A 115343-nucleotide genomic window follows, 5' to 3' on the forward strand; every position below is an offset into this window, starting at 1 on the left:
TATAGATAGGTTTAAGTTTTACCTGAGCGTTAAAGGCTTGTATTTTCTCTTTTTGAAAACCCGAAGCAGAAACTTCAAAATTAACAGCATCTGGATTTACTGGAGCAAAACCATCTTCATTGGTATAAATGATTTGATCCTGAAGGATAATTCTTGCATTGGGAATAGGATTTCCATTTTCGGAATCAACTACTCTTAATTTCTGTGCAGAAAAAAAACCGAAAAAGAAAATGAATAGAAGATAAAAGGGCTTCATGGTTATTTGTTATATTAGTTTTAATTAATACCACAAATATAAACCTGGAAGCGTATAGAAGAATAGAAATTTAATACACTTTAATACTATTTAACACTAACTATTTAAATTCAGCAAAACACATTCTAAAACTGGGAATTTTTAACATATTTCACGCTAAAACAGTTATTGTATTCGGAAATAAAAAAACCGGCTTCAAAAGCCGGCTAAAGGTGAATTATTTCTTTGCTTCTTCTACAGAAACTTTTCTGAATTCTTTGAACAATTTGCTAAGTTCCAAAGCTGCTTTACGAGCTCTTGTACCAGCTGCCTTGTTTCCTTTTTCCGCTTGTTGGTTTGCCTCAGTTGTGAACGCTTCAAATTCTGCGTTGATTTTTTCAATTAGTTCTTTCATTTATTTAAAAATTTAGGCTGCAAATATAGGTTTTATGGTGATTCCAGCCTAATTGTGTCGAAAAAAAATAATGGATTTAATCATTTTTTCTGAGTCTTTCCTAAATTCAATTTAATTTTTAAAATAAAATCAAATTATTGTAGAAAATCAGCCATATAGTTGGGTATTATATACAGCCAACGTAAAATTTTAAATAAACCACTCAAAATCAATAAGAATCAAAAAAACAATAAATAAGATTTTCTTAAAAAAGCTTATTGACTAAGCCATTTGATTTCCTTATCATAGTTAATTATTTTTAATGGTTTAAGACTGCAGTTCTTTCGCTCTCCTACCTGCATTTTTTAATAAAACAATGCTTTCAGAAGTAATTCTTTCGGCAAAAACAATCCTGAAATGATCATGGTATCTGTCAGTGAACGAAAAGGTATTTCCGGGAGTAAACAAAATCTGATGCTCTTCACAATACTGATAGAATCTTTTCATATCCGTATTCTCAGGAAGCTTTCCCCAAATACTGTAACCACCTCTCGGTCTGTGAAAATAAGAACCTTCAGGAAAGGACTTTCTTAAAATATCCAATACCTGAACAGCCTGCTTATTGAGTTTTTTCCGGAATACCCGAAGGTGTCTTTCATAACTGTTTCCCTGTAGCAGCTTTAGAACCAGTTCCTGATAAATGGGAGAAACCGAACGCCCTAAAGCAAATCTTACTCTTTCGGATTTTGCATAAAAACTTCCGGCATGCAACCAGCCTAAACGAATTCCTGGAGCTAACGTCTTTGAAAAGGATGAATACGTCATCACAATTCCCTTTTTATCAAAGCTTTTTATACTTTGCGGTCTTTGTTCTTCAAAATAAAGATCGGAATACATATCATTCTCAATAATACAGAACTGATGAATTTCTGCTATACTCAGAATTTCTTTTTTAGTTTCATCATTCATTATAACACCTGTGGGATTGTGAAAATTGGGAGTAGTGACAAGAGCGCTGATTTTATTTTCCTTACAGATTTTTTGAAAATATTCAACATCAAAGCCTGTTTTATAATGCACAGGAGTCTCAATGACTTTCAGTTCGAGATGAGCAAGGACTTCCAATACAGAAAACACACATGGACTCTCAACAGCCACTACATCGCGTGCTTTTGTAACCGATTTCAAAGCAATTGTAAGGGCCTGCAGAGCGCCATCAGTGATAATTATTTCGTCTGGATTTAATATACAGCCATAAGTTCCCATTTGTTTTGCAATATATTTCCTTAATGGCTCCAATCCGTTTGAAGGATAATACCTGAGCAATGATGCTCCTTTCTCCCGAATGACTTCCTGCATTGTTCTGAGAATAAGCTTTTGCGGAATCAGAAGATCTCCGGGCACTGCCGTGTTAAAAGAGCTGAATTCTGAAGTTCTTTTGGAAGTAAGTATCATATTTTTCATAAATACTTCATCCCTCACCACTGCCGGAAGTTGAGTCTTTATTTCCGGAATATTCTCCTCCTGAATTCCTGTGACAAAATAGCCAGACCGTGGATGGCTTCTGATCAATCCTTTAATCATAAGGTATTCAAATCCACTTTGCACAGAGCTTGTACTCAGTTTGTATTTTTCTTTGATATCACGAACGGAGGGAAGTCTGTCATTTTCCTGTAAAATTCCACTGTAGATCTGCATCTCTATTTCAGCCGTAAAAATTTCGTACTTATAAGATTTCATCATAACACAACAACTGTACTGAACAAATTTACTAAAATACCTTTCTGTACCGATGATATTTTAGTGAACTGTATCCTTTTTGAATAGATTAATCTTATAATTTTGAATAAAAAAAATTCTATGGATATCATTTCAAAATTTACAGTGGGTTCTGAAGAGGGAATTTCTGATCTTATAACCATTATCGATTCTTCCGTTTATACATTGTACAAAGAGTTTGTAAGTGAGGAAGACATCAAAAAATATATTCAGCACGAAATTGATCCGAGAAAAATGATCAATGACCTGAACAATCTTTCCAATCAACTGATTATGACCTATGCTGACCAGAAGCCAATCGGATACAGCATTATAAAAAGTGGTTCTTTACACCCAGGAGTCCCTGAAGGGAAAAGAGCTACAGAAATCAGCTTTGTAATTCTATCAGAGTTTGATTCTCCGGAAACAAGACAGTCTCTTTGGAAGAAATGCAGATCCGCAGTGAGTTTCACAGATATCATCTGGATCAATATGCTTGATCATGATCCGCTTGCAGCATTTTTAAAAGAATCCGGATTTGTGGCAGCAAGCAGTTCAAAGGCCGGACCTTTTCAACTTCCTTCTCATATTTTAGAAATGGAAATTAATAAAAGTTGATTTAATTATTTTCGCCCACAGATTTGCACAGATAGTTTATAATAAATAGTTTGTTACCTTAGTATTGATACTATTGAGCAAAGCTATAATTACTATTTCTATTATCTCATTTAAAATTATTTTAAGCAAACAATAGTTTACTTATCTTTGATTTTTATAATTTTTACCTATGAGTGATCAGCTGGAAACGATAGAAGATTATTACAGACGCATCCGTAAAGATCAGATTAAAATATTTGATTCTGAGGATTTTGAAACCGGAAAATCCCACTTCAATATCTCTATGCGGAGATACTGTAGTTTCAAAAGTCCTTACAACCGTCGTGATTATTATAAAATAAGCTTTATCATTGGAAAAGGCACTATTCATTATGGTGCGCATCAACTGTATATAGATGGTCCTGCTTTATTTTTCCCTTCTCCCAGTATTCCGTATTCATGGGAGTGTGAAAGCGATGTACAGGAAGGATATTTTTGTTTGTTCAACCAGGAGTTTTTTAATGGAAATTCAGAATTTAACCTGTTTAAAAAAACATCAATGTTCAAGGAATGGAGCAAGCCTGTTATTTTCCTGACAGAAGAACAAGCTCAGCTGGCTACTCTTTATTTTGATCAGATTTACAGAATGAACAATTCTCCCTATCCTTTCCGTTGCAGCAGCATTAAAAGCAATCTAGCCTCTGTAATGCATCTGGCGCTGGAAAACCGCGTTGAAGACATCAATCCCCATGAACTTCCTGCAAATGTTCGTTTATACAAGTTATTCGATGAGTTGCTCAACAAACAGTTTCCTTTGGACTCTCCTGCTTATCCACTGGCATTAAAAACACCTTCTGATTTTGCCGAGCATCTGAATGTGCATGTCAATCATCTGAATTCCTCGGTGAAATCTGTAACGAACCTTACTACAACACAGATTATTAAAGAAAAGATGTTTGAAGAATCTAAAAACCTGCTGAAGTATACCAATTGGGATATTGCCCAGATAGGCTATACTTTAGGGTTTGACCAGCCTGCTCATTTTAATAATTTTTTTAAAAAGTATGCCCGCACTTCACCCTTAAAGTTTAAGAATTTATCTTAATATTTGATTTTTGTAATTTTTACTTTGTCTTTTAAAATCCGGTTTTGTATTTCTTGACTTATTTTTGCAATGTAAAAAATGAATGAATATGTTGAGAGAAGCATCTGAGCAAAGAATCAGATTAATTACCATTATGGCTTTCGTGTCTATCCCGCTTTCAGGGTTTGTCACTGATATTTATTTACCATCGTTCCCTTCTATGGCTAAAGAAATGATGGTTTCGGAAAAAGATATTCAAATTACCCTGACTTCATATCTGTTGAGCTACGGAATTTCCCAATTGTTTGTAGGAGGAATTCTTGATAGCATTGGTCGTTACCGTCCCAAATTAATAGCATTATTCCTGTTGATTCTGACCAGTATTTTAATTACGATGACAAACAGTATTTTACTGATCTGTCTGCTTCGTATTCTTCAGGGAGCTGCGGTTTCAGTACTTGTTGTGGCAACGCGTGCTATTTTTGTGGATATTTACGATGCGGAAAAGGTAAAACATTATTTGAGTTATTTTACTATTGTCTGGTCTTGTGGTCCTATTCTGGCGCCTTTCCTTGGTGGATATCTTGAGAAAATCTTTAACTGGCATGCTAACTTCTATTTTTTGGCAGCTTATGCCGGATTTTTGTTTCTTTTTGAGTGGTTTTTTAGCGGAGAGAGCCTTCCCCAAAAAAAGAAGCTGGATCTTTCAGAGAATATAAGTCTTTACAAAATGATGCTTAAGAACAGAATTTTCATGCTGGGTATTTTCATTTTGGGGCTCAGCTACTCTATCGTAATGTTATTTAATATTACCGGACCATTTATTATTGAAAACACTTTTCATTTTACACCGGTAGTCATTGGATACTGTACGTTAATCTTAGGATTTTCGTGGATGATTGGAGGTTTTATAGGAAAACGCAGGCTGACTCTTGATTTTAAACCAAGAATATTGCAACCTATCCTTCTTCAGCTGATTCTGATTGCAGGGTTGATCACTACCAGCTATTTTGCAGAAAGCCTTTTTATTATGATTCCATTTGCCTTTTTTATTCATATATGTTCCGGAATTTTATTTACCTCCTTTTTTACGACAAGTATGCTTTACTTTCCGAAAAATGCAGGTACTGCCGGTGGATTGATGGGCGGATTGGTATATGTGATCACTTCTGTAACAAGTTTTATCATCTCGGTAAGCGGAACTGTAACGGATCAAAAAGGGCTTTCATGGCGTTATCTGATTATTGCATGTTTCCTCTTGGGGATCATTCTTATTATGCACCAGGCCGTTAAAAAAGAAAAAGCAGAGAACTAGTCTCTGTTTTTTTTATATCTGTTGTATACTTTCAAGGTATTTTTTCAAAATAATCGCATGACAATGCTCATCGTCTTTAGCAGCATATAGCAAGGTAATTTTTTCATGTTGTTTTAGGAAATCATTCTCAAGATTACTTTCATGAAGTCTTAATCCTGTTGACGGAGTAAGATTTTTAAATTAACACCTTTTACTACATTTAAGAGTGCAAAACCTGTTCCTGTAGATTCACGTTTCCTTTGTTTACAATGTAATATTTCATAATTAATTAGTTTCAATTAAAACTAATTTTTCGTATATTTGTTATAATAAGACATGCTAAAAACCCTTTGGAAAGGCGCTTTAGCCTCCTATATCATTATAAAAGGATGTCCGTAAAACAGAATAACATATCAGAACTTGCTTTGGAACTTGGCCTTGCCATGAGTGAAATGAAAAGCCGTCTTCGACAGAAAATTCAGACCATTATTAATGAATATGATTCGGATTTGTCTTTTGAACTGATTGAAATCCTCGGCTTGCTATCAAGAAATTGTGGTATCAACCAGCAGGAAATAGGAAACAAAGTAAGCAAAGACAAGTCAAGTATTACTTATCTTATCAACAGTCTTGTCAAACGAAATCTTGTTGAACGGATAGCTGATAGAAATGACCGCAGAAATAAACAGATCTTTTTAACTCCAAAAGGTAAACAGATTGTAGAAACTGTTTATCCCTGGGCATTGGATCTTTATAAAAAGGCAGCTGATGACATTCAGGAAGAAGAAATCATCAAAGCTCTGCTTTTGGTAAAAAAAATGACCGCAAACCTGGAAGAATCAGGACCAAAACATCATACAATATGAGAACAATCCTTGTACCTGTTGATTTTACATCAACTACGGAAAATGCAGTAAGAATTGCAGCAGATTGGGCAAAAGCCTACGAATATCAAAATATTATCCTGCTCAAAACCGCAGGAGAATCTGAATTTGATTATCTGCATATCGCAGAAGGGCATTCATTTGTGAATGAAGAAAGTGTGAATAATCTCTTGCAAAGGACAGAATTGCTATTCGCTCAGCTGATGAAAATTGTCGCTGAAAAATCACCAGAAATAAAGGTTTCCAAGGTATTGAGTGACTGGACATTAACCAGAAGTATTAATGAGCTTTTAAAAAATGAGCCGTCTGTAGAACTGATTATTCTGGGAAGTGATGATCAGACTTCTACCACTGAGAGTTTTGTTTCGGAGCATATTATTAGTATTGCCAGAACAAGCCCTGTAAAAACACTAATTGTACCGCACAGCTATCATTATACTCCTGTTAAGAATATATTTATTCCTTGTGATATCAAGGGTATTAAAAGATTGGAAAGACTGTTTCATCACAAATCTGTTATTCACAAACAAGATGTTCGTCTTTCATTTTTAAATATCAATAGCCGCGAAAAAGAGGACGAAAACCAGAAAAAGGAACTGGAAGATTATATCCGCGAACATTTAACAGAGATTCCAAGCAGCATTCATTATTCTCATGATGAAAATATTATCAGGGGTATCCTGAACTTTGCAGCATCCGATAAAGCAGACCTTATTATAGCACTGCCCGGTAAACACAGCTTTTTGTACTATCTGGCAAGCAGAAGTATTTCCGAGGGAATTTACCAGAATACCCATCAGCCTGTTTTAATTTTAAAATAATAAGCTAACGGAAAGTTAATAATAAATTTTAGTACTTTCAATTTTAACCATTTTCTGCTCTTCCATTTTCTTGACATACCGGATCACCGTCTCCACCCGAAGACCGGTTAAGGTTGCGATTTGCTGTCTGGTATAGGGAACCAGAAATGAATAAGGTTCTTGAAATCCGAAATATTTTTTAATATGATCAAACAGCTTCATCAGCTTTACGATAGGATCTGAAATGGCCAGAAAACTGGAAATCATAAACCTGAAATGCATTCTGTCAGCCATATATTTATTAATCTCAAGTATTAATTCGGGCTTTTCCAGCAGTATTTCAAGAACTTTGGTTTTGGAAATTTTAATAATTTCACAATGGGTCACAGCAATGGCATTAATGGCATAATGATGATCAGTAAATAAATAGCTTTCACCAATGCAATGCCCGTAAAAGGGGAACCCATGAACAAATTCTTTTCCGTCTTCCAAAAACGTATTCAGTTTCACGGTGCCTTGTCTGATCTGGAAATAATATTTCGCTGCAGTACCTTCCTGAAAAACAGCATCTCCTGCTTCATAATTTTCCAGAGTGGCTTCGTGAGAAAATAATAAATCTTCGCTTATGACCATCTTGTTACTAATTTGAGCAAAAATACTTAAAGTGCAAGCAATGCTACAACTTATCAAATACCACAAAAACACAGTATTTCTAATTTCAACACCACTCTTCTACCCACTTATCAGGCTGTAATTTTCTTTTTATGTTTTGCGCCCCAATCTGCCAGTGCTGCAATCACATCTTTCAATGACTCGCTGTATTCCGTGGGAACATATTCTACCAACACCGGCTTCTGGTCTGTGATAACGGTTCTTTCAACCAAATGATTAACCTCCAGTTTTTTTAATTCACTGGATAATACTCTTGCTGAAATGCCACTGATGGTTCTTTGGAGTTCATTGAAGCGTGTATGTCCACCCAGAATAGCAATCATCACCCGGATGGTCCATCTACCTCCCAGAACATACAAAGCATCCTCTGTAGCAGACAGATGATTACTGCATTGCGGCTTTGAATACACTATTTTTTCTTCTTCCATTGTTTCTGTTTCACTGATTACTAACCTAAATGTTATTACTAACCTTTTGGTAACTACTATCTTTTTATTAGTAAATATAGATAATTTTGAAACATCAATTTTAAAAAAAATAAAAAATGAAACGAGTACTTCATATTACTTCAAGCCCAAGAAGCGAGTCATCCATCAGTAAAAAGCTGGGAAATGCTGTTGTAGAAAAAATTACGGACAAATATCCTGACCGTGTTTTAAAGAAACGTGATTTGGCCAATCCTCTTTTTCCTCATTTAGAAGAAACGCATATCAATGCATTTTTCACTCCAGCTGAAAACCGTACTTCTGAGCAGTTGGAAACAGTAAAACTTTCGGATACCGTCATTGATGAATTGCTTGAGGCTGATATTATCATTATTGAAGCTCCTCTATACAACTTCAGTATTACTTCAACATTGAAATCATGGCTCGATCATATCGCCAGAGCAGGAAAAACATTCAGCTATAGTGAAAATGGTCCTGAAGGTCTTGTAAAAAATAAGAAAGTATATCTTGCTTTTTCGAGTGGAGGAGTGTATTCTGAGGGGGAAAGACAGGCCTATGATTTTGTAGTTCCTTACTTAGAAAAAACTCTTGGGTTTATGGGAATGACGGACATTTCTGTTGTCCGTGCAGAAGGGCTTTCTGTTCCGGTTATTCAGGAAACCGCTCTGCAGAAAGGAATTGCAAGTATTATTGTAGAGTAAAAATTAAAAATGCTGTTCAGAGGAACAGCATTTTTTGTATTGGAATCTCATGATCAATGCAAGCGATATTTACAGAATTAAAAGAATATTTTTCTCAACATATGTAAAGACTTTTCCGATTTTTTTCTCTCACTTTTACTTTATTAAATGAAAGATTATGGAAAATAATAAACAACCGAAACTGATTAATCCTACCGGGCTATTTAATCCCGGTCCTTATGGTTTTTCTCACAGTATTTCTGTGGAATCTCCTTCCAGAATGTGTTTTATATCCGGACAGAGCGGCGGTGTAGGTGAAAATCATGTATTGGCAGCCGACTTCAAAACTCAGGTTCAGGATGCTTTAAAAAATTTACAGATCGTTTTACAGAGCCATTCAATGAAATTTGAAAATGTTATTAAAATCACCTTGCTTATTGTAGACCACAATCAGGAAAAACTTGAGATATGGGCAGAGGAAGCTAAAAAGACATGGACGTCTTCATGGCTGCCAACCAGTACTCTTATTCCCGTAAGTCAGCTGGCTTTATCCGGAATGTTGTTTGAGATTGATGCCATTGCTGTGAAAAATTAGTTTCTGTTAAGACGCTCAACGATTAAGGATGCAAAACTTTTAACTCCCGTTCTGATACTTTCTTCATCCACCTGAAAATTGGGAGAATGATTCATGGCGATCACGCCTTTTTCAAAATTGGAACCACCCAGGAAGAAATATACTCCTGGGATTTTTTCTTGAAAATAAGAAAAATCATCATTAAAAAACGGAACCTGACCATAATCCGGAGCAACTGCATTTTTGCCATACAGATTCCGAAGTATTTCTGTTGATGAACGGGTCAGTTTTTCATCATTAACAACAGTTGGATTTCCCTGGACAAATGAAACGGAAAGAAGATGATCTTTATATCCGCTATCTTGAATAATTTTTTGAACGGTAGGAATTATTTTGTCCAAATTAAAGGAATTCGTCTCATACAGGTAAGTTTCAAGAAAAGACTCATTATTTTTGGAATAACTATTGAATTTTCCGTCTGTGAACAGATAATCTTTAAAAATGGTATCAGGATTTGTCAGTCCTGTTTTAGGATCTACGATAGATTGTAATTCCCAGGGTTTGCCTCCGTTGGAAGTCCGGAATAATGAATTGCTGATCTTTTTTCCCAGGCCGTTGAGCTCGTCTTCTGATAATCCGTTTTTTAGCTGAATTCTTATTTTTTTCTGATAAGCAAACATTTCATTGGCCTTCACCATAATTTGCCCGACTGGTGTAGCAGTCACATGCAACCCGTAGATTTCATCAGGATTTATTCTGGAAAGTAATCCATTATGAAGCATTTCTTTTGCTCCTTTGAAAGTTTCCTCTTCGGGCTGGAATATAAAATAGACGGTTCCTTTTAATGATTGCTTATTTTTTGCAAGAACCTCAGCAATTCCTAATCCAATCGCCATATGGATATCATGACCACAACCATGCTGAATTCCTTTTATTGTTGATTTGAAAGTTTCAGGATCGGGATAATCATTCGGAAGGGCATCCATATCGGATCTCCATGCAATTTTTCTACCTTTTTTATCTCCTTTCAGAGTTCCTACAACACTATGTCCGTACGTATCTGTTTGAACTTCCATTCCAAGATCCAGGAGATATTTTTTAATTTTTTCCTGAGTTTGATTCTCCTTCCCTGCCAACTCCGGGTTTTCATGAAAATCCCGTCTGATATTCACCAACTTATTGAATATCTTATCTGTTTCCTTTTGAATAGACTGATGAACTGTTTGTTCATTCAAATTTTTGAAAAGAATAGCTTCTTCTTTTTTGGTATTAAATCCTTGTGCGGGCAAAACAGAGGAAGCAAAGCATAATAAAGTTACGGTAATTTTTTTCATGGCCAGTGATAATTGGGTAAAAAGTTCAATTATACAGATTAGACATTTGCCGTTTCACTTTCGTTACATTCTGATCATCAATTTATTATTGTTTTTTAGAATATTGACTTTACCAACAGTGAAATCTAATTCTCTATTCAATACCACATTATTTAAAATAATTCTAAACTATGTGAAAACAAAACCTCTTGAAACAGCTTAATAGAAAGGATTTTTTACAAAAAAGTAAATTTAAATAAGCACAAATTACGTAGAAATACTGAATCTCATCTGCTGAGTTCTGATTAATTTCGAATAAACAAAATTGATAACTATGGATCGCTTGAAATACATTCAATCATTTCTGAAAAAGAGGTGTTATCTGAAATATCCGGCAGCTGTAGATCAATCAGCTTGATAGCCTTCTGTAAAAGGAGTTGAAGATATTGAATCCAAATTTTTTACGAAATGAATATTATTAACAAAATTCTCAACGTCGACGATTATTATTTCGACGTGTTTATGTCTATCTCGGAAGCACTTGCCGGATTTACGGTAAACGAACTACAATCAACAGGGCTTGCAGAAACGTATTACACTTATGTTTTAAAAAGCCTGGAAGCAGCAACCTTCGTAGAATTCCTTACCGTTTCTAAAAATATCCTTGAACGTTCTTCCGGTGAAGAGGAATTAAAAAAGGCCATTCAATCTGAAATTATCAGCAACCCGGGAATGAATGACATTGCCGGAAAAGTAATCACTATGTGGTATCTGGGAACCTGGGAAGGAGCCTATATCAATGATCTCTCTTATAAGGAAGGGCTTGTATGGAATCTGATGCACTCTCATCCTCCGGGAGCCAAGCAGCCGGGATATAAATCATGGAATATTAAACCTGTAAACAGCAACTCATGAGCCAGACTACCAACAAAAAAGATGTGATCATCGTAGGAACGGGGATCGCAGGATCATTGATCGCAAAGCTATTATCCGATCATGTATTTGACATAACCAAAGGAAAAATGGTCCATCGTGCAGATGCCGGAAAATCCGATAACATCAGGGAAATATCAATCCTAATGTATGAAGCTGGCCTGGAAGCTGGTATTGAGCTGGATTCCGTATCCTCAATGACCACTTATAATGAATATATCCGTACTTTTTACAGAGAAGAAGCCAAAGTTCCCAACTCTCCTTATCCTAACTTAAAGCAGGCTCCTTCTCCCAACGTTCTGGATATGGAACACATTGTTCAACCTTATCCAGATAAAAAAGGATATCTTGTACAATTTGGACCAATGCCCTTTGCTAGTGATGCGATAAGAGTAGGTGGAGGAACAACCCTTCACTGGCTGGGAACTACACCCAGAATGCTTCCCAACGATTTTAAACTTACTGAAAAATATGGTATCAAGATTCCAAAACCAGATTCTGATGAGAAAACCCCTGTCGACTGGCCGATAAGTTATGAAGAATTAAGGCCTTATTATGAGATGGCAGAGTTTGAAATCGGGGTTTCCGGGGATGTTTCAAGACAGGAGTATCCAATTACAGAGAAGACGGAAGAATATTATGGAAACTATGTATTTCCCATGGAAGAAATTCCTCAGAGTTATATGGATCATAAGATTATTGAGGGACTTAAAGGGACAAGCGTAAAGCTGAGTTCCGGAGAGATTCCTTTAATGATGGTGCCTTCTCCACAGGGAAGAAATTCTATTCCGAATCCAAAATACGGGAAAACAAAGATCATCAAAGCTGAGTCAAAAGATTCCGGATATCAACTGGTTTTAGACAGCTCTGAAAAAGAAGAATACAAAGCGCTTGGTTCTGTTTGGAATCCTTATATGGGAGAACGTTGTGAAGGGAATGCTTCCTGTGTTCCGATCTGCCCTGTTCAGGCGAAGTATAATGCTTTAAAAACATTGAAAAAAGCTTTATATAAACTTAATGACAACGAAAATCTTAAGCGTAATCCATACATGCAGATCCAGGCGCAGAGTGTGGTTTACAGGTTAAGCATAGACCAAAATGATAAAGATAAAATCTCCAAGGTTCATTTAAGAAGATACACTTCAAAAGAGAAAACAGATTTTGTTGAAGAATCCATTGATACTTCAGATGCCATCGTGATTCTGGCTGCTAATGCTTTTGAAAATCCAAAAATTCTACTGAACTCCAAATATACGGTTAACAATGTTGTTAAAACGGCGGCCAACAGCAGTGATCAGGTGGGAAGAAACCTAATGGATCACATGGTAATGCTTACCTGGGGACTTTTCCCTGAACCGGTTTATCCTTACAGAGGCCCTGGTTCTACCACAAACATTTCGTCTTTCCGTGACGGAGGCTTCAGAGGTGAATTCTCAGCATGGATTTCTCCGCTTGACAATTGGGGATGGGGATGGCCGGCATTTTCTCCAGGCTCAGATGTAGCCTACTTTATCGAAAAGAATCTTTTTGGGGCAGAATTAAGAAAAGAGCTTACCGACAGACTTTCAAAACAGGTTTTATTCCATTTTGAAATAGAACAGTTACCCAATCCCAATAACAGAGTTACCATTAACGATCAATATCTGGATGTAATGGGAATTCCCCGTCCTGTTATTCATTATGAACTGACAGAGTATGAAATGAAAGCGATGGAGCAGGCAAAAAAAGCTTCCGATCAGATGTTTAACAAATTAAACATTAAGGATTTCACAAAATATACTGCAGAAGACAAGAATTCTGTGGTGTACAATGGAGAAAGATATTCTTATAACGGAGCCGGCCACATCGTAGGAACTCACAGAATGGGTTCTAAAGCGGAAGATTCTGTAACCAACAGCTATTGTAAAGCCTGGGATCACCCGAACTTATACATCGTAGGAGCAGGAAATATGACGACTCTGGGAACTTCAAACCCTACTTTAACCTTATCAGCATTCACGATCCGTTCAGTAGAATCTATTCTGGCTGATCTTGAAATTCAACTTAAAAAATAACACCATGAGACAAAGACTTATCAATAAAACAGCACAACCCCAGGAAACTTTATTAACCGCAGGAAGAATGGCAGCGAGAAGCGCCGTTGTTACTGAAGCCGTTTCATTACCTTCTCTATTATTTGATTCAACACTTAGCAAAGAAGATTGGATAGAAGGGTTAAAACATCACAGTAAAACCTTAACGAATCTTTTGCTTAATGATCAGATCAAAGATTTCAATACTTATCTGGAATCTGAGTTGGGTTCTGGAGTTTCAGAATTAAAAAGAGGGATAACAGAAATTGATTATAAACCGGTTTTACAAGACCTATTGCAAACGGCCATTCTTATCGAACACTCTACAATTCCTCCTTACCTTACGGCTTTGTATTCGATCAAGGATGGGACTAATGCTCTGGCTTCACAAATTATCAGAAGTGTTGCTGTAGAAGAGATGCTTCACCTGATTATGGTTTGTAATGTTCTGAATGCAATTGACATCCAGCCTTCTGTCAACAAACAGGAAAACTATCCTACTTATCCGATGAAATTACCGATGAACGTTGATTTCTATGTAGGACTGGAAACATTCTCAAGCAACAGCATTGCCACATTTATTGCGATTGAAAGTCCAAGCCAACCTTTGGTAAAAGCTCCGAAATATGATCACGAAGCGGACACTTCTGCATTATATTCTCAAAGAACTGCCGTACAGGAAAACAACTTCTGGACGCTTGAAAACATGAAGGGTTTCATCATGGAAAATGTACACACCATTGGTGAATATTATGATGTCTTATTCTTCTATATAGTTATTTTCCAAATCATTGCTTATTACAAAGATCATGGAAAACTTCCGACAAATTTTGAGGAATTAAATACCGGAGGAATTTTCACCGGAAATCCGGCAAAACAGATCCGTCCGGAACAATATTACGGAAGTGGAGGAAAATTACATTCTGTAGAGGCTTTGGACGGAGTAATTGCTGTTTTCCAAGAAATCAAAGGGCAAGGTGAAGGTGCTGATGATTCTATTTTTGATGTTGACCCCTCCCAGTTTGAAGAAGGAGTAGAACTGGCACATTATTTCAGATTCAAAGAAGTTTTCCATGAGCATTTCTATCTGGGAGGAAACTATGAGCCTTTCATGGATGAAAACGGAATGATGCCTGTAACAACTCCACCCACAGGAAAAGACCTTCCTGTAGACTGGAATGAAGCCTATCCTATGAAACCTAATCCGAAGTTGGAAGACTATGTAAAAAATAAAGAATTACATGCACAGGCTGTTGAGTTTAATAAAACCTACAGACGTTTATTAGATGCCATTCAAAGTGCTGTGGAAGGAAATCAGAGAGAACTGGAAAAATCTATTATGTATATGTATGCCCTGAAAGAGCAGGCTGTTAATCTGATGAAACAACCGTTGGATGCGCAGACTAACGCCGGGCCAACATTCGAATACATCAACCTATAACCATAAAAACGATATATCATGCTTAAAAGAAAAAAAGAAAGTCCGGAAGCGGGAGGAGAACAGTTATTCCGCAAAATGCCGGGTCAGAAGGAAGTTAATCTGGCTGAAGTAATGGATGGATATTCTAAACTTCTTATTGATGATCCGGTAAGACCATTCAGAGAAGACAAGCTGCAGGCCATTGAAAACAATGTAGATTATGGAATTCTGGCTGCACTGGAGGGTACCTGGGTAAGCTATAATGTCAATTACAATAAAGATGTTCTAAAACCATCATTAGCAAGCGGAGTACATACTACCATAATGCCTTCCCCCGGAACCAATCCAGGAACGATACCTGGAAAATTTGCTTTTACCAGTGAAGAATATATTGAGAAACTGACATTTTCCATCGTTCCCGGAGGAGTACGCAACCGCGGCGGTGCCAGTGAACTTTTCTGCGGAGCAGTTAAATATGAACAAAGCATTAAAAGTGTTAATGCTGTCCCAGGGCAAGATGCCCTGAAATATACACCTATCCACGAAGAAAATGGAATGTACCTATGGCTGAGTGATGTCTATAATCATGCAGCAACGAAAGAATCTATTGAAAGAGACCGTGGTATTCATGCCATTTCAACAGAGGATGCTAAATATGGATATACCGGCGAATACAGAGATGAGCCTTTGTTAAGGATAACACCAGACGGAGAAGCCAATCCACAATATATTCTTCAAAGCCAGTTGCAACCGGGACAACCTTATTATGAGATTATTCCGGCACAGGAAATAAAGCCGGGAGCTGGGCTTGACGGTCCTTATTTTATCCCGGACTACTCTATCTCCCGAAGCGGAGTAATTCCTCATGGCAGCACTATTACTTTGCTTGGAGATATCATCCCTCAAAATAAAGATAAAAAAACGTATTATTTAATTGAAGGTTCTCCCCAATTCCCTTACGGTAAAGAGGCCTGGGAAACCAATCATCTTTCAATTTCACGTACAATGGGTAATGCAGGAGTAACTCCCCAGGAAATCATTGATCTTGATCAACCAGCGCCTGAGTGGGTTCATCAAACTCTAGACGATAAGAATGATGAGGGTTCAAACAAAATTTATACCCAGAGGATACTGGCTGATGATTTATATCCTTACTCTGTGCGCCCTGATTTGAGATTAAGAGATACGCTAAGAGGTCAACACGTCAGCAATTATGTTCATGTAAGAATGTCTTCCAAAATGAAAACCGGAGCACAGGGAGGAGTTTTAAATGTTCCTTTTGTCAACCGTTTCGTCCCGACTGTTGAAGTAGATATGGATATGTGGATTGAAACAGTAATTGAAGATGGAAAAGAAATTCTTCAGCTTCAATATGAACAAATTGTATTCTTTGAATTTGATTTCGGGAACGACGGAGGTACTACAAGCTGGCCTCACATTCAGGTTAATACCCTTCGTAAGATACAGGACATTCCTGAGGATCAGAGAAAGGTTATTGAAGAACAGTTTTATAATACCAACGGAAATTCTGATACAGCCTCAGGATGCCCTTATCATAAAGGATAGATTACAGTATCATAAAAAAAGGGGCAAATTATTGTCCCTTTTTTTATGTTATTTACAATAGATTTATAGATTATCATGGGTCTGTTCTACCATGAAAGATATTGCCTTTTTGATTTTTTCCCGTCCTTCAGGTGTATTGGTATCTATACCACAGAAAAGGCTGCCATTCAGAGATGCAAACATATTAAGGTAGTACAGTCCTGAAACCATGATGGCCATAATAGAACGGTAGGTATCCATTTTATCTTTGAAACGTGATTCCATTAATAATTTGAAGATATATTCTCCATTTTCTTCCTGAGTATCAATCAGTTTTTTTAATGATTTTCGGGGCTCAGAAATAGTCCACAACAATAGTTTTTGAGCTTCTTTATTGGCGTATACATAATCAAACTGTGAAAGAAGCATATGCTCTATAAATTCTCTGCCTCCATCTTCAAGATTCGGTTTCATCTTTTCCACTTCCTCGCTGGTTACTTTTACCCAGAAGTCCTGTGTACGAACATATTCGTCCATGAGGCCATCCATCCCGCCAAAATAGGTATAGATCATTTTCTTATCTACCCCGGCAGTTGCAGCGATATCATTAATCTTCAATCCTGCATATCCCTTCGTTTTCAGTATTTTTCCTACGGCATCCAAAAACTTTTTCTTGCTGCGTTCCTTATTCCTAATACTACCTGATGCTGACTTTCTTTCCATGACTAAACATTCAATATACAAGTTTAAGGATTTTTTTTATCATTTTAGACACCAACAAGTGTCTAATTTAATCTATTTGTATATATTTGCAAAAACTAAAACCATTCTATATACAAAACACTATTGAAGTTGAAAAATTAAAAACTATTCAGATTGTATCGTTAGTTCCCTCAGTTTAAAATATTTCGAACATCAACGACTGAGGTAAAAACACAACCAACAGCATCATTTTTCTATAGTGATGCTGTTTTTTCATCTCAAAAAAATGGAATGATATTAAATAAAATACTTTTTTATAGATATTTCTTACCACTTATTCTTTTTTAGGAAGCATATACTTTCTATAAAATAGAAATTCTGTTGTATTTACAGGTTAAACCTATTGAAAAAGATTAATTAAAAGAAATTTTTACTCTTACAACAAAAAATAAAATACTGAATTTCAAAACATTAAATAAAATTAAGAAAATTTTTATCATTTTACACACTACACAGTGTCTTATTTTATATATTTGTACAAACTAAAACCAACTATATATTTTAAAACACTATTAGGTTGAAAAATAAGACAATCAAATTGTATTATTGAGTTCCCATACTTTAAGACAATTTCAAACACGAAACAACTAAGGTAGAAACACAACTTATAGACAGACCATTAGATTTCTAATGGTTTTGTTTTTTTAAAGGAAGTTTAATTTTCAAATTGAAGAATTCTAGAGATTTTCGTAGGTATGATGCAACATGAAAGTAATGGCTTTTTTGATCTGATCCCTTCCCTTAGGCGTGTTGACATCTATCCCACAGAAAATACTTCCATTAAGAGAGGAAAACATATTCAGGTAATAAAGTCCTGAAACCATAATGGCCACAATAGAGCGTACATCTTCAGCATTATCTTTAAAATGTGAATCCATCAAAAGTTTAAAAATATGCTCTCTGTTTTCTTCCTGAGTTTCTGTAAGTTTTTTTAAAGATTTGCGGGGTTCCGATAAACACCAAAGAAGGAATTTTTGCGCTTCTTTACTGGAATAAACATGGTCAAATTGAGATAAAAGCATTTCTTCCATGAAAGACTTCCCTCCATCATCCAATTTGGGCTTTATTTTTTCAATCTCTTTAATGTTTACTTTGCTCCAGTAATCCTGTGACCGGATGTACTCATCAATCAAGCCATCTATACCTTCAAAATAAGAATAAATCATTTTCTTATCCACCCCTGCTGTAGCAGCAATACTATTCACTTTCAAGGCAGTATACCCTTTCGTTCTCAGTATCTTTCCCACTGCATCCAAAAACTTTTTTTTACTGCGTTCCTTGTTCCGTATACTTCCTGCTACAGACTTTCTTTCCATGATAAACTTTCAATCGTACAAGTTTATGAATTTTTTTTCATTTTAGACACTTTTTAGTGTCTAAATTTATATATTTGCATAAACTAATAACCATTTTTATAACAGACAATCAGAGTTGTGAGGTTGAGAGAGATCAGATTGCACCGTTAGTTCCCTCAGTATACGTATTTTACTATTCAATACTGAGGTAAAACATTACTTCAGCAGCATCATTATTTATGTAATGGTGTTGCTTTTAGTAATGATGAAATTTTTAGCGGTCGCTTATCATCTTGTCGTCTTTATATACTTCCATCTATTTTTTACAATTTTATTATTTTCTTATAATGTCGTATTCGTAAGGGTTTTCTTAAGGTTTCGAATTGCTGATCAAAATATTTTTCATTTTTTTAAATTTTTAGACACTGTGAAGTGTCTTATTTTGTATATTTGTTCAAAACTAATAACCATTTTACATAGAAGCACCATTGGAGTTGGAAAAATTAAAAATTTCGAACAAAAGCAACTAAGGTAAAAACACTAAATGCTGCAGCGTCATGAGTTCTCTAATGATGCTGTTTTCATTTAGCGTACGTTATTTTCGTTTTAATGTAGAGAAAATTGTATTTACCGGGAAGCCGGTATTAGAATAGTTGATATGAAGAGAGACTGTCCGTGGACAGTCTCTTATTTTTTAAGGTAGAAGTTATATTAACTTTTTGCTTTTTCGTCTGTAAAAAACTGAAAACCATCCTTCTTCTCAATAAGCTGCATTGGATATAATGAAGGATTATATTCGCCATTCAAAACTTCATTCAGCGCATGTTTTTTGGATTCACCAAATGCAATAGCCAGAATATGATCCGCGTTATTGATAATAGGAGCAGTCAACGTGATTCTGAACATTTCCTGAGGCTTAAGATAATAGGCAGACACCCATTTTTCTTTTTCATTTAAAACTTCTTCTCCCGGAAATAATGAAGCAGTATGACCGTCATCACCCATTCCCAGCAGGATAAAATCAAAAACACCTTCATCGCCAAGAACAGTTCTGATCTGCTGCTCATAAGCTTTAGCATAGTCTTCAGGAGTTATTCCTTCAGCATACATAGGAAAGATATGATTTTGATCTACCGGAACCTGATTAAGAAGTGCCTCATCCGTCATCCGGAAGTTGCTTTTATCATCGTTTAAAGGAACCCATCTTTCATCTACCCAAAAAAAGTAGACTTTATTCCATTCTATCTGTTCTTTATATTCCGGTGTTGCCAGTAATTTGAAAATGGCTTTAGGTGAAGAACCTCCACTTAACGCCACAACAAAACGGTCTTTTTTCTGAATAGATTTTTTTGAAAGGTCAACAAATGCATCTGCAGCCTTTTTGTACAGTTTTTCCAGATCGTCAAATACTGTAATATTCATTTTTTTGTCTGTTTAAATTTATATTGTTTTATACCCAGCTATGCCCTTGTCTTTCCACCAAAGCATTAACGTCTTCCGGCCCCCAGCTTCCTGCTTTATAATTCGGGAAAGATAAATCTTTATTGTTTTCCCAGGCTTCCTGGATAGTTGTGACAACATCCCAGGCTTCTTCCACCTGATCGGAACGCATAAATAAAGTAAGATCTCCTAAAAGAGCATCCTGTAACAAGGTTTCATAAGCTTCCGGAGTATCTTCTTTACAGGCAAAATTATCAAAAATCATTTCTGCAGGTTTCAAATCCAGTGTCAGTCCAGGTTTTTTGGTCATGAACTGCAGCCTGATATCCATCATGGGCTGAATATTAATAATAAGCCTGTTTGCTGATAAATGATGCGGACTGTCTGAGAACGTTGAATGAGGAAGCGGTTTAAACTGGATGGTAATGTAAGAATGCTTTTCTTTCATTTTCTTTCCGGTACGGACATAGAAAGGAACATCCTGCCATCTTTCGTTATCCAGATAAAATTTGATGGCTGCAAAAGTCTCTGTATTGGAATCCGAAGCAATTCCATCTTCCTGGCGGTAGCCTTTCACTTCCACTCCGTTTATGATTCCTTTGGCATACTGACCTCTTACCGCATAATGATCAACCTGATCGGAAGATATTCTACGGATAGATTTCAGAACATCAACTTTCCGGTCTCTGATTTCACCAGACTGCAATGAAGCCGGTGGTTCCATAGCCACCATACAGAGAATCTGCAACAGGTGGTTCTGAATCATATCCCTTAATGCTCCTGTCTGTTCATAGAAAGCTCCTCTTGTCTCTACCCCAACTTCTTCCGCTACTGTAATCTGTACAGATTCTATGTATTTATGATCCCATAACGGTTCAAAAATTGAGTTTCCAAACCTGAATGCTAATATATTCTGTACTGTTTCTTTCCCCAGATAGTGGTCAATACGATAAATCTGTTCTTCTTCAAAAGTTTTAGCCAAAAGACTGTTCAATTCAATGGCTGACTGTTTATTATGACCAAAAGGTTTTTCAATAATAATGCGATCTCTTTTCGGATCAGAAGCCAATGATGTCGTTTTGATATGATTGGATATCGTGGTAATAAAATTAGGTCCGATGGATAAGTAAAATAACCTGTTTGCTCTTATCCCATACACGGAATCAAAATCCTGCAATTTTTGCTGTAAATTCTGATAAGAACTTTCTTCATCCAGCTGATGCTGAAAGTAAGTAATATGAGCCTGAAAACCTGCCCAGTCTTCAGAAGTTACTTTTTTTCTTGAGAAACTTTCAAGGTTTTCTCTGATATAATTTCTGAATTTTTCGTTGGTATTTTCTGCCCTTCCCAATGCTACAATATTAAAGCCTTTGGGCATTCTGCCATCGATATATAAGTTATAAAATGCCGGAAAAAGTTTTCTTTTTGCCAGATCTCCTGTAGCACCAAAAATAACGATAGTTGTTGGCTGCAAGATTCTATTTTGATTCATTTCTTCCGAATTTTTAATTGTTTGCACTTTGCCAAGAAGTATGGAAAACTCCCTCTCTGTCAATACGCTGATACGTATGAGCTCCGAAATAATCACGCTGAGCCTGGATCAGATTCACAGGAAGAGATTCTGTAGTGTAGGCATCAAAATATCCCAAAGCCGTCTGGATTCCCAAACTTGAGATTCCGTTGGCAACGGCATATCCTGCTGTTTTTCTTAAAGCTTTGATTTTTGATTTTACCAGTTCTGAAATTTCTTTATCAAGCAGAATATTAGAAAGGTTAGGATTTTGGGTATACGCTGAATAGAATTTTTCCAGCAATACTGAACGGATAATACATCCTCCTCTCCAGATTTTCACAACATCTTTCAATGGAATTTCAAAGCCGTATTCTTCAGATGCTTTTACCAGTAAAGATAAACCTTGTGCATAGCTGATTAAGGTAGAAAGGAAAAGCGCATCGCCTACTTCCTTAATGAATAATTCTGTATTTTCCGGCTTTGTAATTTCGTTATCGGCATATATTTTTGAAGCCTGAACTCTTTCGGTTTTATAGGCAGATAAAATTCTTGAAGTTACAGCAATATCAATAGTAGGAATAGAAACTCCTATTTCCATAGCCTGCTCAGAAGTCCATTTCCCTGTTCCTTTCGCTCCTGCCTTATCTAAAATCTGATCTACAAGATAGCTATCTGTTAATGAGTCTTTTTGGGTAAAGATATCTCTGGTGATTTCAATAAGGAATGAGTTCATTTCACCATTATTCCATTCTTTGAAAACCTGATGGAGCTGTTCGTTATTTAGACCTGCTCCTCTTTTAAGAAGATCATAAGCTTCACTGATCAGCTGCATAATTGCATATTCAATTCCGTTATGTACCATTTTCACATAGTTTCCGGCAGATCCTTTTCCCATGTATGCCGTACATGCTTCGTTATCTACTTTTGCAGCAATAGCTTCCAGCATTGGTTTCAGAAGTTTGAAGGCTTCCGGATCACCTCCCGGCATTATACTTGGTCCTTTTCTGGCCCCTTTTTCACCTCCTGACACTCCCACTCCCATAAAATGCAGTTTTTTGGATGCCAGATCAGCCACACGTCTGTTGGTATCTTCAAAATAAGAATTCCCTGCATCAATCACGATATCACCTTCACTTAAAAGTGGGGTAATATTTTCCAGCACAGCATCTACAGGTTTTCCTGCAGGAACCATAAGAATAATTTTTCTTGGAACTTCCAGTGCGGATACGAAATCTTCTAAAGAGCCTGTACCTTTTACCTTCATTTCTGAAGCAGCTCCGCCTTCTAATTCTTTCACTTTTTCCTGATCAAGGTCGAATCCTGCGATTGAAAACCCGTTGTCAGCGATATTATAAAGCAGATTCCGCCCCATTACTCCAAGGCCAACCATCCCATAACTATATCTTTCCATTATATTGGTATTAATATGAATTTTGTTATACAGACAATAAAATTACGGAAATGCCTATTATGAAAAAAATAAAAGGAAATAAAAAGTTGAGAGCACTTTTGTTTTTCTCTCATTTATAAGGCCCTAATATTCACATTTTCACATGATTTTGTGTTTACAGAATAAAATTCGATCATTAATATGGGAATGATCTATTAAAACAGTCTGTTTTTTGGCATAATTAAACTTATATTTGCCAAAATTTATAAAGTAATGAACTATAAACTTGAACTCAACACTCAGGAGCCTAATTCTAAAATCGTTTTTAATAATATCATATTTGATTCGTTCAAGATTAATATAGTTGAAAGATATATCGGGTCAATGAAGGCTCGTCCTACATTATGCGAGGTTTTATTTAAAGTAAGAACTTTAGATAATGTCATTATCAACAGAAAAGACGGTAATATAAGAGTAAAGATAAAGGGTGATGATTTTGAAACATATCAGAAATTATCCAGAGACCTGAACTCTTATGAATACAAAAACAAACTGATTAACAGAAAAGAGGTGGAACAGAATTATGTTCATTTCATCCTGAGTTTAGTAATTACAAATTATCAGCTTAATTAAGCTGTTCCGGGCATTCTCCTTCTATCATTTTGCAGAGGGAGAATGTTCAGAAAACAATACACAGAAATCAACCGGTTTTTAATTAAAAACGGTAAGTTATACTGAGCGTTCCATTTTGATTCTCAGCCATTTCGAGCTGGAAATATTTAAAAAAGTATAGTTTAAATCAAATTATTCGTTATTACGTAGGATATTGCCTCGATGATATTCTTCACTCCAATTCTCTCAAACAATTTGCTTCTGTGAAACTTTATGGTACTTGGTGACACAAACAATTGTTCTGCAATTTCTTCTATTTTTAATCCCTGAAGATAAAGCCGTATTATTTCTATTTCCCTTAATTTTAGGGCAACTTTAGATTCTTCTGTCCATTTTCCAGTGAAGAGATTATACTTCCAATAGGTTTCTGAGGTATTAGAAACGATCCTGATATTTCCCGCAGACCGGTTAAGAGAATAGGACACTACACAGACTATTTTGGAGATTTCTCCATCATCAAAGAGTTCTATAGGTGTAATCTTATGATTGACAAGCACATCTACACTGTTGGCATATTTAAGATGAAAATCATAGGTAATGGTATGTACTTTTTTTTCTTCAGGTGAAAGGCAATCAAAAAACTTTAATCCGTTGGTACTTACTTTCTTTAATATGTCAAGATCTGCCTTCTTGGTGTATTTACGAAAAAAATTATAACCCATCTTTTCAACTTCAGCAGCACTTAAACCAGAAAAAAGAAGAGGATTCTCAGAAATAAACTCTAATTTTCTTGTTTTAAGATCTGCAATATAAACACAGCCCAGACTGGTTTCCGATACCGCTTTTAGTACATTAAGATACTTCTCTGATGCCTTTCCGGCATATAATGAATTATTTTTATCACTCATATTTTTGACATGATAATAAGATATAAAACTTTTTTATTAGGTGACTTTTGCAAACATATTCATAATTAAGCTAAATAAAAAATCTATCAAAACTTAATTATAATTAAACTAAAAACTACAAATCATTTATTTTGATAATAAAAAAATCTATACAACTTCATTTTATTACATTTTCAATACCCGGAAAATTACATTTCCGCACTTGTAGGGAGATAAAAAAAGAGAAAGAATGGAAGAAAAATATTTATATAAATCATTATTTTTAAATGAAACTTGTATTTTTCTGTTTTGAAAGCATTTTGGGAAGATCAGTTTCTTATTAATTCATCAATCTTTGATTTAAAACTATACAAAAGTATAGTCATATTAAGTTTTTATTAAATTATTTTTACCCCAAGTCACAATCATAAAAACTAAACTAAGAAAACTATATAAAAATGAAAGAAATCAAAACACATTAAAAAATACAACAACCCATGCAGTAAAGTGAGTGATTTTTATAAAAAAATATAAAAAGACCACCAACTCTGCAGCTGCCATTATTCCCACCTACTTAGACCCTACTACTTTTCTGTTTATCCGTTGATCACTTTTTATAAAAAGAGGTGATAAGGAAACATGATAATACACTTTAAACCAATTATTGTCTCTGTGATTGAAAAACAGAGGATTTTTCTATTGATTTCTGAACCAAATCTATAGAAGAATTCCCCATTTCTTTCGAAGAAGAACTTAAGTAAATTGAATAACAGACTCTAACTTAAAATGAAACTATATGAGAAAAATTCTACCCATTATCTTATTTTTAATGACTTTTGCACATGCCCGGGGGCAAACCTGTGCACCAGTTCCAGTGCCGTTCTTACAGTCATTCAGTAGTGGAGCACTTCCCACATGCTGGATCAGCCAAAACCCCTCTTCCACTTCTACAAACGCTAATGTTAAGTGGAAATTTTCCGGATCAGCCGGATATGGAGCCACCGGAAACGGAGGGAAACCTGCCGGAACTTTTGCATGGGTTGATGCATCTTCACCTTATGCAGGTGAACACACAGTTGAACTGATAAGCCCTCAGATCAACTTAGCGGGGTTAACCAATCCTTATATCAAATTTGAATGGTTTAAAGATCATTTAACCGGACTCAACGGTACAGTACCTGCTGCCGACAACAATCAGCTAAAACTTGCTGTAAATAACGGCTCCGGATGGATACAGGTCTGGTCTGGTGATACCAATTCTCCTGAATGGAGAACAGTTGGTGTTCCTCTGGCAGCAAGCTATGTGGGTGCAACCATTCAATTAAAATTTACCGTTGATAAGGATGTAGCAGGAAATGGTGATTTTTATGATGATGTATTATTAGATGAAGTTCAGGTAATACAAGCTCCTACATGTTTTGAACCTGTTACTCTGCCTGTATCTAATATTGCACCTAATTCTGCAACACTGAACTGGGCTGCTCCCCTTGCTCCTGCACCTGCTCCGGCCAATGGCTATGAATATTATTACAGTACAAACAGTACTCCTCCTGCAGCTGCAACACCAGGCACACCCAATCCCGGAACAAGTGCTAACATCAGCTCTCTGACTTCGGGTGCTACCTATTACTGGTGGATAAGATCTGTCTGTTCTGCAACGGATAAATCACCATGGGTTGCAGGCGCTCCTTTTACTCCAGGGCAGATTGGAGGAGGTACGGCTACTCATGCTTTTTTACCTGTATATTCCTGTTCAGGATTTAATTATTCCCAACAGATTTATTTGGCTTCAGAGATTGGAGCCGCAGTAGGAACCAATAATTATATAACAGCCATCAGGTTTTTTGTTTCCACAACTGCAGCAACCCAAGCTAATTACAATCAATGGGTAGTGTATATGGGGAATACTTCACAAACAGATTTTGCAACCACTTCAAGCTGGATCTCTACCCCATCTTTAACACAGGTATATTCTGGCACTTTACCGGCAATGGTAGCTGGGACATGGGTTGAAATTCCTCTAAGCACACCATTCTTATGGGATGGTGTAAGCAATGTAGTGATAGGTGTTGATGAAAATTCAACAGGAACATCATGTACCGCCAACTGGGGAAGTTATTCTGCAGGAAATAACCGTGGGATGATTTATTACAATTCAACGACCAATCCGGATCCGGCAAATCTTCCAACTGCAACAAGCAGATATGCTGTATTACCGAGGTTACAATTGACAGGAACAACGTTACCAAGTTGTACCAACAATCCTCCAGCCAATATTGCAGTAAATAATATTACAGCAACTTCAGCCAATGTTACCTGGACTGCCACAGCCAATGCCACGTATGTTGTAAGATACAGAATACCTCCTTCCCTTACGTGGCAAACAATCAATGTAACAACTCCTTTTACTAATAGTGTAACGCTTACCTCTTTAACTGAACAGACCCAATACGAGGTAGAGATTGCAACCATTTGTGGAACGCAAGGGACATTTTCTGCTCCTGTAGGTTTTACAACACCTGCACTGACTTACTGTAATGGAGCAACGGCAACAGTTACGAACGGTTATATCAACAATATCACCATGATTGGTACGAATGTACCTTTAACCAGTAATAACTCAGGGCCAACAACATATACGGATTATTCTACAGATCCTACAAAGACCATTACACTCCTGAGAAATTCAGTTAACAATACACTGTCTGTAGGAAGGTCAATTATATCAGGAACTTATTCTACCAATGCATGGATAGATTTTAACGGGGATGGTATTTTTGATAATAATCCGGCAACGAGTCCCGGAGGAGAAAGAATCATGAATCTTGGCTATTCAAGCACCACTCCCGTTACTGCTACATTTGATGTTCCTGCCAATGCCTATCTGGGAACAAGTAAAGTAAAAATGCGTGTTATTGTATATTCTCTTACTCCAGCCAATGCCTGCGGACCTTTCACCAGCAATGGAGAAGTGGAAGATTATTATGTAAAATTTATAGATTTACAGCCTTGTACTACAGCTGCTCCTACTACTATTGCGGTGAATAACCTTACTCATAATTCTGCCTATGTATCATGGATTCCTACTGCTAATGCTACTTATATTATCAGATGGAGACAAGGAAGTACAGGAGCATGGCTTCCATCTGCAACAGGACAGACACTTCCGGCAGGACAAAGCTTTTATACCATAACAGGACTCACCGAGCAAACCGGATATCTGGTGCAAATTGCAACCATCTGTAATGGAAACCAGGGAGTTTTTTCTCCAAGCGTAAGTTTTACAACTCCACCGTTAACGTATTGTAGTATGACCGGAACAGGAATTAACGATTACATTTCAAATGTGAAAGTTACCCCTGTCAACTTCCCGGTAATGGATAACCCATCAGTTCAAACAAATTATATCAGTTACACATCTGCTGCTACCCTTATTAATCTTGAAATCGGTTCTCAGGGAAATCAACTGTCAGTTTCTAAAGAATGGGCAGGAACTCAATATGCCGATGCTGTCAATGCATGGATCGATTGGAACAGAGATGGAGTTTTCACAGATGCTGAGAAAATAATGACGTCTGCTGCCAGCACCACCACTCCAATAACAGCAACTTTTGATGTTCCTTCAACAGGAGTTTATACAGGATCTTTAACAACAACGATGAGAGTGGTAATGAAACGAACCAGTGCTCCTGTAATGTGTGCAGATGCAGCCAATGGTGAAGTAGAAGATTATGCGGTAAGATTAAGACCATGCAGTAATGCAACACCCGGAAATCCCGTATTCACCAATATTACCCATAACTCTGTAAATATCAACTGGACAACTGCTACTAATAATAATGCTTTTATTTTAGAATACAGACCTGTTACAAACCCTGTTTCTGCATGGGTTCTTTTAAACCTTTCTGTTTTAGGAGGGAATCCACCTGTAACAATCAACGCTTTAACTCCTGCTACGACTTATGAGGTAAGAATTGCAGCGGTTTGTGGCGGTACAGGAATCGGAGTTTACACGCCTATTAAAACATTTACAACGAGATGTGATCCTACTCCACCATTTGTAACGATAAGTAATGTAACGTCAAACTCAGCTTTGATCACCTGGAATCCGGTTGTTCCAAGTGCCTCTTATATTTTAAGATGGCGTGAAGTAGGTACCGGCCCATGGAATACACCAACGATCCCTCAACCACCTGCAAATTCATACACGATTCAAAATCTTGATTCATTTAAAACGTATGAAGTACAGGTTGCCAATATCTGTAATGGAGAAACAACAGCCAATCCGTGGTCCAATCCAAAAGTATTTACCACAGAAAGAATATGTGAAATTCCTCCTCCGGGGCTTATGATCACTCAGATTATGCCAACAACGGCAGAGGTTGTATGGGATCCTTTTCCGGGAGCCACTTATATACTGAAGTACAGAAAAGTAGGTATTCCGAGCTGGACAGAGGTTGTAGTTCCTACAAATACTTACACCATTACGGGTTTGCTGGAGCTCACTAAATACGAAATGCAGGTAGCCAATATCTGTAACGGAGTACCGGGAAATTTTACAAAACTGTATTATTTTACAACTCCGACCGTCATCTACTGCCCGATGTCAGCAGCCAATTCTACAACAGAATTTATTTCAAAGGTTACTGTAAAACCAAATGGCAATAAGGAAATGATTAATGAATCTCTTGCCTCTACGTATTCAAATTTCACAGGAAATCCTTTAAAGTTTATTGATTTAATTCAAGGATCAAAAGGTAATCAGATTACCATTGATAAAACTTTAAGTTCAGGAACTAACGCTGGTGTTGCAGTCTGGATCGATTTCAACAGAAACGGAGAATTTGACATCAATGAAAGAATTCTGGCAGACGGACCTAATGGAACTCCAACAGCAAGTACAACGTTCTCTGTTCCTGACAATGCCTTCATAAGTATGACAGATTATAAATATGTTGTGATGAGAGTCGCTTTACAGAAGGATGGTATTCCTGTGAACTGTACGAATTTCAAAGAAGGTGAGGTGGAAGATTATACGGTCAGAATATCTAAACAACCTGTACAAAACTCTCTAAATCAGGCAGATATCCACATTTATCCCAACCCGGTAAGTTCAGTATTGTATGTAAAAAACATAAGTTTCAAAGCTCAATATAAAATTTACAGTGCTGCCGGAAGATTGATATCAAGTGGAATCATTCTGAACAATGCTATTGATGTGAGCAATCTTATCCACGGGATGTATATGATCGAGATAGAAGATGGAGGAATAACCGTTCAGAAGAAGTTTATTAAAGAATCATAATCTCTTTTGTCAATGAAATTTCAATTTTTAGAATCAAAATTCTGTAATTCATGAAAAACATTATATTTAGTTTATTATTTATCCTAATGAGCATTCCTATTTCGGCTCAAAGGGATACAGACCATTGGTTTGCACCTTATTACGCCTCCACAAGTTATACGCAGGCATTATATCTGTCTACCGACTCTGCCACCCCTTTTGTTGTTACAATTAATAATAACAATACTCCGATTGGCACTGTCACAATCAGCAAAAATGCTCCGCAAACCTTTGTTGTACCCATATCTGCTATCGCCGCCAATGTTACATCAGACGCTTATAGTGTTATCACTAAAGGGTTACATGTACAAGGGACAAAGCCATTCTACTGTTCATTAAGAATAGTAAGCAATACTACACACGCCGAAATTATAACCAGTAAAGGGAAAGCCGGGATTGGTAAAGAGTTTTACGTGGCTGGAACTCCTACAACCTCATCACTTACCGGATATAATTTCACAGCAGGAATACTGGCTACTGAAAACAATACTGTAGTAACTGCTACATGGAGTGGAAACGTGACGTTCTTTGGAGCAGCACCAGCTACCAATACACAGACTATTACTCTTAATAAAGGACAGTCTTTTATTTTTGCAGGAGGTCCTGGAACGGGAGGTCAAAACCAGTCTGCTTTTATTGGAGCCAAAATTGTTTCCGACAAACCCATTACGCTTACCAATGGAAATGTCAATGGAAATTTTGGAAATAATACAAGTTCCGGATCTGATGCCATCCTTGATCAATCTGTACCAACAGAAAGGCTTGGAAGTACTTTTGCTATGGTAAGAACCAGATCTTCCTCTGATGATCTGGAAGGAGGTATCATTATTGGAACGGAAGACCATACCCAGATATTCATTAATGGTTCTACTACACCTATCGCAACGATCAACAGTGGTGATTTTTACAGGATCACAGGAAACAATTATGTTCAGCAGGGAAATTCCGGACATTTTAATATGTTTATAACGACTTCAAAAAATGTTTATCTGTATCAACTGGTTTCAGTAAATAACAGCAGTGCTACCTGTGGTTACAACTACATCCCACCATTAAACTGTTTTTTACCCAGAAAAATTGATGAAATCGGAAAGATCAATGAAATGCCAACCGGCACAGGTACCACAAGTACTGTTCCGAACGGAACTGTAGTAAAACTGAATATTTTAACTGAAGCTGGAGCCAATGTAACCGTAAACGGAGTTCCGCCACTCGCTTCAGAAGGTCCTTTTCCCTTAACAGGTAATAACAGCTGGGTAACGTATGCCATCCCTTCTATCACCGGAAATGTAACAGTTATTTCGGATAAAGCTGTAACTGCAGGGATTAATGGAGGATACAGCACGTCTGGATATGGAGGATATTTTGCAGGGTTCTCTTCTATTCCATTAATTGCAAAACAGACAGGAGAATGTATTCCTGGTATTGTTTTGGAAGTGGATGACAGCTATGATAGCTATCAGTGGTATTTGAATGGCAATCCTATTACAGGAGCCAATGCAAATACTTACACCCCTCTGGTTTCCGGAAATTATACCGTAAAAATAGCAGTAGGATCTTGTACTCCGGCCATCACCCCGGTTTACAAAGTGTTTACATGTCTTGAAGAGTCTACTAAAGCAATGACTGTCTGCGAAGGCTATCAGGCTATAGTCCCTCAGTTTACCAATTCAACTCAAAGTTATGTTCCGAGTACAGTAACTATTATTACACCTCCGGCAAACGGTACCGCAACCATTGATCCGGCGGGAGTAATTACTTATGTTCCTAATTTCGGCTATATGGGTACAGACACTATTGTTTATAAGTTTTGTGGAAACAATCCTGATTTTACAGATTGTGAACAGGTAACCTTAACCTTAACGGTTTCTGAAAGCCCTATCGTTAAAGATGCTGCTCTAAGATCTTGTTTTGAACCATCTAATCCTGTACTGGGTTTATTCAACTTAACCTCAGCAGGAGTAAACGTACAACCTGGAACTATTAAACAATATTATCCTTCTCCTGCTGATGCCCATAACGGAACCAATGAAATTCTGACTCCAGCTAATTATACAGCACCAGACGGAGTGGTTTACGTTAAGGTAAGCAATGCCAACGGATGTTACAGAATTGCCGAAGTAACGCTTACCGTTATCCCTCCTACCTATTCAGAGGTACTAAAGGATAAAATTATCTGTATGGAAAATACCACCACACTGGATGCCGGCCCCGGATATACTTCTTATCTATGGAGTACGGGAGCAACAACACCATCCATCAGCAATGTGGGAGTGGGAACTTATTGGGTAGATCTGAAAACGAGAGAATGTACCACAAGACAAACCGTAAAGGTTTATCCATCAGAAAATCCTGTAATTTCAGATATTAACATCAGCAATAATACGGTTACCCTGACTGCCATTGGAGGAACAACACCTTATCAGTATTCGATGGATAATATCAACTGGCAGAATGAAAATGTATTTACCAATGTTCCGCGTGGCAGCAATACTTTTTATGTAAAAGATGCTTATAACTGTACTCCTGTAGAGGTAGAAATTACAGTTCCCAATCTTATTAATATCATTACGCCTAATGGTGATGGAATAAATGATGTACTGGATTATTCTGCTTTGGCCGGGAAACCTAATTTCACATTCAGTATTTATGACCGATATGGAAGCAAGATCCACGAAGGAAGCAAATTAAACGGATATCAATGGGATGGCAGCATTGGCGGCAAGAAAGTATCTACCGGCAACTACTGGTTTGATATGGGCTGGAATGAGACCAACAGAAAACAGACTCCGATAAAATACACAGGATGGATTATGGTAAAAAACAGAAATTAATTAAACATTTAAATATCAATTTTAATTATGAAAAAGCTATTATATATATTTCTCGTGTTCTTTTCAGGTATGCTCATCGCACAGAAAAACACCCATGTAAAGTTTGCTGTTTACAATAACACCATCGGAACTGCCAGTATGTTTGATCTTTATAAGGACAGTATTGAAAAGGTACACGTTTTTAAAACCAAAGCCAGTTTACCTCCTCATTTAAAGAAGTTTGACTATCTGGCTGATAACGGCCTAATAGAAATAAAGTTTAAAAAAAATGCCGGCTATCCAGATAGTTTATCTCTGGAAATGTTGAATGAGCAGAACAATCTGCCCAAAGACAGACCTGTATTTATTGAAGGATATCAGTTTAATGATACCACTACCTTAGTTTATAATGAAATGATTGACAACATTGAACTTATAGATTCCAACGGACAGAAAAACATCCATATTTCAACTATAAGAAATTAATTACTGATATCAATCGGAAGTTAATTTAAAAGCAGAGACTATTTCGAAATGAAATAGTCTCTGTTGCTTTTCACAATATTCTTAATCTTTATTTCAATAGTTTTGAAAACCATATATAAATGTCCATATCACCGGGGATATTCAGTTTTCCTTAGATTGTATTTCTTGGTCTGCACAGTTCTTACTGAGGTGTGCGTATATTCAGCAATATCTTAATTACAATATGAATACTATCCTTCTACCACACCACTGAAACCACCTACGTATCACATACACAACATAGCAAAAGCGCAAACAAAAACCATTTAAATTACAGAATTACCAATTACTTTTGTCCGAAAATTATTCTATGCTTTTATATAAAGTAGAAAATTGATCAAAGTTTAAAAGATAGCCCATTATAAAATCTTATCACATAACCCCTAAAAACCCCATACATAATATGAAAAATTTATTGTCGGTTTAGGTTATTGATGCTTCCGGAAAAACAGTTAAAACGATTGAACAGTCTTCATCTCAGTTGTATCTGAATGATTTAAAAACGGGATTATATCTTGTTACTTTAAAAATGATAAACGGAATTACAAAAACGATTAAAACAATTAAGAAATAGCACTTTTTTCAGAATCAGAAAATAGTTTTTAATATTTAGGATATCTTCTGCCTGCAGGTTTGTGTTATTTTCTGCAGGTATTTTTAAACGAAACGTTCAAAACATATTTTACTTGCACAGAGGCTATTTCATTAATGAGATAGCTTCTGTTTTTTATGACTATTTAAAGGTTTATTTCAGCAATTTGGAAAACCATACATAGATATCCATATCACCGGGAATATTCAGTTTTTTCCTTAGATTATATTTTTTGGTCTGTACGGTTCTCACTGAAGTAAAAGTATATTCAGCAATTTCTTTGGTAGAAAAATTCAGATAGATGTAGGCACAGAATCTTATTTCTGATATTTTTAAAGGAAAAACTTTCAGCAATTCTTCTGAAAAGTGCGGATAATACTCATTGAAACGGGTTAAAAATTCAGGATTATTTTCTTTGGCAAGCTGTATAAGTTCTTTAAAAGCACTTTCATCTACAGATGGCTGATGAGGGATATCAATTTTATCCAGATTTTTACTTTTGTGCTTTCTATAATAATACAGGAAAAGAAATATAAAAAGAAGACATGCGGCAATACTCAACGACAGGATGAAGAAAAGTTTTTTTGTTTCCTTCTTTCTATTGCTATTTTCCAATTCATTCTGTTTATCTACAGCATCATTCAATGTTTGTTTTTGTCTGCTGTTTGAAGACTCTATATCCAACAGCCAATTCGCATAATAAGCGATACTGTCTTTCTGTCCTGTGCTTTCATACAGGTTCTTCAACTCCATTGCGACCGACTTTTGATAATTCTCGCTTTTATAATAATTATCAGCAATATTTTTACAGATCCATAAATGATGCTGGGCTTCAGGAATTTTATTAAGAGATTTAAAGTACCTGGAAGCATAATACGAGGTAATGTATTGTATCCCTATTTCATTGATCTTTTTCCCATTCTGGATGGCTTCCTCAATATATATTCTTGCGGAATCAGGTTTGTTGAGCTCAAGATACATTCCGCCAAGATACGGTGAGGTTTTATAACTGTTGCTCAATCTGTTCTTGTCTATCCTATAGAGATTATTTTTGTTTTCTCTGTAAATTTTAGAATACTTATATGCTGTTTTATAATGTTTTAGTGCTAATTCTTTTTTATTAATTTCATTGTATATTCCTGCGTACTGCCAGTTAATCAGATAAATAAAATAAGCATTATCGGTTTCGTTCACCTTATCATATATTTCGTCCAATTGTTTCAGAGAAGTCATTCTTTCTCCTAATTTCTGGTATAGCAGTGACCTTTGAAGATGGAGATAAAATATAACCTCAAAATCTGTATCTGAATTGATAAGGTTTTCTTTTTCCACTTTATCAGTATAATAAAAAGACCTTTTCATATCACTGTTCCGGTTGTAGATATTGGCAATTTTAAGATACCCTAATGCAACACAATCATTATAAGAATTTTTCTTACACACCTTAATAAGACTGTCAATCTTCTCAATTTCCTTTGATCCGGCAGTAGAAAATTCGATATCAAACAGCACATTCTTTAATTCTTCTTCTGTATGCTGTGAATAGAAAAAGGAAGAAATAAAAAAGAATAAAACAGTCAGTTTTTTCATCATAATATGATCAGAATTAAAATACAATATTATACTACACTATTACTATATAATAAAAAATACATACGTATTACATACACAATGTATGAAAATCTCAAAATATCATTGTTTGTAATACAAAATTAGCAATTACTTTTGAATACCCGAATATTATATTCATTCTTCGCAATACCACTATTTAAATACCTAATTTTTAAAATGAGAAAAACTCTATTATCATTATTTTTGATATCAGGCTTCTGTCTTTCCAATGCCCAAAGATGGGAAACCTCTTCACAAAAAGTGTCTGAGATCAGAAGAGAGGTAAAAATCAAGTATGCTTACAAAACTGATATTAATGCGTTAATACAGTTATTAAAAAACGCTGAGGAGACCGGCGCCAATGCAAGAGCAGTAACGATTCAATTACCAACGGCAGAAGGAACCATAGAAAAGTTTGCGGTGTACAGCAATCCTGTGATGGAAAAATCCTTGGCTGAAAAATATGGATTAGGATCTTATGTAGGAGTGGGAATTGATGACCCCTCCAAATATGTAAGATTCAGTACATCCCCTACAGAAATACAGTCAATGATTATTAAAGACGGTATCTTCCAGTTTATAGAACCTGTCACAACAGATAAAAAAACCTATGGAGTATTCTATAAAACCGAAAGAACAGAGTCTGAGCATGGCTTTAGCTGCAGTATGGAAGGCAAAAAGGAACTGGACATCAAATCTTTAAAAAATTCCGGAAAAAATAAACTTGCCGGAATCAATATTACCGGAAGACCTGCCGCATCTATGTACAGAACCTATAGACTTGCCTTGTCTGCAACGGGTGAATATACTACTCATTTCGGAGGGATGGCAGGAGCTGTTGCCCAGATGAATGCTACTATGACTCGTGTCAATGGTGTTTTTGAAAAAGAATTCGCAATCCATCTTACCATACAGAATTTCCCCAATATCATCTATGCCAATCCGGCCAATGATCCATACACCAATGATTTGAACGGGCAGCTTCAACAAACCTTAACTGCTCAGGTAGGCAATGCCAATTATGATATAGGACATGTCTTTAATGCCGCCGGAGGAAATGGAAATGCAGGATGCATAGGATGTATATGTACCAACCCTACCGCAGCAGAACCGTTAGGTAAAGGTTCTGCGTTTACACAAAATCAGAATCCTGTGGGAGACACCTTTGATATTGATTATGTAGCTCATGAAATGGGACATCAGCTTGGAGGTAATCATACATTTTCTACAGTTACTGAAAGCTCAGATGTCAATATAGAACCGGGAGGAGGAACAACCATTATGGCCTATGCAGGGATCACAGCCAATAATGTTCAGATGAACAGTGATGCCTATTTCCACTATTCGTCCATCAATCAAATCCTTAACAACCTTGAAGGTAAAGTTGGGTGCGGCGTAGCTGAAAATATTGCCAATAATGCACCAGCTATTACCCCGCTGATTTCCTATACTATTCCCAAAGGTACAGCCTATTACCTGGATGCCAATGCAGTAGACGCCAACGGGGATCAGTTTACCTATAACTGGGAACAGTATGACAGCGTAGGCTCTACAAGCTCAATCTCAGGAGACAGCGGCTGGGGATTCAATCCTGAAGGTTCACTTACCCGTTCTTTTCCTGCAGTGGCTTCGGGAAGAAGATATTTCCCTAGCCTGCCTGTTGTAATGAGTGGTAAACTGACGAACAAAGACACATGGGAAACAGTTTCATACATTCCCAGAGTATTACATTACGCGGTAACAGTACGTGATAATAACCCGAACAGACCTTTAACGATTTCTGCAGAAAATACAGTAACCGTTGGAAATGACGGACCTTTCAAATTCAAAGGATTAACTCCTTCTACTACGTTGTATAATAATGCTTCCAATACCATTTCCTGGGATGTTGCCAATACCAACCTTGCTCCCTATAATGCTGCCAATGTAAAGATTGAATATACAACCGATCTGGTTAACGGATCAGCATGGACAGAACTGGTGGCTTCAACGCCTAATGACGGAAGTTTTGAAATACAGATGCCTGCTGCGCTTCAGGGAAATATTAAACTGCGAATTTCAGCAGTAGGAAATATATTTTATGCCGTTTCTCCTACAGTGACCGTAGGAAATGCTCCCGCTTCTTTAAATAATCCACCAACGGGACTTACCGCGTTCGATAATGATATATTAAAAACCTCAGCAACTGTTTCATGGAACCATGTACCGGGAGCAACCTATTCCGTGAATTACAGGAAAGCAGGAACAGCAAACTGGTCCAATGCTGCCAGCCCGGTTAGTTCTGTGCTATTAAATAATCTTGAAGATGAAACCTCTTATGAAGTTCGTGTAGCCACTGTGATTAATAATGTTCCCGGAGCATTTTCTCCTGCATATAATTTTAAAACAAAAGGATTGCGCACCGGATATGATTACTGCCTGATGACTACAGGAGGAAACACTACAATCAGTCCGTATTTCAGTGGAATATTAAGAGTGACTTTAGCCAATGTGGATTTAGCTGGAAATGGGACAACCGTTCAGCACGCTTATAAAGATTATTCGGAAGACCCTGCCAAACTGATTCAGCTTACTCAGGGTGCGCAATATAATATGAACTATATTGTGTATGCTAACCGTGCTGGAGGAAACTATCAGGATTGGGTACAGGCATGGATTGATTACAACAGAAACGGAGTATTTGAAGCTTCAGAAAGAATTGGGATTAACGGCGCAGCTCCGGATGCCAATAAAAGACATCAGGGAAGTTTTGCATTTGCAGTTCCGGCCAATGCTTACAATGGTGACAAAACATTAAGAATGAGAGTAGCCAGCGGATTTTTCAATGCTTCAGCTGATGCATGTGCAAGTCCTTTCGTAGATGCCAATGGTGATCTTTTCTCCCGTGGTTCGGTATGGGATTTTTCTGTAAAGATCAATGCAGCACTAGGAGTTAAGGAGTCCGTTCAGTCATCTTCTGATCTTGAAATCTACCCTAATCCTGCGGATACATTTGTAGAGGTAAAAAATCTGAAAGGTAAAGCTGATTACAAAATTTACAGTGCAGACGGAAGACTTGTTCAGGAAGGAAAACCGGACGGAAAAAGAATCAGTGTTGCCTCATTGATCAAAGGAGTGTATGTGATCACGATAAAAGATGATAAGGCGACTTATCATACAAAACTAATCAAGAAATAGTTGTAATAATTAGTGTACCGTGTACCTGTAGGTTATACGTGATGCCTGCAGGTACTTTTCTAAGTCAATTAAAAAAATAAACCCAGTCATTAACTCATAGTAAATCAAAATCTCTAACAAAGTAAATAAACTAACATTTTCATTTTAAACACCTTTTAATGCAGTACCTGCAGTATAGATTGGGTTTCCTGCAGGTACTTTTAAAAGGTTTAATAATTAAAAAACGGATAAAGAAAAATATTTAGCTCTATATTGATAAAAAAACATTTTTAATCATCGTTTGTGTTGTGTACCTGCATGATAAGTGGTTTTCTGCAGGTACCTTTTTTAAATAACTCTCAAAAAAATACTCTATGATAAAAAAACTACTCTTTCTTATATGTACTGGTTTTTCAGTGTTATCATTCTGCCAGTCTGATGAGGTTCTGTTTATAGGAAACAGCGTCACCTATTTTAATGACATGCCTGAAATTTTTAAAAATATAGCGGCTTCAAAAGGGAAAAATCTATCTGTAACAACACATACTCCCGGAGGAACCGGATTTGTGAATCATGTAGATGATGCTTCATTGTATCAAAAGATAAGATCTAAAAACTATAAATACGTGATCATGCAGCCCGGAACTGCGGAATCTGCAGGTCATTCTTACCCTGTTTCTGTAACCGCTGAACGCGGCCGTAAAATCAGGGATTCTATTCGTAAATACAGTCCTTGTTCTAAGATTTTTCTGTATGAAATTCCCTATGGAGTCCCATCTGCCAATGAATACAACACCTATTTTGCTTTTCAGCAGAAAATTAAGGATTCCATTACAAAGATGTCTAACCTGATGCAGGTGGAAATGGTTCCTGCCGGAGAATCTGCAAGACATTACTACAATTCTTCCCAGGATCTGGCTCTTCACGGATCTTATAACGATATTCATCCTGGACCTAAAGGAAGTTATCTTGTGGCAGCCACTATGTATTCTGCAATTTTTCAGGATCATGTATTTCCATCCACTTTTTATAACGGAATGCCTCAAAACACAGCCGAAAACTTTCAGAATATTGCAGATCTTGTTTTTTTTAATAATCCGCCACAATGGAATAGTAATACGTTTCACCTTCATTCGGATTTTATAGCAGGAATTAACGGAACAACTGTAAATTTCACTAATCATTCCGCCAATTACACATCTGTATTATGGAACTTTGGCGATGGCATCACCGATTCTTCATTGAATCCTGTTCATCAATATACTGCCCCGGGAACTTATACAGTCTCACTTACGGTCAGCAAAAACTCCTGTGCAGAAACTTTCAGCAAAACAATTACTATTGGGTCTTTAGGAATTATGGATATTGGCAGACAGCCTGAACTTATATTTTATCCTAATCCTGTAAAAGATATCTGTTACCTCAAAAGTAAAGAGGAAATAAAGGATATTATCGTTTATGATATGGCTCAAAGGAAGCTTTTTGAGAGGAAAAATCTTCACACTCGTGATATAAAATTAGATTTTTCACCTTACAGTACAGGAGCTTATATGATCCATATTCTTTGCGAAAATGATCATAAAGAAAGTATTAAGATTATGGTTAAATGATTTAATAACGACAAAAAGAGAACCCAGGAGTTCTCTTTTTTATTGTATCATGATATGATCAGATGACCAAGACTATCCTGTAACAACCTCTTCATTTAAGTTTCAATAAATAGTATTTAGTCTCTGTATCTTCAAAATATAAAAGGAAAAGTACTGTTTATTAGTACTTTTCCTTTTATATGGGATGTATGGACTACAATAATTTAATATATATTTTATAACCCATAAGCTTCTATCCACTTTTGTTTTACCTGTTCTGTAATCAGATTGTATTCTTTATCTACTCCATTGGAAAGAGGATCTAGTGGTGTACGAAGTGGTCTTTTCCCTTTTTCTGTATTGACCAGCTTAAGGGCTCCATCTGCAATGATTTGTGGATCCGGAGCTGATTCCATAAAGAGTTTACCAAATACGGTCTGAATTTTCTGACTGATATCTGCCACAGCAGTACCATAAGATTCCTGAATGCTCTCGCGATCTCCATTAACATGCGCCTTACCGATAATTTCCGTCATGAACCCTCCCGGCTCAAGCAGTACTGATTCTATTCCCTGCCCTATCAGCTCTTCATACGAACCTTCTATAAGACCTTCCAACGCAAATTTTGTAGAATTATAAGCAGACTGTAATGGAAGTGAAATTCGCCCTACCTGACTGGAAATGGTGATGATAAGACCATCTTTTGCAGCTCTCATAATAGGTAGAATTTCATTATTCACTCTCAATGTTCCCCAAACATTTACATCAAAGAGCTTCTGGATTTGTGGTATTGAATAAGATTCAAGAACTCCTGCTCCATATATTCCTGCATTATTAATCAAAACATCAATTCTACCATACTTTTCATGTACTAAAGCAACAGTTTTTTTACAGACTGATCATCTGTGATATCCATATCTACTACTTCTGTATTCTCCAGCTTATTCAGATTTTTTGCGTGTTCAGCATTGCTTCCAGTAGTATTTCGCATCGTGGCTATGACGATATGCCCTTCTTTGTTAAATGTTTTTACCATTAATGCACCAAAACCGGTACTTGAACCTGTAATTAAGATTACTTTTTTCATTCTTTTTGTTCGTCTCTTTTTAATTATTGACTCTTTTTAACTCAGAAGAATACCGGCCGGAATTCTTTTCATTATTACAATATTTCCTTCAGACTGTTTATTCTGTTTCAGAAGAAAATACCTTAAATATGATGTTGCAATTTAGCATATATTTACTTTCCTTTGTATAGTGCTTTCCCAAAGGAAAGTGAAATAATTTATAAGCGTATGTCTGTAAAAAAAATTAAATCAAGCTGCCTGGAAACGATCAAGCCTGTACGAGACGCTTTGGACGTTTTAAGTGGCAAATGGAAGCTGGCAATCATTGTATCTGTATCTGTAGGCAATGATCGCTTTACTGATATACAGGACAGTATACCAGGTATTACTCCAAAGGTTCTGGCTAAGGAACTCAAAGAACTTGAACAGCATCAGCTTATCAAAAGAACAGTTATTGATGATTATCCGGTTAAAATCATTTATCAGCCTCAACCTTATTCTTCAACTTTAAATCCTATCATCTTTGCTCTTAAAGATTGGGGAATTAATCATAAAAGAAAACTTTTTGAAGAAGGATTTACAATGAATGAAATAGGAGAAATTCCCCAATGTCTTCCTGAAGAAGGATAATAAACAACTGATTTAGTTGATATTAAAACAATGCAATATAAAAAAGCATAAAAAATTTGTTTTTATGACCAATCGGTCATATATTTGCATCATTATTTACTATTATTATGGCAAAAGGGGAGGAAACCAGACAGTTCATTATAGAAAAAGCAGCACCTATTTTTAATACAAAAGGGATTGCAGCTACTTCTATGAGTGATATTATGGAGGCCACCAAGTTGTCTAAAGGCAGTATGTACGTTCATTTTGAAAATAAAGAAGTACTTGCCTGTGCTGCTGTTGAGCATAATATGCAAATGCTGACTGATCAACTTCAAAAAACTTTAAGCAGATTTAAAACTTCCAGGGAACAGTTATTCGCCTATATTGATTTTTTTAGTGATCCCAACCATCCACCTGTAGTTGGCGGGTGTCCCCTGCTAAACTTTGGAACAGAAGCTGATGATACCAATCCAGTCGTTAAAGGAAAGGTAAACAATGGAATAAAACAGGGAGAAAAATTAATTTCCGGTATTATAGAAAAAGGAATTTCCAATAAAGAATTCAGAGCGGAATGGGATGCGGAAGGTTTTGCAACAGTTTTGTTTGCCATGCTTGAAGGTGGACACTTAATGTCAAGAATGGCTGGTAATAACGATAAAATGATAACTATCGTCAAAAATCTTAAAAAAATTATTGAAGAAAATACGGTGTAATTTTTTTTATTCAAAATATGACCGATCGGTCATTTACATGTGAAATAATTCTTTTAAAAAATATAATCATAACAATTTAAAAAACAGAACAATGTCAAAAACAGTTTTAATTACAGGTGCATCAAAAGGTTTCGGAAAAGCATGGGCAGAAGCCTTTTTAGCCAAAGGATACAATGTGGCTGCAACAGCCAGAAATGTAGAAACGCTTGATGATTTAAAAGAAAAATATGGAGATTCCGTATTGCCTTTAACCTTAGATGTAGATAAAAGAGAGGAATCATTATCAGTAGTTCAGAAAGTACACCAACACTTCGGCAGCATTGATATTCTGATTAATAATGCAGGATATGCACTAACAGGTGCGGTGGAAGAAACCAACGAACAGGAAGCAAGAGCACAGTTTGAAACAAATTTCTTTGGAACTTTATGGCTTACACAGGCGGTGCTTCCCATTATGAGAGATCAGAAAAGTGGTCATATCATTCAGGTTTCTTCTATTTTAGGATTGGCTACTTTACCAACCATGGGACTTTATAATGCATCTAAGTTTGCACTGGAAGGATTAAGCGAAACTTTAGCAACAGAAGTAAAAGGCTTTGGAATTAATGTAACTTTGGTAGAACCTAATGGCTATGCTTCCAATATCTGGCATACAGGAATTAATACACAAAGTAATCCTGTTTACGATGGTGTTAAAAAGGCTTTCTCAGAATCTGAAACTTCTTTTGGTGACGTAGCAGCTACAGCTCCTGCATTGATAAAGTTAGCAGAAACTGAAAATCCTCCATTGCGTTTATTGCTTGGAAAAGTAGCACTTCCTTTCGTAAAACAAAATTACGAACAGCGCTTAAAAGTATGGGAAGAATGGAATGATGTATCTGTAGAAGCTCACGGATAACATCGAAAAAAATGTTTTCACAAAATAAGCTCCGTTTTTATAGAAGAACGGAGCTTATTTTTTTATCCTTTTTGAGATCAATATCTCAGTCACTTTTCTTAGCATTACTTTTCATCTGCTTCATATTGTTTCCTGTTCACCATCTGCAATGTCTGTTTCACTGTAAAATATGACTACTTGAACACATTACTCGTTTCCCAGGCGTATCTCAGGGTATAATTTTGTCTCATCAAAAAGAAAAAACAGATTTAAAATCTAATACAGCAAAGCAATGAAAACAACAATTTCAACAATTCTTTTAGCAGCAACTTTTATCTTAGGTACACCTGCTATTTCTAAGGCGCAAAAAAATGATACTGCTACTCTATTATCAAAAAATGATACCAGTATCCGTCCTTTTCACATCAATATTCCACAATCTCAGCTGGATGATCTTAAAAAACGTATTTCCGAAACCCGCTTCCCGGATAAAGAGACTGTGAAAGATGCTTCTCAGGGAATCCAGCTTGAGCAGTTAAAAGAACTTATCACCTATTGGGGCAACGGATACGACTGGAGAAAAGTAGAAAATAAACTGAATGCGCTTCCCCAATTTGTAACAAAAATTGACGGACTTGATATCCAGTTTATCCATGTACGTTCAAAGGAGCCTAATGCAATGCCTGTGATTCTTACTCATGGCTGGCCTGGTTCTCCGCTGGAGTTTATCAATGCAATAGATCCTTTGACTGATCCTGTAAAATACGGAGGAAAAGCAAGTGATGCTTTTGATGTAATTATACCTGCCATTCCGGGATATGGTTTTTCAGAGATTCCTGCTGAGCTTGGTTGGAACCCTGACCGCGTTGCCCGTGCATGGGATGTACTGATGAAAAGACTCGGCTACAAAAAATATGTTTCTGAAGGTGGTGACCATGGTTCTGTTATTTCTGATGCATTAGCAAAACAGGCTCCTTCAGGTCTTTTGGGAATCCACCTTACCATGCCTGCTACCATTCCTGCCGAACTTGTAAAACCAATCAATGCCGGTGATCCCGCTCCGTCAGGACTTTCTGCCTCAGAAGCAAAAGCATACAATGCAATGAGTACATTCTTTGGAAGAAATGCAGCTTACGGGGGAATGATGGTAACACGTCCACAGACAACAGGATATCTGCTTTCTGATTCTCCAACAGCCTTAGCAGCATTCCTTTACGAAAAAATTGCCGAATGGAGTGAAAGTGATCTTCATCCTGAGAATATCATTGGCCGTGATGCCATCCTCGATGATATTACCCTTTACTGGCTTACCAATACCGGAGCGTCTTCTTCACGTTTCTATTGGGAAAATAACAAGAATAATTTCAGTGCGGAGGCGCAGAAGACCAAAGACATTAAAGTTCCTGTAGCTGTTTCGGTATTTCCTCACGAAATTTATCAGGCTCCGGAAAGCTGGTCGAAGCAAGCTTATCCTACTTTATATTATTACCATAAAGCTTCAAAAGGCGGACATTTTGCAGCCTGGGAACAGCCGCAGATTTTTACAGAAGAGCTTAGAGCCGCTTTCAAAGATTTAAGAAAAAAACTTTAACAATAATAGGATCAATCAACAGAATCGTTTAATCTAAAATAATAAAAATATGGAATTAAATACCATTCAGGAAGTAGAAAATACAACCGTAGTCAATATCAGTAAAGTGCTGTATTCCGGTAATGTCGTTGTAACGGGAGGCCGTAACGGAGAAGCAAAAAGCAGTGATGGCAAACTTAGTATTGAACTAACTTCTCCCGGTTCAAAGGGAAACGGAACCAATCCGGAACAGCTGTTAGCAGCAGGATGGTCGGCATGTTTTATCGGTGCGATGCATTTAGGTGCGGTAAAAATGGGAGTTACCCTTCCTCCGGACTTATCTGTCAATACCTCTGTAGATCTGGCCACCAATGATAATGGATTTTTCCTGCAAGCCCATTTACAGGTACTTTTACCGGGATTTGCAATAGACGAAGCCAGAAAAGTTGTGGAAACAGCCCATGCAACATGTCCTTATTCAAAAGCAACCCGTGGAAATATCAATGTAAAAATAGATGTAGTAGTTTAGTTTTCAGAATGTTTATTGCATTTTGATTAAAACCTTCCCTGTCAAAAGCAAGGAAGGTTTTTTATTGTTTTAAAATCTGTCTATTTAGCTGCTGTAGTGATTTTGTTAAACGCATAAGGCACCACTCCAATCCCCAGGGTCAGTAAAACACCAACGAGATCATTCAGGTGGGGAAAATTGCTTACATCAAAATAATTCCAGATGGCAAAGGTGGTGAGAACACATGCCAGACCTACAGACACCAAACCGCTTATAAATGCAAGAAAACGGCTTACACTCGTATTAGGTTTTGAGGCATTGGGACCTTCACCATTGTCAGCTGTTGCGTCTGCGGCCTTCATTGCCTGCTGACTTTCAGTAGAAGCAGATAAAAAAGCCACTCTTTGTTTTGTTTTTTCTACCTCTATCTGAACATTCGCATCCTTATCCAAAAGGAGATCTTTTAAAGAGACTTTATCTTTTTTAAGTTTAAAAAAGACAAGACAGGTAATTAAAAGGAAGAGCAGAATAGGAGAAATTGCAATCCATTTTTCAGCATCGGTTATAGGAATTGGCTTTGGTACAGTCGGTATCGTGTTAGTCTGCTGTCCATACATCACAACAGATGTAAAGAGTGCGGTCAATAATAAAAGAAAATTCAAAGGTCTCATAGGGGTTAGTTTTGAAGTTGTTATGATTTTTTTAAACTACATCTGAATATACTTTACAGCATACAGTCTATTTATCACAAATTTTGTGATAATATAACAACCTGTCAATTACCCAAATGGGTAATATTATATCAAAAAGAATCACCGTATATAATATCTGAAAAACGACTTATTTTCAGGATATTAAGCACCAATTGATCTTCTATTATTAATTTCCAAAATTGACAAAATGAGGAACATCCGTTGCAAAACTGTTCATTGGTAAAAGATTATTTCTGTTACTGTTAAAATCAAAAACAGAATTATTATCAAAAGGAACACGCGGATAATACATGAAAGAAATCTGAATCCTGTTGAAAACAAGATAGGGATTATTAATTAAAACACCTATTCCGATTTTTGTATTGGCTTTGGTCTTCAATAGTTTATCATCGGGCATTCCCAGCCAACCCACTGCAGTAGTTAAATAAGGGCTGAAATGGAAATTCTTCCAGGTTTTATTGATAAACAATTGAAGCTGATACCTTAACACTATTTTTTTTGTGCCAATATAATCAGAATTATAAACAGGAAATTCATCTGCAGAAGAAAGGTTGATCCTATCTTTATACGAGTAATTATGCTGTGGATTTCCCAAGGCTAATGTTGGAGAAAAGAAATGTCTTGCTTTGGCAAATTTCCAGTCCATAAGGTTGGTGAAATAAGTTCCGTCAAAGCGGAAAGATTCCCTGTTCTGACTGTCTTCATTAAAAAACCTTCCAAACTGTGCTTTCACTGTAAAATATCCCAGTTTTGTAAAACGCCCATAAGATGCTGAAATTCCCACATACGGATTCACTTCTTTATTTCTTGATAATCCTCCGGCAATAACGTTTACAGAATTGCCATAAGCAACATCCTCCGGCAAATCATATTGGAAAATATTCTTCTGAACTGAAAAGTTTCTTTGAATAAACCCAACAGACATCAGAAAACTGTTGTAAGAGCTGAAATATTGATACTGATCAATTCCCGGACTGTCTTTGTACTGATAGTTCTGAAATCTTCCTATGATGGCAATATTGCTGGATACCTTCTCACGGGGATCAGATGAAACCGGAATCTGATAACCTCCCCATAAATCCTGACTGTATACTTTAATCTGAACTTCAGGAAAAGCAGTATCCGTTTCTGTGGGAAGTAAAACCTTTCGCATAAAATATTCAAATGTAAAACCTCCCGCCCATTTCGTTAAAGGAGAGAAAAAGTCTCTTCTGAGGCTGAAATTAATTCTCTCATTTCTCGAAAAGTCCCGTTCTCCAAGAATCTGGGCATTGATATAAGTACCAAAAAGATTATAAGTGGTATAGCTTCCTAAGAGATAATCCTGCTTTTCTTTTGAATCATTTCTGTAAAGGAAATCCAGGGTGTGTCCCAGTCCCAGTACATTCTCTTCAGTAACTCCCAAACCAATTTTACTTCCGGAATAACTGATTCTCGGCTTCAGACTCCAGGAATCCAATACCTTTACGACAACATCTATAGAATCTTTACTGGAAGTGCTGTCGGACACACTGATATTAACTCTGTTGATAAAAGGCATTGTTCTCAACAAACGCTCTGATTCATAGAGCTTTTGTGCGTTATATTCTTCTCCTTCTTCAAAAAGCAAAAAATTATTGATTGTTGATCTTCTGGTACTGGAATGAAGGTGATCCTTTACCCAATCATACCATTTGCCTATTTCCTTACCTTCTTTAGAACTGTATCCAAAAGGGTCAATGGTTTCTATCCTGACATTTCTGATAATTTTTTTGTTATAAGTATTTTGTAAAAGCTTTTCAGTATTGGACTTCACGGAAGTGGAATCCGGCTCTCTACGAAATATAAAACGGTGAATGAATTTAGTAACTTTTCTCTTATCTGAAAATTCTTCTATTTTGTAATACAGCGAATCTTTCTTTTCCTGTGCATTTAAAAAGAAAAAACCACTTAAAAGGAAAATCAGAGTTACAGTCGTTCTAGCCATTAGTCATCAAAATTCAATAAAGTTTCTTGTATCAATTAATACGCCAATAAAGCTTCAATACCTACCACATTTCAGAAATTTTTCTATATAAAGCCCACTTTATTCGATAGTCTCATTTTATAAATAAAAGAGTGTCTGTATTTTATTATAAATTCATGTCAGATTAAGCCTAACATCAGTATTACATTCAGCGTGAAAGAAAACAACAGCAGAATAACCAGTTCTTTCAAAAAAGGGCTTTCTTTCCTGTAAATTTTGCTTACTATTGAAGATAATCCTAAAAATAGTAATCCTGCCAATGTAAAAAAATACTTCTGACTATTAATGCCGGAATAAAATCATTTTCTATCATTTGATTCCAATTTTCATTTGACCCTATCCAAAGTCTTGACATTGCTATTAAGCTTAGAAATCCAATGGTATAAATTACAGTTTTTAAAAGAAAAAAAGTGTTTGTTTTATAGGTGTATTCCATTCAGATTATAAAATAATAAGCTAAAATTATAAAAATTTTCCTTCTATAGCTTAAAAAAGAAATAAATCACTGCCACCCAATCTTTCTGTAACCGTGATTATAAAGAATATTATTTTTTCTATTTCTTTTTTTTAACTCGTTCAAATTCTTTTAAAAAACTCCAGAACCTTAATAAATATAGTAATACTTATTCTTACTTTTAAGAAGATCATTAGTTTTGTTTTTACGGAAAACCATAATGAGATAATCCCATTACAAGTTAATTTTACAAACACCAACCCGCAAATAGCAGAATAATATTTATAAATGTCAAATAAATGACAGCAGAAGAAATAAGAGAAATAGCAATAGACAGTTGCCAAAACTATTATGAATATCTACAGAATAACAATAAAGGCATCCAGGAAGTTGATGTTTTTGATTTAGAATATTTGCCAGGCAGGTATACTGTGATTAAGCTTCGCTTGTCTGCAAAGCTTTTTGATACAGAAGCTGTTTTTTTCAGGAATTTCCGCAATGGTAAAGATTATGATTCCACAGAAATTAAAATTATTGAATACGACAATGATAAAAATATACTTTTAATTAAACCTTCTGACAAAATATCCCCGGATTTCATTGGGCTACAAAGAAATGACCTTAAAGTGGTCTCTGATCTGAAGTTCCTGGTTGAAAGAGTGAAAGACTGGTACGTACATAATGGAAGCAATCTCTCCCTACCTACGAGAACTTCGAAATACTCAGAGGACTTTCAGAATATTGACTTTTTTCCTGAGAAAAATCTTCAGCCTTCCGAAAACCAAAAACAGTCATTAAAAAATATTTTCACGAATCCCTTTTCTTATGTTTGGGGAGCTCCCGGCACAGGGAAAACCCAATTTGTTCTTGCCTATGCAGTGCTCCATTATATCAGAAAAGGGGATACAATTGCCATTTTAGCTCCCACCAATAATGCGATTGAGCAAGTTTTAAAAGGGATCATTAAAATGACTGATAAGGCTGGGATCGACAGAAAAAAAATTATACGCCTGGGAACGCCCTCCAAAAAATTTGCGGAAGAATTTCCCGAAGTCTGTGAAGAAAAAGGGGTTCAAAAAAAGCTGGCTGAAATAGATAAACAAATTGATATTCTGGAACGAATGCTAAATTTTAAAAATCAGCAGCAAGCCATTGACAGATTTATAGACGTAACTCCTGAATTTGATGATTTAATTGAATTTTCTGAGCGTATAAAACGAGATACAGACTCATTGGCTGAGGTGAATATCATATTCAGAAAAAAGGAGATAGAGGTTAAGTTACTTTCTGAAAACAGCATTAAAGAAACTCAACAGCTGGAAAAAAATATTGCTAAAATAAATTCTATTTCCCATAAGATTATCAAAACATTCAGCAGTAAACCAACGCGTGCAGAAAAGGAAGTTTATGAGAGTAGAAAGAGAATTTATGATTTCAATAAAGATCTGGAATATTTGAAATATGAACTCTCTGAAATCAGTGAGAAAAGAACGGTTCAAGAGAGAGATTTAGCTGAGATTCAGAAAAAAGTATCTATAAAAATCACTAATCTGATTAACCAGACCAAATTTCTTCCGGAAGTTCAGTCTGTTCTTTCTAAACTGTCTGTCACAAATATAAAAGAAACTAAAAAAAAGGCAGATACCATACTCCTTCAAAAAAGAGATAAGTTAGAAGTTGACACGCATCTATTTTCAGAATACAAAAATCACAGCCCGGGCGTAATAGAATCTGAATTGGAAAGATATGTTCATTTAAGAGCTAAACTAGCTATTTCCTCTACTGAAGAACGTTTGAAGTCCGTCAATATCATTGGATGCACTTTAGATGGCTATATTGGACGTTATGCAGAATCAAAGTTAAATGTTGAGCATATTTTTCTGGATGAAGCAGGATATGCCAATATTATTAAAGCTTTGACATTGTTTAATCATTCAACGCCCATTTCATTTCTGGGGGATCACAAGCAATTACCTCCGGTTTGTGAAATTAACGACAGCAGTATTGAAAGGGATGGCAAGTTTTATAATATGTTTTTATGGGCTCAGTCAGCCATTTTCCTGGACACTCTTTTTTCGAAATCAAAGGATTTCTCCAGAAATCAGTACCTGGACAATTCGGAATTCAAATCTGAACATATTTCCAAGACTTCTTTAAATGCTACCTATAGGTTCGGAAATAATCTGGCTCAGATTCTGTCTAAATATGTTTATGAAAACAACTTTAGCTCCAATAATCCGGAAGGTGAAACCCAGATACAGTATATTAATGCTAAAAAAAATGAAGGACCAAAATCAAGAGTATCAATGAATGAAGTTTCAGAAATAAGCAAGCTTGTTCATAACCTTAAAAAAAATGGAACGGAGGATTTTGTCATTTTAACCCCGTATAAAAAACAAATAAGATTACTAAACAATTCTTTACCACAAGAAAGAAATGATTTGAAAATCCTCACTGTTCACGGTTCTCAGGGCAGAGAATGGGATACTGTAATTTTAAGTATTGTTGACACCTATGATAAATGGTTTGTTGACACTACTATTCCTGTTTCCAAAGGCCTTAATCTGGTTAATACTGCTGTGAGTAGAGCTAAACGGAATTTAATTGTAGTGTGTGACAAAAATTATTGGGCAGTGCAAAGTGGGCAGCTTGTCACCGAACTTATCAATTGCGGAAAAGAGATAAAAAATTAATATGATCTCACTCATAACCGAAGGAATAGAATTATTTTATTTTTAAGTCTTGTTTATAATTATATTTTGCTTAAAACTGAATAAGCTTTCTGCCATCGGAAAGCTTATTTTAATTTTAAATCATAAATTCTGCAAAATACACACCCTCTATCAAACTATTTTACAGCATTTTATGAATTTATTTTGATTTTCTCTGCACCAATTATTAGTGGAAGCTAACTTAAATCATAAAAGAATAGCATCCGGTATAAGCTTTTTTACTTATTTTTACTCATTATAAATAAAAATAACACATGAGAAAAATTGTACTTACGGGAATAGCAGTTATAGGAGGGTTTCTAACAGCACATGCACAATGTAAACCTGTAGCCACTCTTAGAGAAAGTTTTGATACCTGGAAAGACATCAATAAATGCTGGATGGCTCAATCCGGAAAAGCTATGCTTTATGCAAGTGATAAAAGAATTATATTCTATTCAATGAACAATCCTGGAGAAAACATGTATCTGGTAACACCGGAAATCAAAGCTGGAATCTATACACTGTCTCTTGATCTTTCTGATAATGGAGGAGAAACTACCTTAGAACTTTTTTCAGTAGACAACCCTTCTGATGTAAAAACCTATGTTTCAATTACTAAACCTTCCAAAATAACAGGTGACAAAAAAACATTTACTGTTTCTTTGAAAAAAGATTCACATTTAGGTTTGAAAGTTATGCTAAATGGAGTACATCAGGCGGTTTATATGGATAACTTTTATCTACAGGCAAAGAAATAGAGACTTTAGCTTTATTTTTTACTCATAAAAAAACGTTTACCTCTTGTTTCAGAAATGCTTTAATCTCTAAAGAATAAATCGGATTTAAACTTCCCATAATTATTACCGTAGATAAAAATAGTTCGCAAAGATAAAAGACCACAGATATAATAAAAACCAATATTTGTAGATAAAAAACTACATTCCACAGAAAGCATTCTATATCAGACTTTTGGGAATTAAGAGGAAAAAGAGTATATCCGATGGATATACTCTTAAAAACTTAGAAAAAAAACGAAGTAATACTCCCCTTACTACTTTTTTATAATGGAAAAATGCAGATTATACTAAAAATATCCTCTTCCATTTTGTAACCGTATTTCTGCTTAATTTAAAATGTTTGGCTAGCTGGCTATTATTTAATTTATGTGTTTTCTGATAATCAAGAATTTCAAAAATAGTCTGTCTATCATAGGATTTGAATTTCTGACTTTCAGAAAATCCATCAAAAAAGATAATATTATTAATCTTCAAAACATCGGATAAAGACAGGGTATCTTTTGATAGATATTTCTTTACATATTCTCTTTTATCCGGACATTTAGATTCTATGAAATCATGGTAAATTCTTTTATAATTAGGTCCCGTATTTATTGCTTGTACTTGCTTATCCATTTATTCAATGTTGATTTGGGAATTCCGTAATGATTAATGATTTCAACTTGAGTCTTCTGTTTATTTTCGAGGAGCTCCAGCATATAGTCTATAATTTCTTTTGTATATAAACTCTTCCGGAATTGGGGTAATTTTGATTTTACCACATTTTTATTCTGACTGGCAACGGGAGCGTATAATATTAAATGATTGGAGTAGAGACGGAAAAAATCATATTCCAATAACTTTGACCATTTTAGAAGTACATCCACATCTAAGGATTTCATAGAATACATTTCCAGGATCTCTTTTTCTGTCGAGTGTAAGAATCTGCAGATTCTGCCCATATCAATATCCTGTTCATTTACACGCTCATATACCAAAGCACCAATATGAATATCTTTTAAATTTTCCATCTTAAACTAATTTGTCTTTATTCAAAAAGCAACATTATTGATCAGAAGAAAGTTTCTGGTCTTTCTTTACCAAATTGTTGGTTATATCTCCCAAAAGCCGGCAGGTTTCATTTTCATTACAAAAAGTAATATCAATATTTCGTCTTAATACCTTTCCTGAAGAATTTGAAAAAAGAATAATTAAATATTTTCGAAAGCCTCTTTTTTTTACTTCTATCCGTACAATTTTTTTTTGAGGCATTTCAAAGACCGGCAATTTTTTCCCACCTGAAAACCATTGATAGTTTTTAATGGAAACCACCTGCCCGGAATTCTCATATTCGAATACAAAACGTTTTTTCAATGCTCCGTATGCGAGCACAGCTAAGGCTGTCACGAAAAATATTCCTGAAAATAAAGGGTAACCAAAATACATAAGAATAATAATGTTCAAAAAAAGCAGCACCAATACAACTAACTGAAAAGTCACATATCGGCTTACTTTTTTCTTATTATTTATTTTCATTCCTCTCCAATATTAAAAGTGTTTATTCTTATTCATTTTATCCGCATACATCTTGAATTCAAATGGCGGAATATCGCTATCCCGCTCATTCAAAAATGTAATTAATAATCTTAATTTTTATAAAAACTATATCCTACGGATTGTACTCCCCAGTTTTGTAAAAGACCAGGATTCGTAAGGGTTTCTCTTGATGAAAAGTTTTCTATTCCATATAACAATTCTACTTTATATTCGCTATCAGGATCAACATTCACTGTCGTACCATCTCCGATACTATAAAAAGCAGATAAAAAATATCTGAAATTCTGGTTGGTACTCCCTGGTGTTGTGTATAGATTTCCTGTATTATCTCTGGTTGTCGATTCTTGAAGATATGGTGAAATCTGAGTGGTCTGCATTGTTACTGTAACTACGTCAACAACAGACCACGTAGTTCCCGTTTTTTTATAGAGTCTGGCATAGGCTCTGCTATGAAAAAAAAGGGGCAATCTAATTCTCCCAGTTCCTCCAATTATATTTATTTGAGACCAGTCAAATCCATAGGCCATTTCAAACCAGGTACTCCATGTTGCTGTACCTCTCCTTATGGAGCCTGCAGGAAACTTAAATATAACCTGTGAATTAGGTATCACCCAGCAGTTAGCTGGCTGTATAGTAGTCCCTGAGCCACCATCCTGTGCATTCGTTTGCAGTGGGTTTAATATAGATGTTAAGGGTACATTTACACTCGTATTTTGTCTAACATTACTATCAACATTGTACAAAATAAAATCGTTTGGGTCAACAGTCTTAAACATTCCTATATTTCCATTACCATCAGCAACCATAGGAGTTCCGGCTGGAATAATTGGTAAATCTCTCACACGTAACTGACCATTTACATCTAGCGTTTTTGTTGGTGATGTTGTGTTGATCCCTACATTTCCAGTTTGTGCAAAAATGCTGGATGATAAGCCTAACAGAACTGCTGTTAAAGATGTAATTTTTGTGTTTTTAATAGCACTTGGGTTTAATTTTTTCACATTCATTTGTTTATTATTCATCTTTTGTTTTTTAGAAACAGATATTTAATTCATAATTTATTTATGTAAAATATTTTTCAATGAAAATCTGTATAATTTTCACTTAAAAAACTTGTGTAAAATAGATTTATTTATCTCTATAAATACAGAGGAGAAGCTACTCCCCTGTATAAAATGACCTTGAAGTCAAGTTTAAAATGCTTGGGAACATATTTAACTTTAATGGTTAAAATCAAGTAATAAATTTATAGTGCAAAGATCTGATAACCTTGATAAACACTAAAATAATTACTGTAAAGATAGATTATCAATATTGTCATTTTTAATTGGCTTTGTTGTAGTTTATAAACGACATTTTAAAATTTTAACAATCATTAATTTTTACTACATTTATGTTACTAATAATTCAATGCAGAATGAAAAATTATCTTTAATAACCTACCCATGTCTTCTAAAATCCTCATATTCCTATTCTCGGTCTGTATACAGTTTTGTTATAGCCAACAGGCAGCTTCTGTATGGTACGACACAGATAACGGCCTTCCACAGAATAGTGTAAAAGACATTATTAAAGATAAATATGGTTTTATTTGGCTCAGTACAGAAAATGGATTAGTACGCTATGACGGCTATAATTTTGTAACATATAATCATCTTAACCTTAAGAATAACCGCTTTTCAGTATTTTTTGGAAGTATAAAAAAGGATTCTATTTATAATATAACAGCATATACTGAAAACATAGTTCTCCTTACTAAAAGAAATATAAACGTTTTGCATCAGCAGACCAATTGTACGAAAAAAGTGCAGCATGAAAGTAAATCATATGGATTATTTGTAAAAAGCGGAACCCCGGAAAAAATAAATAATAAAAATTTTTTTATCTATTTTGACAAAAAGAATTTCTACCATTTACTGAACAATGGAACCATATGGTATAATGATTCCAGCACAGTTGCTTTAAAGGAATTGCATGATAATTATATAGCAGACACATTTTGTTTTGGGCAAGATATTTTTATTGTTTCCAGAACATTAAAAAAGATTATCAAAATTTCGTCAGGTAAAGTTGGCTATTTGGATGCTTCAGACATTTTCTTCCAAAAGAATGTCAAAATTTACTGGAGCCAGATCAATAATCAATGTTTTATCCTACATGATAATATTTTGTACAAAGTTTCCTATCAAGACAATGTGATCGGATTAAAAAAAATGATCAATTATGATCTTAATGAAAACTCTTTGGCTTCCATTTATCATGATGAGATCAACAATAAATTGTATCTCGGCACTTTATCAGATGGATTGAACGTCATTAAGTTTAACAATTTTCATGTAGCCAACCGATCTGATAAATCCTATGAAAATATTTTTTATTCAATACTTCCTTTTGATAATGATAAAGTAATTACCTCTTCAGGAGATGTGTACGATGAAAATGGACTGCTAAAGCAGTATCATTTCAATACAACAACCAAATATTTCTTACTGTACGACAGCCAAAAAAATATTATTGTTCAAAATGGCAAGACACTAGTCCGTTTTTTAAAGAGTTCTGATTATACTAAAAACGAATCACATCATTTTGACAAAACAGCATCTTATGTACTGAATATCAACAATTACTATATCATAACGTTTCACATCCCTTCGTTACAATCTGAACTCACCTTCTATAAAGACTCCAGTTTTGAAAATCCTTTTTTACATTTTTCGATTCCTAATATTGTGACTTCAGTACAGGAACTGGGTCATAATAAATGGCTGGTAGGGAGCAGAGATGCTTTGTATTCGATAGAAGCTCCTTCTTTTATTCCTAAAAAAATATCTGTAAGCCCCATACATATTAGAGAAATTACAAAGACAAGGGATGGAAATTTTTGGATTATGACTCAGGGAAACGGCTTTTTCCTCTATAAAAATGGGCAGCTCATTAAAATGCCTCAAGATAAAAACGGCTATCTTTTATTTTCACATACTATTCTGGAGGATAAAAACGGGTTTCTATGGATCAGTACTAATAACGGTTTATTCAAGGTATTCAAAGACAATCTGCTTCAATCTGTTAAAGACCCAAAAGTCTTACCCAACTATTACCGATACAGCAAAGAAGACGGCTTTAATACGAATGAGTTTAACGGAGGATGTTCGCCAAGTGCAGCGGCTCTTCAAAATGGCAGTTTCGTGTTTCCTTCCATCAAAGGCCTGGTATTTTTCGATCCTCAGAAAATAAGAAGCTATTATCCTAAAAACTTCTTTTTGGAACGGGTAGTATTCTCAGAATCCAAAAGCAGTATACAAGGTCAGAATATTAATCTGGAAAATAACTTCTATAAAGCGGTTATTTTAATTGATATTCCTTATTATGCTAACAGGGCCAATCTGGTTATCGAGGCAAAATTAAAGAATTCCAAGAATGAAAAATGGGAAAGAGTAAACAATGATGGTAAATATTATATAGCAAATCTTGAGCCCGGAGAATATCAGCTCATTGTAAGGGTGTTAACTTCACCTGAAGGCAAATACATTTATAAAACACTCAATATCAGCGTAAAATATCTATTTTATCAGACGCTTATTTTTAAATCCTGTATTGTTTTATTATTAGCTCTCATTGTATTTACCCTCCTTAAAATAAGAATAAAAAGACAGGAACAGAAAAAAAGAGAACTTGAAAAAATTATTGAAGCTAGAACCCGAACGCTATCAAAAACAGTCTCAAAATTAGAATATACCAAAGAGCAGCTTCGAAAAGAGAGTGTCCAACAGAAAAAACTGCTGGAGACCATAAGCCACGATATTATTACGCCTATAAAATTTTTATCCATTACAGCACAAAAGTTATATGAAACTGATGAGCATGACCGTTATATTCAAAAGAAATATTTTGAAAGTTTCTACAAATCTTCGGTAGAGTTTTACAATTTCGTAAAAACCTTAAAAGAGTATGCAGAAATTTATAATATTTCTGAAAAGAATGAAACCTATAATATTTATGAAGTTGTAGAAGCAAAAAAAATACTTTTTGAAGTTGCTGCCAAAGAACAAAATACCCTGATCGTTAACAATATTAAAGATCCTACTTATTCAAAGATCAATCAGAATGTGATTGCCGTTATCATCCATAATCTCATAGACAATGCAATTAAAAATACCACCAATGGAGTTATAGAACTTTCTACTAGTGAGGATAGCACCTTCTTCTTTCTGGAAGTAAGAGATACCGGTAGAGGAATGAGTAAGGAACAGATGACCTATTATGAAAAGCTTCAGGATAATATCGAAAATGAAAAACTCGTGTTGCAAAAATACAGCTTAGGATTGCACCTCATCCTTCAGCTGCTCATGATGATCAATGGTAAAATTGAATTTAAAAATAACACCCCTATTGGAACGATTGTATCAATTAAAATAAAAAAACAAAAAAATGACTAGAAAAATTATTATCGCCGACGATCATTTTGTAGTAAGATTAGGAACAACCCTGATTTTGGAATCCCACTACAAAGACGTAAAAATCTCATGTGCAGAATCTTATACAGAACTCACAGAAAAATTACAGACTGAACAATTTGACTTGCTCATCCTGGACATCAATATGCCGGAAAGTAAATATTTAAGCATGATTAGTGAATTAAAAAAAATACAGCCCACTCTTAAAATTCTGGTTTTCTCTGTATATGACAATGATATCGCAGTACAGTATATCATTGAAGGTGCCGATGGATATATCAATAAATTATCGGATGAAAACAATATTCTGGAAGCAGTTCAGCAAATCTTTGAAACCGGAACCTACTACTCTCCTGAGATTGTGAAAAAACTGGTTTCTTCAGCTAAAAAAAATAATCCCGTAAATCCACTCGAAACATTATCAGAAAGAGAAAAGGAAATATTTGACCTGCTGGTTAAAGGGTATGGAAACATTGAAATATCAAATGAATTAAATCTTCACCTTTCCACAGTAAGTACCTACAAGGCAAGAATTTATAAAAAACTGAATATTAAAAATACTGTTGACCTTGTAAGGTTAGGTGATAAAAACCAAACACACAAACACAAGTAATCAACTGGTAATTGGTATAAAAAAATATCAACACACCTATTAATGTAGGTAAAATTAAAAAAACGGAATTAATATATTCCGTTTTTTTTAATCATCTGTATTCTATCAGAATCGTCAAGTTCTGGTTACAATTATTATTTTCTGGACTTTACTTTTCTTTGTAATTTTTGGGTTAAGTCAAGTAGTTTATTGATCTGTTCTTTTTGAGCGTCAATCTGCGCTTGTTGTTTTATAACATGCAAGTAAAGTTCTTCAACCTTCTCTAATGTCTGGGTTGAAAGTTCTGATAAATTAAACGAGTAAAGTCCATTTTCCGTTTTTGCTAAATCATTAATAGAAGTTACCCCAGGTAAATGATTGTTTTCTTTAATAAATTTTTCTGTATCATAAATATTTAAAAATTTATATTTGGAATTCAATAAAGATTTTCCATTATAATACTTATCAAATACATAATCGGGATAGGTAGTTGTTGCTGTCGTAATACTTCCGCTTACTTTTAATTTTTCACCTGGCGCAAAAGTAGTAGTAGAATATCCAACACCTACATTTTTAACAAAAAAGGTATCCCCATTTGGTTCAATACTTACTTGTGCGCTTCCATTAGCTCCTGCCACTGGGGTAGTCACAAAATTAATACCTGTAGGTGAATTTGTAAAACCTGTTCCAATAGAAAGTCCGGTACTGTTTCCTGTAGCTGAAATTTGTGATTCTGAGTTGGTATCACAATAAATAAACAATGAATAATTTCCACCATTGGAAAATCCCATTGAAGATCTTGTTCCCGTTCCTGAATCCTGTACGATACCCAGCCCTACACTATTATTAATAGTTGTAGTTTGTTGATTCACAAATTTTAAATCCTTTCCATTTTGTGTAACTGTTCTCTTACTGGTAAGAGTTCCGTCTGCATTATAAAGATTGCTAAAATTATTAATCAGTTTTTGCCATATCGTTCCATCAAAATAATAGTATCCAACATCATTAATATTCACTCTTGGTCCTGTGTTGTCACCCGCTGAAATATCTGTAATATATATCAATGCTCCTTTCTGATTGGCTCCATAAAGAGCATCTCCTTTCGCAGAAAGCTGAGCGCGGGTAAGTCTCGGTGCCTGAAGCCCATCAATATCAGTAACCCCCAGTTTTCCATTGACATCCAGTGTGGAATTAGGTGTTGTAGTATCAATCCCTACACCTGCTGTTTGTGCAAAAATACCCGCAGAAGTTACCAACAGGACTGCTGTTAATAAGGTTGTTAAATTTTTTCTCATTATTTTAATTTTAGTATTTAAACTTTTTGAAGTGAAAAACATGGGATAATCCAGCAAATATGATTCTCATATCCACTTGTGCACAGATGGCACAAGACTGATAAATATTCCTTTACTTAAAAATGGAATAAGAAAATGATGTTTTTTGTTTAAGGATAAACAAAAAGCACAATTAAAATCTTCATAGAAGCTGTACAGTCTGAGATAAATATATTCTTCTACGGATGATTTTTCATTACTACGTTGTTTGAGAGTCTAAATATATTTTATTATTCTTTATTTGCATTTTATCATTATCAAATTAATAGTTCTCTAATTTTCAAGAATTGAACTTATTCATTTTGATGGTACAAATTTAAAATACAAGATGTGAAAAATTCAGCTTTACCGTGTAAAAACAAATTGCCGTGTGTGTAGTATTACATCCCACTTATGTAGTTTAAAAATTACAAATCTCTGTAAATCGTGAAAATATAAATAAACCGGCTTTTACTGCTGCACAGCCTGACAACACATTATAAATAATCCTCCTATCATACTGACAGAAGGATTATTACGGAAGTTGACAAAAAATAAAAACTCTTCTATGAAATTATGATGACTGAAGCAGTTTTACAGCTTCTTCATTATTTTGCATCACAGCATGCTGCAAAGCTGTATTGCCTCTGCTATCCTTAGCATTTTTATCTGCTCCATTGTCTAAAAGCAGTTTTATAATTTCTGTTCTTGCGAAAACCGCAGCATAAATAAGAGCCGTTGCACCATTATAATTTTTGATGTTTATGTTCGCCTTATGAGAAATCAACAGTACAATCATTTCTTTATATCCTTTAAAGGTAGCTCCCATCAGTGCAGTATTACCGCTGTTATCCTGCAGATCAGGCAGAGCTCCATTTTCAAGAAGCCACTTTGCCGTTTTTTCCTGATTATGATATGCCGCAAGTATTAAAGGAGTATAGCCTTCCTCATTTTTAGAATTGATTTCTTTTTTGAATTGAGCAATAGCTTCTACATTATCTGTCTTTGCATAAGCAAAAATATCCTGTGCGCCCAATCTGCTCGTCATCAGAAGCAGCATGATGGTAGAAAAAAGATACTTCATTATTTCTATTTTGAAGATAATAAAGATTCCAACTGCTGACGATCCATTTTAACATATTGTGCCAGTCGTTTTCCGTATTCTGCATCTGCCTGATAGAAATAAGAGATCATTTTAGCCACTACTTTTTTATTTTCTACACTGTTCAGAGCACTACCCAGGTTTTTAATCAGATTATCCTGGTCTTTTTTTGAGAAAGAACGATAAAGTTCTCCAGCTTGTTTAAAGTTGTTTTCCTTGTCTATTTTAGCCTGTACTGTTGTTGCACCAGCAGGGAAAACAGTTTGGGAGTATTTGAATTTTTTATTGTCGATAACTTCAGACTTAGCGATTGAAGGCTGATAGTTTACTTCTCCATTCTGAGCTCTCATAGACATATAACCGTTTTGGTTATATGTTGTCACATTATTTTTTGAAGCATTAATTGGTAACTGCTGAAAATTTCCGCCAATTCTGTGTCTTTGGGTATCAAAATAGGAGAACAGTCTTCCTTGGAGCAATTTATCTTCTGACGGCTCAATTCCAGGAACAAGAGTTCCGGGAGAAAAAGCAGCCTGTTCTACCTGCTGAAAATAATTTGTCGGATTTTGATTAAGGATCATCGTTCCTACTTTCACTGATTTTGCGATAGATTCCGGCCAAACTTTGGTTACATCAACCGGATTAAAATCAAGCTTTTCAAAATCATCCTTTTTCAACATCTGCACATATAAATCCCATTTTGGAAAGTCTTTATTCTGGATAGAATTATATAAATCTCTTGTTGCATGTTCTATTTGTGTAGACTGGATTCTATCAGCCTCTTCCTGAGTAAGATTTCTTTCTCCCTGTTTTGGAACCCACTTATATTTCACATAAGTTATTTCTCCTTTTGCATTAACCCATTTGAAAGCGTGTACTCCGTTTCCCTGCATCTCTCTGTAATTGGCAGGAATTCCATTGTCAGAGAACAACCATGTCAGCATATGGGTAGCCTCCGGGATATTAGCCATAAAATCAAAAACCCTGTTATTATCCGAAGCATTATTGGTAACCGGAGAAGGTTTAAATGCATGAACCATATCTGGAAACTTAATGGCATCTCTGATAAAGAACACCGGTAAATTGTTACCTACCAAATCATAATTCCCTTGATCTGTATAAAATTTAACAGCAAATCCTCTTGGATCTCTGAAGGTTTCCGGAGATCCCTGCTGATGTACAACAGTAGAAAACCTTACCAATACAGGCGTTTTCTTACCGGCCTTTGATAAAAAATCAGCCATTGTAACATCAGAAAAATCGGCATCTGCAACAAATTCACCGATGGCTCCGGCTCCTCTTGCATGCACTACCCTTTCAGGAATTCGCTCTCTGTCAAAAGCAGCCAATTTCTCAATTAAATGAATATCCTCCAACAATACAGGTCCATTATTACCAACTGTTTTAGAATTCTGGTTATCCCCAACAGGGCTTCCTGTATTGGTTGTCAACTGTTGAGAGTAAAGTGTTGATGTGATCAGGATACCCACTAGTAAAACATTTTTTTTCATAATTTTTCTTTTATAGTGGGGCAAATATAGAAAGATGATTTACTGAATTGATCTTAATAAATTCAATCACTTAAATTTATCTAATCTATCGTTAATGCAATAATCAATAGACAACATCTACTATATTTTATAAAATAAATATTGCAGAAATATACATCAACTTTCTGTCTGCCAATTAAAATTGTGGCTTATGTAGTTTTATAACTACAGGTTTAAAAACCTCTTATTAAGAACATTTATGTACTTTTGCGAATAATATTTTATTGACCTTATATTAGTAAAAATAATGGAAATACGATATTAATTTTTGAAAAAAAATTAACTTATTATTTACTAAAATCCATTATAGCAGCAACTTTAAGGCTCAGCCAATATATAGAGAGAATCAGTTACAGATTACACACCGCTATCATACACATAACAACCTTGATAACAAACATATACATACGTAAAACAAAGACATAAAATTATGAAGCAAAAGACAATTTCAATAATTATCCTTAGTATTTTGGCAGCATGTACCTCTCCAAAAAAGGAAAATATAAAGACAGATCCCAACACAACATCAGCCCCTAATTCCAAAAGGGCGGAACTTATAGGAAAATGGGTACAGCCTATTCCAGGGCAGGAAAATGAAAAGCAAGGTATTGAGCTTCGTGACAACGGTATTGCTGTATCAATAAATATGCACACGTTGTTATATGAACAATGGAAAGTTTCCCATGATACGCTATTTCTATGGAGCCGCACTGTAGGAGTAGCACAACCCTCTGCCAGTAGCGATATTGATACATTACTTATTCAAAAGCTTGATCATAAATCGTTAACAGTAGTCTCTTTAATTGGGGATCAAAAAAATAACCTTGCCCAAACTTACAACAAAGAAAAATAAGTTCTGACCCCTGATCATCAACAGTAAAGTTTCTTCTTTAGTATAATTCTACTATTGAAGAAGCTTATAAGAAAGAAAATAGATTTTCAAGTCCATTTTTCCTACTGATAATTGGTCCGTTCATATTATTTTATTTCAATTGTTTATAATTAGAAATTACAAATTGTTTCATGATCCTGATATTTCCGATGGTATATTAAGAACTCTACCCGTTCTTTAGAATATAAAAATCAGCTTTTTATACTCGTCTGACGTCTACTTATTTTTCTTTTATCACAAAGAGAAAAAATACTGTTTATCATATCATTATTAACAAAATTCCTTTCAGTACAAATACTTTCTTATTCATTACACAATACAAAGGTTGGCAAGCATTTGATTTACACATCGTGCTCATTCTGACAGCCCTGATAATTAACACAACTATTATTATAAATGTAAAAGCATGTAGTTTTAAAACGATGCTCAACACTTCTGCCGGCTGTTAAAATTTGATAATCTTTAGAATACTAATTCCATGAATACTTTATAATTACAAGTATTAAAAATGTTTTATAAGCAACTTATATTCCTATTTCTTATCAATATACAACTGTACAACAGCCAGCAGCCCGCTTCTATATGGTATGATACAGATAAAGGACTTCCTCAGAACAGTGTAAAAGACGTTACCAAGGATCAATACGGATTTATCTGGATCAGTACAGAAAACGGATTGGTGAGGTATGACGGAAATAATTTTGTCACTTATAATCATCTCAACTTTAAGAATAACAGGTTTACCTCTTTTTTTGGAAATTCAAAGAAAGATACGATTTACAATACAACAGCTTTTGATGAAAATACAGCATTAATATCTAAAAGAAATGTAAGTGTTCTTACTCGTAAATCAGGCTGCCTGCAAAGGGTATTACGTGAAAGCAAATCGAACTTTATTTTTACAAAGAATGCTTTATCAGATCAGTTTGAAAATAAAGATTTCTTTATTTATTTTGATAAAAAAAACTATTATCACTTATTGCATGACGGAACCGTACAGTACAAGGATCATATAATTACAACACTGAAGGACCTGCCTAAAAACTATATTTCAGATACATTTTGTTTTGATCAGACTATTTTTATCATTTCAAGATCATTACAAAAAATAATTAAAATCTCTCCTACCCGAATAACTTATCTGGATGCTCCTGATATTTTCTTTAAAAATGGTATAGAAGTGTACTGGAGTCAGATCAATAACCAATCTTTTATTATCCTGAATCATACACTGTATAAAATAAGCTATGAACGTAATACTTTTAGTTTAAAAAAACTAGCAGATTATGACCTTAATAAAAACTCCCTATCTGCCATCTATCATGATGAAGTAAACAATAAACTCTACCTTGGAACATTATCTGATGGGTTAAATGTAATAAAATTCAACAATTTTCATGTTGCCAACAAATCAGATAAATCCTATGAAAATATTTTTTATTCAATACTTCCTTTTGAAGATGATAAGGTAATCACTTCCTTAGGTGATGTATACAATGAAAACGGATTGGTAAAGCAGTATCATTTTAATACCACAAGCAGCTTTTTTTCCTTGTATGATCATCAACAGAATATTCTTGTTCAGGGAGAATCTGGTTTACTACGCTTTCTTAAGAGGTCTGATTATTCTAAAAAAGAAAACCTCAGTTTCCAAAATGAACCTTCTTATGTATGGAAAGTAAGAAGTTATTTCATGGTAACATTTCACAAACCTACTCTGAAATCTCTCCTTACCTTTTACAGAGGCTCAGATTTTAAAACCCCATTCTTACAATTTTCCTTCCCTAATATTGTAACCACTGTATATCAATATCGGCATGATAAATGGCTGGTAGGAACAAGAGACGCACTGTTTTTAATAGAAGCTCCTACTTTTGTTCCTAAAAAGATATCTGTAGGCTCTTTACATGTAAGAGAAATCACAAAAACAAAAGATGGCAATTTATGGATCATGACCCAGGGAAATGGATTTTTCCTTTATAAGAATAAGGAGCTTATTAAAATGCCCGAAGATAAAAACGACTATCTTCTATTTTCACATACCATTCTGGAAGACCCAAGAGGATTTCTCTGGATCAGCACTAATAACGGACTGTTTCAGGTACTGAAAAACAATCTTCTGCAATATGCCAAAGACAGAAAAACTTTGCCCAACTATTACCGATACAGCAAGGAAGACGGCTTTAATACAAATGAATTTAACGGAGGATGCTCGCCAAGTGCTTCGGTTCTTCAGAATGGAAATTTTGTATTCCCTTCCATTAAAGGTCTGGTATTTTTCGACCCCCAGAAAATAAGAAGTTATTATCCTAAAAACTTTTTTCTGGAACGGGTTGTTTTTTATGATTCAAAAAGCAGTATAGAGGGGCAAAATATTAACCTGGAAAATAATTTTTATAAAGCAACAATTTGGGTAGATGTACCGTATTATGCCAACAGGGCCAATCTGGTAATCGAAGCAAAACTGAAGGGATCTAAGAATGAAAAATGGGAAAGAGTAAATAGTGATGGCAAATACAGTATTTCAAATCTTGCCCCAGGCCACTATCAGCTTATTGTGAGGGTGTTAACTTCTCCGAAGGGAAAATATATTTATAAATCAATTAATATCAATGTAAAACACCTGTTTTATCAGATACTCATCTTTAAGTTTTTTGCTATTCTGTTTATATCTGTCTTTGCATTAAAGCTGATAAAGCTTAGAATAAAAAGACAAATATTAAAAAAGAAGGAACTTGAAGACATCATTGAAACAAGAACCCGGAAATTATCAAAAACAGTCTCAAAATTAGAATATACCAAAGAACAGCTTCGAAAAGAAAGCGTGCAACAGAAAAAACTCCTGGAAACAATCAGTCATGATATTATTACGCCCATCAAATTCTTGTCTATAACTGCCAAAAAGCTGTATGAAACTGATGAGCATGACCGTTATATTCAAAAGAAACATTTTGAAAGTTTCTACAAATCTTCAGTAGAGTTTTACAATTTCGTGAAAACCTTAAAGGAGTATGCAGAAATTTATAATATTTCTGAAAAGAATGAAACTTATAATGTTTATGAAGTTGTAGAAGCCAAAAAAGCACTTTTTGAAGTGGCTGCCAAAGAACAAAATACTCTTATTGTCAGCAATATTAAAGATCCCACTTATTCAAAGATCAATCAGAATGTAGTAGCCGTTATCATCCATAACCTCATAGACAATGCGATTAAAAATACCACCAACGGAATCATCGAACTTTCTACCATTGAGGATGAGAGTATCTTCTTTCTTGAAGTAAGGGATACCGGTAAAGGAATGAGTAAAGAACAGATGACTTATTATGAAAAGCTTCAGGATAATATCGAAAATGAAAAGCTCGTGCTGCAAAAATACAGTTTAGGATTACACCTCATCCTTCAGCTGCTCATGATGATCAATGGTAAAATTGAATTTAAAAATAACATTCCCAATGGAACCATTGTATCTATTAAAATAAAAAAACAAAAATATGACTAGAAAAATTATTATTGCTGATGATCATTTTGTGGTAAGACTAGGAACAACCCTGATTTTGGAATCCCACTACAAAGACGTAAAAATCTCATGTGCAGAATCTTATACAGAACTCACGGATAAATTATATGCCGAAGAATTCGATCTGCTCATCCTGGACATCAATATGCCGGAAAGCAAATATCTAAGCATGATTGGCGAATTAAAAAAAATACAACCCACTCTTAAAATTCTGGTTTTCTCTGTATATGACAATGATATCGCAGTACAGTATATCATTGAAGGTGCCGATGGGTATATCAATAAATTATCAGATGAAAACAATATTCTGGAAGCAGTTCAGCAAATCTTTGAAACCGGAACCTACTACTCTCCTGAGATTGTGAAAAAACTAGTTTCGTCAGCTAAAAAAGATGCCCCAATAAATCCATTGGAAACTTTATCCGAAAGAGAAAAGGAAATATTTGATCTGCTGGTTAAGGGGTATGGGAATATTGAAATATCAAATGAATTAAGCCTCCATCTTTCCACAGTAAGCACTTACAAGGCAAGAATTTACAAAAAACTGAATATTAAAAACACTGTTGATCTTGTCAGGTTAGGAGATCGAAATCAGGTACATAAAAAATAAATTAAAAATTATTGTGTAGTTAACAATTTGCAGGGGTTTTGCTGTTTTGAGATATGTTGTCCTGGTGGTATTTTAAAGTTTAAGAAGAGTTTTTTTGGCTATGAACCCTTCTTAATCACAATAAAAATTGTCAGTCCTATCGTTTAATTACTACAGCTGTGATGATTTTTCAAGTTACCTTATTGTATAGCTTTGCTTTATGAAAAAGAATAATGTAAAAAGATTGGTTTTATTTTTCTTCATCCCCATTGGGATGATAGTAGCAGGGATGTGGTTATTCAAATCCAATCATAAAAGTGTTTCAGCTCATGATCAGGCATCAGCGACAGGCTCTTCCGATAGTAAAGGCAGTCACTTCAAGAAACTATATCTTAATAAGTGAGAAATAAGGTAGTGAAGGATACAACAAACCAAATATAAATCAAGTAGCTTTTTTAGCGATATTGAGTATTATTTGTATTTAAGTGTACAATGAAAGATGGGCAATATGCTTATCTTTCTTTTTTCATTCCATTATGATTTTATAAATTACTGATATATTTCCCACTATAAAGTATCTATCCATTTATAAAGATCTGTATCAGAAGATATTCTGAATGATTTCCTAAGTCTGCTTTTTCTCGTCTGAACTGTCCGCACCGAAATACAATTGTATTCCGCTATATCTTTTGTAGTGAAACCCAGCTTAAGGAGAGCACATAGTTTGAACTCATCTGCTGTAATATCCGGGTTTATCTCAGTAAGGCTATCATATAAGTTGGGAAATGAAGATTTCATTTTGGGTATAAAAGCGATATCATCATTCATGGCAAATTTCACCAGGTTTTCCAAATCTATATCATCTTTTCTGTTGAGCTTTTCACGCATACCCGCCATTATTTTTTCACCATGAAGGACCTTCTGGTATAATTTCAAAATCATAAAGTGCTTTGACAGGATAAAATAGCCAAGAATTCCAAACCATACAAATACATTAATAAAAGTAAAGAATCTCTGATTTTTTGAAAACTCTAAATTTTCCGTTCCTGCAACCCTGAATATCCTAAAATCATAATAATGGCTTATCAGAAAAAGAATAAATGCAGTAGCAAAAACCACGATGATATACTTCGAGTTTTCCTTTGTATTAAAAACAAATAATGAAGTATTAAGAAGCAAAAAATAATATAAAGACAAACCATTTTCGAAGCCTGATGTGGATGAAAAATAAAAAACCAATATCATAGAAAGCTCAATAACAGTAAAGCATATCAAAATATTCTGGCGTGCTTTCGTAAAAAAGAAAAGAAGAAGAAAAATTCCACCGAGCACAAATAATCCTCCAAAAAAAGCTTTGAAGCCAAAAAACAAATCTCTTAATCCACTCAGAAGCAAAACAACTCCGATAGAAAATGCAAACAAATTTAATCTCTGAGCATCAATACGCTTAAGCATGTCCGTATCAGGATCAATATGCAGGTCTTTTATATAATTCAATATTTTACGCAACATTACTAATAAATAATTACTCAAAAGATAATAATTATCCATATAAAAATTAATATTTTTTAATTACTCTTAAAAACAACAAAAAACAAACGATAAGTTTTTAGGTATACAGAAAAGGAGCTCCTTTTCAGACCTCCTATTATTATCTTTTATATCTCTCATAGCTAAAAAGCTAACATATTTTGGGTTGATCTATTGTTATAACACATTTCTAGATTAGAAAATTTTTTCTCCATTTAGTTACTGTGTTACGACTTAATTTAAAGTGAGAGGCAAGCTGGATATTGTTGAGTTTATTTTTTTTCTGATAATCAAGTATTTTAAGTATATCCTTTTTTCTAAATGACCGATGTCTCTGGCTGGCAGCAAAAGCTTCCCTATCCGGAGTTCCAAAAATTTTTTCATTCAGTTCCATAATATCCACAACTGATAAGCTTTCTTTTTGTAATAACCGTTGACAGGAATCTTTTTTTTCCGGAAATTCTTTTACAATGATATCATTATAGATTCTTTTATAATCAGGTATTAATTTTCCCATAAGATGTTTATTATTTATTTTCTTCGTCTTTATACTTCCATATCCATTTATACAGTGTTGTTTTCGGAATTTTATAATGTTCTATTACTTCTGTTTTTGACATTTCTCCCGACTCTATTTGTCTCAGAATAAAATCAATGATTTCTTTCGTATAAATATTTTTACGAAACTGGGGTAAACCTGTTTTTTTGTTCTGTTTATATTCTGTGTTTTTACCTGCTATTGCAGGAGCATATAATATCAGATGTTGTGAATATAGTCTGAAAAAATCATATTCTAATAATTTACTCCATTTCAACAGATTTTCTGTTTCTATGCTTGTAGCCTTGTACATTCTTCTTATTTCCTGCTCTGTACATTTCATAAAGCTACAGATACGGGATAGTTCTATATCACACTCTGCAACTTCTTTTTCAATTAATGGTCCTATTGGAATCTCTTTAAAATTCATTAGTCTGTATTGTTAGAATCGTTGAATTGAGGATATTTTATAAACCGGCAGACAGAATCATCTACCGGATATAATGATTTAAGGAGCATTCATCTGTTCTATTTTATACTCTCATATCAAATCAATAAGCAGACATTCTTTGTGCTGTCATAAAAACACGTCGGATATTATTGCTGGGATCAGTATCATTTAAATTATCTACAGAAACAAAAACGATTATTCTATACCAGATTCCATCAACAATTACATCTACCGTTTCTATCTCCTGAGAATCATCACTGGAACTGGTAGCTGCTACAGGAGTAGAACTGCTGTTCATATTATCTCCCCAGTTAAGATAAATTCCGTTATCCGTTTCCATATAACCTCCGGGTGCTAATAAAACGTTCGAACGGCGGAAGCGGTCTACACTTGATAATGCAGAATACCATACTTTAATATTAGAACTGGAGGCATTTACCAAACGAGGATTGTAGGTAACAGCTCCTGACCCCTGATTGGAACTTGCATTAAAATTAAGGTCTAATTTCAATTTTCCACCTAAAATAGCATCATAAGTTCCGCCAACCTGTGTGCTCAGCAATCCTACATACGTCGCTGGTAATGTATAATTAAAGAACTGATATTCTCCAGGTGCAAGCACTTTCCCAACGCCTACTGTTGCACTACAGCTCTGCCCTCCTATCGAAATGGGAAATGTTGTTGTAGTGGGACTGGATACTGTTGGTGTTCCGGAAACAGTATAGTTTAAAGTACCTGATCCTTGCGCAAAATTACCCTGTGGAAGTGTTGCAGTAAGACCGTTTACAGGTCCTATCGTTTGTGAACCATATACTCCTGCATTGCCTCCTGAATAAGGAATCGACATGGTACCTTGGTAAGGAGTTCCGGCAGTATAGGTAAGTGGGCTTAGTGTTGCGTCAGTACATCTCAAACTGCTTATTGTTCCCGTCTGTAACGAACGGCCGTCCAAAGGTCTCCATTGGGTTCCGTCCCAATAAACATATCCCTTAAAAGTAAAGGTAGCCTGAGTTCCCAGATTATAGACTAATAAACCAAGTGCTGGATTGGGAATTGTAGACGCATCATTATACGCTGTTAGAGCTACTCTTGGACCTAAAAATCCCTTTTGGCTCCCTGATGCAAGCTGGCTTACATTAAGCTCTAAAATAGCAGAAGCGTCGGGAATTGCACCAATGCCTGCAGATCCTGATGTCGTGACAATAAAATCATCAGCTAACTGTGGTGCCGTTGGAACTCCTGTTACTGCATTGTTTTTTCCACCATCGATATTAAATACTCCTTGTGGATTTTGTGTATTAATGCCTACTTGAGCGAAGGATAATGTACCAATTGCCAAGGCAAAAATTGTGTAAAATTTACTTTTCATTTTGTTCAATAATTTGGAAAAAAGGAAAAGAGTCTTATAATTACTCTTTTCCTGAGTTACTATATTTTAAATTTGTGTTTATATTATTTTAGTATAAAATATATTTGAAAGAAGGGGGAGACCGAATTTGCATTCCTATTAGAGAAGCCATTTCCAATTCCTTTAATTTGAGAGATTGTTCTGGATAAATTTTATTTTTGAATGGGACAAGCATCTTATCTTTAGTTCGTAATATGCCCTGATTTTCTTTGAAAGAACTACTGTCTTTGATATTGAGATCATAACCTTTCCCAAAGTATAACTGAGCATACATATTAGAAAAACAACATAGCAAAAGAAGCATACCTGATGCCTTTGCCATAGTGTAACGGATGTTCTTAAAATACATTTTCACCTCATTGGAATTATGTGGTAAAATTGATCTTATTTTAAGTTGAAATAAAGAAATTATATACGCTACAGATACCTCATCAGTATGCTGTAGCATACGACATAGATACCATCAACATCAATAAAACAAATATAAAAAACTGGTTTTCAAACCATTAAAACAGCAAAGTTCATTTTTAATTCTGAATATTTAATACACTCTTAAAGATGATATAAACAACAGAAGTTCTCTTGTCAATTCCTACAATGATCTGACAATACATTACAAAACGTCTAATTCTATATTGAAAATAACCCGTAAAAAAATCCTCAGATCTCTCTGAGGAAAAAAAACTAATAACCATGAAAACTCAAATAAAAATGAGTCTGTTGTATGGTGCAATTTATAATGATATGCTAACAATAACAAAGCAATTCTGTAGATATAAATTACAGTCGTGTAAATTTTGTTTGTCATGTTTCTCAGTAATATTTGATGTGCATAGCGGTTGTTGAAATGGTAAACCTATAACAGACAAAGGAATTAGAGATAACGATGAAATAATAGCAATAAAAATAGTAACAGGCTGGATTACCAAAAGCACCCTAATTCTGAGGGTATCTATATTAAATAGTAAGTAGGGGTTGTGTAGGGCATAATATAAAAAAAGCTCCTAAAAAAGGAGCTTTGTGACCGCAGAAGGATTCGAACCCTCACTGTCGGAGCCGAAATCCGAAGTTCTATCCATTAAACTATGCAGCCGTATTCATAAGTAATGAATGATAAGTAATAAGTAATACCTGATTACTTATCATCATTGCCTTTCATGTTTTAGAAAGTAATTTTCACTCCTCCCAGAATCTGTGCACCCAGGACTTTATATCCTTTGTACGTCTGGTATTTTGAGCTCAGAAGATTATTTCCGAGTGCGAAAATACTGAAATTTTTGTGAATTTTATACTCTGCAGAAAGATTTAAATCAGCATATCCACCTACTTTATCGTTTGTATTCTCCGTAGATTGGTAAATTACATTCGGAGCACCTACTCCTTCAATTGCATAAGAGTTTGTTGTTCTGTCACTTGCAAAGATTCCTTTAAATCCTAACAAGAGCTTTTTGTCAAGCATTGTATATTTTGCCCCGATGCTTGCATTGAATAAAGGAACGTTATAAATATTTTCATAGTTCTTAAGATCATACTTTGTAAACCTTAACTCTCCATCAATAATAAGATTGGCCAATGGGAAATATTGTACACTCCCTTTGATATCACTTACGTTTCCATCATCATACACTGCAGAGAATGTATTGGCAAAATTATATGCAGAACGGTTTACAGATGTATTATCGAAAAGACCGTTGGCCTTGAAGAACATAATATCTCTCATCTTTCCATAACCTGCAGAGAAGTCGTATTTCAACGTTTCATCAATATCTCCTCTCAATCCTACATAAAAATGATATTTCGTCTCCGTTGGCTTTAAAAACTGGTCAGAAAGGATGAATGGATTCGTCTGCAACATATCTCCATAGGTATTCAGCTTCAGACCTCCGTCTACCCCTCCGTAGAATTTAAATTCTTTGGCAGCTGCAAACTGGAACTCCGCCTGCGGGAACCAATACGTTTTATTGTTTTTCTGCTGAGAAACCAGTTCTGCTGAATTTTTAGCATTCAGGAAAGAGAATGAAGATCCTAACATCAAATAAGAATCTCCTTTGCTGAATGTTACTTTCGGGGTCAGGCTGGTATTGAAGAAGTTGGAAGAGTTTTTATCTCTGATGGCAAAATCTGTCTTCACAGCATCCAATCCTACTCCCAAATCTGCATTCAGGTTGATTCCTGATTTTCCTAATTCAACAGCATGCTTGGAGAAGTTTGCAAGAATGGAAACCTGGTTTTCCGAAGCATCAAAATGATCTTTCAGGAATGATGATTTTACCCTTACATCATTTAAGATTTCATTGGAATAAAAATCATAGTACCCGTTTACTTTAAACTGATTTACTTTTTGTTTCAGATCAAGCTCTCCTGTAGGCTGCATGGCGTAGATTCCATAGTAATTATAGCTGTCTAAACCATATTCAGCGTTAAGGTTAAACTTCCCCTTTTCTCCGTAAGAGTTTAAGAAAGCTCCGATATTAGCAGAAGTCTGCCCGGATTTCCAGTCATAATCTTTTTTAAGACCATTCGTAGACAAAACATGAACATCAGCTCCTACTTCAAGCTTATTTTCAAGGGTTTTTGAAACGTTTCCGTCTACCAGAACTTTTCCATAATTACCCATTCCAAACTGGAAATAGTTATTCTGAGCGGTTCCGTCAAATTTCGGTGCGACATCTTCTCCCTGAATGGTTGAAGTTTTAAAATCTGAAACAGCAGGAACATCCGTGATGGTATACTTCACAGGAGTCTGCGATTTCTCTTCCGGCGGATAATTCTTGATGGTTTCCACAGAAGTTTTTTTCTTCTCGATCTTCTTCACTTCCGGCTCTCTTTTTTTGTTAAGAACCAGCTTTTCCTCCTTGATCTGGGAAAACGCCACCGACGAGAACCCTAAAAATAATATGGATAATAATTGAATTTTCTTGTTCATATTTTCTTTATTTGAAAAAAATATATAACGGGCTTTTATTTATTGGAAGCAATATAACTGCCTAATAAAGCTTTCCCCGACTGTTTTGAAAAAGTTCTCCCCAGTCTGAATATATTAAACAGCCAAAGGCTTTGATAAACTTGTAATTTGTATTGATAATTTTTTGTTGCACTATTCTCAGCTACATCATAACTGTAAACAATATCATAAGGAAATGCTGAAGGCAGTAACCCGACTGTAATCATACTTCCAATCATTGGGTTTCCACAAGGAGGAGTATAGGTTTTCATCGGATGCAGTGTTATCTTAGATACATTGGTACTGTCTTCTACAATTTCATAAATATCAGAATGTTTTAAAATCTCAAATTCTTTCTTAAGATCCTTATTCACTACAAAAGCCTTTTGTTTTTGGAAGTCAGCTTTTACGTGGTTATACTCTTTTGGATAGGCACTGTACGAAGGAATGCAGCTCCAGAGTGAAGCAGAAATTAAAAAAGAATATATGGTAATTTTAAAAACCTTCATGTACTATTTCTTAATCTGTTTTTTAACTTCTTTTGCTTCTGCAACAATTTGAGGGAAGTCCTTATAGTTTGCAATGATCTGATCACAGGTATAGCTTGCCTGGTAGTTATCTTTCAGGCCGATATAGTTTTTAGCCATCAATACCAACGCTTTTGCTCCCCAGAATTCTTCTGAAGCATAGTTGTTGGCAAGCTTAAAGATCGTCTCATTAGAAGACTTGAAAGCTTTTCCTTTGTTCTGATAATAGGCTTTTGCATATAAAGCTTCTGCAGCTACCGAAGTATTGGATGATTTTTCAAGAGAAGAATAGGCAGTCTGTGCATCTTTATCTTTTCCTGAGTTCATCAGACTTCTTGCTTTGATCACTTTCGCAGTTTCAATAACGGCTGCCGAGTTTTTAGAATTAGCAATCACTGCATTGGCTAATTTTTCCGCTTCAGAGAAATTATTTTCTTCTGCATACAGTTTCATCAATTCCACATTCGCATAGTTTTTAATGCTGATGTTGGAAGAATTTTTAATGCCTTCAAGGTACTTTTTAGCTTCTGTAGTATTCCCCTGTGCAAGGAAGATCTGAGCTAAACGAGTTTGTGCATCATCCTGATAATCATTCTGAATTCCAGCAACTTCCTGAAGAACAAGTAAAGCTTTAGTTGAATTATTAGTCTGATAATAACTTTCTCCTAATTCGTACTTAGCCTGGTACAATCCTTCACCTGTAGGATTCTGTGTCAGATACTTTTCGTAGTAAGAAATTGCATTCTTATAATCTTTCTTCGCGAACAGCTGCTTCCCTGTAGATAAATTGATCTCATCAATTTCAGCAGCATCTACATTTACCCCAACATTTCTAGCGAAAGTCTCATAACCTGAAACGTCTCCGTTTTTCGTAAAGATAGGTTTTGCAGCCTGAACTACTTTCTGAGCATAGGCCGTATTTTTATACTGCTCACCCAGAGATTTCAGTTCAGAAAGAGCTTTATCATTCTGATTCTGGTCTATATAATTTTGTGCTCTGTAAATAGATGCATTAGCAATCAGATCTTTGTCAGAAGAACCTTTGATTACTTTTCCGAAATAATCATTGGAGTTGGCAAAATCATCCTGAGCAGCGTAGGCTGTTCCTATTTCGTATTGAGCATCATCATAATATTCGGAATCCGGATATTTTGATAAAAGATTTTTAAGATTGTTAATCTTCGCCTGTGTATCTCCTTTGAATCCCAGAGCCATTGCTTTTTGATACAAAGTATAATCCGTAGCATCTTCATTTTTATCATAGATAGCAATGGCTTCGTTCAGATCATTGTTGGCATAATGGATATCTGCTAGACGAAGTTCTGCATCATTTTTAAATTCCGGTTTCGGATTGGCAAGATATTGTTTGAAATAAGTAGCCGCCTGATCAAATTTCTTAGATTTAAAATAGGCATATCCCAAATCATAAGGCAGCTGCTGTTTTTCAGGGAAGTTTTCCGTAAGAAGCTTTTCATAACGTACAATGGCAGAAGGATAATTTCCTTTTTGGTAATACACCTGTGCCAGCCAGTACAAAGCTCTGCTGTTGAATTCTTTATTAATATTAAAACCAAGACTTCTTAAGAAATATTTCTCAGCTTCGTCATAGTTTCCTTTGTTGAATTCCTCCGTTCCTAATAGATAAGAAACCTCCTGGTCTACTTTGTTGATCTCAGGAGTTGAACTCTGTAATCTGTCAATTGCATTCAGCGTTTCTTTATAGTTTCCGGAATACAGATAAGATTTCACCAATAATGACCTCATTTCTGCGGCATTGGCTCCGTTCTGATTTTCGTTGATATAACTTTGAATTACCGCCGAAGGACTTTCAAACGGGTTACCGATATCGTAACTTAATTTAGCGTACTGCTCATGAGCCAGTTTTTTCACTTTCGCATCATAATCCATCTGATAAGAAGAACGGAATGCAGAAAGAGCCTCCTGTTTTTTATCTACGGCCAGATAAGCATTTCCTAACTGGTAATAAGCATTTTGAGCTAAAGCAGAATTACTGTTCAGAAGCTGGTTGTAATAAGAAACCGCTTCATCATATTTCTTCAGCTGTGCAGCCACAAATCCCATCTCATACAAATCGTTTTCAGATGGATTCTGCTGTACACTCAGATAATCTTTTAAATGCGGATAGGCAGAAGTGTAATCATTCTTCATGAAATAACTCTCCCCAATGATCTTATGAACTTCTGCTTTATAAGAATCTGAAATATTTTCGTTTAACAAAGCATTTCCTTCTGTAATAGCCTGATCGTAGTTCTTATCATTGTAATACATCTGTACATAATAAGGACGTACCAGTTTGGAGAACTTATCCTGATCCTTTATCGAATCAAAATACTGGAAAGCTTTATCATTCTGTCTGTTGCTGTAATACAAATGCCCAAGCATATAAGCAATATCACCTTTTTGGGACTGATCTGCTGATTTATAAGCTTCTTCAAGGGCATCAGTAGCTCCCTTGGAATCACCCGTCATGAATTTTGCATATCCAAGCTTCAGAATATACTCGGTATTCTCCTCTTTCGAAAGCTGATACTGGTTTACTTTTTTCAAAGTCTCCAGCGCTTTATCGAAATCTTTTTTTGCTAAATAGTAATCTGCCAGTGGAAGATTAGCCTGAGCAAAATAAGCAGAATTAGGATATTCTTTCATGAAAGCCGTTAACCCTTCTTCAGCATGATTTTTCTGAAGAATCACACCGATCACATTATCAAAAAACTGGGCGCCTTCCTTTTTCGAACGGGACAAATTCTGATTGTAGAAATATTGTCTTGCATATTCGTACTGGGAAGCGTTGTATATTTTGGTCTGATAAAGATTTTCGGCTAGATTGAACCTGTAATTTTCTTTCTGGGTAAAATATTGGGACTGTTGAGCATCGGAGATTCCGAAATAGATGACCGCAGCCGCTAAAAGTATTTTTTTTGATTTCATTCTTCTTGATATAAGAAAATTAGTCTAAATAAGTTAACGAAAATATTAAAAACTTATTGTTTAAGCAAGTTTTAACAGTGTTAATGACAGTTAATTCTTATTTGATAACAATGTAAATTTTCTCACCATCCAATGATAAAATTTACTACTTTCGTTTGATAAAATATAAACAATTTTAATAAACAGTTATCAAAAACATATTTTAATTTGATACTTTTTCAACAGCAGCTAAAAACATACCATAAACACACCATCTCATGAAATTTAAGATTCTTTTAGCATTAATTTTTGTAAACCTCCTGCAGGCACAAAAGTTTTATTTTCCAAAGACAGCTGTAAATGACTCTGTTATATTGGAAAAACAGATTCCAGGACTTGCGCAACAAGTGATTCCCCTCCTTCAGTCTGCAAAGTATAAACCTGAAAATACGGTTGACCTTATGGATAATCTTTTCCGCTTGCAGCTGGTGGCTCATGATTATAAAAATTCATTGGCCTCCCTTTTCGAAAACCGTAAGCTCTTTGCGGATCACAATATGGGAGACTACAGATACATCGGATTTGAACTATATGCCCTTGCAAAAATGGAGCAAGAAGAAAACAATACCTCATTTTCCAATGCCCTTCAAAAAGTATTTAATCAAAAATACGAAAGCCTTCCGGAAAAACTGATTCCAAGACTGGAACTCGCTCTTAACGGAGATGTGAACGCATCCAGAAAACTGTTGAAGAATTTCCTTGATAAACAAAAAGATAAGGACAGCATCGATTACAAAACGGCACTGGCTCTATGTAAAAATTATCTGAATTATAAAACCTACTCCAGCATCAAACCTCAGGTCATGCAGCTACTGGCTTCAAAAGACAAGGAAAGATTCATTATTGAAACGAAAGATCTTAAGATCAATGGAAATACCTTATCAGTCACTATTGTTCGCAGAAAGGAATACACATCTCCACTTCCTGTTATTTTAACCAATAATATCTATGCTGGTCCCATTGATGGTTTCTTTGGAAAGAGAGCCGCTACATACAATTACGTAGGGGTTGTTGTGAATACGAGAGGCAAGAGAAACAGCAATGATGTAAACAATCCTTTTGAGCATGAATCGCAAGATATTTATGAAGTGATAGACTGGGTCAGCAAACAGCCCTGGTGCAACGGGAAAGTAGGAATGATCGGAGGAAGCTATTTAGGCTTCAGCCAATGGGCAGCTGTAAAAAAATTGCATCCGGCATTAAAGACGATTGTTCCTCAGGTTGCCGTAGGAATCGGGATTGATTATCCGGCTCAGAATAATATCTTTATGAGCTATATGCTGCAGTGGATACAATATGTGACCAATAACAAATTTACAGATGAAGCTGATTTTGCCAATGCTGTAAAATGGGATTCAATTTATACAAAGTGGTACAAGAGCGGGAAAGCATTCAGGTCTTTAGACACAATAAGTGGTAAACCAAGCAAAATATTCCAACGATGGCTGGATCACCCGGGATATGATGGATACTGGCAGAAAATGGTTCCTTACAAGGAGGATTTTTCTAAAATCAACATTCCTATTCTGACTACAACGGGATATTATGATGATGATCAGATTGGTGCGCTGTATTATTTTAAACAGCATCATCTGTATAATAAAAATGCGAACCATTATCTGGTCATAGGTCCTTATAATCATGGAGGAGCCCAAAGTTTCGGATTTACTTACGTGAATGGAAACCCTATTGATCCTGTGGCGAGAATAAGTATTGATGATCTTGCATTCTCATGGTTTGACTATATTCTTAAAGGCGGTAAAAAACCAGAAATTTTAAAAGACAGAATCAATTTTCAGGTAATGAACACCAATACATGGAAGCATGTAGCCGATCTTGATAAAATGCATAATTCGTCTTTGAAATTCTACCTTCAGGACAAAAAAAACACATCTTCTGTATTTAATAAGCCTGAAACCAAAAATTTCACAACACAAATTGTTGATCTTAACAGAGACCAGAAAGACACTTATTATAAAGTCAGTAAAAAAGACAGCATAAAAATGACAAATTCTGTCGCTTTTGAAAGTGAAGTTCTTGATAAGGATATCATCATGAGTGGAAACCTTTCCGGAGTCTTCAATGTTTCTATCAATAAAAGAGATTTTGATACGGATACTTCCTTATATCAAATTCAACCGGATGGAAAGTCTTCGTTACTCTCCACTCACATTGTGAGGGCCAGCTATTCGAAGAACAATGAAAAACGACAGCTTCTTGAACCGAATAAAATGGAACAAATCCCGATTAACAATTCCTATTTCATGAGTAAAAAGATAGAGAAAGGAAGCAAACTTCTTTTATTGGTCGGAGTGAATAAAAGCCCTAACTGGCAGATCAATTATGGTTCCGGTAAAGATGTAAGTGATGAAACAGTAAAGGATTCCGGTAAACCCATGGAGATAAAATGGTACAATGACAGCTATGTGGAAATTCCTGTTTATAAAGACTAAAAACCTTTTCTAAACACATTTCAGCGGGCTTTATGCAATAAAAAATAATAAGATCATTTCATTCTTTACTGATAAAAATTCTTAATTTAGCCCGCTAAAAAAAATAACCAATTGAGCAATACGATGATTAAGAACATTTTTTGATGTGATACTTTTCATCACCAGCTCAAAAAATACCATTAATGAAATTTAAGATACTCTTAGCATTATTTTTTGTCAATATAATGCAGGCACAGAAGTTTTACTTTCCGAAAGCAGCAACAACAGATTCTGTGATTTTGGAAAAACAAATTCCCGAACTTGCTTTAAAGGTGATTACTGAATATCAGTCTCCTAAGAACAAACCGAAGTATATACTCACGTTTTTAGATAATCTGTTCCGTTTACAACTTGCGGCAAAGGATTACAAAAATTCCATTACAAGTTTAACCGATTACCGTAAGGAATATGCAGATCATAATATGGCAGGGAACAAATATCTTGCTCATGAAATCTACAGTATAGCCAGGCTGATTGAAAAGGATAAAAATATTCCGTTTCCAGATGCTCTTCAAGCGGCCTTTACTACAAGATATGAAAGTTTATCCGAGCCACTGACTGCCAAAGTAGGACCCACCCTGGATATTGATTCAGATGTAAGGGATCATAAAAAAAGGTTGAAAACAGTACTTGACAAACAAAAAGATAAGGATAGTATTGACTATGCTTCCGCTCTGGCTTTATGTAAAAACTATGTCAATTATAAGACCTATTCCAGCATCAAACCCCAGATTATGCAGCTTTTTAAAGTAAAGGAGCAGGAGAAATTCATCATCGAATCCAAAATCCTTACTTTAAAAAAAGGAACAAAACTCACCATTACAATTGTACGAAAAAAAGAAAACACGTCTCCTCTTCCCGTTATACTTACCAATAATATTTATGCCGGAGAATTTGTAGATGCAGGGATGGGGAAAAGAGCAGCTGTTTACAATTATGTAGGAGCTGTCGTTAATACTCGTGGAAAGAGAGACAGCAATGACCCCAATCATCCATTTGAAGATGAAGCGCAGGATCTTTATGAAGTCATAGACTGGGTAAGCAAGCAACCGTGGAGCAATGGTAAAGTAGGAATGATAGGCGGAAGTTATTTAGGATTCAGCCAATGGGCAGCTGCCAAAAAACTGCACCCGGCTTTGAAAACCATTGTGCCTCAGGTTTCGGTAGGAATCGGAATAGATTATCCTTCTCAGAATAATGTCTTCAAGGGCTATATGCTCCAGTGGATTCAGTATGTCACCAATAATAAGCTGACCGATGAAGCAAGCTTCAATAATGATACAAAATGGGACTCTATCAATACAGCATGGTATAAAAGCGGCAGATCATTCAGAGCCCTTGATTCTTTAAGCGGGAAACCCAATACAATATTCCAACGATGGCTGGATCATCCCGGTTATGATAAATACTGGCAAAACATGGTCCCTTACAAAAAAGAATTTGCCAAAATAAACATTCCTGTTTTAACGACTACAGGCTATTATGATGCTGATCAGATCGGAGCATTGTATTATTATAAAGAACATCACAAATACAACAAAAATCCTAACCATTATTTAGTGATAGGACCTTATGATCATGCAGCAGCTCAAAGCTATGGAAATAATTATGTTTATGTTTTCGGTTATGGGAATCTACTCATAGATCCTGTAGCCAGAATAAGTATTGATAAACTTGCTTTTTCATGGTTCGATTATATTCTGAAGGATGGCAAAAAACCGGACCTTCTGAAAGATAAAGTCAATTTTCAGATCATGAACAGTAATACATGGAAACATGTTCCTACTCTTGATAAAATGCACTCATCTTCTCTCAAATTTTATCTTCAGGACCGTAAAAACGGTTCTTCAGTTTTTGAGAAACCCGGAACTGAACAATTTACCCAACAGACGGTTGACTTTAAAGACAGAAATCCGAAATATCTTTATCATACAGTAAGCAAACAGGATAGTGTGTATGTAACCAATTCTATTTATTTTGAAAGTGAAATTCTGGAAAAGGATATTACAATAAGCGGAAATTTATCCGGAATATTCAACGTTTCCATCAACAAAAAGGATTTTGATCCCAAAACCCTATTATATCAGGTACAGCCTGATGGTAAGATATTTTTACTGTCTACACATCTTACCCGAGCCAGCTATGCAAAAAACAATTCCAAACGTCATCTGCTTAAACCTGGCAAAAAGGAGCAGATCCCAATCAAAAATTCATTTTTCATCAGCAAAAAAATAGAAAAAGGAAGTAAACTGGTCTTATTGGTAGGAGTTAATAAAAATAAGAACTGGCAGGTCAATTATGGCACAGGAAAAAATGTAAGTGATGAAACTATAAAAGATGCAGGTGAGCCTTTGGAAATAAAATGGTACAACGACAGTTATGTGGAAATTCCCATTTATAAAGAGTAAATTCTTTTGTTTGCGCATTTTTCCCCAAATGTTTTTAACAACTGTTAACATCAAAATAAAAAATCATTACATTTGCTTTTTTTCAAATCAAATATAGTTATTGAATGAGTCAACTTTTTAGAAGAAAAATCTATTCAGATACAGATACATCAACAGGGCTTTTAAGAGTCTTAGGGGTATGGGACATTGTATTTTTTGGTATTGCGGCCATTATTGGAGCTGGGAGTTTCAGCAGTTTGGGAGAAGCCGTTTTCAGAGGCGGTCCCGGTGTAATACTACTCTATTTGATTTGTGGCTTTGCCTGTGGGTTTACCGCTTTATGCTACGCTGAATTTGCCAGCAGAATTCCTACGGCAGGTTCTGCCTACACATATGCTTATGCCAGTTTTGGGGAATTGATTGCATGGGTTATCGGCTGGGCTCTGATCATGGAATATTCTTTCGGGAATATTTACGTAGCTTTTTCCTGGTCAGATTATTTCACCAGTTTCTTAGGACGTCTCGGAATGCATATCCCTGATTATCTTACCTGCAGCTATACCGAAGCCAGAAAAGCCGTTCAATATGGTTCAGAAAACAAGGAACTCTTAAATGCATGGAAGACCGCTCCATTAATCGGAAGTTTGAAATTCATTGTAGATATTCCGGCATTGGTTATTAACGGTTTGATTACATGGCTTTGTTATGTAGGAGTAAAAGAAAGTAAAAACTTCAATAACTCTCTGGTTATCTTGAAACTTGGAGTAATTATATTGGTTATACTGGTTGGTTTTGCGTATATCAATACTGAAAACTGGACTCCGGTAAGTCCTACAACGGGAACACCATCCTTTATGCCAAATGGCTTTGCAGGGGTAATGAGTGCAGTTTCCGGAGTATTCTTCGCCTATATCGGATTTGATGCTTTAAGTGTTCTTTCTGAAGAGACTAAAGACCCACAAAAGACTTTACCAAAAGGAATGATCATCTCTCTTGTGCTGTGTACTGTGATCTATATTGCTTTGACATTGGTCTTAACAGGAATGGTAGATTACAAAAAATTTGATGGTGTGGGAGATCCGCTTTCATTTATATTTGAAAAGACGAATGCCAATGTAGCCTGGATGGAGCTTGTAGTTTCCTTCGTTGCAATTGTTGCCATTACCACTGTATTATTGGTTTTCCAGATGGGACAGCCAAGAATCTGGTATGCCATGAGCCGTGACGGACTGATGCCTGCAAGATTTCAAAAAGTACATCCCAAGTATAAAACACCATCATACGCAACCATCGTTACTGGGATTGTGGTAGGTATTCCTATCCTGTTTACAGATAAAACTTTTATTCTTGACTTTACCAGTATCGGAACTATTTTCGCTTTTGTACTGGTATGTGCCGGAGTATTAATGCTTCCAGCTAAAGAGAAAATTAAAGGCAGATTCCACCTTCCTTATGTGAACGGAAAAATCATTTTCCCTGTTATTTTCATTGGTGGTTTACTGGCTTTCTACCAGTGGCAGCCTGAATTTTTTGATAATCTGATGAACTGGTCAGACCCTAATGAAGGAGAATTCAGAGCTTCTATTTTCTTCTTTATTATTATCAACCTTATCCTATGTGTTGTAGCTTTCATCAAGAATTTATCATTAATTCCACTAATTGGATTAAGTTCATGTCTTTACCTTCTTACAGGAATGAGCCATGAGAACTGGTTCTGGTTCGGAATGTGGTTCCTGATTGGTATGGTAATTTATTTCTGCTACGGATACAAGAACAGTAAGCTTGGAAAAGAGTTAAAAGACAGCTAAATAAGCATTTAATAAAATTGCGGAAAGGCAAAATAGCAAAGAGGTTACACCTGATGGAAAGACCTGATTTGTTATTTTGTCTTTTTCTTTTTCAGGCTCTTTTAAAAATCGGCAGCATTATTGCTTTGACTTCAACAGAATCAACAAACTAGATCACCATGGCCGAAAGAATCAAAACATACAGAGAGTTTTATCAGTTTTATCTTACTGAGCATAGTAAAACAGGAACCCGCATTTTCCATTTTATCGGAACATTTCTCGTGTTTTTCGTAATATGGTATGTCATCAGTTCCGGAAAAGAAAGATTTCTATGGTATATTCCAATTGTAGGCTACGGATTTGCCTGGTTCAGTCATGCTGTGATCGAGAGAAATAAGCCGGCTACTTTTAAATATCCTTTATGGTCTTTAATCTCGGACTTCAGACTGTTTTTTGAGCTGCTGATCGGTAAGCAGAAATTCTTTACGTCCAATAACCAGCCTCAAAATCAGGAATAGCCTTTAGTTTCTTTTCTTTCTTAATTTTGAAGACGCAAGAGCATTTCGACTTAGCACAATGTGAGATTTTCAGCAAATGATGATATTATTTTTCTCGCAGATTGTGGAGATTTCGCAGATTTTTTTAATAATATCTGCCTAGTTTTCAAGAGCTGTAGAGGATATTAAAGTTTAGATTCCTTGCTTTGCCCGGAATGACAAAACAGAGTTTTGAAATTTTATCGGAGATAAAATCTTTGCGCCTTAAAAGCATTCCTTCTAATAATACTTGCGTCTTTGCGTTTTCCGACCTTTACTTTTAGATTGAGATTGCTTCACCTTCGGTTCGCAATGACTATATGTTGGTAGAATTCTGTTTATTCTGAGGGAGTTTCTTCCCAATCAGATAACCCAATGAAGGCAGAATGCATGATAATACAACCGGAACTATCAAAGCCAGACCTGATCCGTCAAGGATAATCGTTAAAGGAAAAAGATATCCGTTATAAACAAGCAGTGCCAATGTAAAAAGAAAACTGTCACTATTACCTGTAGAAAGAATATTAAAATCGCTTCCAAACTGATCAAACAAACCGGAGCAAACGAATAAGAAGACATTCACAAAAAACATCCATAGGACGGTTCTGTAGATCATCCCTTTTTTTGCATTCAGATATCCGGCGAAGATCAGAAATAAAGATAAAATTCCGGAAACGGCATAATCCAGTACTGAAACATCAACTTCACTACCCATTCTTCCAAAGAAATACATGGCATACAATACCAGATTTCCGAGATAGATGACCGTTACATAATTCATACCTTAAAAATTTTGTGTTTACGGTTAATATTGTTTTTCAAGTATGTCGTAATGAACCGTGTTTACTATCTTCTCTGCAAGGATGTCTCCATCTACTTTTTTCCGTTCAGGAATATAGCTTGAAAAGGTTATCGTATGATCTTTATTGATTGTTACTTCCACTTCTTCAAGGATATTTTTATCATCTACATAAAACTGGATCCTGTTTTCTACAACTCTCCAGAAAGAAAGTCTTGGTTCAGATGGACTGCAGTCACCCGACTTCCCTTCTACATAATTATAAATGGCGAAACCATCTTCCCTGATCGCATAATTTCTCATCAGGCGGCAGTTATCGAACTCTTTTATCACTTTCTTTTTACCTTCATAAAATCCGGCTTCCTTCAGTTTCCAGAATCCTGTAACGTTTTCTTTGGTTAATTTTTGGGCACTGACCAAAGAAAAGGCCATACAGGAAGCAAGAAAAAATATCTTAGACATAATGAATTTGTGTTTTTTGATTGTAAACCAATATAATAGTGAGTAAAGAATTACGGCGGGAGGCTTCGCCGCCCGCCGTAATTCTAAACCTTAAACCTTAAACTTTGAACTTAAAGGATTCTATTTAAACTTCTTCTTAAAGCTAAATTTAAGCATATTCATGAGTCCCGGTTCAATGATATCAATTCCCAGTCCGAAATTACTGTCAGCAACAGTATGATGATCTGTTCGGAATTGTTCAAACTCGCTTTGCGGAATTTCAATATTGATCAGAGGATTGTATTCAATGTACACACTTGCCCCATTTTTGTTTACTTTTTTTCGACTTTTATAATCAAAATATGGGTTGGATATTGTACTTTCCTGGACTGTATATTTTTCTTCAACATCAATTTTCTGATCCGTCTGTAAATTGATTTCATATTTCTCACTGTCGAAATTATGCCAGAAAGGTAAATCTTTGTGGATAAAATCTCTTGCACTCGCCTTCACTACATTTCGGTCAAAGTACATTAGAAAACGGTTTTTCTGCGGATCCACAAAATAAGGATTTTCAATGGTTGCGGTATACTGGATCTTAACTTCATTCAGTCTTTTATCATCACTGACTACATCAATAGCAGCATCTGTGAATACGTTTCGGACATCCGTACCATTGCGGTCACCTGAATAATTAAGCGCATAGAAAAGAAAGCTGTTCCAGCTGTCTATGATTTCTCTTTTATTGGTACTTTTAAAATACCTTCTCATAGCATTGGCTCTGTTTCCTTTATAAGTCGTTGACAGAGTAAGCTTTCCTGTATTGCCCTGTGCATTTAAATCAACTCTTTCATCAATGCAGAAGTAAGGGAATTTATAAGATTTTCTTACCTGAAGCTCCTGATCTTTCTTAACTTCCAGATAATGCATAAAATAGATAAAGCCTCTGTTTTCAATCAATCCGAATTCATCACGAATGGTTGCATCAATGAAATATTCTTCACCTTTATAATTCACTTTTACGACAACATGATTGAAACTTAACAGGGACGGCAGATAGTATTTAATATAATAATCCGTATTAAAATTAACCAGCACTACAGAGGCGTCTACTCCTATATAATCAAGAATTACTTTCAATAAAACCGATTTTGCCTTACAATCACCCTGTTTATTTTCATAGGTTACTGACGGCTCCTGTGGTTTATGTCCATTCATTTCATCTGCATTGAAGACGTAATAAATATGATTTTGTACATATTCTATGGCAAACTGCAGTTTTTCATCCTGATCAGCAATGGCATCCAGTTTTTCAACCAGGTTGGGAGCAAAATCCTTTAAAGAAGATTTGTTGAAAATCTCCTCATAGAACGGTACAATATAGTTGGAAAGATCTTTCCAGTTGCTTTCTGTAGCAAAATCTACATAAGGGAAAATTTCACGGCCTGAATCTACAGGGTTGATATAATTCTCTTCTTCAATGACAAATCTGTCTCCTTTTTTCAGATAACTGATTTCCGGCTCAAGAACATTGCCCTGTTCATCTCTGAAAAATGTTTTTTTGTAAGCAATAGTCTCTTCACGCTCATTGATAAACGTGAATTTAAAACTGCCATAAGCCCAATAGTTATCCGGACTTACCCAGACATATTTTGAGAACTCCTTTCTAAGAAAATCGCGGTCTGTAAATTCTTTGATTCTTGAATCTTCTAAAATCAGAACATCATACAGCCTGAGATCTTTAATGGTAATATTGATTTTTTTATTACTGCTTAGAACCCCTCCACTGCTTTGGTTTTCACTGTCAAGAACCTTTATTTTTGTGTCCGGAATCTTATCGATCAGCACTCCATCCCTTAACACACTGATCCTGTGAATCTGGTAAACTTCATTTTCCTCAACAATCACATCAGAAACAGAAGCCCTTTCCAGGTTTCCCGGTTCGTTCAGAGTATAAGCTATGCATACGTACTCACTGTTTTCAGTATTGCTTGTATAGTATTTTTTGTCTAAAAAATAGCAGTAATCGCGACCTTCATCAATTTGTCTTCTGGCAAATTCGGAGTCTTTGATTCGGTTTTTTATTTCCTCATCCCCGATATTTCCTGCCCACATTTCAGGTTTTTGAATCCTGTAATTTTCAACTTGCATTTGATTATCCATATTTATTATAAGAATTATATTTTGGTTAGTGTTTAAGAAATTCAAATTAAACAATTAAAAAAGTAAAAAACAATAGCAGAAGTACTACAAATTCAGTATTTTTTTTCGGCACAGTAATTGCGAGGTATGGGGAAAATCAAGTTTATGAAAAGTATAGCAACAATTCTAAAAGGGGCAGCACCCGCATTAGCATTATTCGCAATGACGCAATGTACAACCACAGCCAATGCATCCGCAGGTGATGAAAAAACATTCATCGTAGGACCACAAACAGCAGATTGTACAGGAGTAGCTCCTATGAAATGTCTGCAGGTAAAAGAAAACACTTCCGCAAGCTGGACCAATTTCTACAGCAATATCGAAGGATTTACTTATGAACCGGGGTATGAATATGTTTTAAAAGTAAAAACAGAAAAAATTGAAAATCCGCCGGCTGACGGATCTTCCATAAAATACACTTTGGTAAAGCAGGTTTCTAAAACGAAAAAAGCAGAAATGACAGCCAATGAAAAGACAATTATCGTAGGGCCGCAAACCGTAGAGTGTTCTGCTGGAGCCGGTCGTATGCAATGCATGCAGGTAAAAGAAAGCGCTTCTGCAGCCTGGACGAATTTCTACAGCAACATTGAAGGCTTTACTTATGAGCCGGGTTACGAATATGTTTTAAAAGTAAAAACAGAAAAAATCGAAAATCCTCCGGCAGATGCTTCTTCCATCAAATATACATTGGTAGAACAGGTTTCTAAAACGAAGAAATAATAAAAAACCGCTTCTGAAAATTCAGAAGCGGTTTTTTATTTTGCGGGAAGAAGGAAGTCAGAAGTTACTTTTTGGTCAATCCGGAAAAGTTAACCATTATATCTTCATTTTCCTTTTTATCTTAAAACCCAGTCTCTTTTTGTGGAGGATCAGGATATTTTCCTTTAGTAGCTTCTCCTACTGTGTTGGCTGTAGTCATCGCTACCACAAGATCATTCAGCATTCCGCTGGCTGCAGTGGGTGAATTGGGAAGAAGTACAAGATTACTTCTGTTGCTGGCGCCCACAGAATGTAAAGTATCATAGTGCTGTGTTACTACAATAAGTGCTGATGCTTCATGGGAATTAATATCCACATTATTCAGCATTCTTACAGATTCTTCAAGTCCTTTGGCAATTTCTCTTCGTTGGTCAGCAATCCCCTGCCCTTGTAACTTTTTAGATTCTGCTTCTGCTTTTGCAACGGCAACAATTCTGATTCTTTGTGCTTCAGATTCGTATTCGGCTGCTGTTTTTTCTCTTTCTGCTGCATTGATCCTGTTCATGGCATGTTTTACCTGCTCATCCGGATCAATATCTGTTACCAAAGCTTTGATAATATCATAACCATAACTGTTCATGGCATCCTGAAGCTCGCTTTTCACTGCAATGGCCACATCATCTTTTCTTACAAAAACATCATCAAGCTTCAACTTGGGTACTTCTGCTCTCACCACATCAAAAACAAAAGAAGTAATTTGATTTTCAGGATTTTCCAAACGATAATAAGCATCTCCCACCTGACTTCTAATGACCTGATACTGAACAGAAATTTTCATTTTGATGAAAACATTGTCTAATGTTTTGGTATCAATCAGTACATCCAACTGCTGAATTCTCAGATTAAGTCTTTTAGCAATCTGATCTATGATGGGTAACTTAAGGTGAAGACCTGAATGCTTTACCGCACGGAATTTCCCGAAACGCTCTATAATCGCTGCTGTTTCCTGCTTAACGACAAAAAACGAAGCGAATAAAATGATAAGCCCGAAGAAAATAACGGGTGCAAAATATATACTCATAGTTTTAATTTTTATTAATATGTCGTTACACCACCTGTTTTTGTTAAAAACATTTTTTGTAAGTAGCTGCTTAAATATAAGAAAAATAAATGTAAGATCCGGAATATAATCCCCGGGAAATCAGACTTGATGATATCATATTTTTTTTAAAACCAAAATTATTCTGAAAAAGACTTACTTTTGAATATTCATTACATCATGGTCAATTCAAAAGAAATATTAAAAGATCACATCTCTAAATTCACTTCAATTACTGAAGAGCAATTGGATTATGTTTTCGGACATTTTAACCTGATCTCTTTAAAAAAAGGGCAAAGTCTTATTTCGGAAGGCGATTTTGTGAATCATGAATATTTTGTTCTGGAAGGCTGTCTGAAAGCTTTTTATCTTAATGACAGCATGAAAATGTTTATCCTTCAGTTTGCCATGCCTACGTGGTGGGTGACAGATTTTGATGCACTTTACAGTAAAACAAGGGCAACCATCAATGTAGACTGTATCACCAATGCCAGCATCCTTTCTATTTCCAACGAGGACAGGGAAAAGATCTGTAATGAAATTCATGAAGTTGAACATTTTTTCAGATGGAGAACCAATAAAGGGTATGTAGCCGCCCAGAAACGTTTGTTATCTTTTATGAATAATGATGCCAGATTCCGGTATGAAGAACTTCTATCCATGTATCCTCAATTGTACAATCTGGTTCCGAAACATCTGATTGCATCTTATCTGGGAGTAACCAGAGAAACTTTGAGCAGGCTGCACCAGTAATCAACCTCTTTAAAACAATTAATCTCTTCCTCTATTTTGTGAGGTACATCACGTAATTTTTTCTTTTGATCGGCGGAACTTTGTGTCAATATTTAAACCCAATAAAAATGGACACAAAAAATTTTAAAGTCAATACAGAAAACAGTACTATCGACTGGATCGGAAGAAAAGTAACCGGTGCTCACAATGGAACTATCGGTATAAAAGATGGAAACTTCACATTTGGAGAAGGAAGTTCTATGTCAGGAAAGTTTGTCATAGATACCCGTTCCATCAAAATCCTGGACATTGAAGATGCTGAAACCAATGCACAGTTTGCCAATCATCTGGCTTCTGATGATTTCTTTAATTCTGAACAGTTTCCTGAAGCTTATTTCGAAATCACGCATGCTGAACCGGGTGATGAAAACCTCTATTATGCAAAAGGAGATCTTACGATAAAAGGTATTACCCATCCTATCGATACAAGTCTACACATTGTAAAAACGGAAAACGTTGCTGTTTTGGATACTAAAATAGTGGTTGACAGAACAAAGTTCAACATCAAATTCAGATCATCTAATTTCTTTACCAATCTTGGTGACACATTGATCTACAACAATTTTGATCTCAACATTCATTTTGTTGCGGAAGCTTATTAATTCAAATAACCTTAAAAATTTTACCATCATGCCATTCATCAAAGTAGATGTGCTTCGCGAAGCTCTTAACCGCGAAACAAAACAACAATTAATCAGAAAAATAAGTGAAGCTGTCACTTCAGTTTTGAATAAGGATCCTCACTTAACCCATATTGTCATTAACGAGATTGAAGATGATAACTGGGGATATGCCGGAGAACAGGTTTCAGTATTAAAAGAACAGGGATTTTCAACAGGAAAAAAATAAATCATCAATGAAAAAACAAACCGTAATAATAACAGGAGCCTCTTCAGGAATAGGATTGGAAACAGCACGTTATTTCTTAGACCGAGATGATAATGTCATCATCAATTCCCAAACGGCATCTAAACTACAGGATGTTTATAATGAACTTGGAGCCGGTGAAAATCTGGCAATGGTTGCCGGAAATGTTTCAGACAAAGCAACAGGTGAAGCGCTGGTAAAAACAGCTTTAGAAAGATTCGGATCTGTTGATGTTCTTATTAATAATGCAGGAATTTATGAAAATAAAGCATTTCTGGACGTTACCGAAGATTATCTGGATCGTTTTTTAACAACGAATTTGAAAGGAACATTCTTCACTACACAGGCTGTTATTCCTCAGATGATCAGACAAAAAGACGGTGTGGTAATTAATGTAGGAACGCCATTGGTATATCATGCCATTGCAGAGTCTCCTTCCACAGCACCAATTTCGAGTAAAGGAGCGATTCATGCACTGACTTTACAGCTGGCTGCAGAGTTTGGAAAAGATAATATCAGAGTCAATACCGTTGCTCCGGGATTGATCAGAACTCCAATGCATGGTGCAGACCTTGACAATAATTCAGGAATCCATTTGTTCAATCGTATTGGAGAACCTGAAGAAGTTGCTCAGATGATTCATGCGATTGCTAAGAACACATTAATCTCAGGAGCCATCATCAATGTTGACGGCGGAATGGGTGCCGGGCATCATTTATCATGAAACTATCATTAATTATAGCATGGCTGCTCAGCTTTCCGCTGAGTAGCCTTGCACAAAATCTAAAGGATATGAAAACCAATCAGACCTCAGAAACTGAAATAAGAAATGTCATAGAGAATTATTATTTCAAAGGGATTTATGAAGGAAATACCGATATTCTTGCCAAAGCTTTTTATAAAGATGCTTTGCTTTTCGGAGACGTTAACGGAGTTCCCTATTTCAAAACTGCTAAGCAATATATTGAAGGAGTCGGAAGCCGTGTAAGCCCGGAAAAATCAGGAAAGGAATTTAATGCTGTAATTATCTCAATAGATATCATTAATTCGATTGCTGTTGCAAAATTAAATGTAAGGATGTATGATTTTAATTACTATAATTTCATAACTTTCAATTATATAGACGGGCAATGGATGATCGTTAACAAGACTTTGACCAATGTACAGCCTTAATTCAGATTTTTAATGAAAACCAATACAATCATGTGGAATAAAAATAGAATTACGGAATTACTGGGAATAGAATATCCTATTCTGCAGGGACCTTTTGGCGGAGGCCTTTCCACCGCTGAACTGACAACAACAGTGAGTAATCTTGGCGGATTGGGAGGTTTCGGAGCGTATACTTTGTCACCGCAGGAAATCTTTGACGTTCACAAAGCGATACAATCCAAAACGGACAAACCTTATAATCTCAATCTCTGGGTAAGCGATCACGATATTATTGACGAAAAACATACAAAACAACAATACCAAAAGGCTGTTGAGACTTTCAAACCTTATTTTGATCTTCTGCAGACGGATATTCCTTCAACACCACTCCCTTTTGAATCGAGATTTCAAAATCAGCTGGAGGTGGTTTTGGATATAAAGCCTAAAGTTTTCAGCTTTATGTTTGGACTGCTTGGTGAAAACCTCATCGAAGATCTTCATCGTCAGGGAACCGTTGTTTTGGGAAATGCAACAACACTTGATGAAGCGATTGCTTTGGAAAAAACAGGCGTGGATGTTATTGTGGCTTCCGGTTTTGAAAGCGGTGGTCACAGACCTTCATTTCTGGATCAGGCAGAACTTTCTACTACGGGAACATTTGCTTTGATTCAATTAATTAAAGATCGTGTAAAAATTCCTGTGGTGGCTGCAGGAGGTATTGCCAACGGCCGTGGAATTGCGGGGGCTTTCAAACTGGGCGCTGATGCTGTACAGATCGGAACGGCATTTCTGGCAACTGAAGAATCCGGAGCGTTACCGATACACAAAGAGTTTTTATTTTCTGAAGCTGCTAAATCCACTACTTTAACCAGAGCTTATACCGGAAGATTAGGACGTGGAATTACGACAAAAATCACAAGAGATCTATTAGCTGCAACAGAAAAAACATTACCGTTCCCATTGCAGACGCATTTTATGGGGGCATTAAGAAAAGCGGCTTTGGAACAGCAAAAAAATGATCTGGTTTTCTTCTGGTCCGGTCAGATTGCACCTCTTTTAAAGCATAAAAAAGCCTCCACTTTAATGCAGTCATTAATCGAAGAGGCTTCTGAATTATTACAATAAATAGAATCTACACGGTCATTCCGATGTCTATTCCTTTAATTTTTCTATATAAATCGGTAGCGTAATTATCCGTCATTCCGGAAACGAAGTCAATAACTCCAAGAACTTTCTGATAATCGGTTCCGTCATTGTAAATAAATTGCTTTGGAATTAATTTCAAAGCTTTTACATCATAGGATTTTCTTTGGTCATCAGGTTTCAGAATGGAAGGAATAAAGTGATCCAGCAATTCATACATTACGTTGTAACCGGCATTTTCAATTTCAACAACAGCTTTATGATTGTAAATTTTTTCTACCGAGAAACTTTCGATATCCTGCAGTGCTTTATTTTCTTTTTTATAAATATCAAGTAATCCATTACTAAGATTTCCTTCAAGAATTGTTTCAAAGTTATGCTTATACATCTCAATCGATTTGTTGATTAATGCATTGATAACTTTTGCTCTCAGATAAGAAATCTGTTCATTTTCATTGGATATAGAACGTAACTTTGTTTCAATTCTCTGAACATCATCCGTTTCCGATTTTACGAGCTCGAAAAACAGGTTTTTACAGTCTGCTGTAGAAACAATTCCCAATCTGTGGGCATCTTCCATATCAATGATGTTGTAACAGATATCGTCAGCCGCTTCTACCAGCCACACAAAAGGATGCCTTTTGAAAATATGAGGTTCCTCACTTTCAGAAATAAGCTGGGTTTCTTTAGCAATTTCCAGGAATATATCTTTCTCATTCTGGAAAAAACCGAATTTCTTTCTGTGAATGACTCCTTTTTTCTTTGCAACCGCTTCACACGGATATTTTGCAATACTTGCCAGTGTAGAGAATGTCAGCTGGATACCTCCTGCATCTTTTCCTTGCTGCTGCTGTGCCAATACTCTGATGGCGTTTGCATTTCCTTCAAAATTAACCAGATCTGCCCACTCCTTTTCATTGAATTTTGATTTCAGATCCTTTTCATTTCGTTCAAAATAGCTTGCAATGGCATCTTCTCCGGAATGTCCGAATGCAGGGTTTCCCACATCATGACACAAACAGGCTGCCGCAATTACATTTCCTAAATTATAGAGATAAAAATTCTTTGAGTCTTCAGTGAGTTCATTTTTAAAATCTTCAGCAATAAATTCACCGATAATACTTCCTAAACTTCTTCCTACGGATGATACTTCCAGAGAATGCGTAAGTCTGTTATGCACAAAAACACTTCCCGGAAGAGGAAAAACCTGCGTTTTATTCTGCAGTCTTCTAAAAGCAGAAGAGAAGATAATTCTGTCGAAATCCCTTTGAAAATCAGTTCGTGAAGCTTTGGTCTGTGGATTGTTTCCTGTACGTTGATTGGTGAAAATCTGGTTTAAATTCATCATTTTTCAAAATTACTCCAAATTTTAATTGTATGGAATAGTATTTAGATTTTTATTAGCGAGATCTTTCATTCAAAAAATCTATGATAGTAAACGTTTTTTAGGAATCGGAAAGCTTGAATAAATATTTTACATTTGATACAACCAATACAGTTGAAGAATCCCTATAATTCTTCTTTCAAATTTTAAATTATAACTATGACAGACAACACATGGCTCAACAGATGGGACGAAAGGTACAGCGGCGAAGAATTTGCGTATGGAACAGAACCCAACAATTATCTAAGAGAACAATTATCACAATTAACTCCAGGTAAAATACTTTTCCCTGCAGAAGGCGAAGGAAGAAATGCTGTTTTTGCAGCCACACAAGGATGGCTGGTTTCTGCTTTCGATATCAGTGCAAACGGAAGAGATAAAGCGTTACAATTAGCAGGGCAACAGCAGGTTATTATTGATTATCAGGTGGGAGAACTTTCCACTTTGGATTATCAGAAAGAGCAGTTTGATGCCATTGCGCTTATCTACGCTCATTTTCCGGGTGCGATCAAATCTTCTATTCATCAGATGTTAAATCAATATCTCCGTAAAGGTGGTTTTATTATTTTCGAAGCTTTCAGCAAAAATCATCTTGAATATATTGCAAAAAACGAAAAAGTAGGTGGTCCAAAAGATATTGAGTCTTTATTCTCTATTGAAGAAATCAAAGCTGATTTTCCGGATTATGATATTATTGAATTAGCTGAAACAGAAATAGAGCTCAATGAGGGACTATTCCATAACGGGACAGGTTCCGTCATTCGTTTTGTAGGACAAAAACTGGCCTAAAAATATTTTAAACAGGTTTGTTTTGGGATAAAAATCAGGTTGTATGCAGCTATGGAATATTATTTGAATCTTTATCTCAAAACAAACGTATGCCTGAAGGTCCATCCATTATATTAATGAAAGAAACCTTGCAACCATTTGCAGGGCAGCAAGTGACAGAAGTTTCAGGGAATGCCCAATTTGAGAAAGATTCTTTCATTGGCCAGACTCTTCTCGAAATCCGTACTTTTGGAAAACAGACTTACCTAGTTTTTGAAAAGGCAGCTATCAGAATTCACTTATTAATGTTCGGTTCTTACAGTGTTGATGAGCAGACCAAACCGGATAAAAGTTTGCGTTTGGCCTTGTTTTTCTCTACCGGAAACATTTATTTTTATACCTGTTCCGTAAAATCCGTACCTATTGAATATCTTTCAGCAATTGATTGGGAAGCTGATGTAATGAGCGACCAATGGAACCCCAAAAAAGCCGAAGAAAAATTGAAATCCAATCCAAAAATGATGGTTTGTGATGCATTGATGAATCAGGATATTTTTTCAGGTGTAGGCAATATTATTAAGAATGAGGTTCTTTTCAGAATTGGTGTGCAGCCTGAAAGTTTACTGGGTAATCTTCCTGCTAAAAAAAGAAAAGAGCTCATTGCTGAAGCCAGGAATTACAGTTTTGATTTTTTGAAATGGAAAAGAGAATTTGTTTTGAAAAAGCATTGGCTGGTCCATACAAAATCGGTGTGCCCGGTTTGTGGACAAAAATTGGTCAAGAAACAAACGGGTGTGGGAAAAAGAAGAAGTTTTTATTGTGAAAAGGATCAGAAGCTTTATTGAATAAACCGGTATTCTTATGTTTTGGCTGAAGCCGTTGATTGTTTTTATTTATTTAACGGGCTAAAGCCCGTTGCTATTGAATCATAGTATTCTATTTTTTCCCACTGATTACACGGATTTACACAGGTTTTCTAATCATTTAACTGATATTGATTATTACTCATTGTTCATTACCTAGTACTCATGTATTAGTCTGAGTTGAGAAGTCCTCCGGCAAATTTTGTGAAAAAATCTGCTCTGTATACTTCTCCAAGAGGAATTTCGGAGTCTTCAATGTATATATTATGATTGTCGAATGAATCTATAAAATTCATATTCACCACGTAGGATTTACTTACTCTGATAAAGGTTTCCCCGGAAATCTTCTGATGAATGGTTTTTAAATTCATTGCTGTGATCAGCTTTTGCTGCTTTGTATGAATAACGACATAATCTTTGAGCCCTTCAATAAATTTAATATCTGAAAAACTGATTTTATAGAATCTTCGTTCTGCTTTGATGAATAAAAAGTCTGCCGTATTGGATTCCACGGTATTTTTAACGGTATCTTTAGATAAAAGTTCCGTATAAAGTACCGCTTTATCAATTGCTTTTTTAAGCCTTTGGGGATCAATAGGTTTCAAAAGGTAGTCCACTGCTTCCAGTTCATAGCTTTTCAATGCATATTGAGAATAGGCGGTGGTAAAAATAATCAGTGATTTTTTCGGAAGCATTTCTACAAATTCAAGACCTGTTACCATGGGCATTTCTATATCGAGGAAAATAAGATCTACCTCATTATCTTTAAGAAACTCAAGGGCAGAAGGAGCATTGGAAAATTCGCCCAGGACATCCATACTGGAAATTTCAGCGATCAGTGATCTCATTTCGGCTCTTGCCAGCGGTTCATCATCAACAATAATACAATTCATCACACGGGAATTTTTAAATTTACAACATATTCTTTATCAATGGATTCTATCTTCAGATCAAAGGTATCACTATAGAGAAGCTCCAGTCTTCTGGTGATATTGGCAAGCCCTAGCCCACTGTTTTTTTTATCTGAAACGGTATACCCGGTACTTCTTGAATTAATACACCTGAAATAAAGCTGTTTATTCTCAATATTGATGTCTATTTCTACATAAGACTCTCCTCCACTGAGATCTACACTGTGCTTCACCGCATTTTCCACAAAAGTGGTAAACAGATTGGGAGGAATAAAAATACTGCTCATTATTCTTTTCTCCACATTGACCTGAATATCAAAAGAGAAATTGTCACGTCTTATTTTTTCAAGGTTTAAAAAATTGGACAGAAAATCAATCTCTGAAGTCAGCAACGTTTTCTCTTCACTGTTTTCGTAGAGCTGGTATCTGAGAAACTCTGAAAGTTTTACAAGTACTACTGAAGCTTTTGCCGGATCTGTTCTGATGAGTGCTTTTACATTATTCAGCATATTAAACAGAAAATGCGGATTGATCTGATTTCTCAATTCATTCAGTTCCATCTTTAAGGTAAGATTGCTCAGCTCATTGATCCTTTTATTATCACTGATCCATTTCTGCAGAAGCTTGATTGTAGTTGTTGTCATAATAATGGGTATGCACATAAGAACCCCTTCATAGATTCCTCCCTTTTCATTTTCTCTGAGAATATTTTTCACTCTGAATTCTTCAAAGAACATTTTAAAGCCATACCCGATAAAATTGAGTCCTACAACCCCCATCAGAACAAGCAATGCCAGATAGGTGACATATTTGGTTTTAAAGAAAAATCTGGGAACCAATACATATATATTAATGTATACCATTGCAATCAGAATCGTATACACAAAAAACAGAACATAATACTGATAGACCCCTGAATACCAATGCCAGAACCTTGCACTGTAGATCAAAATGAAAAAGAAGATCAGAAACAGCAGATGTCTTCGGAGTCCGTACTTCGCTTCCACCAGAAAATCCATGACAAAGGTTTCTTCAAATTTCCACGGACTGTATTTCATATGATAGGCTCATTTTATGATTAACAAAAATAGTCAATAACGTAAATTACAACTATTTTATTATACAAAACCTGTATTTTATTATACCAATTATCACGCTCGGGGATTTTGTATAAAATACCAGCCATTTTGTATAAAAACAAATTTACACACTTCTTTTCTCTATTCCTTTGTACCGTAAAATGACACATATGGAATTAACAGTCTTTCAAGAACTCACTCAGGAAATATCTCTAGAGTGCTTTTTTATGACAGAATCTCAACAGGAAGAAAAAGTAATACAGCTCATTGATCTGCATCATTTTATAGAATGTTTTGATTCGGAAATGAAAATTCTCAGCTACCTCCACCATTCTATTAATATTGTAGAACATGAAGGAGAGAAAAAAGGTATTCTGTTTTGTGACCTTAAACATTCTGCTGTACCTGACAGCAATGCCTCTGAAGAGTTTAGAAGAAGATACGGATTATCAGAACTCTGGTTTGTTTTTGTAGAGGAAACCTTTGTTCAGGATACTGCGTGCTATACGGATGCCATTATTGAAAACAGTCTGGATATCTTCTATGAAAGAATTTTTACCTTCAGCTTTTTCCAATCTATTATTCAGCCTTTAAAATAAACTACCGATGAAAACATTGAGAAGAGTAATTGTTCCCCTGGCAATTCTTCCTTTTAAAAACATTATTTATGCTCAAAAAAGGATAGTATTCCCTTTGAAGGTCCGTGCATTCTTTGCGGATAAAATCCCGCAGTCACGGAACTTCAGTATTGAATATACTTTGACTTTGATAACCCCATCTTCTTTTTCTTCACAGTTACAAGGTCAGGATTTGCCGGAGGCTGGTTTTTGAGTACTGCATTGAGCTACCGTTATACTTCGATCAGGAACGAAACCTTCACTCTATTTCAATATTGGAATTTCTTATAACCCTTTTGAAAGACCGAGGGCAAAATAAATTTAAAATACCATCCGATTTTACAATATCACACCTTATTCCTGAACTTCCTCCATCGAGAGATTAAAAAAAAATTAAAATTATTCTCCACATTATTTAACCATTCGTCTAAAATAGAATCAAATCTCCAGCTAAGCATAAGCTATTTCAAAGATAGGTAACTCTCTATTTCAGGAAAAATCTTATTACTGCTACACATTGCTGATGAAAAAATGATTCCGGTTTTTACATAAGAATATACTTTAAAAAAAGAAAATGGCAGTACCCAAACAAATATTTCAGACTTTTATAACTAAAAAACTTCCTTTGATTACAAGGTATCACATCTGGAATATGAAAAGGAAAAATCCGGAATACCGCTATTTTTTCTATGATGACCAGGATATAGAGAAGTTTATCACCGAAGAATTTCCTCCAGAATATATTAAAAGCTACCGTAAACTGACTATTGGAGCGGCAAAAGCAGATTTCTTCAGGTATGCTATTTTATATAAAAAAGGAGGAATATACCTGGATATAGACAGCAGCACTATCAAACCGTTTGAAAAACTTATTCAGGAAGATGATGAAGCTGTGATCAGTGTAGAAAGACACGAAAACCTGTATGTTCAATGGGCTCTTATTTTCAATAAAAACCATCCTTTTCTTAAGAAGACATTAGAATTGATGATTGATAACATAGACACTCACCGCTATCCACATAATATCCATGCTACTACAGGTCCTACCGTATTCAGTAAAGGAATAAGGGAATCATTAAAGGAAAATCCGACCATTCCTTTTACATTATTTAACGGCATTGAGTTCAGAGGATATTTAAAATTCAAATATAAACTGGGAAAGTTCTTTTTATACAAAACAAGATCCCAGCACTGGAAACAGAAGCAGAAGCATCAGGAAATTATTTTTTAATGAGTTCCCATCTTTGAGAACACATTAATAATAATCACTCCAATTACAATCAGGGCAATCCCGATAATAGCAGGCAGATCTGGAACCTGCTTGAATGCTATCACTCCAATCATCGTTATAAAAATAATACCTACTCCGGACCAGATGGCGTAGGTAATTCCTACGGGGATGCGGCGAAGGGTAAGACTCAAAAAATAAAATGCACAGGCATAACCAACAACTGTCACTACTGATGGCCAGAGTTTAGAAAATTCCTCAGACTTTTTCAGAAAAGTCGTGGCAATAATCTCAAATACAATTGCCAGTGCAAGAAAAATATAACTGTGTCCCATAAATTCATTCTTTCTGCAAAAGTAGTAAAAGCCTCCTGGGAATTCAAAAAGAGAATTCTCTCACCTCTCTCTATTCGCAGGACAAGAAATGTTTATCTCATCCATGAAAGGTCTGCTCTTTCGAAACATCCATAATTTTCATGGGAGCCTAAATATCATTAATCATCTTATTTTCAAGCCCATTTATTTTTATGATGTGGGCTTTATTGATCTGAAATAAATCGGTCATCAGACAAATTTATTTTCATTTCTGGCATAAAATAATATTTCTCTATGACATGAAATGTGACAGCTGACAAAAATTCCAGTATAAAAATCAGAGCAAAGAATAAATTTTATTAACATAAAAATCTGTTTGAGGTGAAAAATTAAAGTTCAAAAATTACACTTTAAAACAATATTATGCTAAGCATTATTTATTATTTGTTTTATCAACTCCAATATAGAAGTCAATAAACGGTTAACACATTCACATAATTTTACAGATAGAACAATAAAAGTATTAATAAATTTCAAATAATACATTAATTTATTGTAAACAAAAATTCACTAATACATGAACACAAAACCCCGTAATACACTGATAAACATCATAGTATTTTACTTTGGCACATGATTTGAAAGTAGTAATATTGCAATTGAAAGATTGATAAAAAAAAGTCAAATAATTAAAAATAATACAAAATGGTAACTTATATCGGTATCGTAACAGGTTTAGTAGTAATCACTTCATATTTTATGACAGTAAGAAGAGAAAGAAACTAATCTTAAAATAAAACAAGCCTATAGAATATCTATACTAATTATATTGTTTTATGTTTTTAGTCTGAGAGATCGGATTGCTCTTTTACCATCGGGTAAAAGGGCCCAAAAACATAAGCAGAAAGATCTTAGTTTCATAACAAATTTTAATATCCAAATGAGAAAAGCCGGTCGCAAGTCCAGCTTTTCTTTTTTATATAGTCTTTTTCCCACAGATCTCACAGACTTTCACAAATTGTTGCTAATACCAGCATCATTTATCATTCAGTATCCGGTGGACCAGTTATTTATTATTTTTCAGGATTCTTTTTAACATTCAATAAAGCTTTATCTTTGTTTATTCAATAATCATTAATCATCATGAATCTGTACAACCTTATTATTCAAGATAAAGAACAGGTAAATCTTAACGAAGTATTTCTTAATGCCAACAACAGAGAACAGCTAGTACAGCTCATTAAAGAGCATAATTACGTTAAAGAGCTCCAGGAGTATGGCTTGCCGGTTAACCATAAGATTTTACTTGAAGGAAGTTCCGGATGTGGAAAAACAATGACAGCCAAGGCCATTGCCAATGCCCTTGGAAAAAATATTATTATTTTAAATCTTAGTAATATTGTTTCGTCTCGCATTGGAGAAACGTCACAGAATATTAAAATGATTTTTGATAAAGCCGCCAGAGAAAGATCGGTATTATTCCTTGATGAACTGGATCAGATCGGGAAAGCAAGGGGCAGCGATGATAAAGATGTGGGCGAAATGAGAAGATTGGTTAATACTTTGATTCAGCTGATTGATTATTATCCTGAAAATGCGCTTTTAATCTGTGCCACCAATCATCCTGAGATTATTGACACCGCCCTTCTAAGACGTTTCCAGCTAAAAATTAATTATGAAATGCCTTCCGCTGAAATTCTGGATTCGTATTACAATCAATTATTAGCACAGTTTCCGGAAGACTTGAGAACGATTGAAAGAAAATACGCTATTTCTTTTGCTGAAGCTAAAGATTATGCTTTAACAGCCGTGAAAGCTGCTTTAATTAAAAAACTGGAAGCCAAAGAAACCATCTCATCATGAAAGAAGATATCCTCCACAATCTCACTTTGATCAATGAAAGAATAAGAAAGTCTTGTGAGCAATCCGGAAGAAACAGTAATGAAGTCAGATTATTACTGGCTACGAAAACTGTTTCTGCAGACCGTATCAAAATTGCTTTGGAGAACGGACAGGAATTAATCGCAGAAAACAAGGTACAGGAATTGAAGGAGAAATATGAAGACCTGAAAGACATTCCCCATGAAAATCATTTTATCGGCCATCTTCAGACCAATAAAATCAAAGATATTCTGAAATACGATGTTACCTGCGTCCAGTCTCTGGATCGACTGGAACTTGCTGAAAAACTTCATCAAAGACTTTTGACTGAAAACAGAACGATGGATGTTTTAATTCAGGTGAATACATCCAATGAAGAAAGCAAATTTGGAGTTAATCCTGATCAGGCTATTGAACTTACCCGAAAGATTTCCAACTACTCTACTTTAAAGATAAAGGGATTGATGACCATCGGCTTATTCAGTGCTGAAACTGAGAAAGTAAGAGCATGCTTTAAAATCCTGAAAAATCTTCAGCAGGACATCATCACCGAAAATATCCCCAACGTAGAAATGAAGGAACTTTCTATGGGAATGAGCGGCGATCTGGAAACAGCCATTGAAGAAGGCGCCACCATTGTACGGGTGGGAACTGCCGTTTTTGGAGCGAGAATCTACCCGGACAGTTATTATTGGGATGAAGGAAAAACAAATAACTAAGCTTACAACTATATGTTCCCATTTACTTATACTTTTGAGAGAGAAATAAAAGATAGCAAAACGTTTAAAAATGTCACTGATGCAGTATGTCATTCAATCACAGAAAGGGGCTTAACTGATATTGTTCCTGCTGACGGCACCATCATAGGTGAAAACAAATGTTTAAACTTGATTTTGCCAACAAATCCCCATTAGTTTTCTAACCTGGCAAAGAATACTTCTACTACAACGAAAATACAAGAATTCTTACCTACAAAACAAAAGCATTTTATTCTATAGTATTTTCCCTGATCTATTCCGCTGTACTTTTCCTGATCCTGCATTTTATCCTAAATCACCTGACTACTGAGATACTAATAGCTTCTCTTCTTTTCATTGCCGGTATCATTATACATTATTGTCATTATATTTTGGTAATAGATAACGTTTCCAAAATTTAACCGAAAATTAAGCAGTAAAAACCTATCTCTTTAGTAAAATACCGGCTTCGACAGGCTCAGCCTGACAACGCTTAAAAATTTCGGTAGGTATTCGGTTGTCCCCCTGAGCCTGTCGAAGGGCTAGTAATAAGAAAAACCTTTGTTACTCATTAATCCCAGGTATTAACTATAAGGACAAGTCAATAAACCCATTCCTTAGTCTACAAATTCGGTATACTTTTTGCTGTAAATATTTCGTAATCAAACAAATACATTTATGGATAAAAAATTACTATCGGTATGTCTGTTCATGACATTATTATTCTTTTTTTCATGTGAAAAAGAAAACACACAGATGAAAAGTGGAATTTCCATTGAAACCATTTCAATTATAACCTGCGTTACTATGGGCGTAGCTATTTTGCTTGCTTATAGCTTTAAACGAAGATAACAAACCGGAATTTAAATACTAAGACACCTCTCGATTTTTGGGAGGTGATTTTGTTTTAAAAATTTTAATTAAATGACTGGCATTTCATTAAAATATAATAAATTTCAAAAAATTCCTCTTTCGTAACTAATAACCCTAATGAAAAGAACATTCCTGTCAGCACTTTTACCTTTGCTCATTTTGAACTGTACTCACAAAAAAGAAAATGTTCAACAGACAGACAAAGAGAATCCCAACCTTACAATGTCTATCCCGCTTGAATATCTTGTGGATTATCCTTTAATTAAAGACTCTTCAAAATTTATCAAAAATCTTCAGCAAGCTTTTGATCTCCATGTTCATGAAAGTCCTGTTCAGCAAAAAGGTGAAAAGATAACGGTATTCAAAAAGGTGAAAATCAATGGTTCAGATCAGGAGTATTACTTTGTTGAATACGACTGGAAGACAGGACCAAATTCTGAATATCCCTGGAAAAATCAACTCTTATTAACACAAGAAGGGAAGCTTGTTAAAATTTTATCAGCAGAACGGTATGAATTTGTTTCTATTTTCCCAAAACAAAATCCATACTTACTGGCAACCTCGGTCACAGCACATGGAAACGGAGGTCATGAAATTTACAAAATAACAGCAGACTCTTTAGAAGATATCTATAGGGGTAACGTCAGAACATATGATGCTCATGAAGACAACAAAATTTATGAACCGTATGAGCTGCAATTAAAAATTAAAGACTACGATAATGACGGATTTAATGATATTGCTTTCACAGGAAAACTTGTATTGATCCAGAGGCGAACACCGGATGGATTCTGGTATGACAATCTAACAATAGATGGCAGAAAAATCAAATATTCTGTTGATAATCCTTACAAAAAAATTCCTGTAGAATATATTTTTCTTTACGATCAAAAAACAGGACATTTTAAGCCAAAAGGAGATTATAGAGAGAAATAGAAAATTGAGATTGCTTCGCTACGCTCGCAATGACTATAAAAACAAAAATCCCTCTCATTGCTGAAAGGGATTTTTTATAGTTAAGAAACTAAGATTACATATAAGCTTCAATAGGCTCACAAGTACATACTAAGTTTCTGTCTCCGTATGCTTCGTCTACTCTTGATACAGAAGCGAAGAATTTGTGGTCTCTTACCCACTCTAATGGATAAGCTGCCTTTTCTCTGCTGTATGGTTTATCCCAAGAATCAGAGATTACCAATTGTTCTGTGTGAGGAGCGTTTTTCAATACGTTGTTGGTAGCATCTGCTTCACCGTTTGCAATTTCATCGATTTCTTTTTTGATAGAGATCAACGCTTCTGCAAAACGATCAATTTCAGCCTTGCTTTCAGATTCTGTAGGCTCAATCATTAATGTACCTGCAACCGGGAAAGAAACGGTAGGAGCATGGAAACCATAATCCATTAATCTCTTCGCCACATCAGCTACTTCAATTCCTAAAGACTTGAACTGACGGAAGTCTACGATACATTCGTGAGCTACTCTTCCGTTTTCGTTGGAATATAAGATTGGGAAATGCTCTGCTAAAATTTCTTTCAGGTAGTTAGCATTCATGATGGCATGTCCTGTAGCCTTTTTAAGACCTTCTGTTCCTAACATCTTGATGTAAGCGTAAGAAATATTAAGGATTAATCCTGAACCGTAAGGTGCAGCAGAAATACCTTCAATAGCTTCTTTGGAACCGATTCTGATGTTCGCGTTAGAAGGAAGGAAAGGTACTAAGTGTTTAGCAACACAGATTGGACCTACTCCAGGACCTCCGCCTCCGTGAGGAATTGCGAAAGTTTTGTGAAGGTTAAGGTGGCAAACGTCTGCTCCGATGTTTCCAGGACTTGTAAATCCTACCTGAGCGTTCATGTTTGCACCATCCATATATACTTGTCCTCCGTGCTCGTGGATAAGGTTCGTAATTTCTTTAATATTAGCATCAAAGAATCCGTACGTAGAAGGATAAGTGATCATTACAGCAGATAAATTCGCTGAATGAAGTTCTGTTTTAGCTTTAAGATCTTCGAAGTCGATTTCTCCGTTTTCAAGGTTTTTCACCACTACGATTTTCATTCCTGCCATTGCAGCAGAAGCCGGGTTGGTACCGTGTGCAGACTGAGGAATCAATACTACATTTCTGTGGTGGTCTCCTCTTGAAATATGGTATTCTCTGATCACCATTAATCCTGCATATTCTCCTTGTGCTCCGGAGTTTGGCTGAAGTGAAGTTCCTGCAAAACCTGTAATTTCCGCTAAGTCTTTCTCCAGTTCACGGATCATTTCCTGATATCCTTCAGCCTGGTTTACAGGTACGAATGGGTGAATTGCGCCCCAGTTTTCCCATGAAAGTGGTAACATCTGAGTGGCTGCGTTAAGTTTCATGGTACAAGATCCTAAAGAAATCATTGAATGAGTCAATGATAAATCTTTTCTCTCAAGACGCTTGATGTAACGCATCAATTCTGTTTCCGTATGGTATTTGTTGAATACTGATTCTGTAAGAATTTCGTCTTTTCTTAAGTTTTCTTCCGGAATACTGTATCCTTCTTTGATTTCTAATTTGAAAGTCTGCTTGTCTTTGAACTGAGCGAAAGAAGCCATCAGATAGTTTAATTTCTCTAATGTTGTACTTTCGTTGATCGCAATGCTTACTACTCCTTCTGTGAAATAGTTTAAGTTTAATCTGTGATCAAGCATCAGTCTTACCAATCTTGCTTTCTCATCTTCAGCCATAGTGATTTTCACAGTATCGAATATTGGCTCTTCTACTACCTGATATCCTAATGCTTTAAGACCATTTTTCAAAGCATTTGCTTTAAAGTGAATCTGATCAGCGATATAGTTTAATCCTTTTGGTCCGTGGTAAACAGCATACATACCGGCCATTACTGCCAAAAGAACCTGAGCTGTACAGATGTTTGAAGTAGCTTTCTCTCTTTTGATGTGCTGCTCTCTTGTCTGTAATGCCATTCTTAAAGCACGTCTTCCATACATATCCTGAGAAACCCCGATGATTCTTCCAGGAATATCTCTTTTATACTCTTCTCTACAAGCAAAGAAAGCTGCGTGAGGACCTCCGTATCCTAATGGAATACCGAATCTCTGCGTAGTTCCTACGGCACAGTCAGCACCCATTTCTGCAGGAGACTTTAGCTTAACCAAAGCCATCGGATCACAAGCAACCGCTACCTGAAGATCAAGTTTTTTATATTCTACAATATCTTCTGTATAGTCTAAAACGATTCCGTTTTTACCAGGATACTGTAATAAAATACCGTAATAAGAAGCATCCAACTGGTGAGTTTTATGATCTCCCACTACGATTTCGATTTCTAATCCTTCAGCTTTTGTTTTTAATACAGAAACTGTTTGAGGAAGCACAAGGTCAGAAATAAAGAACTTATTAGCTCCTGCTTTTTTCTGGTCTTTAGATCTGTTGTTGAAGAACATGTGCATTGCTTCAGCAGCAGCAGTAGATTCATCCAACAAAGAGGCATTGGCTAATGCAAAACCAGTAAGATCACATACTACAGTCTGGAAATTAAGAAGAGCTTCAAGTCTTCCCTGTGCAATTTCAGCCTGGTATGGAGTATATGCCGTATACCAGCTAGGGTTTTCAAAAATATTTCTCTGGATTGCTGAAGGTAAAAGTGTATTGTGGTATCCAAATCCGATATAACTTGTATAATCAGTATTTTTAGATGCCAATTCCTTTGAGTGGTTCAACATTTCGTATTCAGAAAGTGGTTCCGAGATCTCAAGATCTTTCTCTAAACGGATAGAAGAAGGGATGGTCTGAGAAATTAACTCTTCAATACTAGAAACGCCAAGTTTTTCCAACATCGCCTGTTTATCGGCTTCATTAAGGGAAATGTGACGGCTCACAAACTGTTCTGTATTCATTTTTATTTATTAGATTTTGTTTGTAAAAAGATGGGTAAAATTACAATTTTTTGAATGATTTCACAAGAGTACCAAGGAGGTGATAATTCACACATCTATTTGTGATATTTCTCACAATTTGCATTTCGTAAATTATGATAAGGTTAACATTAATTTCATCAACAATAACCATTATTCCATACATAATACACAAGAAAAACCATCGATTTCTATATAATTAAGTTCTTTATGTAGTATTAAATTAGTGTATATAATCAATAAATCTCACCCTTATTATTGAATCTATTAAACGATTTTTTTTAAAAATATAATGTATTCAACATCTATTTTTATACTTATACTGAAAGTGTCTGTCATTCAAATTTACCACCATTAAAACTCTTTTAAAGTAATTTTCAACTGCTATTCATCAGGTTGTAAGAATTTTATGAAATTTTATTAATTATATTTATTCTAAATTAATATATTTGCAGCATGAATATGATTGTCCCATTTAAAGTTCCGCCATTGGCACCTTACTCATTCAATAACGAAGAGATGTTCTGTGAAAAGAAATCATGCTGTAAAAAATTCAAGAAGGGAAAAAGATGTAAAAAATGCCCGGGAAGAAAGAAAATGGCATAAACTAGCTGAAATTTTTGATCAGCATATAGATAGCAACCACCAGAATAATAATTCCCCAGATCAGCATCATTATCTTAGGCTGACCCGACTTGTTTATTCTTGTTGCAGGCTGCGGCTTAAACATTTCTTCCACCGAACTTTTGAACTTTTCAGAATCGTTTTCAAAAACTTCTGTGATGGTAATTCCCTGAACAACCGTTTTGTGCAAAAGAGAATTCGTTGCATGAAGCAGAAGCTGGAATTTTCCGTCTTTAAATTCTGTGATCTTAAAGATCCTCTCTCCATACGGCTTTTCTAATCCGAAAGGCAAAACTTTCACCACATCGGCATTACTCGTCTGCCAGTTGATGATAATCTCCTCTCCTTTTTTCGCATGAATTTTATTCGCTGTAAAAGTTTTGATGGCTGGCGGAATATTATACCTGAAACTTCGCTGATGGTTTTCTAAATTCTGATCATAAGTACGTCTCAGTGCGCGATCACTTAAGGTTTCATAAGCCTCCTGAATCTCACGGAAACGGTCCGCAAAAAAGTCATCATTGGCATTTTTATCGGGATGATATTTTAAGGACAGTTTACGATAGGCTTTTTTGACGTCTTCTTCTGAAGCATCCTGTGATATACCGAGAAAATAGTAGTAATCTTTCATTGAGCAATACAAAAATAAGGATTTATTTTTCTTTGCGTTTGATGTTTACGGTAAAATTTTGTTGGAAGTATAGATCAAAAAGTCATTGTGGATTGAAGGTGAAGAAATCTCAATATCTCTCATAATTTATTGGTTGAAAAACGCAAGGACGCTGAGTTTTTTTACAGATACCTCCATATTTTTAAGGCGCAAAGATTTTATCCCCGATAAAATTGTACTTCTCAACAAATACATGAATTGAATGAGTTCAACAGCCCCTTTGTCATTCCGAGCAAAGCAAGGAATCTCAACTTCATATTCAAGGTATTTCCCACAGATGCCGCAAATTACCCAGATCATTTCGTAGTAACTTCAATCATAAGAACTGAACGGTAATAGACCGACCGTAATTACTTACGGGAAATCCAATCCTTAGTGGGAGCAATCCACTCATTGAGTGCTTTGAAAAGAAAGCCATGATTCAATCCCGTATTAAGCTCTATTTCTTTAAAATCTTTTAGGTGGGATCTGACGAACCGCTGTTCATACGACATCGGCACATGTCCGTCATCTGATTTCTCCGTAATGGAAAGAATCCTTCCATACAATCTGAAATTTTTATCTTTTTCCAGAGAATCATCTTTGAAACTAGCTCCGATAAATACAAATTTCAATTGTGGATTCTTTTCGTAATAAGAGACATATTGTGCAATATATCCTCCCTGTGAAGTTCCCACAATGGTAATCCTTCCGGCAGGAATTCCCTTTTTTATCAGGCTGTCAATCTGCTTTTTTACTTTTTCAGCATACGCTGACGGATCTGTGTTCGCTTTTCTTTTCTCAGAAATGAGAATCGTATTTTTATCCTTTAGCTTATTGAGTATTGTCTCATATTCTGCAACACCATATTTCGGATGTTTTTCCTCAAAAGAATGATCTTCCAAAAATTTATTATGTAAAAAGAAAATATATTGTTTTTGTTGTGACTTTTGACCAAACAATATGATCGAAAAAAATGAAAGTATGACAATAAAAACATTTGTAAACCTCATCATAACCGGAAATAGCTTTTAATTAGAAAGAAACAAATATAGTGTTAAAAAGCCTTTACCGGGACTATTTTATATAAAAATTCCGGCTCGGGAAGCTTCGCTTCCCGAGCCGGAATGTAACAATTTCAATTTAGTTTTTACTTTTCTTATGCTTCACACATATTATCCTTTTTGCAGCATCTTGAATGAAATTCTTTTTTGAATTTCCCTTTCAGTTCCTGATAGTCTTCATCACTCATTTCCCTGATCTTATCTGCCAGTCCGAAAGGTGACTTTTCTTTGATTCCGTACTCATCAAAAATACCTTTGATAAATCTTTTTCTTTGTATTGCTTTTTTAGCGATTAAGGCTACACCTGCAACGGCTAATGCCCCAAGAGCCCCTTTTAATGCTGAATTTTTCATTTTTTCAAAATTTTAAATTTTACTACTTCTTGTTTTTTATAGAGACGAATGAATGCTGATTTTTACTTTACTACTTCTTTAAAAATTTCAGATTATTCGTTATTTCTGTTGAAGAATCCACCGGAGCATTTATTTCTCCAGACTTCTTTAAATTTCTCTCTTTCCTCAGGAGATAAACCTGCCATTTTTTCTCTCATCTTTCTTTCCTTGAAATCTCTCACCCCTTTACCAAAGTGGAAACCTCCGAAAAGAATTTTGCTTAAGATCAGTATTCCCATGGCCTGCCAGAAAGTAATTGTTTTTGCTCCTAAAATCTCCGGAAGAAGGCAGTTCCAAAGCATCATGACAATCCATGTAACGGCAGCTAAAATTAATGGCGGGCACAGCAATAAAAAGATCCAACCCTTTTTGTGTTTATGATTCATAATTTCTTTTTCTAACTTTTTAAATCTTCGTATAATTTTCTCAATCTGTTTCTTAAATGCTTCACAGCATAGTTTTTTCTACTGATGATGGTTTTGATGTTTTCTCCCTGTTCATCGGCGATCTCCTGGAGGGTTTTGTCGTTCAGTTCATTTTCTACGTAGACCAGCCTTTGTTTTTCGGGAAGTTCATCAAGCGCTTCAAACAGTTTTTTCCAGATCTCATCCTGAAACATCTTCACTTCAGGACCGGCACTTTCATCCATCAAAAGGATATCCTTGATAGAAAAACTGCCGTCTTCATCTTCATATACGAAATCTTCAAGATTTTCTGTTTTCTTTTTCCGGTAACGGTCTGTGATCTTATTCGCCGTCACCCTGTACAGCCAGCCCCCAACGTTTACGATCTCAGAAAGATTCGTAAGGCTACTGAACTGATACCACACTTCCTGCAGAATATCTTCCGCATCCTCCGTGTTTTTCACTTTCGGACGAATATAAGACATCAGCTTCCCTCCGTAGTTGGAAACGGTCTGTGAGATGATGCTTTCTTTCTCCTTCTGTGGCATTGTTATTTTTTCGACAACCTCCATACTGATATGACGGTTAGCCTTTTAGTTTTACTTTAATAAATTTAAAATATTTTTCTTACAATTCAATTTTTCTTTTATTCATCGTGTTTTTATTTCATAATTTTTTTCAACAACCTAGGCATAATTTATTTTTCAGAAGCTTTTTCCCGCTATCCGCTCATACTCCTCACGCTAAACAACCCCACCCTCTTACCCTCCGACTCTCCCACTCGTGTTCCGAGGTAACCGCTGCTATCGGGGCTAAGGTGATGAGTGATAATTGATAATTGACGAATGATAAAGACCTTTTATCCATTCTCAATTTCTAACTTCATTTGTCATTAGAATCTAAACACTCACCTAGTCATAATAACAAAAAAACGGAAGACCTAAGTCCTCCGTTCAAATGCTATTTAATTAATAGTTTACTTATTAAAATTTTCAGCAAAGAATCCCAACATTGATTTGTAGAGTTCAATTCTGTTCGGCTCTTTTCCAAATCCGTGTCCTTCATCGTATTTTACAAGATAAGGAACTTCAAATCCTTTGGCACGCATCGCTTTTACAATCTGATCAGATTCATTGATGTTTACCCTTGGGTCATTAGCTCCCTGTACTACGAATAAAGGTTTCTTAATCTTATCAATCTGAAACACAGGAGATACCTCTTTAGCAATTTTAGCTTCTTCAGGGTTATCAAGATCATACCAGATCTGTTTTACCATTTCTTTGTAGGGTTTCCAGTATTCCGGGAAAGAATCAAAGAAAGTAAAGATATTGGATACACCTACATAATCCACTCCACAAGCATATAAATCCGGCGTTTTGATCAATCCCATCAATGTTGCATATCCACCGTGGCTTCCTCCGTAAATGGCCACTTTATCTTTATCTACCCATCCCTGTTCAATGGCGTATTTTACTCCGTCTTCCACATCATCCATTGCTTTTCTTCCAATTTGCTTGTAACCCGCTTTCTGGAATGATTTTCCATATCCGCCGGAGATTCTGAAGTTAACCTGAAGCGTAGCATATCCACGGCTTGCAAACAACTGTGTTTCCGGATTGAATCCCCAGCTGTCTCTGATTCCCTGAGGACCGCCGTGAGGATTTACGATCAAAGGAACTTTTTTACCTTCCAATGCCGCTTTAGGTAGGGTAATATACCCATGGATTGTCAATCCGTCTCTGCTTTTAAATTCGATAGGTCTCATTTCAGCCATGTCTTCTTCCTTCAGCTGCGGCATCAGATTATACAGAAGTTTGGTCTGCTTGGTTTTGGTATCGTATTCATAATAAGTTCCATACAGCTTGTCACTTCCTACAACAACCAAAAGTTTATCATTATTATCATCAGAAGAAACAATTCCAAATTCCTTGTCTCCAAACTGAGATTTTAATTTGTCATGTATTTCTTTATAAAATTTACTTACCGGAACCGTTTCTCCTTTGGTTCCTTCATAGCTGATATAGTCAAGTTCATAGTTTCTGTTTTTACCCGCCGTGCTTATTGAGCTTACATCATAGACAGGATTGGAATAAACCTCTTTAATCACTGTATTCTTCTTCAGATCATACAGTACAATTCTCGCTTTATCGCTATCCAGATTGGTTACTACATACGCTTCATCTTTATTTTTAGAATTTTCATTAAACTCTATAATACTGAAGGTATCAGACCAGTCTGCAGATTTGATCAGATTGAATTTTCCGGTCTGCAGATCTTTATAATAGGTTTTTGTGGTTAATCCGTTTTCAAGGACGCTATAACCTCTCAGATTTCCGTCTTTATCAAAAAGATAATCGTCGATAGGGCTGTTGACGTCTTTATTTTCATATAGCTGGGTCATTTCCCCGGTGACGAAATTGATTTTAAAAGGCTCAAAGATCTGCTTGTTGTTTTTATTCATGGTAACCACAACAAAATCAGTATCTTTTATAGGAATAATGGCCTGCACTTTTACTCCGTCAAATGGTGTTAAATCCTTTTGATTTCCTCCGTCTGTATCGGTAGCATACAGGTGGATATTTTCATTTCCACCTCTATCTTGTGTATAGAAAAGGCGTTTTTTGTTCAGCCAGCCATAGTTTCTTATCAGATCATCTTTTTCTACAATAGCTTTGGTAATTTTTCCTGTACTCAGGTCCTTTACATAGACATGATTTTTTTTCTCCTGATCTTTTTCTTTATAGGAAAGATATTTCCCGTCAGGAGAGATTTTAAATGCTGAAGCTTTAGGTCTTGCAAAATAGTCTTCGACTTTGTATTTAAAGTTTCCTTTGTCGTAAGAAATCAGTTTCTCAAGATTAGCCTTGGAAGATGGCAAAGTAGGATCTCCAGGCAGTTTGGCAGTAGAACTCTGTGCGTTGGTCATAATGGTGGATAGTACAATAAGGGCTGTACCGAAAATGTTGTGATTTAGGTTCATAACTTCTGTTTTAAAGGTTAAAGTTATAGAAAGCACTCATTTTTAAAACAATAGAAAACAAATGCATTTTATATAATAAGAC

At 35.5% G+C, this 115343-nt stretch carries 96 protein-coding genes and 1 tRNA gene (1 of these 97 cut by a window edge); 49 read left to right on the forward strand and 48 right to left on the reverse strand.

The features are described 5' to 3' along the window. From PZ898_RS05505 to PZ898_RS05515, 3 genes are all read right to left on the reverse strand, one after another. On the reverse strand, positions 1 to 256 hold the start of the coding sequence (locus PZ898_RS05505) for a carboxypeptidase-like regulatory domain-containing protein (RefSeq protein ID WP_120231512.1). Its footprint begins 893 nt before the window's first position; only the first 256 of its 1149 coding nucleotides appear in the window; its start codon is at positions 254 to 256; the stop codon falls past the left edge of the window. Positions 257 to 473: 217 nt separating this feature from the next. Next, complete coding sequence (locus tag PZ898_RS05510; RefSeq protein ID WP_002978882.1) at positions 474 to 650, reverse strand: histone H1; 177 nt, start codon at positions 648 to 650, stop codon at positions 474 to 476. Between the two features lie 306 nt (positions 651 to 956). After that, positions 957 to 2372 (reverse strand): PLP-dependent aminotransferase family protein, encoded by a 1416-nt coding sequence (locus PZ898_RS05515; RefSeq protein WP_277694982.1) that lies wholly within the window; start codon positions 2370 to 2372, stop codon positions 957 to 959. Positions 2373 to 2489: 117 nt separating this feature from the next. Here PZ898_RS05515 and PZ898_RS05520 point away from each other — a divergent pair, with 117 nt between their 5' ends. From PZ898_RS05520 to PZ898_RS05530, 3 genes are all read left to right on the forward strand, one after another. Continuing rightward, positions 2490 to 3005, forward strand: coding sequence for a hypothetical protein (locus PZ898_RS05520; RefSeq protein WP_120231514.1), 516 nt, complete (start codon positions 2490 to 2492; stop codon positions 3003 to 3005). A 169-nt stretch (positions 3006 to 3174) separates the two neighbouring features. After that, a complete protein-coding gene (locus PZ898_RS05525; protein WP_062675181.1) occupies positions 3175 to 4089 on the forward strand; it encodes a helix-turn-helix transcriptional regulator in 915 nt (304 codons plus the stop codon). Between the two features lie 88 nt (positions 4090 to 4177). After that, positions 4178 to 5383 carry an MFS transporter gene (locus tag PZ898_RS05530; RefSeq protein ID WP_062675182.1) on the forward strand — a complete coding sequence of 402 codons (1206 nt, stop codon included), beginning with the start codon at positions 4178 to 4180 and terminating at the stop codon, positions 5381 to 5383. A gap of 12 nt (positions 5384 to 5395) precedes the next feature. On the opposite strand, the gene PZ898_RS05535 is transcribed toward PZ898_RS05530, so the two are convergent. Next, complete coding sequence (locus PZ898_RS05535; protein WP_277695598.1) at positions 5396 to 5476, reverse strand: hypothetical protein; 81 nt, start codon at positions 5474 to 5476, stop codon at positions 5396 to 5398. Between the two features lie 275 nt (positions 5477 to 5751). Between PZ898_RS05535 and PZ898_RS05540 the strand changes: the two genes are divergently transcribed. Beyond that, positions 5752 to 6228, forward strand: a complete 477-nt coding sequence (locus tag PZ898_RS05540) for a MarR family transcriptional regulator (RefSeq protein ID WP_062675183.1) — start codon at positions 5752 to 5754, stop codon at positions 6226 to 6228. Next, positions 6225 to 7067 (forward strand): universal stress protein, encoded by an 843-nt coding sequence (locus PZ898_RS05545; RefSeq protein WP_123279964.1) that lies wholly within the window; start codon positions 6225 to 6227, stop codon positions 7065 to 7067. Before PZ898_RS05540 ends, PZ898_RS05545 begins: the two co-directional genes overlap by 4 nt. 15 nt (positions 7068 to 7082) lie before the next feature. Here the strand turns inward: PZ898_RS05545 and PZ898_RS05550 are convergent, their stop codons facing one another. Together PZ898_RS05550 and PZ898_RS05555 are read right to left on the reverse strand one after the other, a co-directional pair. Beyond that, the gene (locus tag PZ898_RS05550) at positions 7083 to 7679 is read right to left on the reverse strand and encodes a Crp/Fnr family transcriptional regulator (protein ID WP_277694983.1); all 597 of its coding nucleotides are present in this window, start codon (positions 7677 to 7679) and stop codon (positions 7083 to 7085) included. 110 nt (positions 7680 to 7789) lie between these two features. Further along, positions 7790 to 8146, reverse strand: coding sequence for a helix-turn-helix domain-containing protein (locus tag PZ898_RS05555; protein ID WP_120231517.1), 357 nt, complete (start codon positions 8144 to 8146; stop codon positions 7790 to 7792). A gap of 116 nt (positions 8147 to 8262) precedes the next feature. Here PZ898_RS05555 and PZ898_RS05560 point away from each other — a divergent pair, with 116 nt between their 5' ends. Both PZ898_RS05560 and PZ898_RS05565 read left to right on the forward strand, forming a co-directional pair. Beyond that, complete coding sequence (locus tag PZ898_RS05560; protein WP_123279962.1) at positions 8263 to 8865, forward strand: NAD(P)H-dependent oxidoreductase; 603 nt, start codon at positions 8263 to 8265, stop codon at positions 8863 to 8865. A gap of 157 nt (positions 8866 to 9022) precedes the next feature. Then, on the forward strand, positions 9023 to 9439 hold the full coding sequence (locus PZ898_RS05565; protein ID WP_123279961.1) for a RidA family protein: 417 nt from the start codon (positions 9023 to 9025) through the stop codon (positions 9437 to 9439). Here PZ898_RS05565 and PZ898_RS05570 read toward each other — a convergent pair. Continuing rightward, entirely contained in the window at positions 9436 to 10752 is a 1317-nt protein-coding gene (locus PZ898_RS05570) for an amidohydrolase (protein WP_120231520.1), read from the reverse strand. The genes PZ898_RS05565 and PZ898_RS05570 overlap by 4 nt on opposite strands. Before the next feature lie 447 nt (positions 10753 to 11199). Between PZ898_RS05570 and PZ898_RS05575 the strand changes: the two genes are divergently transcribed. Genes PZ898_RS05575 through PZ898_RS05590 form a run of 4 tightly spaced genes read left to right on the forward strand, consistent with a single transcriptional unit; the run spans position 11200 to position 16722 of the window. Beyond that, a complete protein-coding gene (locus PZ898_RS05575) occupies positions 11200 to 11646 on the forward strand; it encodes a hypothetical protein (RefSeq protein WP_277694984.1) in 447 nt (148 codons plus the stop codon). Further along, the gene (locus tag PZ898_RS05580) at positions 11643 to 13718 is read left to right on the forward strand and encodes a GMC family oxidoreductase (RefSeq protein WP_277694985.1); all 2076 of its coding nucleotides are present in this window, start codon (positions 11643 to 11645) and stop codon (positions 13716 to 13718) included. The genes PZ898_RS05575 and PZ898_RS05580 overlap by 4 nt, the downstream gene beginning before the upstream one ends. Before the next feature lie 4 nt (positions 13719 to 13722). Beyond that, positions 13723 to 15177, forward strand: a complete 1455-nt coding sequence (locus PZ898_RS05585; protein WP_277694986.1) for a ferritin-like protein — start codon at positions 13723 to 13725, stop codon at positions 15175 to 15177. 18 nt (positions 15178 to 15195) lie between these two features. After that, the gene (locus PZ898_RS05590) at positions 15196 to 16722 is read left to right on the forward strand and encodes a peroxidase, FMP-type (RefSeq protein WP_277694987.1); all 1527 of its coding nucleotides are present in this window, start codon (positions 15196 to 15198) and stop codon (positions 16720 to 16722) included. Positions 16723 to 16785: 63 nt separating this feature from the next. On the opposite strand, the gene PZ898_RS05595 is transcribed toward PZ898_RS05590, so the two are convergent. The 5 genes from PZ898_RS05595 to gndA all read right to left on the reverse strand — a co-directional run bounded on the left by PZ898_RS05595 (position 16786) and on the right by gndA (position 23122). Next, the gene (locus PZ898_RS05595; RefSeq protein ID WP_062675193.1) at positions 16786 to 17424 is read right to left on the reverse strand and encodes a TetR/AcrR family transcriptional regulator; all 639 of its coding nucleotides are present in this window, start codon (positions 17422 to 17424) and stop codon (positions 16786 to 16788) included. A 716-nt stretch (positions 17425 to 18140) separates the two neighbouring features. Beyond that, the gene (locus PZ898_RS05600) at positions 18141 to 18779 is read right to left on the reverse strand and encodes a TetR/AcrR family transcriptional regulator (RefSeq protein WP_062675194.1); all 639 of its coding nucleotides are present in this window, start codon (positions 18777 to 18779) and stop codon (positions 18141 to 18143) included. Positions 18780 to 19469: 690 nt separating this feature from the next. Further along, the gene (pgl, locus tag PZ898_RS05605; RefSeq protein ID WP_062675195.1) at positions 19470 to 20180 is read right to left on the reverse strand and encodes a 6-phosphogluconolactonase; all 711 of its coding nucleotides are present in this window, start codon (positions 20178 to 20180) and stop codon (positions 19470 to 19472) included. Between the two features lie 28 nt (positions 20181 to 20208). Further along, a complete protein-coding gene (gene zwf, locus PZ898_RS05610) occupies positions 20209 to 21690 on the reverse strand; it encodes a glucose-6-phosphate dehydrogenase (protein WP_120232218.1) in 1482 nt (493 codons plus the stop codon). 13 nt (positions 21691 to 21703) lie between these two features. Continuing rightward, the gene (gene gndA / locus PZ898_RS05615; protein WP_277694988.1) at positions 21704 to 23122 is read right to left on the reverse strand and encodes an NADP-dependent phosphogluconate dehydrogenase; all 1419 of its coding nucleotides are present in this window, start codon (positions 23120 to 23122) and stop codon (positions 21704 to 21706) included. Positions 23123 to 23374: 252 nt separating this feature from the next. Here gndA and PZ898_RS05620 point away from each other — a divergent pair, with 252 nt between their 5' ends. Further along, positions 23375 to 23734, forward strand: coding sequence for a hypothetical protein (locus PZ898_RS05620; RefSeq protein ID WP_034696561.1), 360 nt, complete (start codon positions 23375 to 23377; stop codon positions 23732 to 23734). Positions 23735 to 23895: 161 nt separating this feature from the next. Here PZ898_RS05620 and PZ898_RS05625 read toward each other — a convergent pair whose 3' ends face one another. Continuing rightward, positions 23896 to 24621, reverse strand: coding sequence for a LuxR C-terminal-related transcriptional regulator (locus tag PZ898_RS05625; RefSeq protein WP_277694989.1), 726 nt, complete (start codon positions 24619 to 24621; stop codon positions 23896 to 23898). A 775-nt stretch (positions 24622 to 25396) separates the two neighbouring features. Between PZ898_RS05625 and PZ898_RS05630 the strand changes: the two genes are divergently transcribed. From PZ898_RS05630 to PZ898_RS05640, 3 genes are read left to right on the forward strand one after another with little or no spacing between them, the layout of a single operon-like run. Next, complete coding sequence (locus tag PZ898_RS05630) at positions 25397 to 29905, forward strand: fibronectin type III domain-containing protein (RefSeq protein WP_277694990.1); 4509 nt, start codon at positions 25397 to 25399, stop codon at positions 29903 to 29905. 50 nt (positions 29906 to 29955) lie between these two features. After that, complete coding sequence (locus PZ898_RS05635) at positions 29956 to 32778, forward strand: T9SS type B sorting domain-containing protein (RefSeq protein ID WP_277694991.1); 2823 nt, start codon at positions 29956 to 29958, stop codon at positions 32776 to 32778. A gap of 27 nt (positions 32779 to 32805) precedes the next feature. Beyond that, positions 32806 to 33243 carry a hypothetical protein gene (locus PZ898_RS05640; protein WP_148045421.1) on the forward strand — a complete coding sequence of 146 codons (438 nt, stop codon included), beginning with the start codon at positions 32806 to 32808 and terminating at the stop codon, positions 33241 to 33243. A gap of 784 nt (positions 33244 to 34027) precedes the next feature. On the opposite strand, the gene PZ898_RS05645 is transcribed toward PZ898_RS05640, so the two are convergent. Continuing rightward, the gene (locus PZ898_RS05645; protein WP_062675201.1) at positions 34028 to 35467 is read right to left on the reverse strand and encodes a LuxR C-terminal-related transcriptional regulator; all 1440 of its coding nucleotides are present in this window, start codon (positions 35465 to 35467) and stop codon (positions 34028 to 34030) included. 195 nt (positions 35468 to 35662) lie between these two features. On the opposite strand from PZ898_RS05645, the gene PZ898_RS05650 reads away from it, so the two are divergent. Continuing rightward, positions 35663 to 38662: a reprolysin-like metallopeptidase gene (locus tag PZ898_RS05650; protein ID WP_277694992.1), complete on the forward strand. Its 3000-nt coding sequence runs from the start codon at positions 35663 to 35665 to the stop codon at positions 38660 to 38662. Positions 38663 to 39015: 353 nt separating this feature from the next. Then, entirely contained in the window at positions 39016 to 40251 is a 1236-nt protein-coding gene (locus PZ898_RS05655) for a PKD domain-containing protein (protein ID WP_277694993.1), read from the forward strand. Positions 40252 to 40466: 215 nt separating this feature from the next. On the opposite strand, the gene PZ898_RS05660 is transcribed toward PZ898_RS05655, so the two are convergent. Together PZ898_RS05660 and PZ898_RS05665 are read right to left on the reverse strand one after the other, a co-directional pair. Then, the gene (locus PZ898_RS05660; RefSeq protein ID WP_277694995.1) at positions 40467 to 41072 is read right to left on the reverse strand and encodes an SDR family NAD(P)-dependent oxidoreductase; all 606 of its coding nucleotides are present in this window, start codon (positions 41070 to 41072) and stop codon (positions 40467 to 40469) included. Positions 41073 to 41101: 29 nt separating this feature from the next. After that, positions 41102 to 41317 carry an SDR family NAD(P)-dependent oxidoreductase gene (locus tag PZ898_RS05665; RefSeq protein ID WP_277694996.1) on the reverse strand — a complete coding sequence of 72 codons (216 nt, stop codon included), beginning with the start codon at positions 41315 to 41317 and terminating at the stop codon, positions 41102 to 41104. 207 nt (positions 41318 to 41524) lie between these two features. Here PZ898_RS05665 and PZ898_RS05670 point away from each other — a divergent pair, with 207 nt between their 5' ends. The 5 genes from PZ898_RS05670 to PZ898_RS05690 all read left to right on the forward strand — a co-directional run bounded on the left by PZ898_RS05670 (position 41525) and on the right by PZ898_RS05690 (position 45597). Continuing rightward, positions 41525 to 41926 (forward strand): helix-turn-helix domain-containing protein, encoded by a 402-nt coding sequence (locus tag PZ898_RS05670; RefSeq protein WP_051934372.1) that lies wholly within the window; start codon positions 41525 to 41527, stop codon positions 41924 to 41926. 107 nt (positions 41927 to 42033) lie between these two features. Beyond that, a complete protein-coding gene (locus PZ898_RS05675; protein ID WP_277694997.1) occupies positions 42034 to 42621 on the forward strand; it encodes a TetR/AcrR family transcriptional regulator in 588 nt (195 codons plus the stop codon). Between the two features lie 91 nt (positions 42622 to 42712). Then, on the forward strand, positions 42713 to 43519 hold the full coding sequence (locus tag PZ898_RS05680; protein ID WP_277694998.1) for an SDR family NAD(P)-dependent oxidoreductase: 807 nt from the start codon (positions 42713 to 42715) through the stop codon (positions 43517 to 43519). Positions 43520 to 43790: 271 nt separating this feature from the next. Then, positions 43791 to 45089, forward strand: coding sequence for an epoxide hydrolase family protein (locus PZ898_RS05685; protein ID WP_216444413.1), 1299 nt, complete (start codon positions 43791 to 43793; stop codon positions 45087 to 45089). Between the two features lie 49 nt (positions 45090 to 45138). After that, positions 45139 to 45597 (forward strand): organic hydroperoxide resistance protein, encoded by a 459-nt coding sequence (locus PZ898_RS05690; RefSeq protein ID WP_120231537.1) that lies wholly within the window; start codon positions 45139 to 45141, stop codon positions 45595 to 45597. Between the two features lie 80 nt (positions 45598 to 45677). Here PZ898_RS05690 and PZ898_RS05695 read toward each other — a convergent pair whose 3' ends face one another. Then, positions 45678 to 46247, reverse strand: coding sequence for a hypothetical protein (locus PZ898_RS05695; RefSeq protein ID WP_216444412.1), 570 nt, complete (start codon positions 46245 to 46247; stop codon positions 45678 to 45680). A 208-nt stretch (positions 46248 to 46455) separates the two neighbouring features. Beyond that, positions 46456 to 48255 (reverse strand): hypothetical protein, encoded by a 1800-nt coding sequence (locus PZ898_RS05700; RefSeq protein ID WP_062675210.1) that lies wholly within the window; start codon positions 48253 to 48255, stop codon positions 46456 to 46458. 792 nt (positions 48256 to 49047) lie between these two features. Between PZ898_RS05700 and PZ898_RS05705 the strand changes: the two genes are divergently transcribed. Together PZ898_RS05705 and PZ898_RS05710 are read left to right on the forward strand one after the other, a co-directional pair. Beyond that, the gene (locus tag PZ898_RS05705; protein ID WP_277694999.1) at positions 49048 to 51441 is read left to right on the forward strand and encodes an AAA domain-containing protein; all 2394 of its coding nucleotides are present in this window, start codon (positions 49048 to 49050) and stop codon (positions 51439 to 51441) included. A 293-nt stretch (positions 51442 to 51734) separates the two neighbouring features. After that, positions 51735 to 52220 carry a hypothetical protein gene (locus PZ898_RS05710; RefSeq protein ID WP_216444410.1) on the forward strand — a complete coding sequence of 162 codons (486 nt, stop codon included), beginning with the start codon at positions 51735 to 51737 and terminating at the stop codon, positions 52218 to 52220. Between the two features lie 321 nt (positions 52221 to 52541). On the opposite strand, the gene PZ898_RS05715 is transcribed toward PZ898_RS05710, so the two are convergent. From PZ898_RS05715 to PZ898_RS05730, 4 genes are all read right to left on the reverse strand, one after another. Continuing rightward, positions 52542 to 52874 carry a hypothetical protein gene (locus tag PZ898_RS05715; protein ID WP_062675214.1) on the reverse strand — a complete coding sequence of 111 codons (333 nt, stop codon included), beginning with the start codon at positions 52872 to 52874 and terminating at the stop codon, positions 52542 to 52544. Next, the gene (locus tag PZ898_RS05720; protein WP_123279938.1) at positions 52850 to 53269 is read right to left on the reverse strand and encodes a helix-turn-helix domain containing protein; all 420 of its coding nucleotides are present in this window, start codon (positions 53267 to 53269) and stop codon (positions 52850 to 52852) included. Before PZ898_RS05720 ends, PZ898_RS05715 begins: the two co-directional genes overlap by 25 nt. A 34-nt stretch (positions 53270 to 53303) precedes the next feature. Next, positions 53304 to 53774 (reverse strand): hypothetical protein, encoded by a 471-nt coding sequence (locus PZ898_RS05725; protein ID WP_123279937.1) that lies wholly within the window; start codon positions 53772 to 53774, stop codon positions 53304 to 53306. 110 nt (positions 53775 to 53884) lie between these two features. Next, a complete protein-coding gene (locus PZ898_RS05730) occupies positions 53885 to 54817 on the reverse strand; it encodes a hypothetical protein (RefSeq protein ID WP_120231543.1) in 933 nt (310 codons plus the stop codon). 423 nt (positions 54818 to 55240) lie between these two features. On the opposite strand from PZ898_RS05730, the gene PZ898_RS05735 reads away from it, so the two are divergent. Beyond that, the gene (locus PZ898_RS05735; protein WP_277695001.1) at positions 55241 to 58231 is read left to right on the forward strand and encodes a two-component regulator propeller domain-containing protein; all 2991 of its coding nucleotides are present in this window, start codon (positions 55241 to 55243) and stop codon (positions 58229 to 58231) included. Then, positions 58224 to 58862 carry a response regulator transcription factor gene (locus PZ898_RS05740; protein WP_277695003.1) on the forward strand — a complete coding sequence of 213 codons (639 nt, stop codon included), beginning with the start codon at positions 58224 to 58226 and terminating at the stop codon, positions 58860 to 58862. The genes PZ898_RS05735 and PZ898_RS05740 overlap by 8 nt, the downstream gene beginning before the upstream one ends. A 134-nt stretch (positions 58863 to 58996) precedes the next feature. On the opposite strand, the gene PZ898_RS05745 is transcribed toward PZ898_RS05740, so the two are convergent. The 3 genes from PZ898_RS05745 to PZ898_RS05755 form a co-directional block, all read right to left on the reverse strand. Then, the gene (locus PZ898_RS05745) at positions 58997 to 60136 is read right to left on the reverse strand and encodes a hypothetical protein (protein ID WP_277695004.1); all 1140 of its coding nucleotides are present in this window, start codon (positions 60134 to 60136) and stop codon (positions 58997 to 58999) included. A gap of 592 nt (positions 60137 to 60728) precedes the next feature. Beyond that, positions 60729 to 61238, reverse strand: a complete 510-nt coding sequence (locus PZ898_RS05750) for an ankyrin repeat domain-containing protein (RefSeq protein WP_277695005.1) — start codon at positions 61236 to 61238, stop codon at positions 60729 to 60731. 5 nt (positions 61239 to 61243) lie between these two features. Further along, on the reverse strand, positions 61244 to 62767 hold the full coding sequence (locus PZ898_RS05755) for a catalase (protein WP_062675222.1): 1524 nt from the start codon (positions 62765 to 62767) through the stop codon (positions 61244 to 61246). Between the two features lie 469 nt (positions 62768 to 63236). Here PZ898_RS05755 and PZ898_RS05760 point away from each other — a divergent pair, with 469 nt between their 5' ends. The 3 genes from PZ898_RS05760 (at position 63237) to PZ898_RS05770 (ending at position 67825) form a co-directional block, all read left to right on the forward strand. Further along, a complete protein-coding gene (locus PZ898_RS05760) occupies positions 63237 to 63659 on the forward strand; it encodes a lipocalin family protein (RefSeq protein ID WP_277695006.1) in 423 nt (140 codons plus the stop codon). A 547-nt stretch (positions 63660 to 64206) separates the two neighbouring features. After that, entirely contained in the window at positions 64207 to 67197 is a 2991-nt protein-coding gene (locus PZ898_RS05765; protein ID WP_277695007.1) for a two-component regulator propeller domain-containing protein, read from the forward strand. After that, positions 67190 to 67825, forward strand: a complete 636-nt coding sequence (locus PZ898_RS05770) for a response regulator transcription factor (protein ID WP_216444404.1) — start codon at positions 67190 to 67192, stop codon at positions 67823 to 67825. Before PZ898_RS05765 ends, PZ898_RS05770 begins: the two co-directional genes overlap by 8 nt. 546 nt (positions 67826 to 68371) lie before the next feature. Here PZ898_RS05770 and PZ898_RS05775 read toward each other — a convergent pair. The 8 genes from PZ898_RS05775 to PZ898_RS05810 form a co-directional block, all read right to left on the reverse strand. Beyond that, positions 68372 to 69355, reverse strand: coding sequence for a diguanylate cyclase (locus PZ898_RS05775; protein WP_277695009.1), 984 nt, complete (start codon positions 69353 to 69355; stop codon positions 68372 to 68374). 169 nt (positions 69356 to 69524) lie between these two features. Beyond that, positions 69525 to 69851 carry a hypothetical protein gene (locus PZ898_RS05780; RefSeq protein WP_062675227.1) on the reverse strand — a complete coding sequence of 109 codons (327 nt, stop codon included), beginning with the start codon at positions 69849 to 69851 and terminating at the stop codon, positions 69525 to 69527. Between the two features lie 10 nt (positions 69852 to 69861). After that, positions 69862 to 70302 carry a transposase gene (locus PZ898_RS05785; protein WP_120231551.1) on the reverse strand — a complete coding sequence of 147 codons (441 nt, stop codon included), beginning with the start codon at positions 70300 to 70302 and terminating at the stop codon, positions 69862 to 69864. Positions 70303 to 70423: 121 nt separating this feature from the next. Then, positions 70424 to 71692 carry a hypothetical protein gene (locus PZ898_RS05790; RefSeq protein ID WP_277695010.1) on the reverse strand — a complete coding sequence of 423 codons (1269 nt, stop codon included), beginning with the start codon at positions 71690 to 71692 and terminating at the stop codon, positions 70424 to 70426. Positions 71693 to 72752: 1060 nt separating this feature from the next. After that, a tRNA-Arg gene (locus PZ898_RS05795) sits at positions 72753 to 72824 on the reverse strand. Positions 72825 to 72893: 69 nt separating this feature from the next. After that, positions 72894 to 74657, reverse strand: a complete 1764-nt coding sequence (locus PZ898_RS05800; RefSeq protein ID WP_062675231.1) for a TonB-dependent receptor — start codon at positions 74655 to 74657, stop codon at positions 72894 to 72896. A gap of 35 nt (positions 74658 to 74692) precedes the next feature. Continuing rightward, entirely contained in the window at positions 74693 to 75184 is a 492-nt protein-coding gene (locus PZ898_RS05805) for a hypothetical protein (RefSeq protein WP_277695011.1), read from the reverse strand. 3 nt (positions 75185 to 75187) lie between these two features. Beyond that, the gene (locus PZ898_RS05810; protein WP_277695012.1) at positions 75188 to 78151 is read right to left on the reverse strand and encodes a tetratricopeptide repeat protein; all 2964 of its coding nucleotides are present in this window, start codon (positions 78149 to 78151) and stop codon (positions 75188 to 75190) included. Positions 78152 to 78408: 257 nt separating this feature from the next. On the opposite strand from PZ898_RS05810, the gene PZ898_RS05815 reads away from it, so the two are divergent. From PZ898_RS05815 to PZ898_RS05830, 4 genes are all read left to right on the forward strand, one after another. After that, positions 78409 to 80643 (forward strand): CocE/NonD family hydrolase, encoded by a 2235-nt coding sequence (locus PZ898_RS05815; RefSeq protein WP_277695013.1) that lies wholly within the window; start codon positions 78409 to 78411, stop codon positions 80641 to 80643. 182 nt (positions 80644 to 80825) lie between these two features. Next, positions 80826 to 83090 carry a CocE/NonD family hydrolase gene (locus PZ898_RS05820; protein ID WP_277695014.1) on the forward strand — a complete coding sequence of 755 codons (2265 nt, stop codon included), beginning with the start codon at positions 80826 to 80828 and terminating at the stop codon, positions 83088 to 83090. 104 nt (positions 83091 to 83194) lie between these two features. Further along, positions 83195 to 84877, forward strand: a complete 1683-nt coding sequence (locus tag PZ898_RS05825; RefSeq protein WP_277695015.1) for an amino acid permease — start codon at positions 83195 to 83197, stop codon at positions 84875 to 84877. A gap of 158 nt (positions 84878 to 85035) precedes the next feature. Continuing rightward, the gene (locus PZ898_RS05830; RefSeq protein ID WP_124536795.1) at positions 85036 to 85374 is read left to right on the forward strand and encodes a DUF962 domain-containing protein; all 339 of its coding nucleotides are present in this window, start codon (positions 85036 to 85038) and stop codon (positions 85372 to 85374) included. Positions 85375 to 85708: 334 nt separating this feature from the next. On the opposite strand, the gene PZ898_RS05835 is transcribed toward PZ898_RS05830, so the two are convergent. From PZ898_RS05835 to PZ898_RS05845, 3 genes are all read right to left on the reverse strand, one after another. Further along, positions 85709 to 86173 (reverse strand): hypothetical protein, encoded by a 465-nt coding sequence (locus PZ898_RS05835; RefSeq protein WP_277695016.1) that lies wholly within the window; start codon positions 86171 to 86173, stop codon positions 85709 to 85711. Between the two features lie 24 nt (positions 86174 to 86197). Continuing rightward, entirely contained in the window at positions 86198 to 86653 is a 456-nt protein-coding gene (locus tag PZ898_RS05840; protein ID WP_062675238.1) for a lipocalin family protein, read from the reverse strand. 120 nt (positions 86654 to 86773) lie between these two features. Beyond that, positions 86774 to 88795, reverse strand: a complete 2022-nt coding sequence (locus PZ898_RS05845; protein WP_277695017.1) for a hypothetical protein — start codon at positions 88793 to 88795, stop codon at positions 86774 to 86776. A gap of 144 nt (positions 88796 to 88939) precedes the next feature. Here PZ898_RS05845 and PZ898_RS05850 point away from each other — a divergent pair, with 144 nt between their 5' ends. Next, complete coding sequence (locus tag PZ898_RS05850; RefSeq protein ID WP_277695018.1) at positions 88940 to 89554, forward strand: DUF4377 domain-containing protein; 615 nt, start codon at positions 88940 to 88942, stop codon at positions 89552 to 89554. A gap of 121 nt (positions 89555 to 89675) precedes the next feature. Here the strand turns inward: PZ898_RS05850 and PZ898_RS05855 are convergent, their stop codons facing one another. Next, the gene (locus PZ898_RS05855; RefSeq protein WP_062675312.1) at positions 89676 to 90614 is read right to left on the reverse strand and encodes an SPFH domain-containing protein; all 939 of its coding nucleotides are present in this window, start codon (positions 90612 to 90614) and stop codon (positions 89676 to 89678) included. Positions 90615 to 90794: 180 nt separating this feature from the next. On the opposite strand from PZ898_RS05855, the gene PZ898_RS05860 reads away from it, so the two are divergent. From PZ898_RS05860 to PZ898_RS05885, 6 genes are all read left to right on the forward strand, one after another. After that, a complete protein-coding gene (locus tag PZ898_RS05860; protein ID WP_228432178.1) occupies positions 90795 to 91385 on the forward strand; it encodes a Crp/Fnr family transcriptional regulator in 591 nt (196 codons plus the stop codon). Positions 91386 to 91492: 107 nt separating this feature from the next. Continuing rightward, positions 91493 to 92026: a YceI family protein gene (locus PZ898_RS05865; RefSeq protein ID WP_123277707.1), complete on the forward strand. Its 534-nt coding sequence runs from the start codon at positions 91493 to 91495 to the stop codon at positions 92024 to 92026. Between the two features lie 28 nt (positions 92027 to 92054). Next, positions 92055 to 92273 carry a 4-oxalocrotonate tautomerase family protein gene (locus PZ898_RS05870; RefSeq protein WP_277695019.1) on the forward strand — a complete coding sequence of 73 codons (219 nt, stop codon included), beginning with the start codon at positions 92055 to 92057 and terminating at the stop codon, positions 92271 to 92273. A 7-nt stretch (positions 92274 to 92280) separates the two neighbouring features. Continuing rightward, positions 92281 to 93015 carry an SDR family oxidoreductase gene (locus tag PZ898_RS05875; RefSeq protein ID WP_277695020.1) on the forward strand — a complete coding sequence of 245 codons (735 nt, stop codon included), beginning with the start codon at positions 92281 to 92283 and terminating at the stop codon, positions 93013 to 93015. Next, positions 93012 to 93464: a nuclear transport factor 2 family protein gene (locus PZ898_RS05880; protein ID WP_123277709.1), complete on the forward strand. Its 453-nt coding sequence runs from the start codon at positions 93012 to 93014 to the stop codon at positions 93462 to 93464. Before PZ898_RS05875 ends, PZ898_RS05880 begins: the two co-directional genes overlap by 4 nt. 12 nt (positions 93465 to 93476) lie before the next feature. After that, positions 93477 to 94568, forward strand: a complete 1092-nt coding sequence (locus PZ898_RS05885) for a nitronate monooxygenase (protein ID WP_277695021.1) — start codon at positions 93477 to 93479, stop codon at positions 94566 to 94568. 7 nt (positions 94569 to 94575) lie between these two features. Here the strand turns inward: PZ898_RS05885 and PZ898_RS05890 are convergent, their stop codons facing one another. Further along, a complete protein-coding gene (locus PZ898_RS05890) occupies positions 94576 to 95931 on the reverse strand; it encodes a deoxyguanosinetriphosphate triphosphohydrolase (RefSeq protein WP_216445428.1) in 1356 nt (451 codons plus the stop codon). Positions 95932 to 96129: 198 nt separating this feature from the next. Between PZ898_RS05890 and PZ898_RS05895 the strand changes: the two genes are divergently transcribed. After that, positions 96130 to 96759, forward strand: a complete 630-nt coding sequence (locus PZ898_RS05895; RefSeq protein ID WP_216444395.1) for a class I SAM-dependent methyltransferase — start codon at positions 96130 to 96132, stop codon at positions 96757 to 96759. 17 nt (positions 96760 to 96776) lie between these two features. Next, positions 96777 to 97583 (forward strand): DNA-formamidopyrimidine glycosylase family protein, encoded by an 807-nt coding sequence (locus tag PZ898_RS05900; RefSeq protein ID WP_253297140.1) that lies wholly within the window; start codon positions 96777 to 96779, stop codon positions 97581 to 97583. Between the two features lie 188 nt (positions 97584 to 97771). Here PZ898_RS05900 and PZ898_RS05905 read toward each other — a convergent pair whose 3' ends face one another. Both PZ898_RS05905 and PZ898_RS05910 read right to left on the reverse strand, forming a co-directional pair. Continuing rightward, a complete protein-coding gene (locus PZ898_RS05905) occupies positions 97772 to 98494 on the reverse strand; it encodes a response regulator transcription factor (protein ID WP_062675246.1) in 723 nt (240 codons plus the stop codon). Continuing rightward, entirely contained in the window at positions 98494 to 99570 is a 1077-nt protein-coding gene (locus PZ898_RS05910) for a histidine kinase (protein ID WP_277695022.1), read from the reverse strand. Before PZ898_RS05910 ends, PZ898_RS05905 begins: the two co-directional genes overlap by 1 nt. A 191-nt stretch (positions 99571 to 99761) precedes the next feature. Between PZ898_RS05910 and PZ898_RS05915 the strand changes: the two genes are divergently transcribed. The 3 genes from PZ898_RS05915 (at position 99762) to PZ898_RS05925 (ending at position 101439) form a co-directional block, all read left to right on the forward strand. Then, the gene (locus tag PZ898_RS05915) at positions 99762 to 100190 is read left to right on the forward strand and encodes a hypothetical protein (RefSeq protein ID WP_062675248.1); all 429 of its coding nucleotides are present in this window, start codon (positions 99762 to 99764) and stop codon (positions 100188 to 100190) included. A gap of 7 nt (positions 100191 to 100197) precedes the next feature. Continuing rightward, positions 100198 to 100422 (forward strand): hypothetical protein, encoded by a 225-nt coding sequence (locus tag PZ898_RS05920; protein WP_277695023.1) that lies wholly within the window; start codon positions 100198 to 100200, stop codon positions 100420 to 100422. A gap of 360 nt (positions 100423 to 100782) precedes the next feature. Beyond that, the gene (locus tag PZ898_RS05925; RefSeq protein WP_062675250.1) at positions 100783 to 101439 is read left to right on the forward strand and encodes a glycosyltransferase; all 657 of its coding nucleotides are present in this window, start codon (positions 100783 to 100785) and stop codon (positions 101437 to 101439) included. Here PZ898_RS05925 and PZ898_RS05930 read toward each other — a convergent pair. Further along, positions 101436 to 101771 (reverse strand): SMR family transporter, encoded by a 336-nt coding sequence (locus PZ898_RS05930; RefSeq protein WP_277695024.1) that lies wholly within the window; start codon positions 101769 to 101771, stop codon positions 101436 to 101438. The two genes, PZ898_RS05925 and PZ898_RS05930, sit on opposite strands and share 4 nt — an antisense overlap. Positions 101772 to 102893: 1122 nt before the next feature. Between PZ898_RS05930 and PZ898_RS05935 the strand changes: the two genes are divergently transcribed. From PZ898_RS05935 to PZ898_RS05945, 3 genes are all read left to right on the forward strand, one after another. Next, positions 102894 to 103613, forward strand: a complete 720-nt coding sequence (locus PZ898_RS05935) for an ATP-binding protein (protein ID WP_120231575.1) — start codon at positions 102894 to 102896, stop codon at positions 103611 to 103613. Continuing rightward, a complete protein-coding gene (locus PZ898_RS05940; protein ID WP_277695025.1) occupies positions 103610 to 104350 on the forward strand; it encodes a YggS family pyridoxal phosphate-dependent enzyme in 741 nt (246 codons plus the stop codon). The genes PZ898_RS05935 and PZ898_RS05940 overlap by 4 nt, the downstream gene beginning before the upstream one ends. Before the next feature lie 1008 nt (positions 104351 to 105358). Continuing rightward, positions 105359 to 106177, forward strand: coding sequence for a hypothetical protein (locus tag PZ898_RS05945; RefSeq protein WP_277695026.1), 819 nt, complete (start codon positions 105359 to 105361; stop codon positions 106175 to 106177). 94 nt (positions 106178 to 106271) lie between these two features. On the opposite strand, the gene gcvP is transcribed toward PZ898_RS05945, so the two are convergent. Beyond that, on the reverse strand, positions 106272 to 109130 hold the full coding sequence (gene gcvP, locus PZ898_RS05950; RefSeq protein WP_062675256.1) for an aminomethyl-transferring glycine dehydrogenase: 2859 nt from the start codon (positions 109128 to 109130) through the stop codon (positions 106272 to 106274). 474 nt (positions 109131 to 109604) lie between these two features. Here gcvP and PZ898_RS05955 point away from each other — a divergent pair, with 474 nt between their 5' ends. Further along, on the forward strand, positions 109605 to 109754 hold the full coding sequence (locus tag PZ898_RS05955; RefSeq protein WP_164723264.1) for a hypothetical protein: 150 nt from the start codon (positions 109605 to 109607) through the stop codon (positions 109752 to 109754). A 1-nt stretch (position 109755) separates the two neighbouring features. On the opposite strand, the gene PZ898_RS05960 is transcribed toward PZ898_RS05955, so the two are convergent. The 6 genes from PZ898_RS05960 to PZ898_RS05985 all read right to left on the reverse strand — a co-directional run bounded on the left by PZ898_RS05960 (position 109756) and on the right by PZ898_RS05985 (position 115261). Further along, the gene (locus PZ898_RS05960) at positions 109756 to 110403 is read right to left on the reverse strand and encodes a DnaJ domain-containing protein (protein WP_277695027.1); all 648 of its coding nucleotides are present in this window, start codon (positions 110401 to 110403) and stop codon (positions 109756 to 109758) included. Positions 110404 to 110792: 389 nt separating this feature from the next. Further along, positions 110793 to 111326, reverse strand: coding sequence for an alpha/beta hydrolase (locus PZ898_RS05965; RefSeq protein WP_277695028.1), 534 nt, complete (start codon positions 111324 to 111326; stop codon positions 110793 to 110795). A gap of 254 nt (positions 111327 to 111580) precedes the next feature. Beyond that, entirely contained in the window at positions 111581 to 111838 is a 258-nt protein-coding gene (locus tag PZ898_RS05970; RefSeq protein WP_062675259.1) for a hypothetical protein, read from the reverse strand. 92 nt (positions 111839 to 111930) lie between these two features. After that, a complete protein-coding gene (locus PZ898_RS05975; RefSeq protein ID WP_047433535.1) occupies positions 111931 to 112263 on the reverse strand; it encodes a hypothetical protein in 333 nt (110 codons plus the stop codon). Between the two features lie 11 nt (positions 112264 to 112274). Further along, positions 112275 to 112853, reverse strand: coding sequence for a sigma-70 family RNA polymerase sigma factor (locus tag PZ898_RS05980; protein WP_034697053.1), 579 nt, complete (start codon positions 112851 to 112853; stop codon positions 112275 to 112277). A gap of 404 nt (positions 112854 to 113257) precedes the next feature. Continuing rightward, positions 113258 to 115261 carry a S9 family peptidase gene (locus PZ898_RS05985; protein WP_277695029.1) on the reverse strand — a complete coding sequence of 668 codons (2004 nt, stop codon included), beginning with the start codon at positions 115259 to 115261 and terminating at the stop codon, positions 113258 to 113260. Positions 115262 to 115343: the final 82 nt, after the last annotated feature.

It is taken from the genome of Chryseobacterium sp. WX, assembly GCF_029542485.1.
GTDB lineage: Bacteria > Bacteroidota > Bacteroidia > Flavobacteriales > Weeksellaceae > Chryseobacterium > Chryseobacterium cucumeris.

Coding starts and splice junctions, on each gene's coding strand:
- PZ898_RS05510 (WP_002978882.1), bottom strand. CDS start 650: ATGAAAGAACTAATTGAAAAAATCAACGCAGAATTTGAAGCGTTCACA.
- PZ898_RS05515 (WP_277694982.1), bottom strand. CDS start 2,372: ATGATGAAATCTTATAAGTACGAAATTTTTACGGCTGAAATAGAGATG.
- PZ898_RS05520 (WP_120231514.1), top strand. CDS start 2,490: ATGGATATCATTTCAAAATTTACAGTGGGTTCTGAAGAGGGAATTTCT.
- PZ898_RS05525 (WP_062675181.1), top strand. CDS start 3,175: ATGAGTGATCAGCTGGAAACGATAGAAGATTATTACAGACGCATCCGT.
- PZ898_RS05530 (WP_062675182.1), top strand. CDS start 4,178: ATGTTGAGAGAAGCATCTGAGCAAAGAATCAGATTAATTACCATTATG.
- PZ898_RS05540 (WP_062675183.1), top strand. CDS start 5,752: ATGTCCGTAAAACAGAATAACATATCAGAACTTGCTTTGGAACTTGGC.
- PZ898_RS05545 (WP_123279964.1), top strand. CDS start 6,225: ATGAGAACAATCCTTGTACCTGTTGATTTTACATCAACTACGGAAAAT.
- PZ898_RS05550 (WP_277694983.1), bottom strand. CDS start 7,679: ATGGTCATAAGCGAAGATTTATTATTTTCTCACGAAGCCACTCTGGAA.
- PZ898_RS05555 (WP_120231517.1), bottom strand. CDS start 8,146: ATGGAAGAAGAAAAAATAGTGTATTCAAAGCCGCAATGCAGTAATCAT.
- PZ898_RS05560 (WP_123279962.1), top strand. CDS start 8,263: ATGAAACGAGTACTTCATATTACTTCAAGCCCAAGAAGCGAGTCATCC.
- PZ898_RS05565 (WP_123279961.1), top strand. CDS start 9,023: ATGGAAAATAATAAACAACCGAAACTGATTAATCCTACCGGGCTATTT.
- PZ898_RS05570 (WP_120231520.1), bottom strand. CDS start 10,752: ATGAAAAAAATTACCGTAACTTTATTATGCTTTGCTTCCTCTGTTTTG.
- PZ898_RS05575 (WP_277694984.1), top strand. CDS start 11,200: ATGAATATTATTAACAAAATTCTCAACGTCGACGATTATTATTTCGAC.
- PZ898_RS05580 (WP_277694985.1), top strand. CDS start 11,643: ATGAGCCAGACTACCAACAAAAAAGATGTGATCATCGTAGGAACGGGG.
- PZ898_RS05585 (WP_277694986.1), top strand. CDS start 13,723: ATGAGACAAAGACTTATCAATAAAACAGCACAACCCCAGGAAACTTTA.
- PZ898_RS05590 (WP_277694987.1), top strand. CDS start 15,196: ATGCTTAAAAGAAAAAAAGAAAGTCCGGAAGCGGGAGGAGAACAGTTA.
- PZ898_RS05595 (WP_062675193.1), bottom strand. CDS start 17,424: ATGGAAAGAAAGTCAGCATCAGGTAGTATTAGGAATAAGGAACGCAGC.
- PZ898_RS05600 (WP_062675194.1), bottom strand. CDS start 18,779: ATGGAAAGAAAGTCTGTAGCAGGAAGTATACGGAACAAGGAACGCAGT.
- pgl (WP_062675195.1), bottom strand. CDS start 20,180: ATGAATATTACAGTATTTGACGATCTGGAAAAACTGTACAAAAAGGCT.
- zwf (WP_120232218.1), bottom strand. CDS start 21,690: ATGAATCAAAATAGAATCTTGCAGCCAACAACTATCGTTATTTTTGGT.
- gndA (WP_277694988.1), bottom strand. CDS start 23,122: ATGGAAAGATATAGTTATGGGATGGTTGGCCTTGGAGTAATGGGGCGG.
- PZ898_RS05620 (WP_034696561.1), top strand. CDS start 23,375: ATGAACTATAAACTTGAACTCAACACTCAGGAGCCTAATTCTAAAATC.
- PZ898_RS05625 (WP_277694989.1), bottom strand. CDS start 24,621: ATGAGTGATAAAAATAATTCATTATATGCCGGAAAGGCATCAGAGAAG.
- PZ898_RS05630 (WP_277694990.1), top strand. CDS start 25,397: ATGAGAAAAATTCTACCCATTATCTTATTTTTAATGACTTTTGCACAT.
- PZ898_RS05635 (WP_277694991.1), top strand. CDS start 29,956: ATGAAAAACATTATATTTAGTTTATTATTTATCCTAATGAGCATTCCT.
- PZ898_RS05640 (WP_148045421.1), top strand. CDS start 32,806: ATGAAAAAGCTATTATATATATTTCTCGTGTTCTTTTCAGGTATGCTC.
- PZ898_RS05645 (WP_062675201.1), bottom strand. CDS start 35,467: ATGATGAAAAAACTGACTGTTTTATTCTTTTTTATTTCTTCCTTTTTC.
- PZ898_RS05650 (WP_277694992.1), top strand. CDS start 35,663: ATGAGAAAAACTCTATTATCATTATTTTTGATATCAGGCTTCTGTCTT.
- PZ898_RS05655 (WP_277694993.1), top strand. CDS start 39,016: ATGATAAAAAAACTACTCTTTCTTATATGTACTGGTTTTTCAGTGTTA.
- PZ898_RS05665 (WP_277694996.1), bottom strand. CDS start 41,317: ATGAAAAAAGTAATCTTAATTACAGGTTCAAGTACCGGTTTTGGTGCA.
- PZ898_RS05670 (WP_051934372.1), top strand. CDS start 41,525: ATGTCTGTAAAAAAAATTAAATCAAGCTGCCTGGAAACGATCAAGCCT.
- PZ898_RS05675 (WP_277694997.1), top strand. CDS start 42,034: ATGGCAAAAGGGGAGGAAACCAGACAGTTCATTATAGAAAAAGCAGCA.
- PZ898_RS05680 (WP_277694998.1), top strand. CDS start 42,713: ATGTCAAAAACAGTTTTAATTACAGGTGCATCAAAAGGTTTCGGAAAA.
- PZ898_RS05685 (WP_216444413.1), top strand. CDS start 43,791: ATGAAAACAACAATTTCAACAATTCTTTTAGCAGCAACTTTTATCTTA.
- PZ898_RS05690 (WP_120231537.1), top strand. CDS start 45,139: ATGGAATTAAATACCATTCAGGAAGTAGAAAATACAACCGTAGTCAAT.
- PZ898_RS05695 (WP_216444412.1), bottom strand. CDS start 46,247: ATGAGACCTTTGAATTTTCTTTTATTATTGACCGCACTCTTTACATCT.
- PZ898_RS05700 (WP_062675210.1), bottom strand. CDS start 48,255: ATGGCTAGAACGACTGTAACTCTGATTTTCCTTTTAAGTGGTTTTTTC.
- PZ898_RS05705 (WP_277694999.1), top strand. CDS start 49,048: ATGACAGCAGAAGAAATAAGAGAAATAGCAATAGACAGTTGCCAAAAC.
- PZ898_RS05710 (WP_216444410.1), top strand. CDS start 51,735: ATGAGAAAAATTGTACTTACGGGAATAGCAGTTATAGGAGGGTTTCTA.
- PZ898_RS05715 (WP_062675214.1), bottom strand. CDS start 52,874: ATGGATAAGCAAGTACAAGCAATAAATACGGGACCTAATTATAAAAGA.
- PZ898_RS05720 (WP_123279938.1), bottom strand. CDS start 53,269: ATGGAAAATTTAAAAGATATTCATATTGGTGCTTTGGTATATGAGCGT.
- PZ898_RS05725 (WP_123279937.1), bottom strand. CDS start 53,774: ATGAAAATAAATAATAAGAAAAAAGTAAGCCGATATGTGACTTTTCAG.
- PZ898_RS05730 (WP_120231543.1), bottom strand. CDS start 54,817: ATGAATAATAAACAAATGAATGTGAAAAAATTAAACCCAAGTGCTATT.
- PZ898_RS05735 (WP_277695001.1), top strand. CDS start 55,241: ATGTCTTCTAAAATCCTCATATTCCTATTCTCGGTCTGTATACAGTTT.
- PZ898_RS05740 (WP_277695003.1), top strand. CDS start 58,224: ATGACTAGAAAAATTATTATCGCCGACGATCATTTTGTAGTAAGATTA.
- PZ898_RS05745 (WP_277695004.1), bottom strand. CDS start 60,136: ATGAGAAAAAATTTAACAACCTTATTAACAGCAGTCCTGTTGGTAACT.
- PZ898_RS05750 (WP_277695005.1), bottom strand. CDS start 61,238: ATGAAGTATCTTTTTTCTACCATCATGCTGCTTCTGATGACGAGCAGA.
- PZ898_RS05755 (WP_062675222.1), bottom strand. CDS start 62,767: ATGAAAAAAAATGTTTTACTAGTGGGTATCCTGATCACATCAACACTT.
- PZ898_RS05760 (WP_277695006.1), top strand. CDS start 63,237: ATGAAGCAAAAGACAATTTCAATAATTATCCTTAGTATTTTGGCAGCA.
- PZ898_RS05765 (WP_277695007.1), top strand. CDS start 64,207: ATGTTTTATAAGCAACTTATATTCCTATTTCTTATCAATATACAACTG.
- PZ898_RS05770 (WP_216444404.1), top strand. CDS start 67,190: ATGACTAGAAAAATTATTATTGCTGATGATCATTTTGTGGTAAGACTA.
- PZ898_RS05775 (WP_277695009.1), bottom strand. CDS start 69,355: ATGGATAATTATTATCTTTTGAGTAATTATTTATTAGTAATGTTGCGT.
- PZ898_RS05780 (WP_062675227.1), bottom strand. CDS start 69,851: ATGGGAAAATTAATACCTGATTATAAAAGAATCTATAATGATATCATT.
- PZ898_RS05785 (WP_120231551.1), bottom strand. CDS start 70,302: ATGAATTTTAAAGAGATTCCAATAGGACCATTAATTGAAAAAGAAGTT.
- PZ898_RS05790 (WP_277695010.1), bottom strand. CDS start 71,692: ATGAAAAGTAAATTTTACACAATTTTTGCCTTGGCAATTGGTACATTA.
- PZ898_RS05800 (WP_062675231.1), bottom strand. CDS start 74,657: ATGAACAAGAAAATTCAATTATTATCCATATTATTTTTAGGGTTCTCG.
- PZ898_RS05805 (WP_277695011.1), bottom strand. CDS start 75,184: ATGAAGGTTTTTAAAATTACCATATATTCTTTTTTAATTTCTGCTTCA.
- PZ898_RS05810 (WP_277695012.1), bottom strand. CDS start 78,151: ATGAAATCAAAAAAAATACTTTTAGCGGCTGCGGTCATCTATTTCGGA.
- PZ898_RS05815 (WP_277695013.1), top strand. CDS start 78,409: ATGAAATTTAAGATTCTTTTAGCATTAATTTTTGTAAACCTCCTGCAG.
- PZ898_RS05820 (WP_277695014.1), top strand. CDS start 80,826: ATGAAATTTAAGATACTCTTAGCATTATTTTTTGTCAATATAATGCAG.
- PZ898_RS05825 (WP_277695015.1), top strand. CDS start 83,195: ATGAGTCAACTTTTTAGAAGAAAAATCTATTCAGATACAGATACATCA.
- PZ898_RS05830 (WP_124536795.1), top strand. CDS start 85,036: ATGGCCGAAAGAATCAAAACATACAGAGAGTTTTATCAGTTTTATCTT.
- PZ898_RS05835 (WP_277695016.1), bottom strand. CDS start 86,173: ATGAATTATGTAACGGTCATCTATCTCGGAAATCTGGTATTGTATGCC.
- PZ898_RS05840 (WP_062675238.1), bottom strand. CDS start 86,653: ATGTCTAAGATATTTTTTCTTGCTTCCTGTATGGCCTTTTCTTTGGTC.
- PZ898_RS05845 (WP_277695017.1), bottom strand. CDS start 88,795: ATGGATAATCAAATGCAAGTTGAAAATTACAGGATTCAAAAACCTGAA.
- PZ898_RS05850 (WP_277695018.1), top strand. CDS start 88,940: ATGAAAAGTATAGCAACAATTCTAAAAGGGGCAGCACCCGCATTAGCA.
- PZ898_RS05855 (WP_062675312.1), bottom strand. CDS start 90,614: ATGAGTATATATTTTGCACCCGTTATTTTCTTCGGGCTTATCATTTTA.
- PZ898_RS05865 (WP_123277707.1), top strand. CDS start 91,493: ATGGACACAAAAAATTTTAAAGTCAATACAGAAAACAGTACTATCGAC.
- PZ898_RS05870 (WP_277695019.1), top strand. CDS start 92,055: ATGCCATTCATCAAAGTAGATGTGCTTCGCGAAGCTCTTAACCGCGAA.
- PZ898_RS05875 (WP_277695020.1), top strand. CDS start 92,281: ATGAAAAAACAAACCGTAATAATAACAGGAGCCTCTTCAGGAATAGGA.
- PZ898_RS05880 (WP_123277709.1), top strand. CDS start 93,012: ATGAAACTATCATTAATTATAGCATGGCTGCTCAGCTTTCCGCTGAGT.
- PZ898_RS05885 (WP_277695021.1), top strand. CDS start 93,477: ATGAAAACCAATACAATCATGTGGAATAAAAATAGAATTACGGAATTA.
- PZ898_RS05890 (WP_216445428.1), bottom strand. CDS start 95,931: ATGAATTTAAACCAGATTTTCACCAATCAACGTACAGGAAACAATCCA.
- PZ898_RS05895 (WP_216444395.1), top strand. CDS start 96,130: ATGACAGACAACACATGGCTCAACAGATGGGACGAAAGGTACAGCGGC.
- PZ898_RS05905 (WP_062675246.1), bottom strand. CDS start 98,494: ATGAATTGTATTATTGTTGATGATGAACCGCTGGCAAGAGCCGAAATG.
- PZ898_RS05910 (WP_277695022.1), bottom strand. CDS start 99,570: ATGAAATACAGTCCGTGGAAATTTGAAGAAACCTTTGTCATGGATTTT.
- PZ898_RS05915 (WP_062675248.1), top strand. CDS start 99,762: ATGGAATTAACAGTCTTTCAAGAACTCACTCAGGAAATATCTCTAGAG.
- PZ898_RS05920 (WP_277695023.1), top strand. CDS start 100,198: ATGAAAACATTGAGAAGAGTAATTGTTCCCCTGGCAATTCTTCCTTTT.
- PZ898_RS05925 (WP_062675250.1), top strand. CDS start 100,783: ATGGCAGTACCCAAACAAATATTTCAGACTTTTATAACTAAAAAACTT.
- PZ898_RS05930 (WP_277695024.1), bottom strand. CDS start 101,771: ATGGGACACAGTTATATTTTTCTTGCACTGGCAATTGTATTTGAGATT.
- PZ898_RS05935 (WP_120231575.1), top strand. CDS start 102,894: ATGAATCTGTACAACCTTATTATTCAAGATAAAGAACAGGTAAATCTT.
- PZ898_RS05940 (WP_277695025.1), top strand. CDS start 103,610: ATGAAAGAAGATATCCTCCACAATCTCACTTTGATCAATGAAAGAATA.
- PZ898_RS05945 (WP_277695026.1), top strand. CDS start 105,359: ATGAAAAGAACATTCCTGTCAGCACTTTTACCTTTGCTCATTTTGAAC.
- gcvP (WP_062675256.1), bottom strand. CDS start 109,130: ATGAATACAGAACAGTTTGTGAGCCGTCACATTTCCCTTAATGAAGCC.
- PZ898_RS05955 (WP_164723264.1), top strand. CDS start 109,605: ATGAATATGATTGTCCCATTTAAAGTTCCGCCATTGGCACCTTACTCA.
- PZ898_RS05960 (WP_277695027.1), bottom strand. CDS start 110,403: ATGAAAGATTACTACTATTTTCTCGGTATATCACAGGATGCTTCAGAA.
- PZ898_RS05970 (WP_062675259.1), bottom strand. CDS start 111,838: ATGAAAAATTCAGCATTAAAAGGGGCTCTTGGGGCATTAGCCGTTGCA.
- PZ898_RS05975 (WP_047433535.1), bottom strand. CDS start 112,263: ATGAATCATAAACACAAAAAGGGTTGGATCTTTTTATTGCTGTGCCCG.
- PZ898_RS05980 (WP_034697053.1), bottom strand. CDS start 112,853: ATGGAGGTTGTCGAAAAAATAACAATGCCACAGAAGGAGAAAGAAAGC.
- PZ898_RS05985 (WP_277695029.1), bottom strand. CDS start 115,261: ATGAACCTAAATCACAACATTTTCGGTACAGCCCTTATTGTACTATCC.